General features: G+C 68.5%; 109 protein-coding genes, 1 tRNA gene, 1 pseudogene and 3 CRISPR repeat arrays (2 of these 114 only partly in view). Of the genes and pseudogenes, 52 read left to right on the top strand and 59 right to left on the bottom strand.

The genetic code is table 11. The annotated features are described in order from the left end of the window. The 3 genes in view from LCC91_RS08765 to LCC91_RS08755 are tightly spaced (at most 12 nt apart) and all read right to left on the bottom strand, a layout consistent with a single transcriptional unit that may run on beyond the window. Positions 1-636, bottom strand: the 5' end (the start) of a protein-coding gene (locus tag LCC91_RS08765; protein WP_143898468.1) for a sensor histidine kinase. The gene continues 1,095 nt to the left of window position 1, outside the view; 636 of the gene's 1,731 nt are visible here — the first part of the coding sequence; its start codon is at positions 634-636; its stop codon lies off the left edge, out of view. Continuing rightward, on the bottom strand, positions 608-856 hold the full coding sequence (locus LCC91_RS08760; RefSeq protein ID WP_058615707.1) for a PP0621 family protein: 249 nt from the start codon (positions 854-856) through the stop codon (positions 608-610). Before LCC91_RS08760 ends, LCC91_RS08765 begins: the two co-directional genes overlap by 29 nt. 12 nt (positions 857-868) lie before the next feature. Further along, on the bottom strand, positions 869-1,663 hold the full coding sequence (locus LCC91_RS08755) for a cytochrome C assembly family protein (RefSeq protein WP_058615706.1): 795 nt from the start codon (positions 1,661-1,663) through the stop codon (positions 869-871). Between the two features lie 31 nt (positions 1,664-1,694). Between LCC91_RS08755 and ffh the strand changes: the two genes are divergently transcribed. The 4 genes from ffh (at position 1,695) to LCC91_RS08735 (ending at position 4,525) form a co-directional block, all read left to right on the top strand. Then, positions 1,695-3,059 carry a signal recognition particle protein gene (gene ffh, locus LCC91_RS08750; protein ID WP_143898466.1) on the top strand — a complete coding sequence of 455 codons (1,365 nt, stop codon included), beginning with the start codon at positions 1,695-1,697 and terminating at the stop codon, positions 3,057-3,059. Positions 3,060-3,151: 92 nt separating this feature from the next. Next, the gene (locus LCC91_RS08745; RefSeq protein ID WP_143898464.1) at positions 3,152-3,769 is read left to right on the top strand and encodes a hypothetical protein; all 618 of its coding nucleotides are present in this window, start codon (positions 3,152-3,154) and stop codon (positions 3,767-3,769) included. A 55-nt stretch (positions 3,770-3,824) separates the two neighbouring features. Further along, positions 3,825-4,151, top strand: a complete 327-nt coding sequence (locus LCC91_RS08740) for a nucleotidyltransferase family protein (RefSeq protein WP_143898463.1) — start codon at positions 3,825-3,827, stop codon at positions 4,149-4,151. Further along, a complete protein-coding gene (locus tag LCC91_RS08735) occupies positions 4,136-4,525 on the top strand; it encodes an HI0074 family nucleotidyltransferase substrate-binding subunit (RefSeq protein WP_143898461.1) in 390 nt (129 codons plus the stop codon). The genes LCC91_RS08740 and LCC91_RS08735 overlap by 16 nt, the downstream gene beginning before the upstream one ends. On the opposite strand, the gene LCC91_RS08730 is transcribed toward LCC91_RS08735, so the two are convergent. Next, positions 4,477-5,043, bottom strand: coding sequence for a dihydrofolate reductase (locus tag LCC91_RS08730; RefSeq protein WP_058615753.1), 567 nt, complete (start codon positions 5,041-5,043; stop codon positions 4,477-4,479). The genes LCC91_RS08735 and LCC91_RS08730 overlap by 49 nt on opposite strands. A 61-nt stretch (positions 5,044-5,104) precedes the next feature. Between LCC91_RS08730 and LCC91_RS08725 the strand changes: the two genes are divergently transcribed. Both LCC91_RS08725 and alaS read left to right on the top strand, forming a co-directional pair. Then, entirely contained in the window at positions 5,105-6,175 is a 1,071-nt protein-coding gene (locus tag LCC91_RS08725; RefSeq protein ID WP_143898459.1) for an NAD(P)H-dependent flavin oxidoreductase, read from the top strand. Positions 6,176-6,207: 32 nt separating this feature from the next. Next, complete coding sequence (gene alaS, locus LCC91_RS08720; RefSeq protein ID WP_043698463.1) at positions 6,208-8,847, top strand: alanine--tRNA ligase; 2,640 nt, start codon at positions 6,208-6,210, stop codon at positions 8,845-8,847. A gap of 67 nt (positions 8,848-8,914) precedes the next feature. On the opposite strand, the gene LCC91_RS08715 is transcribed toward alaS, so the two are convergent. The 9 genes from LCC91_RS08715 to LCC91_RS08675 all read right to left on the bottom strand — a co-directional run bounded on the left by LCC91_RS08715 (position 8,915) and on the right by LCC91_RS08675 (position 17,074). Then, complete coding sequence (locus tag LCC91_RS08715) at positions 8,915-9,220, bottom strand: nucleotidyltransferase family protein (RefSeq protein WP_052231348.1); 306 nt, start codon at positions 9,218-9,220, stop codon at positions 8,915-8,917. 11 nt (positions 9,221-9,231) lie between these two features. Then, positions 9,232-9,639, bottom strand: coding sequence for a nucleotidyltransferase substrate binding protein (locus tag LCC91_RS08710; RefSeq protein WP_043698469.1), 408 nt, complete (start codon positions 9,637-9,639; stop codon positions 9,232-9,234). 51 nt (positions 9,640-9,690) lie between these two features. Then, on the bottom strand, positions 9,691-10,731 hold the full coding sequence (locus tag LCC91_RS08705; RefSeq protein WP_058615697.1) for an acyltransferase family protein: 1,041 nt from the start codon (positions 10,729-10,731) through the stop codon (positions 9,691-9,693). Next, positions 10,728-11,684: a pseudouridine synthase gene (locus tag LCC91_RS08700; RefSeq protein ID WP_043698628.1), complete on the bottom strand. Its 957-nt coding sequence runs from the start codon at positions 11,682-11,684 to the stop codon at positions 10,728-10,730. Before LCC91_RS08700 ends, LCC91_RS08705 begins: the two co-directional genes overlap by 4 nt. Positions 11,685-11,694: 10 nt before the next feature. Further along, on the bottom strand, positions 11,695-12,846 hold the full coding sequence (gene ribD, locus LCC91_RS08695) for a bifunctional diaminohydroxyphosphoribosylaminopyrimidine deaminase/5-amino-6-(5-phosphoribosylamino)uracil reductase RibD (protein WP_052231349.1): 1,152 nt from the start codon (positions 12,844-12,846) through the stop codon (positions 11,695-11,697). Continuing rightward, positions 12,836-13,609, bottom strand: coding sequence for a tRNA (guanosine(46)-N7)-methyltransferase TrmB (trmB, locus tag LCC91_RS08690; RefSeq protein WP_043698475.1), 774 nt, complete (start codon positions 13,607-13,609; stop codon positions 12,836-12,838). Before trmB ends, ribD begins: the two co-directional genes overlap by 11 nt. Before the next feature lie 222 nt (positions 13,610-13,831). Beyond that, complete coding sequence (gluQRS, locus tag LCC91_RS08685; RefSeq protein WP_043698478.1) at positions 13,832-14,764, bottom strand: tRNA glutamyl-Q(34) synthetase GluQRS; 933 nt, start codon at positions 14,762-14,764, stop codon at positions 13,832-13,834. Next, positions 14,764-15,909: an NAD(P)/FAD-dependent oxidoreductase gene (locus LCC91_RS08680; RefSeq protein WP_082007422.1), complete on the bottom strand. Its 1,146-nt coding sequence runs from the start codon at positions 15,907-15,909 to the stop codon at positions 14,764-14,766. The genes gluQRS and LCC91_RS08680 overlap by 1 nt, the downstream gene beginning before the upstream one ends. A 172-nt stretch (positions 15,910-16,081) precedes the next feature. Further along, positions 16,082-17,074 carry a LysR family transcriptional regulator gene (locus LCC91_RS08675; protein ID WP_143898556.1) on the bottom strand — a complete coding sequence of 331 codons (993 nt, stop codon included), beginning with the start codon at positions 17,072-17,074 and terminating at the stop codon, positions 16,082-16,084. 106 nt (positions 17,075-17,180) lie between these two features. On the opposite strand from LCC91_RS08675, the gene LCC91_RS08670 reads away from it, so the two are divergent. The 5 genes from LCC91_RS08670 to LCC91_RS08650 all read left to right on the top strand — a co-directional run bounded on the left by LCC91_RS08670 (position 17,181) and on the right by LCC91_RS08650 (position 23,884). Beyond that, complete coding sequence (locus LCC91_RS08670; RefSeq protein WP_043698484.1) at positions 17,181-17,903, top strand: pirin family protein; 723 nt, start codon at positions 17,181-17,183, stop codon at positions 17,901-17,903. A gap of 89 nt (positions 17,904-17,992) precedes the next feature. Beyond that, positions 17,993-18,547 carry a flavodoxin family protein gene (locus LCC91_RS08665; protein ID WP_043698487.1) on the top strand — a complete coding sequence of 185 codons (555 nt, stop codon included), beginning with the start codon at positions 17,993-17,995 and terminating at the stop codon, positions 18,545-18,547. 57 nt (positions 18,548-18,604) lie between these two features. Beyond that, positions 18,605-22,171 (top strand): DNA polymerase III subunit alpha, encoded by a 3,567-nt coding sequence (gene dnaE / locus LCC91_RS08660; RefSeq protein ID WP_043698490.1) that lies wholly within the window; start codon positions 18,605-18,607, stop codon positions 22,169-22,171. A 34-nt stretch (positions 22,172-22,205) separates the two neighbouring features. Next, positions 22,206-22,733, top strand: coding sequence for a phosphate-starvation-inducible PsiE family protein (locus LCC91_RS08655; protein ID WP_043698493.1), 528 nt, complete (start codon positions 22,206-22,208; stop codon positions 22,731-22,733). Further along, positions 22,733-23,884 carry a S1C family serine protease gene (locus LCC91_RS08650; RefSeq protein WP_052231351.1) on the top strand — a complete coding sequence of 384 codons (1,152 nt, stop codon included), beginning with the start codon at positions 22,733-22,735 and terminating at the stop codon, positions 23,882-23,884. The genes LCC91_RS08655 and LCC91_RS08650 overlap by 1 nt, the downstream gene beginning before the upstream one ends. A gap of 100 nt (positions 23,885-23,984) precedes the next feature. On the opposite strand, the gene tolA is transcribed toward LCC91_RS08650, so the two are convergent. From tolA to LCC91_RS08570, 15 genes are all read right to left on the bottom strand, one after another. Then, positions 23,985-24,899, bottom strand: coding sequence for a cell envelope integrity protein TolA (gene tolA / locus LCC91_RS08645; protein WP_043698499.1), 915 nt, complete (start codon positions 24,897-24,899; stop codon positions 23,985-23,987). 10 nt (positions 24,900-24,909) lie between these two features. Further along, on the bottom strand, positions 24,910-25,365 hold the full coding sequence (locus tag LCC91_RS08640) for an ExbD/TolR family protein (RefSeq protein WP_043698502.1): 456 nt from the start codon (positions 25,363-25,365) through the stop codon (positions 24,910-24,912). Between the two features lie 43 nt (positions 25,366-25,408). After that, a complete protein-coding gene (tolQ, locus tag LCC91_RS08635; protein ID WP_043698505.1) occupies positions 25,409-26,098 on the bottom strand; it encodes a protein TolQ in 690 nt (229 codons plus the stop codon). After that, complete coding sequence (gene ybgC, locus LCC91_RS08630; RefSeq protein ID WP_052231352.1) at positions 26,095-26,568, bottom strand: tol-pal system-associated acyl-CoA thioesterase; 474 nt, start codon at positions 26,566-26,568, stop codon at positions 26,095-26,097. Before ybgC ends, tolQ begins: the two co-directional genes overlap by 4 nt. Continuing rightward, positions 26,546-27,001: a transcription antitermination factor NusB gene (gene nusB / locus LCC91_RS08625; RefSeq protein WP_043698508.1), complete on the bottom strand. Its 456-nt coding sequence runs from the start codon at positions 26,999-27,001 to the stop codon at positions 26,546-26,548. The genes ybgC and nusB overlap by 23 nt, the downstream gene beginning before the upstream one ends. A 92-nt stretch (positions 27,002-27,093) precedes the next feature. Next, the gene (gene ribH, locus LCC91_RS08620) at positions 27,094-27,564 is read right to left on the bottom strand and encodes a 6,7-dimethyl-8-ribityllumazine synthase (protein ID WP_043698510.1); all 471 of its coding nucleotides are present in this window, start codon (positions 27,562-27,564) and stop codon (positions 27,094-27,096) included. Continuing rightward, entirely contained in the window at positions 27,561-28,721 is a 1,161-nt protein-coding gene (ribBA, locus tag LCC91_RS08615) for a bifunctional 3,4-dihydroxy-2-butanone-4-phosphate synthase/GTP cyclohydrolase II (RefSeq protein ID WP_043698513.1), read from the bottom strand. Before ribBA ends, ribH begins: the two co-directional genes overlap by 4 nt. A gap of 55 nt (positions 28,722-28,776) precedes the next feature. Beyond that, entirely contained in the window at positions 28,777-29,415 is a 639-nt protein-coding gene (locus LCC91_RS08610; protein WP_043698516.1) for a riboflavin synthase, read from the bottom strand. A 37-nt stretch (positions 29,416-29,452) separates the two neighbouring features. After that, positions 29,453-29,902 carry a type IV pilin protein gene (locus LCC91_RS08605; RefSeq protein WP_318010111.1) on the bottom strand — a complete coding sequence of 150 codons (450 nt, stop codon included), beginning with the start codon at positions 29,900-29,902 and terminating at the stop codon, positions 29,453-29,455. Next, the gene (locus LCC91_RS08595; RefSeq protein WP_052231353.1) at positions 29,899-33,399 is read right to left on the bottom strand and encodes a pilus assembly protein; all 3,501 of its coding nucleotides are present in this window, start codon (positions 33,397-33,399) and stop codon (positions 29,899-29,901) included. Before LCC91_RS08595 ends, LCC91_RS08605 begins: the two co-directional genes overlap by 4 nt. Positions 33,400-33,574: 175 nt before the next feature. Next, positions 33,575-34,606 (bottom strand): IS5 family transposase, encoded by a 1,032-nt coding sequence (locus LCC91_RS08590; RefSeq protein WP_143898648.1) that lies wholly within the window; start codon positions 34,604-34,606, stop codon positions 33,575-33,577. Positions 34,607-34,681: 75 nt separating this feature from the next. Continuing rightward, positions 34,682-35,236, bottom strand: coding sequence for a pilus assembly PilX family protein (locus LCC91_RS08585; protein ID WP_143898302.1), 555 nt, complete (start codon positions 35,234-35,236; stop codon positions 34,682-34,684). Between the two features lies 1 nt (position 35,237). Then, positions 35,238-36,128: a PilW family protein gene (locus LCC91_RS08580; RefSeq protein WP_043698524.1), complete on the bottom strand. Its 891-nt coding sequence runs from the start codon at positions 36,126-36,128 to the stop codon at positions 35,238-35,240. Between the two features lie 24 nt (positions 36,129-36,152). Next, a complete protein-coding gene (locus LCC91_RS08575) occupies positions 36,153-36,674 on the bottom strand; it encodes a type IV pilus modification PilV family protein (RefSeq protein WP_052231354.1) in 522 nt (173 codons plus the stop codon). Positions 36,675-36,680: 6 nt separating this feature from the next. Continuing rightward, positions 36,681-37,172 (bottom strand): GspH/FimT family pseudopilin, encoded by a 492-nt coding sequence (locus LCC91_RS08570; RefSeq protein ID WP_082007434.1) that lies wholly within the window; start codon positions 37,170-37,172, stop codon positions 36,681-36,683. A gap of 66 nt (positions 37,173-37,238) precedes the next feature. Here LCC91_RS08570 and LCC91_RS08565 point away from each other — a divergent pair, with 66 nt between their 5' ends. Together LCC91_RS08565 and LCC91_RS08560 are read left to right on the top strand one after the other, a co-directional pair. Continuing rightward, positions 37,239-37,811 (top strand): GspH/FimT family pseudopilin, encoded by a 573-nt coding sequence (locus LCC91_RS08565; protein WP_224440893.1) that lies wholly within the window; start codon positions 37,239-37,241, stop codon positions 37,809-37,811. A 208-nt stretch (positions 37,812-38,019) separates the two neighbouring features. Beyond that, complete coding sequence (locus LCC91_RS08560) at positions 38,020-38,826, top strand: sensor histidine kinase (protein WP_185974915.1); 807 nt, start codon at positions 38,020-38,022, stop codon at positions 38,824-38,826. Here the strand turns inward: LCC91_RS08560 and nrdR are convergent. The 4 genes from nrdR to LCC91_RS08540 all read right to left on the bottom strand — a co-directional run bounded on the left by nrdR (position 38,795) and on the right by LCC91_RS08540 (position 42,780). Further along, positions 38,795-39,244 (bottom strand): transcriptional regulator NrdR, encoded by a 450-nt coding sequence (nrdR, locus tag LCC91_RS08555; RefSeq protein WP_043698533.1) that lies wholly within the window; start codon positions 39,242-39,244, stop codon positions 38,795-38,797. The two genes, LCC91_RS08560 and nrdR, sit on opposite strands and share 32 nt — an antisense overlap. Positions 39,245-39,250: 6 nt before the next feature. After that, positions 39,251-40,495, bottom strand: a complete 1,245-nt coding sequence (gene glyA / locus LCC91_RS08550) for a serine hydroxymethyltransferase (RefSeq protein WP_043698537.1) — start codon at positions 40,493-40,495, stop codon at positions 39,251-39,253. Between the two features lie 196 nt (positions 40,496-40,691). Continuing rightward, a complete protein-coding gene (locus LCC91_RS08545) occupies positions 40,692-41,609 on the bottom strand; it encodes a transglycosylase SLT domain-containing protein (protein WP_052231356.1) in 918 nt (305 codons plus the stop codon). Positions 41,610-42,345: 736 nt separating this feature from the next. Then, entirely contained in the window at positions 42,346-42,780 is a 435-nt protein-coding gene (locus LCC91_RS08540; RefSeq protein WP_043698540.1) for a DUF1841 family protein, read from the bottom strand. Positions 42,781-42,858: 78 nt separating this feature from the next. On the opposite strand from LCC91_RS08540, the gene LCC91_RS08535 reads away from it, so the two are divergent. Further along, positions 42,859-43,314 carry a MaoC family dehydratase gene (locus LCC91_RS08535; RefSeq protein WP_043698543.1) on the top strand — a complete coding sequence of 152 codons (456 nt, stop codon included), beginning with the start codon at positions 42,859-42,861 and terminating at the stop codon, positions 43,312-43,314. Here the strand turns inward: LCC91_RS08535 and LCC91_RS08530 are convergent. Beyond that, positions 43,305-43,796 (bottom strand): tRNA (cytidine(34)-2'-O)-methyltransferase, encoded by a 492-nt coding sequence (locus LCC91_RS08530; RefSeq protein ID WP_043698546.1) that lies wholly within the window; start codon positions 43,794-43,796, stop codon positions 43,305-43,307. The genes LCC91_RS08535 and LCC91_RS08530 overlap by 10 nt on opposite strands. Positions 43,797-43,806: 10 nt before the next feature. Beyond that, a complete protein-coding gene (locus tag LCC91_RS08525; RefSeq protein ID WP_161936826.1) occupies positions 43,807-44,328 on the bottom strand; it encodes a ComF family protein in 522 nt (173 codons plus the stop codon). A gap of 304 nt (positions 44,329-44,632) precedes the next feature. On the opposite strand from LCC91_RS08525, the gene LCC91_RS08520 reads away from it, so the two are divergent. The 8 genes from LCC91_RS08520 (at position 44,633) to LCC91_RS08485 (ending at position 51,110) form a co-directional block, all read left to right on the top strand. Next, positions 44,633-45,595, top strand: a complete 963-nt coding sequence (locus tag LCC91_RS08520; RefSeq protein ID WP_043698552.1) for a methyltransferase domain-containing protein — start codon at positions 44,633-44,635, stop codon at positions 45,593-45,595. 43 nt (positions 45,596-45,638) lie between these two features. Next, the gene (locus LCC91_RS08515) at positions 45,639-46,190 is read left to right on the top strand and encodes a DUF2244 domain-containing protein (protein WP_082007427.1); all 552 of its coding nucleotides are present in this window, start codon (positions 45,639-45,641) and stop codon (positions 46,188-46,190) included. 137 nt (positions 46,191-46,327) lie between these two features. Further along, entirely contained in the window at positions 46,328-47,539 is a 1,212-nt protein-coding gene (gene coxB / locus LCC91_RS08510) for a cytochrome c oxidase subunit II (RefSeq protein ID WP_052231357.1), read from the top strand. A gap of 44 nt (positions 47,540-47,583) precedes the next feature. Beyond that, complete coding sequence (gene ctaD / locus LCC91_RS08505; RefSeq protein ID WP_043698558.1) at positions 47,584-49,209, top strand: cytochrome c oxidase subunit I; 1,626 nt, start codon at positions 47,584-47,586, stop codon at positions 49,207-49,209. A gap of 19 nt (positions 49,210-49,228) precedes the next feature. Continuing rightward, the gene (locus LCC91_RS08500) at positions 49,229-49,342 is read left to right on the top strand and encodes a cytochrome oxidase small assembly protein (protein ID WP_224440892.1); all 114 of its coding nucleotides are present in this window, start codon (positions 49,229-49,231) and stop codon (positions 49,340-49,342) included. A gap of 31 nt (positions 49,343-49,373) precedes the next feature. Beyond that, the gene (locus LCC91_RS08495; RefSeq protein WP_043698561.1) at positions 49,374-49,961 is read left to right on the top strand and encodes a cytochrome c oxidase assembly protein; all 588 of its coding nucleotides are present in this window, start codon (positions 49,374-49,376) and stop codon (positions 49,959-49,961) included. Then, positions 49,958-50,173 (top strand): DUF2970 domain-containing protein, encoded by a 216-nt coding sequence (locus LCC91_RS08490; protein WP_043698564.1) that lies wholly within the window; start codon positions 49,958-49,960, stop codon positions 50,171-50,173. Before LCC91_RS08495 ends, LCC91_RS08490 begins: the two co-directional genes overlap by 4 nt. A gap of 55 nt (positions 50,174-50,228) precedes the next feature. Beyond that, the gene (locus LCC91_RS08485) at positions 50,229-51,110 is read left to right on the top strand and encodes a cytochrome c oxidase subunit 3 (RefSeq protein ID WP_043698566.1); all 882 of its coding nucleotides are present in this window, start codon (positions 50,229-50,231) and stop codon (positions 51,108-51,110) included. Between the two features lie 121 nt (positions 51,111-51,231). Here the strand turns inward: LCC91_RS08485 and LCC91_RS08480 are convergent, their stop codons facing one another. Continuing rightward, positions 51,232-51,456: a twin transmembrane helix small protein gene (locus LCC91_RS08480; protein ID WP_043698645.1), complete on the bottom strand. Its 225-nt coding sequence runs from the start codon at positions 51,454-51,456 to the stop codon at positions 51,232-51,234. A gap of 15 nt (positions 51,457-51,471) precedes the next feature. Here LCC91_RS08480 and LCC91_RS08475 point away from each other — a divergent pair, with 15 nt between their 5' ends. Genes LCC91_RS08475 through LCC91_RS08455 form a run of 5 tightly spaced genes read left to right on the top strand, consistent with a single transcriptional unit; the run spans position 51,472 to position 55,623 of the window. Then, positions 51,472-52,224 (top strand): SURF1 family protein, encoded by a 753-nt coding sequence (locus LCC91_RS08475; protein WP_058616525.1) that lies wholly within the window; start codon positions 51,472-51,474, stop codon positions 52,222-52,224. Beyond that, a complete protein-coding gene (locus LCC91_RS08470) occupies positions 52,181-52,900 on the top strand; it encodes an SCO family protein (protein WP_058616524.1) in 720 nt (239 codons plus the stop codon). The genes LCC91_RS08475 and LCC91_RS08470 overlap by 44 nt, the downstream gene beginning before the upstream one ends. A 7-nt stretch (positions 52,901-52,907) precedes the next feature. Next, positions 52,908-54,065, top strand: a complete 1,158-nt coding sequence (locus LCC91_RS08465) for a COX15/CtaA family protein (RefSeq protein ID WP_058616533.1) — start codon at positions 52,908-52,910, stop codon at positions 54,063-54,065. Next, complete coding sequence (cyoE, locus tag LCC91_RS08460) at positions 54,062-54,976, top strand: heme o synthase (protein WP_058616523.1); 915 nt, start codon at positions 54,062-54,064, stop codon at positions 54,974-54,976. The genes LCC91_RS08465 and cyoE overlap by 4 nt, the downstream gene beginning before the upstream one ends. After that, positions 54,973-55,623: an SCO family protein gene (locus LCC91_RS08455; RefSeq protein ID WP_082007431.1), complete on the top strand. Its 651-nt coding sequence runs from the start codon at positions 54,973-54,975 to the stop codon at positions 55,621-55,623. The genes cyoE and LCC91_RS08455 overlap by 4 nt, the downstream gene beginning before the upstream one ends. A gap of 337 nt (positions 55,624-55,960) precedes the next feature. On the opposite strand, the gene LCC91_RS08450 is transcribed toward LCC91_RS08455, so the two are convergent. Beyond that, positions 55,961-56,995: a CDP-6-deoxy-delta-3,4-glucoseen reductase gene (locus LCC91_RS08450; protein ID WP_043698577.1), complete on the bottom strand. Its 1,035-nt coding sequence runs from the start codon at positions 56,993-56,995 to the stop codon at positions 55,961-55,963. A gap of 112 nt (positions 56,996-57,107) precedes the next feature. On the opposite strand from LCC91_RS08450, the gene LCC91_RS08445 reads away from it, so the two are divergent. Beyond that, positions 57,108-58,070, top strand: a complete 963-nt coding sequence (locus LCC91_RS08445; RefSeq protein WP_043698580.1) for an SDR family oxidoreductase — start codon at positions 57,108-57,110, stop codon at positions 58,068-58,070. 77 nt (positions 58,071-58,147) lie between these two features. On the opposite strand, the gene LCC91_RS08440 is transcribed toward LCC91_RS08445, so the two are convergent. Beyond that, positions 58,148-58,234 (bottom strand) — tRNA-Leu (locus LCC91_RS08440). A gap of 111 nt (positions 58,235-58,345) precedes the next feature. Between LCC91_RS08440 and cysM the strand changes: the two genes are divergently transcribed. After that, the gene (gene cysM / locus LCC91_RS08435) at positions 58,346-59,266 is read left to right on the top strand and encodes a cysteine synthase CysM (RefSeq protein ID WP_043698651.1); all 921 of its coding nucleotides are present in this window, start codon (positions 58,346-58,348) and stop codon (positions 59,264-59,266) included. A gap of 300 nt (positions 59,267-59,566) precedes the next feature. Continuing rightward, a complete protein-coding gene (locus tag LCC91_RS08430) occupies positions 59,567-59,794 on the top strand; it encodes a sulfurtransferase TusA family protein (protein WP_043698582.1) in 228 nt (75 codons plus the stop codon). Positions 59,795-59,966: 172 nt separating this feature from the next. Here the strand turns inward: LCC91_RS08430 and LCC91_RS08425 are convergent, their stop codons facing one another. After that, a complete protein-coding gene (locus LCC91_RS08425; protein ID WP_043698584.1) occupies positions 59,967-63,011 on the bottom strand; it encodes a valine--tRNA ligase in 3,045 nt (1,014 codons plus the stop codon). A gap of 367 nt (positions 63,012-63,378) precedes the next feature. Between LCC91_RS08425 and LCC91_RS08420 the strand changes: the two genes are divergently transcribed. From LCC91_RS08420 to LCC91_RS08400, 5 genes are all read left to right on the top strand, one after another. Further along, positions 63,379-63,801: a rubrerythrin family protein gene (locus LCC91_RS08420; RefSeq protein ID WP_043698586.1), complete on the top strand. Its 423-nt coding sequence runs from the start codon at positions 63,379-63,381 to the stop codon at positions 63,799-63,801. Between the two features lie 176 nt (positions 63,802-63,977). After that, on the top strand, positions 63,978-65,327 hold the full coding sequence (locus tag LCC91_RS08415; RefSeq protein WP_043698588.1) for a heterodisulfide reductase-related iron-sulfur binding cluster: 1,350 nt from the start codon (positions 63,978-63,980) through the stop codon (positions 65,325-65,327). A 99-nt stretch (positions 65,328-65,426) separates the two neighbouring features. Beyond that, entirely contained in the window at positions 65,427-66,020 is a 594-nt protein-coding gene (locus LCC91_RS08410) for a DUF3501 family protein (protein WP_043698653.1), read from the top strand. A gap of 188 nt (positions 66,021-66,208) precedes the next feature. Then, on the top strand, positions 66,209-66,472 hold the full coding sequence (locus LCC91_RS08405; protein ID WP_224440891.1) for a type II toxin-antitoxin system HicA family toxin: 264 nt from the start codon (positions 66,209-66,211) through the stop codon (positions 66,470-66,472). After that, complete coding sequence (locus LCC91_RS08400) at positions 66,469-66,804, top strand: type II toxin-antitoxin system HicB family antitoxin (protein ID WP_043698593.1); 336 nt, start codon at positions 66,469-66,471, stop codon at positions 66,802-66,804. Before LCC91_RS08405 ends, LCC91_RS08400 begins: the two co-directional genes overlap by 4 nt. Before the next feature lie 54 nt (positions 66,805-66,858). Then, positions 66,859-69,448: a CRISPR direct-repeat array (repeat unit 28 nt; unit sequence GGTCAATCCCCGCATACGCGGGGGAACC). A 15-nt stretch (positions 69,449-69,463) separates the two neighbouring features. Here LCC91_RS08400 and LCC91_RS08395 read toward each other — a convergent pair. Beyond that, positions 69,464-70,423 carry an IS481 family transposase gene (locus LCC91_RS08395; RefSeq protein ID WP_224440890.1) on the bottom strand — a complete coding sequence of 320 codons (960 nt, stop codon included), beginning with the start codon at positions 70,421-70,423 and terminating at the stop codon, positions 69,464-69,466. Positions 70,424-70,564: 141 nt separating this feature from the next. Further along, a CRISPR array of direct repeats spans positions 70,565-71,569; the repeat unit is 28 nt; unit sequence GGTCAATCCCCGCATACGCGGGGGAACC. A 119-nt stretch (positions 71,570-71,688) separates the two neighbouring features. Here LCC91_RS08395 and LCC91_RS08390 point away from each other — a divergent pair. Continuing rightward, positions 71,689-73,185: an IS5 family transposase gene (locus LCC91_RS08390; RefSeq protein WP_224440884.1), complete on the top strand. Its 1,497-nt coding sequence runs from the start codon at positions 71,689-71,691 to the stop codon at positions 73,183-73,185. Positions 73,186-73,240: 55 nt separating this feature from the next. Beyond that, positions 73,241-74,184: a CRISPR direct-repeat array (repeat unit 28 nt; unit sequence GGTCAATCCCCGCATACGCGGGGGAACC). Between the two features lie 48 nt (positions 74,185-74,232). On the opposite strand, the gene cas2e is transcribed toward LCC91_RS08390, so the two are convergent. Genes cas2e through LCC91_RS08350 form a run of 8 tightly spaced genes read right to left on the bottom strand, consistent with a single transcriptional unit; the run spans position 74,233 to position 82,660 of the window. Beyond that, entirely contained in the window at positions 74,233-74,544 is a 312-nt protein-coding gene (cas2e, locus tag LCC91_RS08385) for a type I-E CRISPR-associated endoribonuclease Cas2e (RefSeq protein WP_043698595.1), read from the bottom strand. Further along, complete coding sequence (cas1e, locus tag LCC91_RS08380; protein WP_043698598.1) at positions 74,516-75,418, bottom strand: type I-E CRISPR-associated endonuclease Cas1e; 903 nt, start codon at positions 75,416-75,418, stop codon at positions 74,516-74,518. The genes cas2e and cas1e overlap by 29 nt, the downstream gene beginning before the upstream one ends. Further along, positions 75,415-76,116 carry a type I-E CRISPR-associated protein Cas6/Cse3/CasE gene (locus LCC91_RS08375; protein ID WP_043698599.1) on the bottom strand — a complete coding sequence of 234 codons (702 nt, stop codon included), beginning with the start codon at positions 76,114-76,116 and terminating at the stop codon, positions 75,415-75,417. The genes cas1e and LCC91_RS08375 overlap by 4 nt, the downstream gene beginning before the upstream one ends. Continuing rightward, positions 76,113-76,826, bottom strand: a complete 714-nt coding sequence (gene cas5e / locus LCC91_RS08370) for a type I-E CRISPR-associated protein Cas5/CasD (RefSeq protein WP_043698602.1) — start codon at positions 76,824-76,826, stop codon at positions 76,113-76,115. Before cas5e ends, LCC91_RS08375 begins: the two co-directional genes overlap by 4 nt. Positions 76,827-76,831: 5 nt before the next feature. Then, the gene (cas7e, locus tag LCC91_RS08365; RefSeq protein WP_043698604.1) at positions 76,832-77,974 is read right to left on the bottom strand and encodes a type I-E CRISPR-associated protein Cas7/Cse4/CasC; all 1,143 of its coding nucleotides are present in this window, start codon (positions 77,972-77,974) and stop codon (positions 76,832-76,834) included. A gap of 15 nt (positions 77,975-77,989) precedes the next feature. Continuing rightward, a complete protein-coding gene (gene casB, locus LCC91_RS08360) occupies positions 77,990-78,505 on the bottom strand; it encodes a type I-E CRISPR-associated protein Cse2/CasB (RefSeq protein ID WP_043698606.1) in 516 nt (171 codons plus the stop codon). Further along, entirely contained in the window at positions 78,502-80,124 is a 1,623-nt protein-coding gene (casA, locus tag LCC91_RS08355) for a type I-E CRISPR-associated protein Cse1/CasA (RefSeq protein WP_224440889.1), read from the bottom strand. Before casA ends, casB begins: the two co-directional genes overlap by 4 nt. Beyond that, a complete protein-coding gene (locus LCC91_RS08350; RefSeq protein WP_082007432.1) occupies positions 80,099-82,660 on the bottom strand; it encodes a CRISPR-associated helicase/endonuclease Cas3 in 2,562 nt (853 codons plus the stop codon). Before LCC91_RS08350 ends, casA begins: the two co-directional genes overlap by 26 nt. Positions 82,661-82,778: 118 nt before the next feature. Between LCC91_RS08350 and yaaA the strand changes: the two genes are divergently transcribed. The 4 genes from yaaA (at position 82,779) to LCC91_RS08330 (ending at position 86,242) form a co-directional block, all read left to right on the top strand. Continuing rightward, complete coding sequence (gene yaaA / locus LCC91_RS08345; RefSeq protein ID WP_043698612.1) at positions 82,779-83,552, top strand: peroxide stress protein YaaA; 774 nt, start codon at positions 82,779-82,781, stop codon at positions 83,550-83,552. Positions 83,553-83,593: 41 nt separating this feature from the next. Then, complete coding sequence (locus tag LCC91_RS08340; protein ID WP_043698614.1) at positions 83,594-84,550, top strand: 2OG-Fe(II) oxygenase; 957 nt, start codon at positions 83,594-83,596, stop codon at positions 84,548-84,550. Continuing rightward, positions 84,550-85,437 carry an NADPH-dependent 7-cyano-7-deazaguanine reductase QueF gene (gene queF / locus LCC91_RS08335; RefSeq protein WP_052231359.1) on the top strand — a complete coding sequence of 296 codons (888 nt, stop codon included), beginning with the start codon at positions 84,550-84,552 and terminating at the stop codon, positions 85,435-85,437. Before LCC91_RS08340 ends, queF begins: the two co-directional genes overlap by 1 nt. Before the next feature lie 217 nt (positions 85,438-85,654). Beyond that, entirely contained in the window at positions 85,655-86,242 is a 588-nt protein-coding gene (locus LCC91_RS08330) for a ferritin-like domain-containing protein (protein ID WP_043698616.1), read from the top strand. Positions 86,243-86,339: 97 nt separating this feature from the next. Here LCC91_RS08330 and LCC91_RS08325 read toward each other — a convergent pair whose 3' ends face one another. The 4 genes from LCC91_RS08325 to LCC91_RS08310 all read right to left on the bottom strand — a co-directional run bounded on the left by LCC91_RS08325 (position 86,340) and on the right by LCC91_RS08310 (position 89,414). Beyond that, a complete protein-coding gene (locus tag LCC91_RS08325) occupies positions 86,340-86,951 on the bottom strand; it encodes a hypothetical protein (RefSeq protein WP_224440888.1) in 612 nt (203 codons plus the stop codon). Between the two features lie 188 nt (positions 86,952-87,139). Continuing rightward, positions 87,140-87,832 (bottom strand): anti-sigma factor, encoded by a 693-nt coding sequence (locus LCC91_RS08320; protein ID WP_043702023.1) that lies wholly within the window; start codon positions 87,830-87,832, stop codon positions 87,140-87,142. Next, positions 87,829-88,458 carry a sigma-70 family RNA polymerase sigma factor gene (locus LCC91_RS08315; protein WP_043702026.1) on the bottom strand — a complete coding sequence of 210 codons (630 nt, stop codon included), beginning with the start codon at positions 88,456-88,458 and terminating at the stop codon, positions 87,829-87,831. Before LCC91_RS08315 ends, LCC91_RS08320 begins: the two co-directional genes overlap by 4 nt. A gap of 383 nt (positions 88,459-88,841) precedes the next feature. Further along, positions 88,842-89,414, bottom strand: coding sequence for a LuxR C-terminal-related transcriptional regulator (locus LCC91_RS08310; protein ID WP_043702029.1), 573 nt, complete (start codon positions 89,412-89,414; stop codon positions 88,842-88,844). A 94-nt stretch (positions 89,415-89,508) separates the two neighbouring features. Between LCC91_RS08310 and LCC91_RS08305 the strand changes: the two genes are divergently transcribed. From LCC91_RS08305 to rssA, 3 genes are read left to right on the top strand one after another with little or no spacing between them, the layout of a single operon-like run. After that, positions 89,509-90,213, top strand: a complete 705-nt coding sequence (locus LCC91_RS08305) for a CoA transferase subunit A (protein ID WP_043702032.1) — start codon at positions 89,509-89,511, stop codon at positions 90,211-90,213. A 28-nt stretch (positions 90,214-90,241) separates the two neighbouring features. Beyond that, a complete protein-coding gene (locus tag LCC91_RS08300) occupies positions 90,242-90,880 on the top strand; it encodes a CoA transferase subunit B (RefSeq protein ID WP_043702035.1) in 639 nt (212 codons plus the stop codon). Positions 90,881-90,938: 58 nt separating this feature from the next. After that, on the top strand, positions 90,939-91,838 hold the full coding sequence (rssA, locus tag LCC91_RS08295) for a patatin-like phospholipase RssA (RefSeq protein WP_043702037.1): 900 nt from the start codon (positions 90,939-90,941) through the stop codon (positions 91,836-91,838). A gap of 76 nt (positions 91,839-91,914) precedes the next feature. On the opposite strand, the gene LCC91_RS08290 is transcribed toward rssA, so the two are convergent. The 5 genes from LCC91_RS08290 to LCC91_RS08270 all read right to left on the bottom strand — a co-directional run bounded on the left by LCC91_RS08290 (position 91,915) and on the right by LCC91_RS08270 (position 96,025). Next, positions 91,915-92,310, bottom strand: a complete 396-nt coding sequence (locus tag LCC91_RS08290) for a type II toxin-antitoxin system VapC family toxin (protein ID WP_043702040.1) — start codon at positions 92,308-92,310, stop codon at positions 91,915-91,917. After that, entirely contained in the window at positions 92,307-92,540 is a 234-nt protein-coding gene (locus tag LCC91_RS08285) for a type II toxin-antitoxin system Phd/YefM family antitoxin (RefSeq protein ID WP_043702069.1), read from the bottom strand. The genes LCC91_RS08290 and LCC91_RS08285 overlap by 4 nt, the downstream gene beginning before the upstream one ends. 85 nt (positions 92,541-92,625) lie before the next feature. After that, positions 92,626-93,285, bottom strand: coding sequence for an RluA family pseudouridine synthase (locus LCC91_RS08280; protein ID WP_043702044.1), 660 nt, complete (start codon positions 93,283-93,285; stop codon positions 92,626-92,628). Further along, positions 93,282-95,027 carry a single-stranded-DNA-specific exonuclease RecJ gene (gene recJ, locus LCC91_RS08275; RefSeq protein WP_043702047.1) on the bottom strand — a complete coding sequence of 582 codons (1,746 nt, stop codon included), beginning with the start codon at positions 95,025-95,027 and terminating at the stop codon, positions 93,282-93,284. Before recJ ends, LCC91_RS08280 begins: the two co-directional genes overlap by 4 nt. Further along, positions 95,024-96,025 carry a phosphoglycerate mutase gene (locus LCC91_RS08270; protein ID WP_143898321.1) on the bottom strand — a complete coding sequence of 334 codons (1,002 nt, stop codon included), beginning with the start codon at positions 96,023-96,025 and terminating at the stop codon, positions 95,024-95,026. Before LCC91_RS08270 ends, recJ begins: the two co-directional genes overlap by 4 nt. A gap of 56 nt (positions 96,026-96,081) precedes the next feature. On the opposite strand from LCC91_RS08270, the gene LCC91_RS08265 reads away from it, so the two are divergent. The 9 genes from LCC91_RS08265 (at position 96,082) to soxB (ending at position 104,119) form a co-directional block, all read left to right on the top strand. Continuing rightward, entirely contained in the window at positions 96,082-97,350 is a 1,269-nt protein-coding gene (locus tag LCC91_RS08265; protein WP_043702050.1) for a lipoprotein-releasing ABC transporter permease subunit, read from the top strand. Next, entirely contained in the window at positions 97,343-98,050 is a 708-nt protein-coding gene (locus tag LCC91_RS08260; protein ID WP_043702053.1) for an ABC transporter ATP-binding protein, read from the top strand. The genes LCC91_RS08265 and LCC91_RS08260 overlap by 8 nt, the downstream gene beginning before the upstream one ends. Positions 98,051-98,146: 96 nt before the next feature. Further along, a complete protein-coding gene (locus LCC91_RS08255) occupies positions 98,147-98,551 on the top strand; it encodes an ArsR/SmtB family transcription factor (RefSeq protein WP_197052570.1) in 405 nt (134 codons plus the stop codon). Then, positions 98,544-99,887, top strand: a complete 1,344-nt coding sequence (gene soxC / locus LCC91_RS08250) for a sulfite dehydrogenase (RefSeq protein ID WP_058616566.1) — start codon at positions 98,544-98,546, stop codon at positions 99,885-99,887. The genes LCC91_RS08255 and soxC overlap by 8 nt, the downstream gene beginning before the upstream one ends. Beyond that, a complete protein-coding gene (locus LCC91_RS08245) occupies positions 99,887-100,993 on the top strand; it encodes a c-type cytochrome (RefSeq protein ID WP_043702059.1) in 1,107 nt (368 codons plus the stop codon). The genes soxC and LCC91_RS08245 overlap by 1 nt, the downstream gene beginning before the upstream one ends. Positions 100,994-101,072: 79 nt before the next feature. Beyond that, positions 101,073-101,399, top strand: coding sequence for a c-type cytochrome (locus tag LCC91_RS08240; protein WP_043702063.1), 327 nt, complete (start codon positions 101,073-101,075; stop codon positions 101,397-101,399). A gap of 52 nt (positions 101,400-101,451) precedes the next feature. Beyond that, positions 101,452-101,904, top strand: a complete 453-nt coding sequence (gene soxY, locus LCC91_RS08235) for a thiosulfate oxidation carrier protein SoxY (RefSeq protein ID WP_043702065.1) — start codon at positions 101,452-101,454, stop codon at positions 101,902-101,904. Between the two features lie 51 nt (positions 101,905-101,955). Continuing rightward, positions 101,956-102,267 (top strand): thiosulfate oxidation carrier complex protein SoxZ, encoded by a 312-nt coding sequence (gene soxZ / locus LCC91_RS08230; protein WP_043698894.1) that lies wholly within the window; start codon positions 101,956-101,958, stop codon positions 102,265-102,267. Positions 102,268-102,388: 121 nt separating this feature from the next. Further along, positions 102,389-104,119 (top strand): thiosulfohydrolase SoxB, encoded by a 1,731-nt coding sequence (gene soxB, locus LCC91_RS08225; RefSeq protein WP_043698892.1) that lies wholly within the window; start codon positions 102,389-102,391, stop codon positions 104,117-104,119. Between the two features lie 267 nt (positions 104,120-104,386). On the opposite strand, the gene LCC91_RS08220 is transcribed toward soxB, so the two are convergent. The 3 genes and pseudogenes from LCC91_RS08220 to LCC91_RS08210 form a co-directional block, all read right to left on the bottom strand. Further along, positions 104,387-105,541 carry an alpha-hydroxy acid oxidase gene (locus LCC91_RS08220; RefSeq protein WP_043698890.1) on the bottom strand — a complete coding sequence of 385 codons (1,155 nt, stop codon included), beginning with the start codon at positions 105,539-105,541 and terminating at the stop codon, positions 104,387-104,389. A 117-nt stretch (positions 105,542-105,658) separates the two neighbouring features. Next, positions 105,659-106,159: a bacteriohemerythrin gene (locus LCC91_RS08215; protein WP_052231395.1), complete on the bottom strand. Its 501-nt coding sequence runs from the start codon at positions 106,157-106,159 to the stop codon at positions 105,659-105,661. 71 nt (positions 106,160-106,230) lie between these two features. Beyond that, positions 106,231-109,281, bottom strand: a pseudogene (locus tag LCC91_RS08210) (Rne/Rng family ribonuclease) (it continues 38 nt past the right edge of the window).

The raw sequence follows: 109,281 nt of genomic DNA, 5'->3' as shown, positions 1-109,281 counted from the left end.
GTGCTCGCCCACCAGGCGCGCCGCCAGGTGGTTGGCCAGCAGCGCGATGAGGAACAGCCCGCTGCCGCCCAGCGCGGCCTGGACCCAGGCGGCGGTGTCGGCCACGCCGCGCGCGTCCAGCCACGCCGCGCCGAGCAGCACGAGCGAGCCGGCCGCGGCGCTGCCCAGCGCGAGCAGGCGCGACCCGGCGACCGCGGCCAGCAGCACGGGCCAGACGAGCAGGGGCGTGACGTTGAGGCCGCTGGGCGCGATGAGCTGCAGCGCGGCGAACGCGGCGAGGTCGGCCCAGACGGTCAGCAGCCACTGCGGCGCCGCGGCATGGCCGGGCGCACGCGGGCGCGGCAGGGCCAGCGTGACGGCGGCGAGCCCCAGCCACACCGCCACCACCACCGGCACCCAGACCGGTGCCCCGCCGCGCCACCAGACCGTGGTCAAGAGCGCCAACAGTGCGCCCGCGACGAACACCCGCGCCGCCATCAGGTTGCGCCACAGGCGCGGCGACAAGGGGTCGTCTTCGGGGAGGCCGCCGCCGGGGTCGGCGTCGGCCTGCAGCGGGGCGTACCACGAGGGCGCGAAGATGGAGGCGCCCGCGGCGTTCGGGGCAGTATCAGCCTTCGGCGAGGCGGCGGTGTTCATCGCTGCAGTAGGGCCCAAGCGCGCCGCGCACCGCGTCGGCCGCGGGCAGGTGCACGCCGCAGTGGCGGCAGCGGACCATCGGGGCCGGCGCCGCCGCCTGGGCCGGGCCAGGCGGCGGGGCCGGGCGGGGGCGCTGCGCGCGGCGTTTCTCCAGCCGCTGCTGGCGCCACCAGAGGTAGCCCAGTACGACGACGGCGATGACGAGCAGCCACTTGACCATCGCGGAGAACCCTCAGACGCCGCGGCGCAGGATGACCTCGAGCACGAAGTGCGAGCCCACGTAACCCAGCAGCAGCAGGCCGCCGGCTGCATAGAGCATGCGCACCGCGAGCCGCCCGCGCCAGCCCCAGCGCCAGCGGCCCCACAGTAGCACCGCGAGCACCACCCACGACAGCGCGGTGAAGACCGTTTTGTGCGTGATCCAGCCAGCCGCGGGCCGCAGCAGCTCGGTGAAATACCACCCCGCCAGCAGCGTCAGCGTCAGCAGCGCAAACGCCCCCCAGACGAAGCGAAACGTCAACCGCTCCAGCGTCAGCAGCGGCAGCGCGGGGGCGGTGCCGCCGCGGCGGATGGTCTGCTCGGTGCGCTGCATCATCCACGCGTGCGCGACCGCCACCCCCAGCAGCCCATAGGAGGCAAAACCCAGCGCCCAGTGCAGCGGCAGCCAGGGGCTGGCCAGCGCGGGGTAGGCCGTTCCCGGAAAAAAGAGCGCCAGCAGCACCGCGGGCACACCCAGCCCCGCGAGCGTCCAGCGCGTCGCGAGCGCGGGGTACAGGCGCGTCTCCAGCGCGTAGACGGCGAGCACCAGCCACGCCGTGACCGACAGCGTGGGCGCGAAGCCAAAGCGCACCGGCGACGCGGAAAACGACGCGACCAGCGCCAGCCCGTGCAGCACGACGGTGGCCAGCGTCAATGCGGTCGTCGCGGAGCGCCGCAGCCGTGCGCCGGCCGCTGCCAGGCCCGCGTAGCCCGCCGCTGCGGCCAGCGCGGGCGCGACCATCCACCAAGGGCTCGCCGGTACAATCATCCGCTTAGTGTAACGAAGGCTCAGCCCCCCGATGGCCTCTGCCCTGACCGAAAAACTGTCGCGCCTGGTCAAAGAAATCCGCGGCCAGGCCCGCATCACCGAAGGCAACGTGCAGGACATGCTGCGCGAGGTGCGCATGGCGCTGCTCGAAGCCGACGTGGCGCTGCCGGTGGTGCGCGACTTCATCGCCCGCGTCAAGGAAAAGGCGCTGGGGCAGGAGGTCGTCGGGTCGCTCACGCCGGGCCAAGCGCTGGTGGGCATCATCCACCGCGAGCTCGCCGCGACGATGGGCGAGGGCGTGGCCGACGTGAACCTCGCGACGCAGCCGCCGGCGGTGATCCTGATGGCGGGCCTGCAGGGCGCGGGCAAGACGACGACCACGGCCAAGCTGGCCAAGTGGCTGATCGAGCGGCGCAAGAAGAAGGTGCTCACCGTCAGCGGCGACGTGTACCGGCCCGCCGCGATCGAGCAGCTCAAGACCGTCACGCGCCAGGCGGGGGCAGAGTGGTTCCCGAGCACGCCGGATCAGCGGCCGCTCGACATCGCGCGCGCGGCGCTGGATTACGCGCGTAAGCGCTACTTCGACGTGCTGATCGTCGACACGGCCGGGCGGCTCGCGATCGACGAGGCGATGATGCGCGAGATCCAGGCGCTGCACGCCGAGCTCAAGCCGGTCGAGACGCTGTTCGTCGTCGACGCGATGCAGGGCCAGGACGCGGTCAACACGGCCAAGGCCTTTGCCGAGGCGCTGCCGCTGACGGGCATCGTACTGACCAAGCTGGACGGTGACTCGCGCGGCGGCGCGGCGCTGTCGGTGCGCGCGGTCACCGGTGCGCCGATCAAGTTCGCGGGCGTGAGCGAAAAGATCGACGGGCTGGAACTGTTCGACACCGAACGGCACGCGGGGCGCGTGCTGGGCATGGGCGACATCGTCGCGCTGGTGGAGCAGGTCACGGCCGGCGTCGACCTGCAGCAGGCGCAGAAGCTCGCGGCCAAGGTCAAGAGCGGTGGCTTCGACCTGGAGGATTTTCTCGAGCAGATCCGCCAGATGAAGAAGATGGGGGGCTTGAGCACCCTGCTGGACAAGCTGCCGACGCAACTGGCCGCCAAGGCGGGCGAGGCCGACCTGCAGCGCGCCGAGAAGGACATTCGCCGTAAGGAAGGCATCATCTGCGCGATGACGCCGCAGGAGCGCCGCCACCCGGAGATCATCAAGGCCAGCCGCAAGCGCCGCATCGCCGCCGGTGCGGGCGTGCAGGTGCAGGAGGTCAACCGCCTGCTCAAGGAGTTCGAGCAGATGCAGGCGATGATGAAGAAGATGAAGGGCGGCGGCCTGATGAAGATGATGCGGCGGCTGGGCGGCATGAAGGGCCTGCCCGGACTGCTCGGGATGTGACGCCGCAGCTCCTGTGCGGGTCGGCACAGGGGCGATTGATCCAGCGCAAGCGCCACCGGCGCGGGTCGGCGTAGCATCGCGGCACTGTGTGGATGCTGGAAATCATGCTGAGCGCCGTGGCGCTGGCGGCCGCTTTGGTCGTGCGGCCGTGGCGGCTGCTGCGCGGGCCGCTGCTCGGGCCGGCGCTGGCGGCCTTGGTGCTGCTGCCGTGGTTTTGGCTGCTGCCGCAAAAACTGCCGGCCGGCATGGCGGTGCAGTTCTCCGGCGCGAGCCTGCTGGTGCTGATGCTGGGCTGGCCGCTGGCAGTGCCGGTGCTGGCGCTGGTGGCGCTGGCGGTGTGGGCGATCGGGGGCACGTCCGCCGAGGCCGTGCTGTCGCAATGGGTGTGGGTGGGCCTGGTGCCGGCGACGCTGGCGCTGGCGATCGGCGCGGCGCTGCGGCGCTGGCTGCCGCCCAACGTGTTCATCTACACGCTGGGTCGCGGGTTCCTGGGCACGGCGGTAGCGCTGTTCGCCTCCGGCGCGCTGTACGAGGGCATCCACCACCTGATGGGCGGCGTCACGCTGCACGAGGCGCTGGTGGCGCGCTGGCTGATGGCGTGGGGGGATGCGTTCCTGACCGGCTTGTTCGCCGCGGTATTCGTCGCCTTTGCGCCGCAGTGGCTGGCCACGTGGTCCGACGAGCGCTATCTGCGCCCGCCTGCGCGGTGAGCCGCACCCGCCCGCGGGTGTCGCACGGCGTGGATGGCTTGCCTACAATGGCCGCATGACCCGACCAGCCGATGCATGGACGCGACTCGACCCCCGGGATCGGGAGGCGCTGCGGCGGATTTTGCTGCCGCTGGTGCAGCGCCACGGGGCGGAAGTGTGGCTGTTTGGTTCCCGGGCGCGGGGCGATGCCCGCCGGGGATCGGACATCGACGTGGCGCTGGTGGCGCCGCAGCCGCTGCCGCGGGATGCGCTGGCGCGCGTGCGCGAGGCGCTGGAGGAGTCGCCCATTCCTTTCCGGGTGGATGTGGTCGATTACCGGTCGGCCTCCGAGCCGCTGCGCCGTGCGATCGACACCGAGGGGGAGGCGTGGAAGATCGGCTGACCCGGCGTCTGGACGTCGCGCGGCGTGCTTTGGTGTCGCTGCAGGCGTTGGCGCAGGAGCCGCCCTCGCCGATCATTCGCGACGCGTCGATCCAGCGGTTCGAATACACCTTCGAGGCGATCTGGAAAGCGGCGCAGGCCGTGCTTCGCGACCGCTTCGGAGTCGAGCTGGCGTCGCCCAAGCCCATCATCCGCGCATCGCTGGAAAACGGCCTGCTCGACGAGGAGGAGGCGCGGCTGGCCCTGGCGATGGTCGATCACCGCAACCTCACCGCGCACACGTACGACGAGGCGCTGGCTGACGAGATTTTTGCGGCGCTGCCGCGTTACCGGTCGTTGATGCAGGTCTGGCTGGAGCGGCTCGCGCGCTCGTAGGTCACGAAGGCGAACGGCAGGCCGTTGGCGCTGACGTGGGGCTCGCGCGCGGTTTCACGCCAGTTAGGCCCCAGCACCGGGGCGTGCGCGTCGCCGTCGAAGGCGCGGCCGATTTCCGTGACGACGGCGCGCTGCGCGAGTGGCTCGGCCTGTGCATACACCTGCGCGCCGCCGATGACCCAGACCTCTGCGGGCGGCTGGCCGTCCGCGCCGCGCAGCGCGCGGCAGTGGGCGAGTGCCTCGTCCAGGCTGCCCGCCGGCACCGCGCCCGCGTCGCGCAGCGCTGCAGCCGTGGCCGGGTCGCGCGTCAGCACCAGATTGACCCGCCCGGGCAGTGGCCGAAAGCGCGGCGGCAGCGACGCCCACGTGGTGCGGCCCATGATGACCGGACAGCCGTGCGTGAGGCGGCGGAAATGCGCCAGGTCTTCCGGCAGGTGCCAGGGCAGAGCAGGCACCCCGTCGCGGGTGCAGCCGATGACACCATTGGCGGCGCGGGCGAAGATCAGGTTGAGTCGCATGGCGGCGCGCAGCATACCGCAGCGTTCCCCCGGTGGGGGCCCCGTGCCCGACAATGGCGGCATGAACGCATGGTTCCAGCGGTTGGGGTTGCGCCTGCCCATCATCCAGGCGCCGATGGCGGGGGCGCAGGACAGCGCGCTCGCGCTGGCCGTCACCGCGGCGGGTGGGCTGGGGTCGCTGCCGGCGGCGACGCTGTCGGCGCCGGCCTTGCGGGCTGAGCTGGAGCGGCTGCGCGCTGCGGCCCAGGGGCCGTACGCGGTGAATTTTTTCTGTCACACGCCGCCGGCGCACGACCCGGCGCGTGAGGCGGCGCGTGAGGCGGCGTGGATGGCGCGGCTGGCGCCGCACTACCACGACGCAGGCCTGACCCCGCCCGACGGGCCGGCAGTGGCGGCGCGCGCCCCGTTCGACGCGGCGGTCGCCGAGCTGGTGGCGGCGTTTCGGCCGCCGGTGGTGAGTTTTCATTTCGGGCTGCCGGCGCCGGAGCTGCTCGCGTTCGTCAAGTCGTGGGGCGCGGTGGTCCTGTCGTCCGCCACGACGGTGGAGGAGGCGCGCTGGCTGGAGCGGCACGGGGCGGACGCCATCATCGCCCAGGGGCTTGAGGCGGGCGGACACCGCGGCATGTTCCTCAGCGACGACCTGAGCACGCAGGTGGGGACGATGGCTCTGCTGCCCCAGGTCGTGCGGGCGGTGCGCGTGCCGGTGATCGCCGCCGGCGGGATCGCGGATGCGCGCGGCGTGGCCGCGGCGCGCGCGCTGGGGGCGGCCGCGGTGCAGGTGGGGACGGCCTACCTGTTGTGCCCGGAGGCGACCCCGCACCCGCTGCACCGGGCGGCGTTGCAAAGTCCCGCCGCAGCGCACACGGCGCTGACCAACGTGTTCACGGGGCGGCCGGCGCGCGGCATCGTCAACCACGCGATGCGCGCGCTCGCCACTGGGCCGCTGGGGTGGTGCGCGGACGCACCGGCGTTCCCGCTGGCGGCGCACGGGATCGCGCCGTTGCGCGCGCACGCCGAGGCGGCCGGGCGCGATGACTGGACGCCGCTGTGGGCCGGTCAGGCTGCGCCGCTGTGCCGGCCGCAGCCCGCGGCCGCGCTGACGCAGGCGCTGGCCGTGGGCTGGCCCCCGTAAAATGAAGGGTTACCCCAACGCATTCGAACGACATGAGCCAAGCCGCCGACCGACCGATGTTTTCCGTGGCCGACATCCGGCGCACGTTTTTGGACTTCTTCGCCCAGCGCGGCCACACCGTGGTGCCGTCCAGCCCGCTGGTGCCCGCCAACGACCCGACGTTGATGTTCACCAACTCGGGCATGGTGCAGTTCAAGGACGTCTTTCTGGGCACCGACAAGCGGCCGTACGTGCGCGCGGCGTCGGTGCAGGCGTGCCTGCGCGCCGGGGGCAAGCACAACGACCTGGAAAACGTCGGCTACACCGCGCGGCACCACACGTTCTTCGAGATGCTGGGCAACTGGTCGTTTGGCGACTACTTCAAGCGCGAGTCGCTGAAGTGGGCGTGGGAGCTGCTGACCGACGTATTCCGGCTGCCGCCCGACCGCCTGTGGGCCACCGTCTATCACGAGGACGACGAGGCCTACGACATCTGGACCAAAGAGATCGGCCTGCCGCCCGAGCGCGTGGTGCGCATCGGCGACAACAAGGGCGGCAAGTACCAGAGTGACAACTTCTGGATGATGGCCGACACGGGGCCGTGCGGACCGTGCTCGGAAATCTTTTATGACCACGGGCCCGAGGTGCCCGGCGGCCCGCCCGGCAGCCCGGATGCGGACGGCGACCGCTACATCGAGATCTGGAACAACGTGTTCATGCAGTTCGACATGCAGCCGGACGGCTCGGTGCGGCCGCTGCCGGCGCCGTGCGTGGACACGGGCATGGGGCTGGAGCGCATCGCCGCCATTCTGCAGGGCGTGCACAGCAACTACGAGATCGACCTGTTCCAGGCGCTGATCCGCGCCGCCGCGCGCGAGACGGGGGCGACGGACCTGAACAGCCCGAGTCTGCGCGTGATCGCCGACCACATCCGCGCCACGGCGTTCCTCGTCGCCGACGGTGTCATCCCCAGCAATGAAGGACGCGGCTACGTGCAGCGGCGCATCATCCGCCGCGCGATCCGCCACGGCTACAAGCTCGGGCGCAAGGCCCCGTTCTTCCACAAGCTGGTGCCGGATCTGGTCGCGCAGATGGGCGAGGCGTACCCGCACCTCGCGGCCAACGCGCAGCGCGTGATGGATGTGCTGCGGGCGGAGGAGGAGCGCTTTTACGAGACGCTCGAGCACGGCATGGCGATTCTGGACGCGGCGCTGGCCGGTGGCCAGACGACGCTGCCGGGCGACGTGGCGTTCAAGCTGCACGACACCTACGGCTTTCCACTGGACCTGACGAACGACGTCTGCCGCGAGCGTGGCGTGGCGGTGGACGTGGCCGGGTTCGAATCGGCGATGCAGCAGCAGCGCGAGCAGGCGCGCGCCGCCGGCAAGTTCAAGATGGACCGCGTGCTCGATTACGCCGGGCCGGACAACCGCTTCGTCGGTTACGAGCATCTGCAGGCGCAGGCCAAGGTGGTGGCGCTCTACCACGAGGGCACGCCGGTGGCGGAACTGAAGGCCGGCCAGTCCGGCATCGTCGTGCTGGGCGAGACGCCGTTTTATGCCGAGAGCGGCGGTCAGGTGGGCGACAGCGGCGTGCTCGTGAGCGGCTCGGCGCGCTTCGAGGTGCTCGACACGCAGAAGATCAAGGCCCAGGTGCACGGGCACCACGGCGTTGTGGCGCAGGGCGTCATTGCCGTGGGTGACCACGTGACGGCGCAGGTGGACGGTGCGCGCCGCGTGGCGACGATGCGCAACCACTCCGCCACGCACCTGATGCACAAGGCGCTGCGCGAGGTGCTGGGCGAGCACGTGCAGCAAAAGGGATCGCTGGTGACGCCGGAGCGCACGCGCTTCGACTTTGCGCACAACGCGCCGCTGACGGCGGAGCAGATCCGTGCGGTGGAGGCGCGCGTCAACGCCGAAATCCTGGCCAACACCGACACGCAGGCGCGCGTGATGGCGCTGGAGGAGGCCAAGGCCGCCGGCGCGATGATGCTGTTTGGCGAGAAGTATGGCGAGACGGTGCGCGTGCTGGATATCGGCAGCAGCCGCGAACTCTGCGGTGGCACGCACGTGCGCCGCACCGGCGACATTGGGCTGTTCAAGATCGTCGCCGAAGGCGGCGTGGCGGCGGGGGTCCGGCGCGTGGAGGCCGTCACGGGCGAGGGGGCGCTGGCGTATCTGCAGGCGCTGGAGGCGCAGGTGCACGATGCCGCGGCGGCGCTGAAGGCGCCGGTGCCGGAGCTGGTGCCGCGCATCGCCCAGGCGCAGGAGCAGATCCGCGCGCTGGAAAAGGAAGTCGCCGCGCTCAAGGGCAAGCTCGCCTCGGCGCAGGGCGACGAGCTGGCCGCGCAGGCGGTGGACGTGCAGGGGATCAAAGTGCTGGCCGCGCGGCTGGACGGCGCCGACGCCAAGACGCTGCGCGAGACGGCGGACAAGCTCAAGGACAAGCTGGGCAGCGCCGTGGTGGTGCTCGCCAGCGTGGACGCCGGCAAGGTCCAGTTGTGCGCCGGGGTGACGGCCGATCTGGTGGCGCGCGGCCTCAAGGCCGGCGAGCTGGTCAACGCCGTGGCGCAGCCGCTCGGCGGCAAAGGCGGCGGCAAGCCCGACATGGCGATGGCCGGAGGCACCGACGCGGCCCGGCTGCCCGAGGCGCTGGCGGGCGTGCGCGACTGGGTGGCGGCGCGCGTCTGATGACGCGCCCCGGGCGCTGCCGGTTCCGGGGGGCGCTCCGGGCGGTGCGCAACGGTTGGCTGGCGCGTCACTCCCCGCCGGGGTAGAGGACGCGCCCGACCCGTTCGATGTGCTCGCGCAGCGCGGGGTTGTCGATGCGCTCCCAGGCGCACAGGTCCACTTGGTACGGCAGCGACGATTCGTCGAACCGCCGGTGCAGGCGGCTGAGGGTGTCCAGGTCGATGCCCTCGCCGAACAGCGCGACGTCGATATCCGATCCCGTGCGGTGCGTGCCCAGCGCCCGCGAGCCGAACAGGACGGCGCGGGTGACGCGCGGCTCGGTGGCCAGAATCGCGCGTAGCGTCGCCAGCGTGCGGGCCGACAGGCCAAACATGGTGTCAGGGGTCATCGTTCGGCGGCCAGGCGATGCTGCAACGCGACGAAGGCCGGGTAGAACCGCTGCACGACCGCCTCGGCGATCTCGCGGGCGATCGCTTCGTTGTAGGTGTGGCTGGAGAGGTTGCGCTTGTCGATCATGTCCATCCACACCTCGCCGTCGGTGATCAGGCCGCGCTTGAACGCCTCACGCACCGTGCTGCGCGAGCCGACCAGGCCCTGGATGCCCTCCATTTCCAGGTAGTCCTTCAGCACGTTCCACGCCAGTTCGTGCGTGAACTCGAAGCCCTGGATCAGCCCCTGTTCTTCCAGATCGCTCAGCGGCCGCTCGCGCCGTAGCGTCACGGCCCGGCGGAGCTGTTCAAGGGCACGTTCGAAGTTCTGAAAACGCTGCTTCCAACGGATATCGTGCGTCATCGCGGAGAACCCTGCGGGTGTCGTTGGCGGCATGGTAGCAGCGCCCTGACCCTAACGCAGGCGCCGGTACAGGGGCTGTTCGACCCAGCGGGCGAAGGCCCACGCCACCACGAGGCCCGCGACCCAGCCGGTGCCGGCCACCCCCCAGGCGTGTGCCGTCAGGTCCGGCCAGCGCGCCAGCGCCGCGTTGCCCGCCAGCACCAACGGGTAGTGGGTCAGGAATAGCGCATAGGAACGGTCGGCTCCGGCGGCCAGCAGGCGCAGCAGCAGCGGCGGCTGCGCTATTGGTGAGGCTGGCGCATGCTGGGTTGCCCACGCCGCCAGCAGCACGGCCACCGTCAGCGACAACGCGATGCGGTCGCGCCACTCGATGGCGAGCGCGGCCACGCCGATGGCCACGATGGCCGCGACCCATGCCGCCCGGTGGCCGCGGGTGGCCTGTGCCGCCAGCACACCCAGGCCATAGCTGCCGACGAAGTACAGGGCCCACGGATCCCACTCCGGCAGGCGGTTGACGTGCAGCAGCGAGGCACCCGCCAGACCGATCAGCAGGGCCAGCGCCATTCCGTGCCGCCGTTCGGGGCGGGTCAGCCGGGTGGCCAGCCAGGCCAGACCCGCCAGCAGCGCATGGAGCTGGAAGTCGATCGCTACATACCACGCGCCCGCCGCGATGGCCGGCACATCGACGACATCGTGCAGCAGCAGCGCGTGCGCCAGCCACGTGCCCACCGAGCCCGACGCGAGTTGGAGGTCGGGTGACAGCCAGCGATGCAGCACGGTGGCGGTGCCGGCCGCCAGGGCCAGCGCCACGAGAAACGGGGGCACCAGCCGCCGGTAGCGTTGACCCACGAGAGACAGAAAACGGCGGCCATCGACCGCCTGCACCAGCGTCCCGGCGGCCAGAAAGCCCCCGACGACCAGAAACACCTGCACCGCCTTGCGGGCGTGGTCGTACAGCCAGTCCGCGGTCGCCGGCGCCTGCGCCCACAACGCGTCCGACAGCGGGCCGTACGCCGACAGGTGATGCCACACGATCAGTTGCGCGGCCACGACCTTCAGCGCATCGACGAGGGGGTGGCGAACCGGCGTCATGCGATTCCCGCCGGGGTGAGGTGTAGCCCGCTCTCGAAGCGGCGCCGCTGTCCGGTGACGGGGTCGTCGAAGGAGATGGCGCGCGCCAGCAGCTGCAGCGGCTCGGCGTAGTCCTCCGGCTCATCCGGGCCGCGGCGCGTGACGGGGTAGAACTGGTCGCCGACGATGGGGATGCCCAGCGCCGCCATGTGCACGCGCAGCTGGTGGCGCTTGCCGGTGACGGGGCGCAGCCGGTAGCGCGCCAGCGCCCCATCGGCCCCCAGGCGCTCGATCGGCTCGATCCAGGTTTCGCTGTTCGGGGGCAGCCCCTCGTCGGCGCGGGCCTCGCGCATGCGGTAGAAGGCTGCTTCGTCCTCACGCAGGTGCGTGGTGCGGCGCACGGGCCAAGGCAGGTCGCCGCGCCACGGGGCGATGGCCTCGTAGACTTTCTCGACGCGGCGCTCGCGGAACAGCCGCTGGTACGCGTCGCGGTCTTGCGCGCGCACGCTGAAAACGACCAATCCAGCCGTTTCGCGGTCGATGCGGTGCAGCGGGCTGAGTTCCGGCAGGCCCAGCGCGCGCTTGAGGCGCACGAGCAGGGTTTCGCGCACATAGCGCCCGCCGGGCGTGACCGGCAGAAAGTGCGGCTTGTCCGCCACCAGCAGGTGCTCGTCGCGGAAGACGATGCTCTCGGCGAACGGCACCGGCGCCTCGTCGGCGAGCGTGCGCCAGTAGTACACGCGCTGGCCGTGCAGGTAGGGGGTGTGTTCGGTGAGGGCGCGGCCGTCGTCGTCGACGACCTCGCCGGCGCGCAGGCGAGCGCGCCATTCGTCACGGGTGATGCGGGGCAGCCGCTCGCTCAGGTAGTCCAGCAGCGTCGGCCACGGGCAGTGGCGCAGCCGCGGCAGCGCCACGCAACTGGGCGAGACGCCGTCGCGCATCGGGATCGCGGCGTTTTTGGGCAGCCGGGCCATCGCGGCGGCATCAAAACGGGGCGCGGCCGGGCACGCGCGCAACGATGCGCAGGTCCGGCCCCACGCGGCCGACGTCGTGGAAAACCAGTGGCCAGCCGTCCTCCAGCCGCGTCAGCGGCCCCAGTGTCGTCAGCCCCACGCCTTCGCCGAGCAGGCGCGGTGCCACATAGAGCAGCAGCTCGTCCACCAGCCCGGCGCGCCACCACGAGGCGTTGAGCTGGGCGCCGGCCTCGATGTGCAGCTCGTTGACCTCGCGTTCGGCCAGGTCGGCCAGCACGGCCGCCAGGTCCACTTTCGGCGCGCCCCCGGGGGTTTTCGGGGGGCCGGGGCGGTCGATCACGGTGACTCCGCGCGCCGCGAGGGCCGCACGACGCTCGGCCGTGGCGGCCGGGTCGCTGGCGGTGTAGACGAGCACCGTCCCCGGTGGCTGCAGGATGCGCGCGGCGGGGGAGATGTCCAGCCCGGAATCGAGCACGACGCGCAGGGGCTGCCACGCCGTGGGGACGAGTCGCACGTCCAGTCGCGGATCGTCGCTGCGCACGGTGCCGATGCCGGTGAGCAGCGCGCCGGCGCGGCGGCGCCATGCGTGGCCATCGGTGCGCGCGGCCTCACCGGTGATCCATTGGCTCACGCCGTTGGGCAAGGCGGTGATGCCGTCCAGCGACGCCGCGACTTTCATGCGCACCCAGGGGCGGCCGGTGCGCATGCGTTGCCAAAAGCCGATGTTGAGTTCGTGCGTGGCGCGCGCCACGGGGTGGTCGTCCGGCAACACCTCGACCGCGATGCCGGCGGCGCGCAGCCGTTCGACACCGCGGCCGGCCACGCGCGGGTTGGGGTCGATGGCGGCAATGACGACACGGGCCACGCCCGCGACAATGAGCGCGTCGCAGCACGGCGGCGTGCGCCCGTGGTGGCTGCACGGCTCCAGCGTGACGTACGCGGTGGCCCCGCGCACGTCGGCGCCCGCGGCCTGGGCGGCGCGCAGCGCCATCACCTCGGCGTGCGCGTCGCCCGCGGCTTGTGTGTGGCCCTCGAACCGGCGGCCGTCCGGGAGCACGAGCCGGCAGGCCACGCGCGGGTTGGGGTCGGACAGGCCCACCGCGCGCTCGGCGAGCGTGATCAGCCCGTCCCAGCCCGGCTCGACCCGCGTGTCAACCGTCATGGCGGCGCGTGAAGACGAGGTCCCAGACCCCGTGGCCCAGGCGCAGACCCCGCTGCTCGAATTTCGTCAGCGGCCGGTAGTCCGGGCGCTGGGCGTAGCCGCCCAGCGCGGGGTCGGTACTCGCATTGGCCAGCCGCCGTTCGGCCGACAGGACTTCCAACATCTGCTCGGCGTAGGGCTGCCAGTCGGTGGCGCAGTGCACATAGCCGCCGGGCTTGAGCCGGCTCGCCAGCAGCGCAACGAACGGGGGCTGGATCAGCCGGCGCTTGTGGTGGCGCTTTTTGTGCCAAGGATCCGGAAAAAAGATGTGCACCCCGTCGAGCGACGCCTCGGGCAGCATGTGCGTGAGCACCTCCACCGCGTCGTGCTGGACGATGCGGATGTTGGCGATGTCCTGCTCGCCGATGCGCTTGAGCAGCGCGCCGACGCCGGGCTCGTGCACCTCGCAGCACAGAAAGTTGTCGTGCGGGCGCAGGCGCGCGATGTGGGCCGTGGCCTCGCCCATGCCAAAGCCGATTTCCAGGATCAGCGGCGCGCGCCGGCCAAAGGCGGCGTCGGCGTCCAGCGGCGTCGGCGCATACGGCAGCACGAAGCGGGGGCCCAGCGCCTGCAGCGCTTTGGCCTGGCCGGTCGTGGTGCGGCCCGCGCGGCGCACGAAGCTGCGCACGGTTTTCGGGTGCGCGACGCCGGGGGGCGCGGCGGACGGCGCCACAGCGGCGGACGGTTGGGGGGTAACGGGGGTCGGATCGGTCACGGGCTGCATTGTAGAGAGCGGTCGCCGGTGGCTCGGGTCGCATGCCCTGTGTGTCGGGCTGGCCGCCTCGTTTGGGCGTTGGGGGCGCATGCGTCCGGACCGTGTAGGCAAGCGGTCGCGTCCCCTGCAGACCGACGAGGAAGTCTTACGAGGAAGACGAACGCGCCGTGCCGTCGGAGCGGCCCCCGCGGCGAGCACCCCGGTGGCCGATGGGTGGGCCGGATGGACCGTTCAGTGGGGTGGGGCAGGGTCGACCCAACGAGCCCGCCAGGCGGTGATCCAGCGACGCAGCGATGACGCCACATCACCCTCGGTTGGGGGGAGGTCCAACACCACCGCCGCCGCGGCCACCGCGGCCAGCGGATCGTCCAGCGCGAGCGGGCGCGCGCCGTTGCCCTTGGAGAGTTTTTCGCCGTCGTCGCCCCGTACGAGCGGGGTGTGCAGGTAGCGCGGTGTGGGCAGGCCCAGCGCGCGCTGCAGCACGATCTGGCGCGGGGTGTTGTCGGCCAGGTCTTCGCCGCGCACGATGTCGGTGATGCCTTGGGCGCCGTCGTCGACGACGACGGCGAGCTGGTACGCCCACCAGCCATCGGCGCGCTTGAGCACGAAGTCGCCCACCGCGGTTTCGACGTCCTGCGCCTGCGGACCCAGGCGCCGGTCGTGCCACACGAGCGGCACCGGCAGCCCAAGGTCCGCGATCACGCGCCCGACGTGCAGCCGCCACGCGCGCGCGGGCCGGCCGCGCAGGCCGCCGGCCTCCGGCCGGCAGGTGCCGGGGTAGGGGCGCTCGACGTGGCGTGTGCGCGGCACACCGCGGGCGGTCCAGGCGGCTTCGATGTCCTGCCGGGTGCAGGCGCACGGGTAGGCCCAGCCCGCATCGACCAGGCGCTGCAGCGCCGCCGCGTAGGCGTCGCCGCGTTGCGACTGCCACCACGGTGGCTCGTCGGGCGTCAGGCCGCAGGTGGCGAGCTGTGCGAGGATGCCCTCGCCCGCGCCCGGCACGCAGCGGGGGCGGTCCACGTCCTCGATGCGCACCAGCCACGTGCCCCCGTGGGCGCGGGCGTCCAGCCAGCTCGCCAGCGCGGCAACCAGCGAGCCCGCGTGCAGCAGCCCGGTCGGCGACGGCGCGAAGCGCCCGCGGTACACCGCGCCGACGTGTCCCATCAGCCCTCCGCGATGGCCAGGGCCAGCGCCAGCCCGGACAGGAAGGCGCTTTCGACCCGGTACCCCAGGCACCAGTCGCCGCACACGCCCAGCCCACTGCGGGAGTCCCAGAGGTACGGCTCGCCCAGTGCGCGCTGCGTCTGCGCGTAGCGCCAGCGGTGCGCGACGGCGTGGCCCGGTGTGGCGCGGATGCCGGTGATTTCGGCAAAGCCCTTGAGCAGTTTGCCGGTGATGCGCTCCGCGTCGTCCTCCAGGTGTTCCGCGGACCACGCGGGGCTGGCCTGGATCACCCAGCGCTCCAGCGGCTCGCGGCCCGGTTTGCTGGACTCGCGCGCCACCCAGGCGATGCGGTGGTGGTCGCTGCGCGCGGCGTGCCAGCGCGGCCCGAGGCCGTCGAGCCCCGGTTGTGCGGCCAGCGGCCACGCAGCCATCAGCGTCCAGCACGGTGCCATCACCACCTCGTCGCGCAGCCGCGCCTGCCAGTCGGCGGCGACGGCGCTCGCGTGCAGCAGCTCCGCCGCCTGCGGCGCGGGGATCGCGAGTAGCACGGCGTCGAAGCCGCCGTGGATGGGCGGCGTGTCGTCCGCGGCGTCGAGGTGCAGCGCCCACCGCGCCGGCGCGATCGGGTCGGGCGCGAGGCGCACCACCCGCGCGTTGGCGTGGCACTGCCCCACGCTGCCGTCGATCAGCGGCTGCGCCCACGCGTGAACGAGCGCGCTCATCCCCGGCGTGGCCACCCAGCGCGTCTCACGCGCCGGCGGGGCGGCGGCGACGTGCCGGCCCAGTTCGTCGAGCACGCGCACCAGCGACACGTTCCACGGCGCGATCGGCGCGCCGGTCGCCTGCAGGGCCAGCCGGAAGCGTTCGTCACGCACCGTGAAGAACTGCGCCCCGTGGTCGAACCCGCCAAACGCCGTGCGCCGCGTGGCCATGCGCCCACCGGCGCCACGGCTTTTTTCGAACACCGTGACCTCCCAGCCCGCCTGCGCCAGCGTGCGCGCGGCGGTGATGCCGGCGATCCCGGCGCCGACGACGGCGACGCGCCCCGGTTCCGCGGATCGGGGAGACGACACCGCCTTTGGCAGCGGCTGACGCGGGCGGCGGGGCGGGGTGGCGGGCGGACGGGATGCGGGGTGGCGGGGCATGGGTGGGATGTGAGCAGGGATGCGGCGGGCGCGATGGCGCCAATCTACCAGAGTGCGGGCGACCGCCGGGCCGGTCGCGCCCCCGGTTCGGCGGTGTCCGCGTCGACATCGCCCTTCGGTATCCGCGTTGCCTGCCGGGTCGGGCAGTGGCGTCGCGGGGTGACGCGCCGGCTCAGCCGCGCGGCGGCCGGCGCATCAGCAACGCCGCGCGCGTGACCGGGTCGGCCAGCCGCTGCAGCCACCACAGCAGCGCCGGGCCCACCGGCGTGGTCTGACCGCGCCGCGCGGCCGACGCACGCCAGGCGTAGGCGGTCTGCGCCACGCGCGGCGGTAGCGTCGTCTGGCGCACCACAAGGTGGCCGGCGTCCACGTACGGCTGGACCAGCGGCTGCGGCAGCCACCCGCAGCCCAGCCCGCGCAGCTGGGCGTCCAGCTTCATCGACATCGTCGGCACCGTCAGCACATCCTGCCCGGGCAGCAGCCCGAAGGTCAGGCCCCCGCGCGGCGCGGAGTCTGCCACCGCCACGATGCGGTGCGCGCGGATGAGCTGCGGCGTCAGCGGCTCCGGGGCATTGGCCAACGGATGGTGGGGCGCGACGACGAACCAGAACGCCACTTCGCCCAGCGGTTCGGTGCGCACGTCGCCGCCGGGGGAGCGGTCCAGCGTCACACCCAGCGCCAGGTCCGCCTGGCCGCTGAGCAGCGCCTCCAGCGTGCCCGACAGCGTCTCGCCGCGCAGGCGCAGCCGCGTCGGCGCACCGAGTGCATAAAACGCCTCGCACAGCTCCAGTAGCGTGCGCGTGTCGATGACGGCGTCGGCGGCGATGGTGAGCTCCGCCTCCCACCCGGTGGCGATGCGGCGGATGCGTTGCGCGACCGCGTCCCACTCGCGCAGCAGGTGTTCGCTGGCGCGCAGCAGCTCCTCCCCGGCCGGTGTCGGTTGCGCGCGGCGCGAGCGGCGGTCGAACAGCAGCACATCCAGCGCCTCTTCGATCTGCCGCACCCGGTAGGTGAGGGCGCTGGGCACGAGGCCGAGCTCGCGCGCGGCGGCGGCGAAGCTGCCACAGCGCGCGATCGTGGCCAGCAGCGCGAGCTGCTCCGGCCCCAGCGCGGCGCGGGGCACGTGCGCATCCGGCGGGTGGGTGGCGGTGGGGGCAGGGGCCATTGTGCAACGTTCAAAACGATTGAATGATGCCATCAAACGCCGTGCACCCGCGTCGGCGCACGCCGCCGTACAGTGCGGCCATCGAAACCACGCAGCGGAGTGCCGCATGATCGTCAAACGCGCCAGCGCCGAACGCGGCTACGCCGACCACGGTTGGCTGCGCACGCACCACTCGTTCTCGTTCGCGGGGTATTTCGACCCCCGCTACATGGGCTGGGGCAACCTGCGCGTGATCAATGAGGACGTCATCGCCCCCGGCACGGGCTTCGGCATGCACGGCCACCGGGACATGGAGATCGTCACCTACGTGCTGTCGGGGACGCTGGCGCACCGCGACAGCATGGGCAACAGCGCCACCATCGGCGCCGGCGAGGTCCAGCGCATGAGCGCCGGGCGCGGCGTGATGCACAGCGAATTCAGCCACGCCGGGGGGCCCACGCACCTGCTGCAGATCTGGATCGAGCCGCGCGAGCGCGGCATCGACCCGGGGTACGAGCAAAAAACCTTCGCCGCCGCCGCCAAGCGGGGCCGGCTGCTGCCGATTGCCGTGCCGCCGGAGCAGGCCGCGGCCCTCGGCACGGGCGCGGACGCCCCCGTGCGCATCCACGCGGATGCGGCGCTGTACGCCGGGCTGTTCGACGGTGCCGAGCGTGCCACCCATCCCTTGGCGCCCGGGCGGCTGGCCTATGTGCACGTGGTGCGCGGGCGGTTGCGCATCAATGGCATGGCGTTCGCGGGCGGCGATGCGGCGATGGTGGCCGACGAAGCCGCGCTGACCCTGTCCGATGGCGAAGACGCCGAAGTGCTGCTGTTCGACCTCGCGCGCTGACGTCGCCCGGCGGACGACCGTTTCCCTACGCCCCCGGCAGCGGGGGCCTTTCTGTCCCATCCTCCAACCCTGTTGCAAGGAGTCCAACCATGCCCGATATCGTCGTCGTTTACCACTCTGGCTACGGCCACACGCAGCGCATGGCGCAGGCAGTCGCCGAGGGCGCGCTCGCGCAGCTGATCGCCATCGACGCCGACGGCAACCTGCCCGAAGGCGGCTGGGAGCAGCTCGATGCGGCCGACGCCATCATCATGGGCAGCCCGACCTACATGGGCAGCGTGAGCTGGCAGTTCAAGAAGTTCGCCGACGCCTCCAGCAAGGCGTGGTTCGTCCAGAAATGGAAGGACAAGATCTTCGCCGGCTTCACCAACAGCGCGACGATGAACGGCGACAAGCTGTCGACGCTGCACTACCTGTTCACGCTCGCGATGCAGCACGGCGGCATCTGGGTGGGCACGGCGCTGATGCCCGCCAACACCAAGGCCGCGCAGCGCAACGACGTCAACTACGTCGGCTCGTTCGCGGGGGCGATGGCGACGTCGCCCGCCGACGCCGGCGCGCAGGAGATGCTGCCGGGCGACTTGGAGACCGCCCGCCGCTTCGGCCAGCGCGTGGCGGAAGTGACGGCGCGCTGGGTGCGCTGAGCCCGGCCCCGCGCGCCGCCGCGGGTGGGGCGGGCGCGGGTGCCTACAATCGCCCGCATGTTCGTCCACCTGCGCCTGCACACCGAGTTTTCCGTCGTCGATGGCACGACGCGCATCGACGATGCAGTCGAGCGCGCGGCCGACGATGGCCAGCCGGCGCTGGCGATCACCGACCTGAACAACCTCTTCGGCGGCGTCAAGTTCTACAAGGCGGCGCGGGCGGCGGGGGTCAAGCCGCTGCTTGGTGCCGAGGTGAACCTGGACGGCCTCGACGGCACCGCCCGGTCTGCGCCGACGGGGGCACCGGTCGCGTTGCCGACGCGCGTGCTGCTGCTGGTGCAAAACCACCGCGGTTACCTCAACCTGTGCGAGCTGCTCGCCCGGGCCTGGACCCGGGGTGTCGTGCGCGACCAGGCGTTCGTGCAATGGGCGTGGCTGCAGGAGCTGGCCGAAGGGCTGATCCTGCTGTCCGGCGCGGCGTCGGGTCCGGTGGGACAGGCCCTGCTCGCCGGTGACGAGGCGCGCGCCGCGGACGTCGCACTGCGGCTGGCGCAGGCCTTCCCGCACCGCTTCTACCTGGAGGTGCAGCGCGCCGGCCGGCCCGATGACGAGCGCCACGTGCAGGCGGTGGTGCCGCTGGCGGCGCGGCTCGGCCTGCCGGTGGTGGCGACGCACCCGATCCAGTTTCTGGCACCGGAGGATTTCGAGGCGCACGAGGCGCGCGTGTGCATCGCCGAGGGGGAAATCCTGGCCAACCCCAAGCGCGTGCGGCGCTTCACGCGCGAGCAGTATTTCAAATCCGGCGCCGAGATGGCGGCGCTCTTTGCCGACCTGCCCTCCGCACTGGCCAACACGGTCGAGATCGCGCGCCGCTGCAACCTCACGCTGACGTTGGGCAAACCGCGGCTGCCGGACTTTCCCATCCCGCTGGTGGACGGCCGCCAGCTCGACACCGAGGCGTATTTCCGCCACGTCTCGCTGCAGGGGTTGGAGGAGCGCCTTGCGCACCTGTACCCGGACGAGGCCGAGCGCGCCGCGCAGCGCCCGCGCTACGTGCAGCGGCTCGAATTCGAGCTGGACACCATCGTCAAGATGGGCTTTCCCGGCTACTTCCTGATCGTGTCGGACTTCATCCAGTGGGCCAAGACGCACGGCTGCCCGGTGGGGCCGGGGCGGGGGTCGGGGGCCGGGTCGCTCGTGGCGTACGCGCTCAAGATCACGGATCTGGACCCGCTGCGCTACAACCTGCTGTTCGAGCGCTTCCTCAACCCCGAGCGGGTGTCGATGCCGGACTTCGACATCGACTTCTGCCAGGAAAACCGCGACCGCGTCATCGAGTACGTCAAGACCAAGTACGGCAAGGACGCGGTCAGCCAGATCGCCACCTTCGGCACGATGGCCGCGCGCGCGGCCATCCGCGACGTGGGGCGGGTGCTGGATTTTGCCTACGGCTTTTGCGACGGGATTTCCAAGCTCGTGCCCAACAAGCCCGGCATGAGCGTGACGCTGCAGTACCCGCCCAACCCGAAGAAGGAGGGGGACAAAAACAACTACGCGCTGGAGATGGAGCCGCTGCTGGCCGAGCGCGTGCAGAAGGAAGAAGAGGTGCGTCAGCTGATCGAGCTGGCGCAAAAGCTCGAGGGCCTGACGCGCAACGTCGGCATGCACGCGGGTGGCGTGCTGATCGCGCCGGGGAAGTTGACCGACTTCTGTCCGCTGTACCAGCAGCCCGGCAGCGACGCGGCGGTGAGCCAGTACGACAAGGACGACGTCGAGGCCGTCGGGCTGGTCAAGTTCGACTTCCTCGGGCTGGCGACACTGACCATCCTGGAGCTGGCCAAGGCCTTCATCGTCGCGCGCCACCCGGACCAGCGCGACTTCGCCTTCGAGCGCATTCCGCTCGACGACCCGGACACCTACCGGCTGTTTCAGGAGGGGCGCACCGAGGCGGTGTTCCAGTTCGAATCGCGCGGCATGCAGGCGATGCTGCGTGACGCCAAGCCAACGCGACTGGAAGACCTCATCGCCTTGAACGCCCTGTACCGCCCGGGGCCGATGGACCTGATCCCGAGCTTCGTGGCGCGCAAGCACGGGCGCGAGCCGGTGGAGTATCCGCACCCGCTGGTGGAACCGGTGCTGGCCGAGACCTACGGCATCATGGTCTACCAGGAGCAGGTGATGCAGGTTGCGCAGGTGCTGGGCGGCTACACGCTGGGCGGTGCCGACCTCCTGCGCCGTGCGATGGGCAAGAAAAAGCCCGAGGAGATGGCCAAGCACCGCGAGATCTTCCGCGAGGGCGCGGCCAAGAACGGCATCGACCAGGCCAAGGCCGACGAAATCTTCGACCTGATGGAGAAGTTCGCGGGCTACGGCTTCAACAAATCGCACGCGGCCGCGTACTCGCTGCTGGCCTACCACACGGCGTGGCTCAAGGTCCACTACACGGCGGAGTTTTTCTGCGCCAACATGACCATCGAAATCGACGACACCGACAAGCTCAAGGTGCTCGTCGAGGACGCGCGCACGTTTGGCATCCGCTTCGAGCCGCCGGACATCAACCGCGGCACCTATCGGTTCGAGCCGATCGACGACCGCACCATCCGCTACGGGCTGGGGGCGGTCAAGGGCACGGGCCAGCAGGCCATCGAGGCCATCGTCGCGGCGCGCGAAGGGCGCGGCGTGGGACCCAGCGGCCACGTCGCCGGGCCGTTCGCGAGCCTATTCGACTTCTGCTCGCGCGTGGACCGCGCGCGCGTGAACAAACGCACCGTCGAGGCGCTGATCAAGGCCGGCGCGTTCGATACGTTGCACCGTGACCGCGCGGTGCTGCTGGCGTCGCTGGACCGCGCGTTCGAGTGGGCCGCGGCGCAGGAGGCCAACGCGCTGCAGGGCGGGCTGTTCGACGTGCTCGGCGACGGCGGCCACGGCGCATCGACCGAAACGCCGCCGCTGGTCGATGTGACGCCGTGGGGGGTGAAAGAGCGCCTGTCGCACGAGAAGGCGGCGCTCGGCTTCTATTTCTCCGGCCACCTGTTCGACGAGGCCGAGGCCGAGGTGCGGCGCTTCGCCAAGGTGCGGCTGGCGGATGTGGTCGACAGCCGCGAGCCCTTCCTCGTCGCGGGCATCGTGGGCGAGCTGCGCATCGTCAACGGCCAGCGTGGCAAGGTGGCGATTTTTGCGCTCGACGACAAGACCGCGGTGCTGGAAGCCACCGCCGACGAGGCGCTGATCCAGGCGCACCGCACGCTGCTCAAGGATGACGAGCTGGTCATCGCGCAGGTGCTGGCGCAGCCGGACCGCTTCTCGGGCGGCTTGCGCCTGAAGGTCCAGCAGTTGTGGGATTTGCCCACCGCGCGCTGCCGCTTCGGGCGCTACCTGCGCGTCGCGGTGCGGGAGACCCTCCCGGACATCGCCGCCGTGGTGCGCGATTTTCCGCCGCAGCGCGAGGTGACCGAGCACGGCGAGCTGCGGCGCGCGCTGCCGGTGCGGGTGGTGCTGCGGCGCCCGACGGCGCGCTGCGAGCTGCAATTGGGCGAGCGCGCCCACTTCTTTCCGACCGATGCGGCGCTGGCGCGCTGGATGGCCCAGGCCGACGAACGCCAAGCCGAGGTGATCTATGACTGACGAGCCGTCCACGTCCCCCTCGCCGGCATCGCCCATGCGGCAGCCGTACCGGCGGACGGAGTGGCGCACCGAGTGGCAGACGCTGCGCGAGCAGTGGCACGTGATGACCTTCTACGAGCGCTTCGAGCAGGTCGTCGCGATGGTGCTGTCGGCCATCATCGCCGTCATCATCGTGATCTCGCTGATCCAGCTGATGCAGCTCGTGTTCACGATGCTGCTGGTCGATGCGTTCAACCCGCTGGACCACGCGGTGTTCCAGACCGTGTTCGGCGCGATCATGACGCTGCTGATCGCGATGGAATTCAAGCACTCCATCATCAAGGTCGCGTTTCGCCACGAGAATATCATCCAGGTCAAGACCGTGCTGCTGATCGCGCTGCTGGCGCTGGCGCGCAAATTCGTCATCCTCGACCCTGGCATCGCGCCGGCGAAGGTGGCGGCGCTGGCCGGCGCGACGCTGGCGCTGGGCGTGACGTACTGGTTGTTGCGCGAGCGGGACGACCGGCTGCGTGCGAGCCGTGACGCGGCCGCTTCTGCCAACCCCCACCGGGACGGTGTCTGATGTTTCCTTCGACCACCCCTTATTCCACTCCCGACCGCTGGCTGCGGCGCCTGCACGTGTTGGGCCTGTGGCTGGCCGTGCTGCTGGTGCTGTGGTATGCGCTGCCGTGGCTACAGGCGCGCTGGGCCGCGCCGGCGGAGTCGGCACCGCGCACCGTCACGCCCCGCGGGGATCTGGCTGCCGATGAACAGGCCACCATCGAGTTGTTCGAGCGGGCGCGCGACTCCGTCGTGTTCATCAGCACCGCGCAGGTCGTGCGCGATGCGTGGACCCGCAACGTGTTTACCGTGCCGCGCGGTACCGGTTCCGGTTTCGTGTGGGACGAGGCAGGCCACATCGTCACCAACTTCCACGTCATCGAAGGCGCGTCGCAGGCGACGGTGCGGCTCGCCGACGGGCGCGACTACGCCGCGGCGCTGGTGGGCGCGTCGCCCGCGCACGATATCGCGGTGCTGCGTATTGGTGTGGGCTTCAAGCGGCCCCCGCCGGTGCCGATCGGCACCAGCCACGACCTGAAGGTCGGGCAGAAGGTGTTTGCGATCGGCAACCCGTTCGGGCTGGACTGGACGCTGACGACCGGGATCGTCTCGGCGCTGGACCGCTCGTTGCCCAACGAACGCGGCGGGCCCCCGATCGAGCACCTGATCCAGACCGACGCCGCGATCAACCCGGGCAACTCCGGTGGGCCGCTACTCGACTCGGCCGGGCGGCTCATCGGCATCAACACCGCGATCTACAGCCCCTCCGGCGCGTCGGCGGGTATCGGCTTTGCCGTGCCGGTGGACACGGTGATGCGCGTGGTGCCGCAGCTCATCGCCACCGGCCGCTACATCCGCCCGGCGCTGGGCATCGAGGCCGACGAGGGCGTGAACCAGCGCTTGACGGCGCTGACGGGGGCGGAAGGGGTGTTCGTGCTGCGGGTCCTGCCGGGTTCGGCGGCGCAAAAGGCCGGACTGGAGGGGGCGCGGCTGGGGCCGCAGGGCATCGAGCCGGGCGACGTCATCGTCGCGGTCGAGGGCAAGCCCGTGCGGTCGGTGCCGGAGTTGCTCGCGCGCCTGGATGACCACCGCGTCGGCGATACGGTGCGCGTGACGGTGCGGCGGGGCGATGTGACGCGCGAAGTCGCGGTGACGCTGCAGCCGGGCACATGAGCAGCTGAGCGCCCACGTCGGTTGCGCGGCCTCCGGTGCCGGGGCCAGACCCCGCTCTCGCGGGGCCGCATCGATCCGTTGTGCGCCCAAAGCGGCTGTGTCACTCCTGCGGCCGAAAGCCCAGAATCAGCGTCGGCGGCACACGGCCGTTCTCGTCACGCGGCAGGCGCGCGGTGCGCTCGATCGCGCGCAGCACCGCGTCGTCCCAGGCGCGGTGGCCGCTGGACTTGAGGAGGCGGCTGCTCAGGATCGTGCCGTCGGGCAGCGTGCGCACCTCCACCTCGGCGCGCGGGTTGCCGGGCACACTGTCGGCAAAGACGATGTTGGGCCGGATGTGCGCGACGAGCTTGCCGGCGTAGCTGGCCGAGGGGCCGGCGTCGCGCTCGGCCGTGCCGCGCGCGCCGGGGCCGCCGGTGGCATTGGCCTGACCGAGGATGCGCTCCAGATTCCGCTGGCGTTCCGCTTCCAACTGCGCGCGCTCCCGCTCGGCCCGCTCGCGGGCCGCCTTTTCCTGTGCGGCTTTGTCCCGTGCGGCTTGCTCCCGGGCCGCCTTGGCCGCCTGCTCGCGCTGGGCCTTTTCGCGCTCGGCACGCTCCCGTGCGGCTTTTTCCCGTTCCGCCTTTTCGCGTTGTGCCTTTTCCTGCACCGCGCGTTCTTCGGCCAGACGCCGGGCCTCCGCCTCGCGCCGGCGCTGCTCGTCCCGTTGCCGCTGCACGGCGATGTCCGCGTCGCGGCGGGCTGGCTCGGCCGCGGGGGGCGGCGCGGCGGGACGGGGCGCCGGTTCCGGCGGCGCGGGGGGCGGGGGCGGTGGCTCCTGCGCCCGAGGAGCGGCCACTTGGGGCAGGGTCGACCACAGTTCGGCCGAGGCCACGACCGTCGTTTCCCGCTGCCACGCCAGCCCCCATGCCAGTGCGAGCGCCAGCAGGCCATGCGCCAGCAGCGCCAGCGCCCACGGCACCCACCCCCCGCGATCGGCGGGGGGGCTCAGGTCGAGGTCGTCCGCGGTGGCCTGCATGGCGGTGGTGTCAGCGTCGTGTGGCGTCGGCCTGCACGGCCAGCCCGACGCGCGCCACGCCCGCGCGCTGGAGCGCGTCCATCACCTGCATCACCTGCTCGTACGCGACCCGCTTGTCGCCGCTGATGATGACGGGCACGGCGTCGGGCGGCGTGCTGCCGTCACCGGCCTGCAGGGCTTTGACGCGCGTGGGCAGCTCCGCGAGGGCGACGGGATCGTCTCCAGTGCCCGAGCGCGCGCTGTCGCGCAGCCGCAGCCGACCGTCGCGTTCGATGATCACCTGCACGAACCGCTCCGGCTGGCGCGCGGCCTGACCGACGCTGGGCAGCTCCACCTGGCTCGGCACGATCAGCGGTGCCGTCACCATGAAGATGATCAGCAGCACCAGCATCACGTCGATGAACGGCACCATGTTGATCTCGGTGATCGCGCGGCGGCCGCGGTGGCGGGGGGCGAGGGCGGGCATGCGGCAGGACTGCGAGGGGCGGTGGTGGGCGGATCGCGGACGGTCAGTGGCCCGCGGGCGTGGCACCGGCGTGGCGGTGCAGGATGTTGGAGAACTCCTCGATGAAGGTTTCGAGCCGGTTGGCCATGCGGTCGATATCGTGCGCGAAGCGGTTGTACGCCACCACCGCGGGGATGGCGGCGAAGAGGCCGATCGCGGTGGCCACGAGCGCCTCGGCGATCGCCGGCGCCACGGTCGCCAGCGTCACTTGGGTCAACGCCGCCAGCCCGGTGAACGCGTGCATGATGCCCCAGACGGTTCCGAACAAGCCGACGTAGGGCGAGACCGACCCGACCGACCCGAGGAACGACAGGTTGACCTCCAGCGCGTCCAGTTCGCGTTGGTAGGCCGCGCGCATCGCGCGCCGCGCCCCGTCGAGCAGCGCGTCCGGCTGCGTGATGCGGCGCTCGCGCAGCTTCTGGAACTCGCGCATGCCGCTGGCAAAGATGCGCTCCATCGGGCTGCCTTCGCGCGCGTTGCGCGTCGCGACGACGTAGAGGTCCTGCAGGCTGCCGCCGGACCAGAAGTCGCGCTCGAACGCGTCGGTCAGGCGCCGCACGCGCTTGAGCGCGAAGACCTTGCGAAAAATCGCCGCCCAGCTCATGATGGACACGCCGATGAGCAGCAGCACCACCGCCTGGACCACCCAGGAGGCGTTGAGCATCAGTTCGACGACGGAGAAGGTGTGGGTCATGGGTGCAGATCCCGGTCGGTGGGCGCGGGCCGTGTCGCGCGCAGGCGCTGCGCGAGCGCGGCGGGCAGGCGTGCCGGTCGCAGCGTCGCTGCCTCGACCCAGCCGATGCGCACCGTGCCCTCACACAGCAGGGTGGGCGCATCGGCCACGCGCCACGCCTGCTGGTGCAGTGTCACCGAAGCGCGGCCGAGTTCCCGCACCGTGGTGTGCACCTCCAGCCGGTCGTCCAGCCGCGCCGGTTGCAGGTAGCGTACCTCCGCCGCGCTGACGACGAACATGCCGCCGGTTTGCTCGCGCAGCGTGTGCTGCTCCAGCCCGAGCCCGCGCAGCCACTCGGTGCGCGCGCGCTCGAAAAACTTCAGGTAGTTCGCGTAATAGACGATGCCGCCCGCGTCGGTGTCTTCCCAGTAGACGCGTATCGGCCAGGTGTGGCGCGGGGCGGATGCGTCAGCCGCGGCGGGCGGGGTCACGGGCCACCTCCTCGCCGCGCACCTGTGGTGCGAGCCGGTTGAGCACGCCATTGACGAACTTGTGGCCGTCGGTACCGCCGAACGCTTTGGCCAGCTCGATGCACTCGTTGATGACGACGCGCCACGGGACGTCCGGGCAGTGCAGGAACTCGTAGGCACCGATCCACAGGACGGCGTGCTCGATCGGTGACAGCTCCGCGAGCGGCCGATCGAGCAGCGGCGCCAGCCGCGCGTCGAGCTCGGCGCTTTCCGCGATACAGCCATGGAGCAGCGCGTCGTAGTGCGCGCTGTCGGCCTTGTGGAAGCCGCTCAGGTCGCGGGTAAATGCGTCGATGTCCTGCGCGGCGTTGCGGCCGACCAGGTGCTGGTACAGCCCCTGCAGGGCGAACTCGCGCGCCCGGGTGCGGGCGGATTTTTCCGAACTTTTGGTCATGGGCGTTATTGTCCCAGACCGCGCGGGCTTCGGATTGTGCGGCTTCGAAGCGCAGGAGAGCGCGTCATCTCGCCCCGAGCGGGTGCCAGGGGTCAGTCGTCCCCGTAGCGCTGCAGCAGCCGCGCCATCTCCACGGCCACGCGGGCCGCGTCGCGCGCCTTCTCCTCCTGCCGCGCCACCGCCTGCGAGAGGTTCTCCACGGTCAGAATGGCGTTGGCGATCGGGATGTGGTGGTCCAGCGCGACGCGGGTGATGCCCGCGGCCGACTCATTGCACACCAGCTCGAAGTGGTAGGTCTCGCCGCGGATCACGCAGCCCAGCGCGACCAGCGCATCGAAGCGGCCGCTCTCCGCCATCGCCTGCAGCGCCAGCGGCACCTCCAGTGCCCCCGGTACCTGCTCCAGCGCCACGTCCGCGTCCGCCACGCCCAGCGCCTGCAGTTCTGCGCGGCACGCCGCCGCGAGCGCATCGGTGATACCCTGGTTGAAGCGCGCCTGCACGATGCCGATGCGCAGCCCCCGGCCGTCCAGCGCCGGTCCCTCGCCCTTGTGGGCTCCCATCATGATGTCGATCCTTCCATCGTTGCGGGGCTGAGAAACCCCACGACCTCCAGCCCATAGCCGGTCATGCTCGGCATGCGGCGCGGCGGGCCCAGCAGCTGCATGCGGTGCACCCCGCAGTCGCGCAGGATCTGCGCGCCCACGCCGTACGTGCGCAGGTCCATGCGCCCGCGCTCGGGCGCCTGCGACGCGCGCGCCGTGCCCTCGAACTGCGCGAGCAACTGCTCGCCCGACTCGCCGGCGTTGAGCAGCACGGCCACCCCGCACCCCGTCTGCTGCAGGTGGCGCAGCGCCGCTTCCAGGCTCCACGAGTGCATGCGCCGGCCCACCTCGAGCGCGTCCAGCACGGACAGGGGCTCGTGTACCCGGACCGGCACCACCGCATCGGCCGCCCAGGTGCCGACGACCAGCGCGAGGTGCACCCCGCCGCTGGTGCGGTCGCGGTATGCGTGCGCGGTGAACGGGCCGAACGCGGTGGACAGCGGCCGGCTCGCGACGCGCTGCACCAGGCTTTCGGTGCGGCTGCGGTACTCGATCAGGTCGGCGATCGTGCCGATCTTGAGCCCGTGGCGCGCGGCGAAGCGCTGCAAATCCGGCAGCCGCGCCATCGTGCCATCGTCGTTCATGATCTCGCAAATCACCGCCGCCGGCGTGCAGCCCGCCATCGCCGCCAGGTCGCAGCCCGCCTCCGTGTGGCCGGCGCGCATCAGCACGCCGCCGTCCACCGCCTGCAGCGGAAAGACGTGGCCGGGCTGCACCAGATCGTCGGGCTTGGCGTCGGGCGCGACGGCGACGCGGATCGTGTGCGCGCGGTCGGCGGCCGAGATGCCGGTGGTGACGCCTTCCGCCGCCTCGATCGAGACGGTGAAGGCCGTGCCCATCTTCGTGCCATTGCGCGGCACCATCGGCGGCAGGCGCAACTGCTCGCAACGCTCGCGCGTCAGCGTCAGGCAGATCAGCCCGCGGCCGTACTTGGCCATGAAATTGATCGCCTCGGGCGTGACGTGGTCGGCCGCGAGGACGAGGTCGCCCTCGTTTTCGCGGTCCTCCTCGTCCACGAGGATGACCATGCGGCCGGCGCGCAGCTCGGCGACGATGATCTCGACGGGGGAAATCGGGGCCACGGCGTCGGCCGCGGCGGGGGAGGGGGCGGTGCTCATCGTGGACTATCCCGGGGGAGGCGGCGACCCCCGTGCGCGCGGGGCGCGACGGGGGTCAGCGGTCGGCCGTCGGCGCGGCCGCGAGCGACAGCATGCGCTCGACGTAACGCGCAATCATATCCACCTCGAGGTTCACCCGGGCGCCGACGCCGAGCATCCCCAGCGCCGTGTGTTGCATCGTGTGCGGGATCAGGTTGATGCTGACCTCGCAGCCGTCCGTGCGGTCCTCGACCGCGTTGACCGTGAGGCTGACGCCATTGACCGTGATCGAGCCCTTGTACGCGAGATACCGGGCCAGCGCCGGCGGTGCCAGCACGCGCAGGTTCCACGATTCGCCCACCGGCGCGAGCCGCGTGACCGTGCCGACGCCGTCCACGTGGCCGCTGACGATGTGCCCGCCGAGCCGATCCTGAGGGCGCATCGCCTTCTCCAGGTTCACGGGGCCGGGGCGGTCCAGCCCCGCGGTGCGTGCCAGCGACTCGGCCGAGACGTCCACCGTGAACGCACCGACCGGCACGTCGAGCGTGGTCACGGTCATGCACGCCCCGTTGATCGCGATGCTGTCCCCTGGCGACACGTCGTTCAAGTAGCCCGCAGGCGCGTCCACCGTGAGGCGAACGCCGTGGCGTTCGTCCGCGCCGAGCGCGGCAACCGCGGTGATCTGGCCAATGGCCGTAACGATGCCGGTAAACATACCGCCATCGTACCCGAGGCCGGACCGGCTTTTCGGGCTACTGTCGCCAACAGTCCTGCACGTTGCCCCGGCTGACGCCTCGGTTACCCAAATGATCGATGGTCATCGTGCCACACCGATCGTTGGCCTGAATGCCTTGCGGAACGCCTCGTATGGTGTAGGTGGTGGCGGTGGGCTGATTGGCCGCAAATTGGTAGGTGTAGAACGGGGCCGTTTCGTTCACGCAAGCCAGCTGCGGCAGGGCGATATTGGCGTACGTCATGCGCAACGTCCGCTCCCGCTCCATGAACTGGGACAACTCGAGCAGGCACGCCTGGGCGGATGTGCGTCGGCCCGTGCGTACGTGCTCGGTGTAGTTGGGATAGGCGATGCTCGCCAACACCCCAATGATCACCACGACGATCATGATCTCGATGAGCGTAACCCCTTGCTGTCGGTGGATCGACATGATGTGTGTGCTCCGTGTGGGTGTGTCGATGGGGTTCATTGAACGACTTCGCGCCAAGCGGTTCGGCAGCTGAAGTTCGCGACGCGGGTGCGCTCACCACTGGCGTTGATCTGCGTGGCCAGCGCCGTGCAGCTGCCCGCGCGCAGCCGCTCGGGCGGATTGTTTCCGCCGCCCCCAATGGGTCCGCCATTGTTGGGATCGAGCTGGTCGGCGGGGACACTCATTGCAGCATCCGAGCCCAGCACATTCCCCGTCGCCGTGCTGTTGACGAAACGGGGTTGTCCGCCAATCGTGACCGTATCGTTGTCGAAATTTTTATCGCGATTGACGTCCACGTACCCGAAGTCCAGGTTCACGCCCCAGAACGGGTCGATGCGGTTTGCGTATCCACGCAGGCTGGGGATGCAGGGGTCGGTGCTGGGAATGAGGGAGCGGGCCTCCAGAACCATTTTTTGACTGTAGACGATCTCGGGTTGTACGACGAAGCGCTCGCCAACTTGGGTGTTGAAATCGATGACCCATCCCTTGTAGGTGGGCCCAATCTGGCTTTGCTGTTGAGGGGTCAAGGGGTTGCCAAAAACCCGTACATCCACACCGTTGTAGGTGGTGTCCACGGGCGAGGGTCGGCTGACCAACTGGGCCCGGGTGAGTGGTGTGACCGCCGCTCCATCGTCGACGATGGCATAGAGGCTTTGCACTTGTGTGTTGGACGGATCCGTGGCCTGGAAGTACGACCCGGTGCCGAAGAAGACGAACAACTTGCCCGCCAGCGCATTGCCCACGCTGGGGGGCGCGTAGGCCCAAGTGGGTGCCGCGGTGATGGGTTGCGCCAGGCCGCCTGTTCCGGGGGCGACGGCGGTAAAGAGCGGCAATGGCTGCGCAGTGGTACCGAGCGCCACCTTCCAGTTACTGGAGTTGTCCGACGACAGGTCGAACTTCCACAGATTGCCTCTGAGATCGCCAGCGTAGACCGTGTCTACCAAACCGTCGTTGTTCTTGTCGAGCGCGGTCGGTGTGCTCAGGCCGTTGGCCACGCCGATGCCGGTGTCGATCTTGCGGATCGTCTGTCCCGTGACCGCATCGATCACGAACAGCATTGCCTTGCCGTTGGGGCTGTTGTAGCCGTTGCCGGTGATCACGACCGGGCGGGCCGAGCCCGAGCCGCCGGCCACCAGCGCCTGGATCGGCTTGCCCAAAATGTGCCCCATGTCCGCATCGTCGTCGATGCGCTCCCACAGCACGTCCGCGGTGCCGAACGCGCGCGGCGTGCGGATGTTGAGACCGAGCAGACCACGCGCGCCACGCCCCGTGGCGGCCACCAGCGGCAGGACGTCTCGGCCGTTGACGGAGACGATGCGTGGCGCGATCGAGATGGCTCCGTCGACGAAGAAGCGGTGTTGGTAGGTGGGCGACGCGAGGGAGGGCAGCGCGCCCAGCAGCGCGCGCGGGATGTATGCGAACAACTCGGTGCCCGTGCGCGCGTCGAATGCGTGCAGCATGCCGTCGTTGGCACCGACGTACAGCACCCCGCCATCGCTGTGCGGGTAGTAAACCGGTTCCGAGTGCACGATATCGCCCAGCAAAGACGTGCGGTTGCGCAGCGTACCACCGCGCGAGACTTCACCCGAGCGGTCACCGCGGATGTAGTTGACGATGGCTTCCGACTGCACCAGTGTCCGCTCCGCGCTGGGCAGCGCCGACCAGCGGAAGGCCACCCCGCTGCCCGAGCTGGTGCGGGTGTAGATTTGCCGCGCTGCGTGATCGGGCAGCTTTTGCGAGGCCGCCCAGACCTGCTCGCCGGTGCCAGCAGTCACGGACGGGCGAAGCGCGCGCAACTCCCCGCGCCAGTCCGTGGTGTCGTACTCGGTCTTGAAAAACAGCGCGGAGTCGCTGAAGCGCCGCGTGTTCGAAACCACCCCAGTGTTGGAGGTGTTGCGGTTCGCGATTTCGTTGAGGGCGGCACGGAAGGCGGATTCGAGCACCTCGGGCGACCGCGCGCTGGCAAACGTGCCGCGGCTGTTGACCGCGGCGTGCAATAGATCGTCCAGCCGCGTCGGGACCGACGCGGTGTTCGGGCTGTTGGTTTGCGGATCAGGCCAGTTGATCGTGGCCCCCGAGTCGATGGCGGCGAACGCCGCGTCGGGGTCCACCGTCATGCCGTCGAGCCCCAGCGCAATGGTCATCGTGACCATGTGCTGCCAAAACGCCGGGTTTTTCTGTGTCGGGGTGATATTGTTCGTCAGATTGGGCCGCAGGTCGTTTTTCCAGTAGTGCATCGCGATGTCGGCCAGCGTGTTGCTGTACGAATCGCGGAAGGGGCTGCGCGCCGTGTACGTGTAGGTTCGCCCTCCAGGGCCCGTGATGGTGGGGCCGCTGGTGCCGTCATTGTTGGCACGGGCGGCGGCGGTTTCCGCTTCCGCTAGGTTCCAATACCCATCGGTCATCAGGATGGCGTACGAGCGGCGGCAGGTCGCTTCGGTGCCACCAGCCACCCCGGGAGTGGAGCTCCACGGTCCCCGGTCGTCGCTGCGCATGTAGTACTGGCCGATCGCGTCGAGCGCTTTGCGCAGTGGTGTCCCGCTTTGCGGGATGGGCCGGCGATAGAGTTGATCGAAGAAATTGGTTCGGTCGCTGCCAGTAAACGACCGCACACCAGAAACGACCGCGTAATGGTTGACGCCATCTACGTTGGATGCGCTTTTGTTGATAGCGGCAAAGCCCACGCGCACGTTGCTGCCCAGTGTGGCGAAAACACGGCCTGCTCCGGCGCGCGTAGCGAGAATGCGTGATCGGTAATATGTGTACCAGTTGGCGAAATTCTGTATCTCCTGTTGATACGTGCAGACGCCGTTGTTGCAATCCGTTCGTTTTTCTCGGCCGTCGCCGCTGTAGGTGCTAATGGTGGGTCGAATTTCTACGCGTGTGTAAGAATTGATATTCCAAGCATCGCCGCCGTTGTAGCGAAAGTAAACGGCCGGCCAGTACGTTAAATCGGATTGGTTTTGTGTGCCGCTGCAACTGGTGGCGCTGGTACAAGTGACCCAGCGTGCCCTTTCGGTGAGCTGCGCGTTCAGCTTGCGGCAGCCCGGATTGGTTCCGGAGACCGGCGTCGGGTTGTTAGGCGCGCATGAGGGGTCGGCATTGGGCATACGCGATCCATCCACGTTGGACCACGGCAAATACGTAATGGAAGGATCGTAGTACAGCGAATTCAGCTGCGGGCTGCGCAGCTTCGCACCGTAGGGGTTGGTCGGCGCAAACGACGGTATCCGGTCACCGTAGACGCCCCCGGTTCCATAAACTTGCCCATTGGGTGGGTAGAGATAATATGTTTGTTGCAAGATGAGGGATTCCGGCATGACTTCGAACTGCATCGAGCCCGAGTCGTCCAGAATCAGCATGATATTGGGGTCGACCGCCGTCAATACATTGAGCGGTACCGTCGGGATATTGATGGTTTGCGCAGATACCGCGTTGCATTGCAGTGCGATGATCGTGCACGCGGCCAATGTGCGGGTGGTGCGATTCGGGTTCATGGTGTTTTCCCTGGGGCAATTAGGGGATCAAAGACCGTTGCACAACCCCGCCGAGCGGGGGCTTCCTCTCCTTTTCGTCGCCTGGATGCCTCTTTTTTGAGCAGCTTGCGCGGTGTTTTCCCTGTTTGCCCCACCCCAGGCGGGGCTCTGTTGGGCCTTTCGCCCGCTTCTGCCCTCACGCGGGCGCACTGGCCCCCTGTGTCTGCAGCCGCATGAGCTTGCGGTGAGCTTTGAGCAGGTTGAAGCCGATCGCTGCCCAGCACATCTGCGCCTGCACCTTCGCCCGCCCGAAGTAGCGCGCACGATCCAGATGGAAGCGCCGCTTCATCGTGCCGAAGCACTGCTCGACCTTGTAGCGCACAGTGCCGATCAGGCGGTTCAAGGCTTTGAGCACCGCATCGAGCGGGTGCCCCCGCGTGGCCTTGTGCTGGATGAAGTCAGTGATACCACGCTCACGCAGATACTGCCGGTTGGCAGCACTCGCGTAGCCTTTATCGGCAAGCACCCCATCGGGCGTGGCGCCAGTGGCGGCGATGTGGGCTTCGATGATTTGGGGCAGCTTGTTCACTTCGGCCTCGTTGGCCGGGTGGACTTCGACGTGTTGCACATAGCCGTCTTCGGTGTCCGTGGTGGCGTAGCCACGGTAGCCGTGATAGGACTGCTTGCCTTTCTTGAGCCAGCGCGCATCCGCATCGGCGCTGGTCGTGATTTGTGGTTCCTCTTCGCTGACCTCGATGGTCACGCGCGGACGGGCAGCACTTTCGATGATGGTGGCATCCACGATCGCGCCCGTGCTGCCCTGGACCTTGACGCCGATGGCTTCGAGCTGGCGGTTGATGCTGCAAAGCAGCCGCTGATCGAGCTTGGCTTGCACCAAGCGGTTGCGAAAGCGACAGATGGTGCTGGCATCGGGCATCTCCCCGGCCGAGGGGTCGAAGCCACAGAAGACCATGAAGTCGATGCGTACCTTGAGCGCCCGCTCCAGTTCCGCATCCGACAGCCCATGCCACTGACCCAAGAGCATGAGCTTGAACATCGACAGCGGCGCATACGGCTCGGGGCCGCCACCGCGGGTGAGCTCGCGCCGGTACAGGCCCTTGAGCTGCGCGCCGATCGCCTTCCAATCGATGAGCTGGTGCAGCTTGTAGGTCGGCGTGTCTTCGATCAGGGGGCGTGCGCCCAGCAGGAAGAAGCTCTCGGTGGTCATGCTCTGGCGGCAGCGGCTGTCCGATACCGGTATTGGACATCACCCTGCACGCGCAGCCATCGGGGGATGTACCAGTTATGCAACGGTCTCGATCATGAGGTAGATCGATTCCGTGTCAGCCCGGCCTTGATTGGCGGGGCCACGCGCCCGCGTGTTGACGATAAAGACCATGCAATCGGGCTCCTGGGCGCTCAGGCCGTAATTGGGGTTGTTCAGAAAGCGATTGCACTTGGCGTAAAAGCTGCTTTCCCGGCAGTCGGCGATGGAATTGGCGTTGCGGTTATTGCAGCGCACCACGCTGTCAGCGGCCAGTTGAATCGCACCTGCTGGTGTCGCCACCGCCTTATTGGGTAGCGTACGCTGCAGCACGCAGCGTTGCGCGTCGAATCCCTGCCCGTCGAGGCTGGCGATGCACTCGTCGATGCGGGCGAACTCCATGTCCGCCGCTTCGCTGGCAAGCCAGAACAGCTCCTGCCGCTCACGCGACACGCCGGTGCTGCGCTCTTGGTCGATCGCGACTTTGATGGTACCCACTCCGAGGATGGTGACCAGCAACAGCACCATCATGGCGACGATGAGAGCGGCCCCCCTTTCGGAGGCCGGGGGGCGCAAGCCGTGGGAATGCGTCATGTCAATTCCTCCGCGCGACGGTGAGGTTGAGCCCGCGGCAGCCGTTGAGGGCGTTGCTGTTGACGTTCAGTCGCGAGGCACCGAGGAGTTGCACCGACTGGGGGTTGCCGGCGTTATCCGGCTGGAAAGTGAGCGGGCATACGTCGGTGCCGTACTCCTCGCGCGTGACAACAGATGCACCGTTTTGCGTGACGGCGCGCGCCAGGAAAATGCTGCAGCGGTTGGCCGAGCAGTCGCGCGCCGCGTCGTTGCTGCCATAAATCCAAAGACGCTCCTCGATGACGGCGAGACGGTGACGAGAGGTGGGCGACACGTTCGGTGAGTTGGCCAGCACGATATCGTTTCCGTTGACGTTGGTGACGTTGGTTCGAACGGCGCGCTCGGTCGTGTCGCAGACGAGCACGTCAGTGTTTCGATAGCCGCTGGCGTCGTTGAACGCCGCGGGGATGGCAGCAAGGGTCGCCGTATTGCCGTTGACGGTTACGTCGGCGACGGTGTCCGGGTTGGCGTAACGCACGAGAACCGCGGATTCGATGCGCATGGCGTTGTTCAACCCCGTGAAAGGCGCAGGCAGCGCGGGGTTGGGGCCAAACACTTCGATGGTTTGACCGTTGGCCGCCAGGTTGGCGCGTGTGCCGCATGGGGAATAGCCGGCGCTGCGGATGTCGCGCGCGACGAGTTCGGTGATCAGCCGCGTCACATCCTCGTTGCGCGCGGTGTTGACGGTTTGGGTGCTGGACTCGCGTACGCCAATCGCGTACCCCGCAACGGCGAGGATCATCACGGAGGCGATGGCCAAGGCGACGAGCAACTCGACGAGCGAGAAGCCGCGGCCACGCGGACGCGCCAGTGGTGTGATGCGCGTGCACTTGCGGGTGTCGTGTGTGGACATTTTGTGCGGTCTCGAAGGCAATGTTTAGAACGCGATGGTCGATTGCAACGAGGTCTGGCGGGGATTGCGCGCGTTGGCGCTACGGTCGTTGCTGCCGCCTTCGTCGTTCCATTCGACGGTTGCGGTGCATTCGGTGACGGTACGAGCTGGGTTGCCACGCTGCACTGTTTGGCATGTGATGGTGCCGCACACGCCGTCATTGTCGGCGTTGGCACCGATCGTTTGTTTCAGGCTGGCCAACCATTGTGTGGCGGGCGTGTTGGCGGCCTGCGGCACGGCACAGGTTCGTGCAAGGTTGAAGGGGGCCAACGCGTTTTGAATGCTTTGCCCGACCGGCCGATTGTCGACCGCGGCTTGCATCGATTCAAATAGACTGTGGATGTTGAGTACCGCCTGTTGGCGCTGCTGGCTGCTGTAGGCGTTGCGCAGTGTTTTGGCCTGCAGCGCAGCCATTCCGACTATGCCGATGGCCACAAGGAGCACGGCCACCATGGTTTCGATGAGGGTGGAGCCGCGTTGATGCGAGAAAGTGTGGATGGGATACATGGCTGATCAGGGGCAATTGCCGTTGACGACCTCGATGCGGGCTGGCGTGACGCACACCGATCGCGCAGCGGCCCCGGTGGTCACGGTCCAGGTGGGGCGGGTGCCGGGCGCGAGACCGCTGCGTGGGAAGCCATCGCCCCGATAGGTAATACAGGACAGACCGTTGTTTGGCGGGACGTTGCTCTGCACGTTGATGTCGTTGCGCAAAGTTTCTTGTTTGATATCGGGCGGGGCGGTATTGACGGTGCGCACCAAATACACGTTGTTGACGGTGCAGAATTCGACGCCATTGTTACGGCGCAGGGCCTCTTGCCGCGCCAAGCGCAGCCCGCTGGCCAATTCATTGGCGGTTGCGTCGACGCGCCAACGCTGCACCAATGGCCGGAGATTGGGGCCGGCGATGGCGGCGATGATGGCCAAAATGGCAACGACGACCATGACCTCGACGAGGGTCAGACCGACTGAGCGAGCGCGACGGTGATGAACGGATTGCGGCATGCGGACAGAATACACGGACACTCGGCGGTACCACGTACCGCCCGACGAGTGTGTATGCCTGGGAGGATGAACGGTGCTGCGTGTCTTGGGCCACGTGCGGCGTTGGCGGGGATAACGCTGGTCGAGATCCTCGCCATCACAGCGCTGGTGGCGATCCTCGTCTGCAGCGCGGCGGGGATGCTGCAATCGCTGTGGCGGCGATGGGCTTTGCAGCAAGCGGCGCAGCTGTGGGTCAGCGATATGAATGCCGCGCGCTATCATGCGGTGGCCAAGTCCCTGTTGGTCACGGTGTGTCCCAGTGTGGACGGGCAGCGCTGCGCCCCCGAGCAGGGGTGGTCCGTCGGGTGGATCGTGTTCGAGGACGGCGATGGGGATGGGCGGCGCTCGGTGCCTCACGAGGTGTTGTTGCGCCAGCGGCCCGCCTCGCGCGTGTGGGCACGCAGTCAGTTGCGCGGTGCTGTGACGGTTGGTCGGTACGTCATGTATACCCCGCAGGGCCGGTCGCGGCTACACACAGGCGCTTTTCAGGCGGGCAGTCTGGTTGCGTGTGACGATTCGGGGCGTTTTGGCATGCGTTTGGTAATGAATGCTGCGGGGCGTTGGCGACAGGAGGCGTTGAGTGCGGGCGAGTGCAGCTGAGCTCGGTGGCCGTCGCGCGCCAACGATGGCGCTGTTGGTGCGGGTTTGGTGTTGGATGTTTGCGGCGACGCTGGCATTGGCGGCGTGGCATTCGACACCGTGGGCACCGGCAGCTTGGGTTGGACACGCTTTGGGTGCGATTGCTGCCGGGAGTGCCGCGGTGGTGGTGTGGTGTCTTGCCCGTCGTTACCCAGCCCCGGTGGGCGTGGTGCTTGCCACTGTCGCGGCGGTGATGATGGCCCCGTTGGGGCATGCCTGGATGGTAGCGTACCGGGTACCGCCCGGTACAGACCCGTTGCGGCACACGGCGTGGGTGCTGATGTGGCTGGCGATGGCGGCTTTATGGGAGGCTTGGCAGCGGCAGCGCCTGTTGCCGGCCTTGGTCAACGCCCGTCTGCAAGCGCTGCACGCGCGCATGCAACCGCACTTTTTGTTCAACAGCCTCAACAGTGTGCTGGCGCTGATCCGTCGCGACCCTGAGCGCGCGGAGACTTTGTTGGAGGATTTGGCCGAGTTGTATCGCGCGCTGTTGAAGGAGCCGCGCCATCAAGTCACGTTGGCTGAGGAGCTTGCGTTGGCGCGGTCGTACTTGGCGGTGGAGCAAGCGCGGCTGGGGGAGCGTTTGGCGGTGCAGTGGCGGGTGGACGCCGCCCCGATGGATGCGCTGCTGCCTTCGCTGACGCTGCAACCCCTCGTCGAAAACGCCGTGGTCCACGGCGTGGAACCACGCTTGCGCGGTGGGTGTGTGACGGTGGAGGCGTTTGCTGACGCGTCACAGCTCGTGCTGTTTGTGCGCAACCCCATCGTGGATGCCGATCGCCCGGCGGCGCAGGGCCATGGCATCGCCCTGAACAACCTGCGGGAGCGGCTCGCGCTGCACCATGGCGCGTCGGCACGGTTGCGGGTATACGAGTCAGATGGCGAGTTTGTCGCGCAAGTCAGCGTGCCTCTGAAACGAAAGGCGGCTACCGAGCCGTCGACGCTCAACGACGCACCTCGTCGATCAGGGTCCTGAAGGCGTCGACGTCCTCGAAGCTGCGGTAGACGCTGGCAAAACGCACGTAGGCCACCTGGTCGAGCTGGTGTAGCTCCTCCATGACCCACTCGCCCAGCCGCTGCGAGGGCACCTCGCGCGTCGGTTCGGCGAGGAGCTTTTCCTCGATGCGCGCGATGGCGGCGTCGATCTGCGCCGTGGCGATGGGGCGCTTGCGCAGCGCCAGCGCGATGCTGGCGCGCAGTTTCGCCGGGTCGTAGTCGACGCGCCGGCCGTCCTTCTTGACCACCTGCGGGAACGTGACCTCCGGCCGCTCATAGGTGGTGAAGCGCCGCTCGCAGCCACCGCAGCGGCGGCGCCGGCGCACGAAGGCCCCGTCGTCGGACTCGCGCGTCTCAACCACCTGGGTGTCGCCGTGTCCGCAGAAGGGGCACTTCATGGCGTCTCAGCCGTAGACGGGGAAGCGCGCCGTCAGCTCCGCCACCTGCGCGCGCACCCGCTCGATCGTGGTCGGGTTGCGCGGATCGTCGAGCACGTCGGCGATCAGGTGTGCGGTCTGGCGCGCCTCCGCCTCGCCGAACCCGCGCGTGGTCATCGCGGGCGTGCCCAGGCGGATGCCGCTGGTGACCATCGGCTTTTCCGGGTCGTTGGGGATGGCGTTTTTGTTGACGGTGATGTGCGCCTGGCCGAGCACCGCCTCGGCCTCCTTACCGGTGATGCCCTTGGCGCGCAGGTCGACGAGCATCACGTGGCTTTCGGTGCGGCCGCTCACGATGCGCAGGCCGCGCGCCTGCAGCGTCTCGGCCATCGCCTGCGCGTTGCGGACGACTTGCTGCTGGTAGGTCTTGAACGCGGGCGACAGCGCCTCTTTGAACGCGACGGCCTTGGCGGCGATGACGTGCATCAGCGGCCCACCCTGCAGGCCGGGGAAGACCGCGCTGTTGATGGCCTTTTCGTGCTCGGCCTTCATCAGGATGATGCCGCCGCGCGGGCCGCGCAGGCTCTTGTGCGTCGTGGAGGTGACGACGTCGGCGTGCGGCACCGGGTTCGGGTAGACGCCCGCCGCGATCAGGCCGGCGTAGTGCGCCATGTCCACCATGAAGATGGCGCCGATTTCGCGCGCGACGCGGGCGAAGCGCTCGAAGTCGATGCGCAGGCTGTAGGCGCTCGCCCCGGCGATGATCAGTTTGGGCCGGTGCGCGCGCGCCTTGGCCTCCATCGCGTCGTAGTCGATCTCCTCTCGGTCGTTGAGGCCGTAGCTGATGACGTTGAACCACTTGCCCGACATGTTCAGCGCCATGCCGTGCGTGAGGTGGCCGCCTTCGGCCAGGCTCATGCCCATGATGGTGTCGCCAGGCTTGAGGAACGCAAGAAACACCGCCTCGTTGGCGCTGGCGCCGCAGTGCGGCTGGACGTTGGCCGCCTCGGCCCCGAAGAGCTGCTTGACGCGGTCGATCGCGAGCTGCTCGGCCACGTCCACGTGCTCGCAGCCACCATAGTAGCGCCGCCCGGGATAGCCTTCGGCGTATTTGTTGGTCAGCTGCGTGCCCTGCGCGGCCATCACGGCCGGCGAGGCGTAGTTTTCGCTGGCGATGAGTTCGATGTGGGCTTCCTGGCGGCGGTTTTCGGCCTGGATCGCGGCCCACAGTTCGGGGTCGGTTTGCTCGATGAGGATGTTGCGGTCGAACATGGCGGTCCTGTCGGGGTCGGTTGGACCCGCGGTGCCGGATACCGGCACCCCGGGCGGCCCAGGCGAACGGCACACGCGCCGCGGACCGGTCCACGGCAGCCGCGCGCTCCCCCGTGGTGTGTCCACGTCGGCCGCCGGCGGGGCGCACCGCGCCCGCCGCCGCGCCTATCGCCAGTTGCGCGCGCGCCCTATTCTATCAAGAGGCCTGCGGGCCCGCGGCCGGGGCGCGCGGCGCCGCGTCTGCCTCGAGGGCACTGCCCCTGTCATCACGCGACGCGCCAGGAACCGTTGGCGTCACCGGCACCGCTGGCGGCAGTATGCCTTCGGGCAGCGGCATCGCCGCCTGGAACGGCACACGCTGGCCGCCGTGCACGCGCTTGAGCCGCTCGTACTCCGACAGCACCTTGACGATGTAGTCCGCGCCATCGCTCGTGACGGCGCCGACGTACAGCCGCAGCCCGCCCGGGATCGAGCCGGCGCGGCGCACCGCGTCCTGCAGGATCGCGGCGCCCACGCGCAGGTTGCTCAGCGGGTCGAACACCGCGAGGGTGCCGCCCAGCGCCTCGAACTTGTCGGCGTGGACGCGCGTGTGCACCTGCATCAGCCCGTGCGCACCCCACGGGCTGGCGGCGAAGGGGTTGAAGCGCGATTCGATCGCCATGACCGCGAGGATGAGCGCGGGGTCGAGCCGCAGCTGCGGCCCGAGCTGGTACGCCTCTGCGACGAGAGCGCCGATCGGCTCGCTGGCGACCCGGTATTTGCGCGCCAGCCACTGCGCCACGCGCGCCTGTTCCGGCGGCAGGGCCTGAAGGTCGGCGGCTAGCACGCGGTCGCTGATGTCCTCGTTCCCGTCGGTGACGAGGGACACGGCGTCGGCGACGTCATCCGCGGTCCAGCCCGCCACCAGCGCCCGCTGCACGTCGGCGCGCAGTTCCGGGTGGGCGGCCAACAGCGCCAGCGTCGCCAGCGTCGCCAAGCCGACCAAGGCCATGCCATGCCGCGCGGCGGCCCAGATCCGGGCCGCGACGCGCGCAGGTGCGAGACGCGATGGCGCGCGGGCCGCCGCGGGCACGTCGACCGGGAGCATCTCCCGGGTGTCGATGCACGGGGTCATGCGCACACTCCTTTCTCTCAACAAGACCCGCGTCCCGATCCACCAGGCGCCGACGCAGCGGCGCGCCATCGGTGGTGAACGCGGGGCCAGCGGCCCGACCCGCCCTGCGGGGCGGTGGGGCGCTGGCGACCCAATCACAGAGGTCCCGGTGTGGCGCCCTCGTGGCGCCGGTGGGGGCGGGCGATGCGCCCGTCCGGCCGGGATTCGGGTTTTACCGAATGAACGGGCGCGATGGTAGGGTGATCGTCATGACTGGTCAATACTTAGAAACCGATGTTTTATTCTTTTTGGGAATGTAATCCATCACCGGTTGCGCCGCGCCCCGGTGTGCCCCGTGCAATCGACCGTGGGTGAGGGATCGAAAAAAATCAACCCGTGGCCTCGGGGATAGGGGTACAGTGAAACCGTCGCATCGCGGTCTGCATGCCAAAGGCACCCGCGTCGCGACGGGCCCGCCGGGGCGGTGCACGTTCCGGCTTGGTTCTGACAATGGAAGCAATCCCTTGCTTCCGGCGGCGTGCGACGACACTCTCCACGTCGCCACGGTCGGCACGGTGCAACCCCGTGCCAGGGCCCCGACGGGTGCAGCCTGTCGGGGCCTTCATCGTTTTTTATAGATCCGGTATGAATAAGTTTTGCCTCCCCCGCAGCGTTCTGTGCCTGTGAGGAAAGCTGGGGACTCTGGACAAAACCGTGCCGGAGCAATAGGGGCCGGCCACGTGGTCGGCGAGCGCGCTCAGGCCCCGGTGGCGCGGCGGCGCACCTCCGCCAGATAGGCCTGCCCGTCGGGCGGGCGGCCGTTCACCTGGCTCTCCCACAGCATGCGGCCGAGGCACTCCATCACCTCGTGGTGCGCCGCGTGCAGCGAGCCACGGCGCGCGGCGAGCAGCTCCACCGCCTGCCGGATGCCCGGGGGCTGGTCGATCGAGCATTGTTCACTGATGCTCAGATGCATCGACAGGTGCAGAAACGGGTTGTCCCGCGCCGGGTCGACGTCCGTCATCGAGCGCAGCGCGGCCTCCAGGTCGGCGAGCGCGCCGTGGTACTCCGGGTGGCGCAGCATCCATTCGTAGGCGAGCGTCTCCAGCGGCTCGAGCGGCAGGCCCCGCTGCCCCTTGTCGAACGCCCCGCAGAAAAAGCGCCGCACGTCGGCTTGCGAAGGAGTGAACATGACGTGATTGTGCGCGATGTCGCCGGTTCGACAAGCCGACGCCGGCGGCGGCGCCACGCTGCCGGTACAGTCGCGGGCATGAAAACCTTCGAATCGATCGACGCGCTGGAAGCGGCCGTGGGCAGCGAGGTGGCGCTGACCGACTGGATGCCCATCACACAGGATCGCATCAACCGTTTCGCCGACGCCACCGACGACCACCAATGGATCCACGTCGACGCCGAGCGGGCGGCGCAGGGGCCGTTCGGGCGCACGATCGCGCACGGGTTCCTGACGCTGTCGCTGCTGCCCAAGTGGATGGGCGAGGCGGTGCAGGTGCGCGGGGTGCGCATGGCCATCAACTACGGCACGGATCGCGTACGCTTCACCGCTCCGGTGCGCGAGGGCAGCCGCGTGCGTGCGCGTTTCGTGCTGCAGTCGCTGCAGCGCCTCGCCCCCGCCGTTGCGCACCTGTGCTGGCGCGCGACCGTCGAGATCGAGGGCGAGGACAAACCGGCCTGCGTGGCGGACTTCCTGGTGCGTTACTACGCCTGATCGGGGGCGGCCGGCGTGGCGCCAGCGAAGCCGAGTTGGCGCCACGCCTCGAACGCCACCACCGCCACGGCGTTGGAGAGGTTGAGGCTGCGCTGGCCCGGCCGCATCGGCAGCCGCAGGCGCTGCGCCGGGGCGAACCACGCCAGCACCGTCGGGTCGAGTCCGCGCGATTCGCTGCCGAAAACGAACCAGTCCCCCGCCGCGAACGACGTGGCGAAGGCGTTGCGCGTCCCCCGCGTGGTCAGCGCGAAGGTGCGCGCCGGCGAGGGTCGCTCGCTCGCCACCAATTCCGTCCATGAGGTGTGCCGCCGCACCGTGGCGTACTCGTGGTAGTCGAGCCCGGCACGGCGCAGCAGTTTGTCTTCCATCGAAAACCCGAGCGGCTCGACGAGGTGCAGCGTGCAGCCGGTGTTGGCGCACAGGCGGATCACGTTGCCGGTGTTGGGTGGGATTTCCGGCGCGACGAGGACGATGTGGAACATGGGGCGCGCATTATTCCACCCCGCTATCCGGCGGTGGCGTGCGCGCGACGACCAGCGCGCTGACCGCGCGGGCCCCCGCCGCGCGCAGCGCCCACGTCGCGGCGCGCAGCGTTGTGCCGGTGGTCATGACGTCGTCGACCACCAGCACGTGCCGGCCGCGCACGCGTGCCGCTGCTACGGGGGAAACGCGGATCAGGTGGTGCATCTGCTGACGGCGGGCCGAGGCGTCCAGGTGGTGCAAGATCGGGGCGTCGGGGTTGCGCGCCAGCAGCGTCGGCTCGCCCGGTGGCGTGGCGGTGAGCCGGGCCAGCGCTCGCATCAGCACCCACGACTGGTTGTACCCGCGCTCGGCCAGTCGGGCTGGTGCCAGCGGGATGGGCGTCCAGAGATCCGCCTCGGCCAATCGCGTGCGCAGGGTGGGGTCGTCCAGCCACAGCGCCGCAAGCGTCCGCGCGAGGCCGGGCGCGCCGCGCGACTTCAGCGCCCGGATCCATGCGTCCCATGGGTAGGCGTAATCGACACGGGCGAGCACGGCGGTCCACGGCGGCGGGTCGCGGGTGCAGCCGTCGCACCGCGCCACCCCTACCGGGACCGGCCGCGCGCACCCGGGGCAGCGGGGCAACAGGGGCGCGAGGTCCCGCCGGCATTGCGGGCACAGCGGACCGTCGGGCCAGGCGCCGCAGACCTCGCAGAGAGCCGGCAACGCGCGCCCCAGCGCACGCACCATACCCCGCCACGCGGCGCGTGGCCGTTGCCATCCCTTCAACCCCGGTCGCCCCATCGGTTTTGCGGGCCCGGACGCATCGTGGGCCCACCCTCACTATACTGCGTCGCCCATGACCGATCCCGCCACCCCTGCCGCCGCGGACCGCCGGCCTGAACTCGACCCCGTGGCCACCGCACGCTGGCGAGCGCGGGTTCCGCCGGCAAGTCCCTGGCTGCACGAAACCGTCGGGGCGCGCATGGCCCAGCGGCTGGACTGGATCAAGGCGCAGCCACAGGCGTGGATCAGCTGGTCGCCGCTGCTTGCAGGGGAGCAGGCGCACCGCGCGGTGGCGCAGCGCTACCCGCAGGCGCGGGTATGGCTGGCGGGGGAGTTGGCGGCGGCCACACGGGCCCGCTGGCAGGCCGGGGGCACTCCCTGGTGGCGCCGCTGGGCGCGGCGTCCGGCCGACACGGTGCCGCCGGTGGCGGGGGTGTTGGCCGAGGGGGACGCGCCGCCCGAGCCGATCGGGCTCGTGTGGGCGAACATGGCGCTGCACGCGGTGGCCGACCCGCAGCGCTGGCTGCGCCAGTGGCATGCGTGGCTCGCGGTCGACGGGTTTCTGATGTTTTCGTGCCTGGGGCCCGATACGGCCAAGGAGCTGCGCGCGCTGCACGCGGCGCACGGCTGGCCCGCGCCGGCGCCCGCCTACGTGGACATGCACGATTGGGGCGACTGGCTCGTCGCGACGGGTTATGCGGAGCCGGTGATGGACATGGAGCGTCTGACGCTCGCCTACCCGAACGCCGAGCGGCTGCTGGCCGACCTGCGCGAAACGGGCCGCAACTGGCACGGGGGGCGTTTTCCCGCACTGCGCGCCCGGCAATGGCGCGCACGCTGGCTGCGCGCGGTCGAGGAGGGGTTGCCGCGCAACGCGGACGGCCACCTGTGCCTGACGGTCGAGGTGGTCTACGGCCACGCGTGGCGGCCGGCCCCCCGGCGCGCGGCGGGGGGCGAGACAGCGGTGCCGCTGGAGCGCCTGCGCGAGGCGCTGCGCCGTGGCGGCGCACACCCTCCCCGGGGGAGTTCCCCCTGAAACCGCACTACAATTGATTTAGATCAAACGGGTCGGCCGACGCATGCGTCGCCGCTCGGTCGCGTGGTGCTCGGGCCGGTGCGGCCCCAGGAGTCTTCCGGTGGTACCCGATGGTGGATCGGTCGATGGGTCGGCGGGTGCTGGCCCGTCGGCGGCGACAGCGCGTCTGCGCTGGTGTTTCCGACGCAACTGTGCGTTGACACCGCGGCAATGTGCGTGGGCCTTCGCGTTGGCCGCGGGGGCGTCGCTCGCGGTCTCGTCGGCCTTCTGGGCGCTGGGGGCGCAGCTCGTGCTGCCGTTTGCCGTGCTGGAGACGGTGGCGCTCGGGTGGGCGTTCGTCTGGTACGCGCGCCACGCCACGGACCGGGAGGTGCTCGAGTGGGACGGCCGGCGTTTGCTGGTGGAATGCGAGCAGGGGGGCGCGGTGGTGCGGCACGAGCTGGTGCGCCCGGGGCTGCAGGTATTGGAGGCGGACGACGGCGGGCTGGTGGAGTTGCACGTCGGCCCGAAGGTGGTGCGGGTCGGGCGGCACGCGCGGCCGGAGGAGCGGCGCCAGCTGGCGCGGGAGTTGCGGCGCGCGCTGTGCGTGGCATGACCCGCCGGCGCGCGGTCGTGATCCCTCGGCCCGACCGGGGATCAGGGAATGCCCGTACTGCTGCCACAGGCAAAGTTTGGTGTAATCCGCGTTGACATAAATCAACGCTTATATTCGAGGCAAACGACGTGAGCACGATGAAGCAGTCTGGTGAAGCACGGCGCTGGCGAGGGGCCGGTGTCTGGAACGGGGCGCGGCACGGCGTCCAGACGGCCTTGCTGGCCGCCGGGGTCTGGTGGACGAACGCGGTGCGCGCCGCCGTCAACGACCTGCCGGGCGGCCCGGCGGTCAACCAGCTCAACTTCCATCCACCAGCGACGCGCATCGCCGAGGAGCAGCACTGGCTGCACTGGTTCATGCTCGCGATCTGCGCCACGATCTTCGTGGTCGTGTTCGGCATCATGTTCTACTCGATCGCCAAGCACCGCAAGTCCGTCGGGCACCAGGCGAAGGAACTGCCCGAACCGATCTGGGTGGAGCTGGGCTGGACCATCGTGCCGCTGCTGATCGTCATCGGCATGGCGCTGCCCGCGACCAAGGTCATCGTGGCCCAGAAGGACACGACCAACAGCGACCTGACCATCAAGGTGGTCGGTATGCAGTGGAAGTGGGGGTACGAGTATCTGAAGGGCGAGGGCGAAGGCATCCAGTTCCTCTCGACGCTGGACCCGCAACACCGCGTCTGGGCCGACTCCGGCAACCCGCCGCCCACCGACGACTACCTCCTGAAAGTCGACAACCCGCTGGTCGTGCCAGTGGGCAAAAAGGTGCGCATCATCACGACCGCCAACGACGTGATCCACGCGTGGATGGTGCCGGCGTTCGGCGTCAAGCAGGACGCGATTCCCGGCTTCGTGCGCGACACGTGGTTCCGCGCCGAGAAGACGGGTGACTTCTACGGCCAGTGCGCCGAATTGTGCGGCAAGGAGCACGCCTTCATGCCGATCCACGTGAAGGTGGTGACGCAGGAAGAGTACAGCGCGTGGGTGGCCAAGCAGCAGCAGGCCATGGCGGCCAAGGCCGACGACCCCAACAAGGAGTGGACGCAGGCCGAGCTGCTCGCACGCGGCGAGAAGGTGTACGCGGCCAACTGCGCCGCCTGCCACCAGGCCAACGGCAAGGGGGCTGGTCCGATCAAGGCGCTGGATGGCTCGGCCATCGTCACCGACGCGGACCATGGCAAGATGATCCAGATCCTGCTCAACGGCGCGGGCAACGGCGCGATGCCCGCGTGGAAGCAGCTCTCTGACGTCGAGCTGGCGGCGGTGATGACCTACGCGAAAAACAGCTGGTCGAACAACACCGGCCAGGTCGTGCAGCCGAAGGAAGTGCTGGCGGCGCGTCAGTGATCGCCGAATGGGATTGAGTTGAAAGCCACCACGAGGAAACCGCGATGAGTGCAGTACTGGATCACCACGGCGTGCACGCGCACGAACATGACCACGCCCACCACGTGCCGACGGGCTGGCGGCGCTGGGTGTTCGCCACCAACCACAAAGACATCGGAACGCTGTACCTGCTGTTCAGTTTCACGATGTTGATGATCGGCGGGCTGCTGGCCCTGGGCATCCGGGCCGAGCTGTTCCAGCCGGGCCTGCAGGTCGTCAACCCCGAGCTGTTCAACCAGCTCACGACCATGCACGGCATCATCATGGTGTTCGGCGCGATCATGCCGGCGTTCGTGGGCTTCGCGAACTGGATGCTGCCGCTGCAAATCGGCGCATCCGACATGGCGTTCGCGCGCATGAATAACTTCAGCTTCTGGCTGATGGTGCCCGCGGCGATCATCATCGTGCTGTCGTTCTTCATGCCCGGTGGCGCGCCCGCGGCCGGCTGGACGCTGTACGCGCCGCTGACGCTGCAGATGGGCCCGTCGATGGATGCGGCGATCTTTGCGATGCACATCCTCGGCGCCTCGTCCATCATGGGCTCGATCAACATCATCGTGACCATCCTGAACATGCGCGCGCCCGGCATGACGCTGATGAAGATGCCGATGTTCGCGTGGACGTGGCTGATCACGGCCTATCTGCTGATCGCGGTGATGCCGGTGCTCGCTGGTGCGATCACGATGACGCTGACCGACCGCCACTTCGGCACCAGCTTCTTCAACCCGGCCGGTGGTGGTGACCCGGTGATGTACCAGCACATCTTCTGGTTCTTTGGCCACCCCGAGGTCTACATCATGATCCTGCCGGCCTTCGGCATCATCAGCCAGGTCGTGCCGGCGTTCGCGCGCAAGAAGCTCTTCGGCTACACCTCGATGGTGTATGCGACCGCGTCGATCGCGATCCTGTCGTTCATCGTGTGGGCGCACCACATGTTCACGACCGGCATGCCGGTGACGGGTCAGCTGTTCTTCATGTACGCGACGATGCTGATCGCGGTGCCCACGGGCGTGAAGATCTTCAACTGGATCGCCACGATGTGGAAGGGTTCGATGACCTTCGAGACCCCGATGCTGTGGGCGGTCGGCTTCATCTTCGTGTTCACGATGGGCGGCTTCACCGGGCTGATGCTGTCGATGGCACCGCTGGACATCAACTTCCAGGACACCTACTACGTGGTGGCGCACTTCCACTACGTGCTGGTAGCGGGCTCGCTGTTCGCGATGTTCGCGGGCTTCTACTACTGGGGCCCGAAGTGGACCGGCGTCATGTACAACGAGACGCGCGGCAAGATCCACTTCTGGTGGTCGATGATCTCGTTCAACGTCACCTTCTTCCCGATGCACTTCCTGGGGCTGGCCGGCATGCCGCGTCGCTACGCCGACTACCCGATGCAGTTCGCGGACTTCAACGCGATCGCGTCGGTCGGGGCCTTCGCCTTCGGGCTCGCACAGGTGTACTTCTTCCTGTTCGTCGTGTTGCCGATGATGCGCGGCCAGGGCGAGAAGGCACCGCAGAAGCCGTGGGAAGGAGCCGAGGGTCTGGAGTGGGAGGTTCCGTCGCCCGCGCCGCACCACACCTTCGAGACGCCGCCGAAGCTGGACGCGACGGCGACCCGTATCGTCGGCTGATCGGATGTCGGAGGTGGATGTGAGCACACCCGAGCAACGCCGGCAGAACGTCCGTCTGGGGTGGATCCTGGCGTCGGTGGCCTTGGCCTTTGCCCTGGGCTTCGTGGCCAAGATCGTGTTGCTCGGGGCCTGACCCGCAGGAGCACCGTGCCGTGACGACCCCGATGCGCCGCCTTGACAATTTGCGCATGACCGGCAAGCTGGTCGTGATCGCCGTGGGGATGTTTGCCTTCGGCTACGCGCTGGTGCCGATCTATCGCGCCATCTGCGAGGTCACGGGCATCAACATCCTGGCGCTGGGCGAGCGGCAGGTGCCGGGCAAGTCGCGCGTCGACCCGGTCAACACGCAGGTGGACACGTCGCGCACGGTGACGGTCGAGTTCGACACCAACGTGCGCGGGCCGTGGCACTTCAAGCCGGCGGTGCGGTCGATGGAGGTGCACCCGGGGCAGCTCGCGACGGTGATGTACGAGTTCCAGAACGTGCAAAACCGCACGATGGCCGCGCAGGCCATCCCGAGCTACGCGCCCCGGCAGGCCGCCAACCACTTCAACAAGCTGGAGTGCTTCTGCTTCAACCAGTACACGCTGGCGCCCGGCGAGAAAAAGGAATGGCCCGTGGCTTTTGTCATCGACCCGAAGCTGCCCAAGGACGTCAAGACGATCACGTTGTCGTACACCTTCTTCGAAGTCGGGGCGCCCACGCCGGCGGCCCCGACCGCCGCGGTGGCCACGCCGGGAGGGGCATCATGACCGCGCCCGCGCCGCACCAGCGGCCGGTGGCGGTGCTCGACACCGTCAAGGCGGTGCTGTGGAGCTTCATCGGGTTGCGCCGGCGGGCCGATTTCGAGCAGGATGTGCAGCGCCTCAACCCGATCGCGGTGCTGGCCACCGGCGTCGTGTTGGCGTTCCTGTTTGTCATTGTGCTGATGCTGATCGCACGCTGGGTGGTGGCTACGGCCTGAGGGCGAACGAGCGGTTTTTTCGATTTGGATTCATAAAGTTCAACGAGGAGTGAACATGTCTGCAACCACACACGGCGGCACGCCGTACTACTACGTCCCCGGGCTGTCGCGGCACCCCGTGATGGCCGCGGCCGGGCTGTTTTTCGTGATCCTGGGGGCCGGCCAGTGGATCAACGGCGTCGAATGGGGCAAGTGGTCGCTTGCCTTCGGGTTGGCGTGGTGGCTGGTGGTGCTGTACCAGTGGTTCCGGGACGCGGTGACCGAAAGCGAAGGGGGCCTGTACAGCCGCAAGATCGACATCTCCTACCGCTGGAGCATGAGCTGGTTCATCTTCTCGGAGGTGATGTTCTTCGGGGCGTTCTTCACGGCCCTGTGGTGGGCGCGCAGCCACTCGGTGCCGACCCTGGGCAACCTGGAAAACAGCCTGATCTGGCCCGACTTCCAGGCCATTTGGCCGTCGGTCCAGGCGGGCGCGACCGCGTCGCCGGCCGGCATCGTCGAGCCGTTCCAGACCGTTGGTCCGTTCTGGCTGCCCACGATCAACACCGCACTGCTGCTCACCTCGGGTCTGACGCTGACGATCGCGCACCATGCGCTGCAGGATGACAACCGCACCAAGGCGATCGCCTTCATGTGGGTCACGGTACTGCTGGGTGCCATCTTCCTGCTGGTGCAGGGCTACGAGTACTACCACGCCTATACCGACCTGAACCTCAAGCTCAGCTCGGGGATCTTTGGTTCCACATTCTTCATGCTCACGGGCTTCCACGGCTTCCACGTGTTCGTGGGCATGCTGATGCTGCTGGTGATCACGCTGCGGCTGCAAAAGGGCCACTTCACCAAGGACCGCCACTTTGGCTTCGAAGGGGCCGCGTGGTACTGGCACTTCGTGGACGTCGTTTGGCTGTTCCTGTACGTGCTCGTGTACTGGATGTGACGCGGCACCGCGCGCGTCGGAGAGGGAAAGCGCCTGCGGGCGCTTTCTTTTTTCGCGTGGGTGAACGTTTCTCGGCGCGGAGCCGTTGCGGACGCTGCCCGAGCGTGTCTGGCTGGATGTATCAGCGCGCGGGCAGCCCGGTGGGCTGGATCCACCCCATCCAGTGGGCGAGCAGGATGAGCGCGAACAACGCGATCGACAACCCGATGCGCATCGTCAGGGCGCGCGCCATGCGGCGGGAGCGCTGCGCGTCGCCGCTGCTGGAGTCGCCCCGCATCATGGCCACGAGGGCCCAGCCGAGACTCGCGACAATGGCGACGAAGGCGATGGGGACGAGCACTTTCATGCGGAGCATTATGCGATGAAGGCACGCCGGGATGGGCGGTTTTGGGTGATCACCCTGGCGGCGGTGGTGGGGATCGCGGTCACGGCGTCGCTGGGCGTGTGGCAGCTCGGGCGCGCGGCGGACAAGCGCGCGCTGCTCGCGGCGCGTGCGGCGCAGGCGGCCCGGCCCGCAGTGGACTGGACTGCGCTGCACGACGCGCACGCGCGGGGGCAGCTCGACACGCTGGTCGGGCGCCCCGTTCGACTGACCGGCCGCTGGGTGCCCGAGGCCACCGTGTACCTGGACAACCGGCCGATGGAAGGGCGCGCGGGGTTCGTCGTCGTCACGCCGCTGCTGCCTGCGGACGGCAACGGACCGGGGCTGGTGGTGCAGCGAGGATGGCTGCCGCGCGATGCCCAGGACCGCACCCGGGTTCCGCCGGTGTCCACGCCCACCGTGTCCGTGACGGTGGAGGGGGTGCTGGCCCCGCCTCCATCCCCGTTATTGCAGCTGGGGCCGGACACCGGTGGCCGTATCCGGCAGAATATCGAGATCCCGGCTTACGGTGGTGAATGGCGCCTCGCGCTGCTGCCTACGGTGTCGGTGCAGCAAACCGGGCCGGCCGAGCCGTCGGCGGACGCGCTGCCACTGCAGCGGGCGTGGCCGGTCGTCGCCGTCGATCCGGCCAAGCACGTCGGCTACGCGGTCCAGTGGTTTGCGCTGGCCACCCTGATTCTCGCCCTTTATGTCTGGTTTCAATTCCTCTCTCCCCGGCGGCGCCACGCCTGAGCCGGCGTCCCGTGCTGACGAGCCGCTGACGCTGACCGTGCACAGCCTGCCGACGCCGGGGCCGACGGTGACGCGTGACATGGCGGCGACGCGGCGCGGCCGCTGGAAGATGCTGCTGCTGTTTCTCGTCAGCGCCTCGCCGGTCATTGCGTCGTATTTCACGTACTACGTGATCCGTCCCGAGGGCCGGCGCAGCTACGGCGAGCTGATCGAGCCGCAGCGCCCGCTGCCGGCGATGACGGGGATCGACGCCGAGGGCCGCGCCGTGCCGCTGCCGTCGCTGGCCCACCAGTGGCTGTTCATCAGCGTCGCCGACAGCGCGTGCGACGCGCAGTGCGAGCGGCACCTGTACCTGCAGCGGCAGCTGCGCGAGGGGCTGGGCAAGGACAAGGACCGCATGGACTGGGTGTGGCTGCGCACGGGCGACCGGACTTTCCCTGAGCGACTGCGCCCGGCGCTGGCGAAGGCCACCGTGCTGTGGGTGGACGAGGCGGAGCTGGCGCGCTGGCTGGAGCCGGCCCCGGGCGCGCGCCTGGCCGATCACCTGTACGTGGTCGATCCGATGGGCCACTGGATGATGCGGTTTCCGCCGAACGCTGATCCGGCGAAGATGCGGCGCGATTTGGAGCGGCTGATGCGCGCGTCCAGTTCGTGGGACCGGCCCGGGCGTCCGTGAGGTGGTGATGGAAACCCTGTACGACTGGACGCCGGTGTTTCGGCTGATGATCCTGGGGCTGTTGATCGCGGCCGGGCCGCTGCTGTGGGTGTGGATGCGCAGCCGCGGGGCCGGGACGGCGCAGCGGCTGCGGGCGCTGACCGGGCTGACGCTGTTTCTCACCTTTGACCTGGTGCTCTTCGGAGCGTTCACGCGCCTGACCGACTCTGGCCTGGGGTGTCCGGACTGGCCCGGCTGCTACGGCGCGGCGAGCCCCATCGGGGCTCGCGCCGATATCGCCGCGGCGCAGGCGGCGATGCCCACCGGCCCCGTCACGTTCACGAAGGCGTGGATCGAGATGATCCACCGCTACCTGGCCACGGGGGTGGGGGTGCTCATCCTGGTGATGGCGGTGGTGAGCGTGTTGGAGCGGCGGCGCGACCCGGCCATGCCGGTGCTATGGCCGGTGCTCACGCTGGTGTGGGTCTGCCTGCAGGGCGCGTTTGGGGCGCTGACGGTGACGATGAAGCTGTTCCCGGCCATCGTCACGCTGCACCTGTTGGGCGGGTTGATACTGCTGGCGCTGCTGCGCTTGCAGGCGGTGCGCTACGGTGAGGCGGACCGCCTGAGCCGGCAGGCCGCTGCGACCCCGCCCGCGCTGCGGCTGGCGCTGTGGGGGCTGCTGGCGTTGGTCGGGATGCAGGTGGCGCTCGGCGGTTGGGTCAGCACCAATTACGCGGTGCTGGCTTGCCGCGACTTCCCGACCTGTCAGGGGAGCTGGTGGCCGCCGATGGACTGGGCGCGGGGCTTCGAGCTGTGGCGACCGCTGGGCGCGCAGGGCAGCGGCGATGCGCTGCCGTTCGCGGCGCTGACGGCGATCCACTACGCGCACCGGCTGTTCGCCTATGTCGTGCTGGCGGCGTTGTTGGGCGTCGGCTGGGCGCTGTGGCGGCGCGGGCTGCGTGCGCACGCGCACTGGCTGTGGGCGCTGGCGGCGTGGCAGCTGCTCACGGGGCTGAGCAACGTGGTGCTGGAGTGGCCGCTGCTGGCCGCCGTCGCCCACACGGGCGGGGCGGCGGCACTCGTGACGCTGCTGGCGGGCTGGATCGCCGCGGCCTACCCGGCGCGCGTCGGCTGGACCGGGGCGACGCCGGTGGCGCCTACGTGGCAGGAGGGCCGTGCATGAACGCGCCGCACACGACGATGGCTTCTGCGCTGCCGCCGACCTGGCGGCAGTACTACGTGCTGATGAAGCCGCGCGTCATCCAGCTGATCGTCTTTTGCGCGCTGATCGGCATGGTGCTGGCCGTCCCCGGTTGGCCCAGCGCCGCCCAGTGGGCGACGATGGCGCTGGCGTGCCTGGGGATCTGGATGGTCTCCGGCGCGGCGGCGGCGTTCAACTGCCTGATCGAGCAGCACATCGACGCGCGCATGCGCCGCACCGCGTGGCGCCCGACCGCGCGCGGCGAGCTCAGCCAGCGGCAGGCGCTGGCGTTCTCCGCGGTGCTGTGCGCGCTCGGCTGCGCGCTGCTGTATTGGGCGGTCAACCCGCTGACGATGTGGTTGACGCTGGCCACCTTCGTCGGGTATGCGGTGATTTACACGGTGATCCTCAAACCACTGACGCCACAGAATATCGTGATCGGCGGCGCATCAGGCGCGATGCCGCCGGTGCTCGGTTGGGCGGCGATGACCGACGCCGTCACCGCCGAGGCGCTGGTGCTGTTTTTGATCATCTTCCTGTGGACGCCGCCGCACTTCTGGGCGCTGGCGCTGTACCGGGTGGAGGATTACCGCCGGTCCGGGCTGCCGATGCTGCCGGTGACGCACGGCTCCGAATTCACCCGGCTGCACATCCTGCTGTACACGCTGATTCTGTTCGCGGCCTGCCTGCTGCCGTACCTGCTGCGCATGAACGGCTGGCTCTATTTGCTGGCGGCGGTGGTGCTCAACGCGGGCTTCGTCGTGTACGCGTGGCGGCTGTGGCGCAACTATTCGGATGCGCTCGCGCGCAAGACCTTCCGTTACTCGTTGATCCACCTGTCGCTGCTGTTTGCGGCGATGCTTTTGGACCATTATCTGATCATGACGCCATGACGAACCCGTTGCGCAACACGTCCCCTGAAGCCGCTGCCGCCCCCCGCCGGCGGCTGTTCACCCAACTGCTGGGCGGCGTGGCGTGGACCCTGGGCGCGGGGTGGCTGGCCGGTTGTGGCGAGCGGGCGCCCGCTTTCAACGGCATCGACATCACCGGCGCCGATTACGCGCAGGGGTTCGATCTGCCGGACCAGCACGGGCAGCGGCGCACGCTGGCCGATTTCCGCGGCAAGGTGGTGGTCGTGTTCTTCGGTTTCACGCAGTGCCCGGACGTATGCCCGACGTCGCTGTCCGAACTGGCCGAGGCCAAGCGGCTGCTCGGCCCGGATGGCGAGCGGCTGCAGGGGATTTTTATCAGCGTGGACCCCGAGCGCGACACGCCGGAGGTGATGCGCGCCTACATGGCGAGCTTCGACCCGACCTTCCTGGCCCTGCGCGCCACGCCGGAGGAACTGCCGGCGCTGGCCAAGGCTTTCAAGGTCTACTACAAAAAGGTCGAAGGCAAGACCCCGACCAGCTACACGATGGACCACTCCGCCGGCAGCTACGTGTACGACACGCAGGGCCGGCTGCGCCTCTACTACCGCTACGGCAGCGGTGCCCAGGCGCTGGCCAACGACGTCAAGCGGTTGCTGTCCGAAGGGTGATCCTGCCCCTGGGGGTGCCGATGCCGGCGGCATCCGCACGAGAAGGCTTGCGGGCGGCGTGAGCCTATCCGCGGCGTTCAATGTCAAGATGCAGGGGGGCTTAAGCCCCTACCGCTCAGGCACGGTGTTGTCTTGAACCCCCGCTTACATCACACGAGAAGAGCCCGGCGCGGGAGTACAAAACACTCCGTACTGGATCAATAAGGGGCACATGCGGCAGCGGCCCGCCTCGGGAGGCTTGCAGGTCGTGTGAGCCGCTGCGCAGCGTCCGGTGCAACGATTTGCGGGAGGTTCAGACCCTTGACCAGTGGTTGGACACCGCGATGACCTTGGCGTGTCATCCCTGGGCCTTGTCCGCCTCCGACGTGAAGGCGTCGGCGTAGAACGCCTCGGGCGGCAGGCCGGCGGCGGCGTAGTCGCGGCGGGCGGACTCGACGACGATCGGTGCACCGCACGCGTAGACCTCGAAGCCCGACAGATCCGGGTGGTCGGCCAGCACCGCCTGGTGCACGAAGCCGGTTCGACCGCTCCAGCCGTCCTCCGGCAACGCGTCGGAGACGACCGGCACATACGTCAGGTTCGGCAGCGCGGCGGCCGCTTCGCGCACCCAGCCGTCCTGATACAAGTCGTGCGGGCGGCGCCCGCCCCAGTAGAGCCACGTCGGGCGGGTGATGTTCTGTGCGCGCATCTGCTGTACGATCGCCTTGATCGGCGCGAAGCCGGTGCCGGAGGCGAGCAGGATGATGGGCTTGTCGGAATCCTCGCGCAGGAAGAAGCTGCCGAACGGCCCTTCGATGCGCAGGATCTCCTTTTCCTTCATCGCGCCGAAGACGTGGTCGGTGAACTTGCCGCCCGGCATGTGGCGGATGTGCAGCTCCAGCGCCGCCGCGGCGTTGCGTTCGTCCGGTGCGTTGGCCATCGAGTAGGCGCGCCGTGACCCGTCGCGCAGCAGGAATTCGATGTACTGCCCCGCGCGGTACTGGAAGGTGTCGGTGGCCGGCAGCTGCAGGTGCACGATCATCACGTCGGGCGCGGCGCGCTCCAGCCGTTGCACGCGCACCGGCAGTTTTTTGACCGGGAACGCGCCGGCCTCGGTGACCTGGCGCGATTCGATCACGACGTCGCTGTGCGCGGTGGCGCAGCAGGTCAGGATCAGCCCGGCGGCCTCCTCGTCGGCGCTGAGCGCTTTCGACTGGTGCGGCCCGTGCGTGACGGTGCCGGAGAGCTTGCGGCATTTGCACGAGCCGCAGGCCCCGTCCTTGCAGCCGTAGGGCAGGCCGATGCCCTGCCGGATGGCGGCGGCGAGCAGCGTTTCGTGTTCGGTGGCCGTGAAGGTGCGGCCGCTGGGTTCGACGGTGATGGTGAATGTCATACTGGCGGGAGAGCGGCGGCGGGCCGCAGGAACGCGATGCCGTGATTGTCGCAAAAGGTCACCGGCCTGCCCGACGTGGGGGCGTCGGTGAGCAAGGAAGGAGCGAGTGAGCATGTTCAATCCGGGGGCTGGGGCGCGGCCGGCGCGGTTTCGGCGCCAGCGCGTCTTGATCGTGGGTTGTGGGGACGTGGGGTTGCGCGTGGCGCGGGGGCTGGCCGGGCGGGTGCGGCTCTATGCCCTGACGTCGACTCCCGCGCGCGTGCCGGCGTTGCGCGCGGCGGGCATCACTCCGCTGGTGGGCGATCTGGACGCTCCCGCGTCGCTGCAGCGGCTGGCCGGGTTGGCGCACCGGGTGCTGATGCTCGCGCCGCCGCCATCCGAGGGGTTGCGCGACTGGCGGCGCGATCCGCGTTCGCGCGCGCTGGCCACGGCGCTGGCGCGCCGATCTGCGCCGCAGGCGCTGGTGTATGCGTCTACGACAGGGGTGTACGGAGACTGCGGGGGCGAGTGGGTGACCGAGACACGTCCGCCCGCGCCGCAGACGCCGCGCGCGTGGCGCCGGCTCGACGCCGAACGGGTGTGGCGCTGGTGGGGGCGCTATACCGGCGCGCGGGTGAGCGTGCTGCGCATTCCGGGGATCTATGCGCACGACCGGGAGGGTGGCCCGGCGGATCGCCTGCGCCGTGGCATGCCCGTGCTGCGGCCGGAGGATGACGTCTACACCAACCACGTCCACGCCGACGATCTGGCGCGCGCGTGCGATCGCGCCCTGTGGCTGGCGCCACCGCAGCGGGTTTTTCACGTGTGCGACGACAGCGCGCTGAAGATGGGGGATTATTTCGACCTGGCGGCCGATGTGCTGGGGCTGCCGCGGCCGCCGCGCATCGCGCGCGCGGGGGCCGAGCAGCAGTTGCCGCTGATGGTGTTGTCGTTCATGAACGAGTCGCGCCGGCTGTGCAACGAGCGCCTGCGGCGCGAACTGCGCCTGCGGCTGCGCTACCCCACGGTGCGGGAAGGGTTGCAAGCCGCAGTATCCGCGGCCGCAGATCCCCGCGCGGATCGTGCGTCACCGTGACGACGGCGGAAACCAAAACCCCGAACCGCCGATGGGGTGGGTGTTTGACGCTCTGTGGGGAGAGTAGGGGCTGCGCCTGGTGCCGGAAGCCGGACTCGAACCGGCACGGTGTCGCCACCGGCAGATTTTGAATCTGCTGCGTCTACCTATTTCGCCACTCCGGCGCGCAGAGCCAAAATTATGGCACAGTGCAAGCCATCGACCGGCGGCATGATGCCGCTCTCACGATCCGACATCCGTTCATGGGCAATACCGCTTCTTCCCGATCGACCACCGTGCGGCGACGTCCGCCGCGGCGCTACCCCACCATCGAAGACGCCATCGGCCAGACCCCGCTGGTCGCGCTGCAGCGCATCGGCGAGCCCGCCAACCGCGAGCGCGGCAACGTCGTGCTGGGCAAGCTCGAGGGCAACAACCCGGCCGGCTCGGTCAAGGACCGCCCGGCGCTGTCCATGATCCGCCGCGCCGAGGAGCGCGGCGAGATCCGGCCCGGCGACACGCTGATCGAGGCCACGAGCGGCAACACCGGCATTGCGCTCGCGATGGCCGCGGCCATCCGCGGCTACCGCATGGTGCTGATCATGCCGGAGGACCTGTCGATCGAGCGCGCACAGACCATGAAGGCCTTCGGTGCGGAGCTGATCCTCACGCCCAAGAGCGGCGGGATGGAGTACGCGCGCGACCTGGCCGAGAAGATGCAGCGCGAAGGCAAGGGCAAGGTGCTCGACCAGTTCGCCAACCCGGACAACCCGCGCATTCACTACGAAACGACAGGTCCCGAAATCTGGAAGCAAACCGGCGGGCGCATCACGCACTTCGTCAGCGCGATGGGCACGACCGGCACGATCACGGGCGTGTCGCGCTTTCTGAAGGAGCAAAACCCCGCGATCCGCGTCATCGGCGCGCAGCCCAGCGAAGGTTCGCGCATCCCGGGCATCCGCAAGTGGCCCCCCGAGTACCTGCCCAAGATCTACGATCCGTCGGGCGTGGACGAGCTGGTGTACGTGAGCCAGGCCGATGCCGAGGCGATGTGCCGGCGGCTGGCGCGCGAGGAGGGGATCTTCGCCGGTATTTCGGCTGCGGGGGCGTGCTGGGTGGCGCAGCAGATCGCGCAGCAGGTGGAAAACGCCACCATCGTGTTCGTCGTCTGTGACCGGGGTGACCGGTATCTTTCCACCGGGGTGTTTCCGGCGTGAGCGTCGGGGGCGCCCCGGGCCACCGTCCGTCGAAGGCATGCCCGGGGCGAGGTTGGCGTGAGCAACCCTCAGGGAAGCGGCGACGCTCCCCTCGGCGTCTCCTATTGCTCCGGCACGGTTTTGTCTTGAGTCCCCAGCTTTCCTCACAAGCACAGAACGCTGCGGGGGAGGTAAAACTTCTTTGTGCCGGACCAATAACAATCACAATCGGGGAATGTCCCAGTAAGGACTTGGCGGGACCGCGCGCACGGTCGCGGGGCGGGCGCCGTACAATCGTCGTCCAGTTTGGAGTGATGACCGATGCAGATCGACCGTGAACTCGACGCCCGGGGCCTGAACTGCCCGCTGCCGATCCTCAAGGCCAAGAAGGCGTTGGCGGAGATGAGCAGCGGCCAGGTGCTGAAGGTGATCGCGACCGACGCCGGGTCGGTGCGCGACTTTCAGGCCTTTGCCAAGCAAACCGGCAACGAGCTTCTGCACCAGGAAACGACCGGCCCGGAATACGTCTCCTTGCTGCGGCGGCGCTGAGCCGAGCGCGCGGCCTCTGCGCTGGCTCCCATCGGCGCGACGGCTGTCCCGCAGGTCACGCGCCCCTTGTCAATTCCCTTCATCAGCAGCCCCTTTGTCAAACGGCCCCCGTAGGGGCCGTTTGCGTTTGTAGGGGCGGCGGGTGCCGTCGCGTCGGGCTGTTGCCCCTACCTCAACCGCCCAAGCGCTGCAGCTGCGCCTGCACTTTTTCCAGCGTGGCGGTGAAGTCGGCCAGCCGCTGGCGCTCCTGTTCGATCACCGCGGGGGGGGCCTTGGCGACGAACGCCTCGTTGGCGAGCTTACCCTGCGCCTTGGCGATCTCGCCCTGCAGTCGGGCGACTTCCTTGGACAGCCGCGCGCGTTCGGCGGCGACGTCGATTTCCATGAAGAGGCACAGGCGCGCGTCACCCACCACGGCCACCGGGGCGGCCTGCGCGGCAGCCGCCCAGCTCGCCTCGTCGGCAAAGGTGCGCACCTCGCTCAGCTTGGCCAGTGCTTGCAGCACCGGTGCCCAGCGCGCCAAAAAGGCGTCCGCCCCCACGGCATACAGCGGCAGCCGCTGCGCGGGCGACACGCCCATTTCGCCGCGCAGCCGCCGGCACGCCTCGACCATCGCTTTGAGCTGCGCGATTTCGGCTTCCGCGCGCTCGTCGATGCGCGCAGGCTGCGCTTCGGGGTAGGGGGCGATGCTGACCGATTCACCCGCGCGGCCCGCCACCGGCGCGACCTTTTGCCACAGCTCCTCGGTGATGAACGGGATGATCGGGTGCGCCAGCCGCAGGAGGGTCTCCAGCGTGCGGATCAGCGTGCGGCGCGTCGCGCGTTGCTGCGCGGCGTCGCCGGTTTGCAGCTGCACCTTGGCGATTTCCAGGTACCAGTCGCAAAACTCGTCCCACACGAAGCCGTAGATGGCGTTGGCGACCAGGTCCAGCCGGTAGTCCGCGAATCCTTGCGCAACCTCGGCCTCGACGCGCTGCAGCAGCGACACGATCCAGCGGTCCGCGGCCGAGAAGCTCAGATAGCCGTGGAACGGTCCGCCGGGGGCGCACTGGTCGGCGGTGTGCTCGGCCAGTCCACAGTCGTGGCCCTCGCAGTGCATCAGCACGAAGCGCGTGGCGTTCCAGAGCTTGTTGCAGAAGTTGCGGTAGCCCTCGCAGCGCTTGCTGTCGAAGTTGATGCTGCGCCCGAGGCTCGCCAGCGCCGCGAACGTGAAGCGCAGCGCATCCGCCCCATAGGCGGGGATGCCGTTGGGGAACTCCTTCTCGGTCGCCTTGCGGATGGCCGGGGCGGTTTCGGGCTTGCGCAGTCCCGTGGTGCGCTTGTCCAGCAGCGCGGGCAGGTCGATACCGTCGATCAGGTCCACCGGGTCGAGCACGTTGCCCTCGGACTTGCTCATCTTGCGGCCCTGCGCGTCGCGCACCAGGCCGTGGATGTAGACATGGCGGAACGGCACGCGCCCGGTGAAGTGGGTGGTCATCATGATCATGCGCGCCACCCAGAAGAAGATGATGTCGTAACCCGTCACCAGCACGGTGCTGGGCAGGTAGAGGTCGTAGTCGCTCGTGCTGACCGCAGCGCTGCCGGCGGCACCGGACGCGCCCGGGCTCATCCGTCCTGCGGCCGGGAAATCGCCCGGTTCGCGCCCGGCACCGCCGGCCGATTCCGACGCGGCGGCGGCTTCAGGCCAGCCCAGCGTGGAGAAGGGCACCAAGGCGCTCGAGTACCAGGTGTCGAGCACGTCCGGGTCGCGCGTCAGGCCCGCGGCCAGCAGCCGCTCGCGCTGCGCGTCGCCGAGGCGAGCGACATACGCCTCGAACTGCGCGCGTGCGTCGGCCTCGTTGCGGGCGACGTAGACGTTGCCTTCGGCGTCGTACCACGCGGGGATCTGGTGGCCCCACCAGAGCTGGCGGCTGATGCACCAGTCCTGGATGTTGGCCATCCACTGGTTGTAGGTGTTGACCCAGTTTTCCGGGACGAAGCGCACCTGCCCGCTGGCGACGGCGTCGATGGCCTTTTGCGCGATGCTCTTGCCCGTGGGGTCCTGCGGGCTGACCTTGGTCATCGCGACGAACCACTGGTCGGTCAGCATCGGCTCGACGATCTGTCCGGTGCGCGCGCAGCGCGGCACCATCAGGCGGTGCTTCTTCACCTCCACCAGCAGGCCCGCGGCCTGCAGGTCGGCCACGACGCGCTCCCGCGCGGCGAAGCGGTCCAGCCCGCGATACGCGGCCGGCGCGTTGTCGTTGACGGTGGCGTCGAGGTGGAAGATGGGGATCAGGGGCAGTTGGTGCCGCTGGCCGACCGCGTAGTCGTTGGGGTCGTGCGCCGGGGTGACCTTCACCACCCCGGTGCCAAAAGCGGGGTCCACGTACGCGTCGGCGATGATCGGGATCTCCCGGTCGCACAGCGGCAGCTTGACGTACTGGCCCACCAGGTGCGCATAGCGCTCGTCTTGCGGGTGCACCATCACCGCGACGTCGCCGAGCAGCGTCTCTGGCCGGGTGGTGGCGACGACGAGCTGCCCCTCGCCGCTGGCCAGCGGGTAGGCGATGTGCCACAGGAAGCCGTCTTCCTCTTCGCTTTCCACCTCGAGGTCGGACACCGCGCTCATCAGCACCGGGTCCCAGTTGACCAGGCGCTTGCCGCGGTAGATCAGCCCCTGCTCGTACAGCCGCACGAAGGTCTCGGTGACCACGCGCGACAGCCGCTCGTCCATCGTGAAGTACTCGCGGCTCCAGTCGACGCTGTCGCCCATGCGGCGCATCTGCTGCGTGATGGTGTTGCCGCTCTTTTCCTTCCACTCCCACACGCGCGCGACGAAGTTCTTGCGCGCCTCCTCGGGCGTGGCCCCCAGGTCGTGCCGTGTCAGGCCCTGGCTCTGCAGCTGCCGCTCGACGACGATCTGGGTGGCGATGCCCGCGTGGTCGGTGCCGGGGATCCAGACCGTGTTGAAGCCGCGCATGCGGTGGTAGCGCGTCAGCGCGTCCATGATGGTCTGGTTGAACGCGTGCCCCATGTGCAGCGTCCCCGTCACGTTGGGTGGCGGCAGCTGGATGGCAAACGACGGCGCATCGGCGCGCGGCGAGCCTGTGCCGCGCCAGCCCGCGCGGCCGTAGCCGCGTGCTTCCCACACGGGGCCCCAGCGGCGCTCGACGGCGGCGGGTTCGAACGATTTGGACAGGCTCTGCAGGCCGGGTTGGGTGACGGTCTCGGACATCGGGGAGGTCTCGTTGCGTGGAGGGGATGGCCGCGGGCGATACAGGTGCCGGGTGCCGGCGGTGCCCCTGACGATCAAGGGGAAATTGTAGGGTGCTACCGGGAGGATGCCACCGCGAGGAGGGGCGGGCGCCGGAATGCCGCTCTGTCGCCCGGCGGGTGCGGTGGCGGTACGGGCTAGCGATATGGGGTGGCGGTATGGGGGTGTATGGGGGAATAGATCCGGTTTATGTCAGATATTGAGTCTGTCATCTGGACGACACAGCCCGGGCGTACTATCGTTGTTCGCGTCTGCTTGTCGCGCATGGCCCGGTGTCGTGCGGGGCGGGCAGCGTGTCCACCGAACCACCCTACCAGGAGATGAGACCATGCCACAACTGAAAGGCTCGAAGACCGAACAGTGCCTCAAGGATGCCTTTGCCGGTGAATCGATGGCCAACCGCCGTTACCTCTACTTCGCCAACAAGGCGGACGTCGAGGGCCAGAACGACGTGGCGGCGCTGTTCCGCTCCACCGCTGAAGGGGAAACCGGCCACGCGCACGGCCACCTGGAGTTCCTGGAGCAGGCGGGTGACCCGGCGACCGGCATGCCGATCGGCACGACGCGCCAGAACCTCGAATCGGCGATCGCCGGTGAGACGCACGAGTACACCGACATGTATCCGGGCATGGCCAAGACCGCCCGCGAGGAAGGCTTCGACGAAATCGCCGACTGGTTCGAGACGCTGGCCAAGGCCGAGCGCTCGCACGCCAACCGCTACGCCAAGGCGCTGGCCGAGCTGGTCGACTGATCCCCGCCGCGGTGGGCCGACGCCCCGCGTGCCTTGGCGATGACCCAGGCCGCGGGCGCGGCCCTTGTGGCGCGATCACCCGCGGCCGCGCCCCCGGCGCTGAAATCCGGTGCGCGGCCGCTTTTCCACAACGAGTCACCGACCGCACGGTGACCATACAAGAACAGGAGACGACCATGGCCCGCGAAGGCAACCTCGAACCGCCCACCCGTCACCCGCTGGACTGGCGCAACCCCGCTTTCTACGACGAGACCGAGTGCTTCGCGGAGTTGGAGCGCATTTTCGAGATCTGCCACGGCTGCCGCCGCTGCGTGAGCCTGTGCAAAGCGTTCCCGACGCTGTTCGACCTCATCGACGAGGGCAAGACCGGCGAGATCGACGGCGTCGACAAGGCCGACTACTGGAAGGTGGTCGACCAGTGCTACATGTGCGACCTGTGTTACATGACCAAGTGTCCTTACACACCGCCGCACGAGTGGAACCTGGACTTCCCGCACACGATGCTGCGCGCCAAGGCGATCAAATTCCGCAAGGGCGAGGTCAAGGCATCGGAAAAATTCCTCGCCTCCACCGACGTGCACGGCAGCCTCGCCGGCATTCCGATCGTGGTGCAGGCCGTCAACGCCGTCAACCGCACGAAGCCCGCGCGCGCCGCGATGGAGGCGGTGCTCGGCGTGCACCGCGACGCGTGGATGCCTGAACTCGCCAGCCAGACCTTCCGCCGCGCCGCGCCGGCCGCGCAGGCGACGCAGGTGATCGACGGTGAGCGCACGCCGGGCAAGGTGGCGATCTTTTCCACCTGCTACGTCAACTACAACGAGCCCGGCATCGGGCTGGACCTGCTCAAGATCCTCGAGCACAACGGCATCCCGTACACCATCGTCGAGAAAGAACGCTGCTGCGGCATGCCCAAGCTGGAGCTGGGCGACCTGGAGTCCGTGGCCGCGTCCAAAGAGGCCAACATCCCCGTGCTGGCGCGCTACGCCAAGGACGGCTTCGCGATCCTGAGCGCCGTGCCGAGCTGCACACTGATGTTCAAGCAGGAAATCCCGCTGATGTTCCCGGACGACCCGAACGTGCAGCTCGTCAAAGAGGCGATGTGGGATCCGTTCGAGTACTTCAGCGCGCGCCGCCGTGACGGGCTGCTGAAAACCGATTTCCCGCAGCCGCTCGGCAAGGTCAGCTACCAGGTGCCGTGCCACGCGCGCGTGCAGAACATGGGCAAGCGCACCGAAGAGGTGCTCAAGCTCATCCCGGGGACGCAGGTGCAGACGATCGAGCGCTGCTCCGGCCACGCGGGCACCTATGGCGTCAAGCGGGCCACCCACCCGGTAGCGATGCAGATCGGCAAACCCGTCTTCAAGGCGATGGCGCAGCACAAGGACGGCGGCGCGCCGGACTACATCAGCTCCGACTGCCCGCTGGGCGGACACCACATCGCGCAGGGTTTCGAGGTCAACCAGCTCGGCACGCCACGGCTCGCCCACCCGCTGACGCTGCTGGCCACGGCCTATGGCTTGAAATGAACCGGGCCGGCAGGGGTTGCCTGCCCGGCCTCGTCCCCATCGACGCGACACGCCTATCGACGCGACACGTTACGTCAGGAAACGAACATGATCACCACCATGCAACTTACCGGCAAGATCACGCGCGAGACGCTCATGCCGCTGGAGGCCTACGCCAAGTGGCGCAAGGTGCACAAGCCCGAGGTGATCGCCCACCGCAAGCTGCGCACGGTGCACCTGGGCGAGCACCTGACGGTGCAGTTCGAGAGCGAGCTGTCGATGCGCTACCAGATCCAGGAGATGCTGCGCATCGAAAAAATCTTCGAGGAAGAGGGCATCCAGGACGAGATCGACGCATACGCCCCGCTGGTGCCCGACGGCACCAACTGGAAGGCAACGCTGATGATCGAATACCCTGACGTCAACGAACGGCGGCGGGAGCTTGCGCGCCTCATCGGCATCGAGGACCGCATGTTCGTCGAGGTCGAGGGGCATGGCCGCGTGTACGCCGTCGCCGACGAAGACCTGGACCGCGAAACCGAGGACAAGACCGCCGCGGTGCACTTCCTGCGCTTCGAGTTCACCCCCGCGATGCGCGCCGCCATCAAGGCCGGCGCGGGCGTCAAGCTCGGCTGCGACCACACCAACTACCCCGCGCACGTGCAGATTCCGCCGGAGACACTGGCGAGCCTGGCGGGGGACTTGCGGGATTGAGTGGAAACCCCGGTCCTGCGAAGCTCAACCGCTTGGCGCACCGAGTGGTCATGGGCTTGTTGCGGGCGGTGTCTTGACGTGGGTCGTGTCCTGCCGGAGCGACAGGGCCGCTGCGTCACGCTCGTGCTTCCGGCGTTGCGAAAAATAGCGTTGCGAAAACGCTTGTCTTGCTTGCGCTTTCCGCTATCATGCTTCGCATGCATAGCAGGCACCGCAAGACCCTCGAAGCCATCTTTGCCAAACCGACCAGCGCGACCATTGAATGGTCGCGCATCGAAGCGCTGCTGATTGCCGTCGGTTGCACTGTGATCGAAGGGCGCGGATCGCGCGTGCGGTTTGCCTTCGGAGACAAGGTCGCCACCTTCCACCGCCCGCACCCGGCGAAGGAAGCCAAGCCGTATCAGGTGGAGGATGCACGCACCTTTCTCGAACGGATCGGAGTCAAGCCATGAACACCATGACCTACAAGGGCTATACCGCCCGCATCGAATTTGACGACCGCGACAACATCCTGGTGGGGCGGCTGCTGGGCATCCAGGACATCGTGAGCTTCCACGCAGACAACGTGGCCGACCTGCGCACCGCTTTTGAGGAAGCCGTCGATGACTACCTGGAGACCTGCGCAAAGCTCGGCAAAAAGCCGGAGAAGCCGGCCTCTGGCCGCCTGATGCTGCGCGTCCCGCCCGAAGTGCACAGCGCCGCGCTGGTGGCGGCGCAAGCAGCGGGCACAAGTCTCAACCAATGGGCGGCAAAGGTGCTGGCGCAAGCCGCTCATGCGGGCTGATCCCTCGCGGGAGGGGAGCTCCGGCGCTGATGCCGCCGGCCCGCGCGATGGTTGGGTCAATCCCCGCGTGCGCGGGGGAGCCCGCCTCTGTGACCGCGATACGCCGCCAGTCGCGGGTCAATCCCCGCATGCGCGGGGGAGCCACGGGCTTTTCGCTGTTACGGCCGGCGGGCGTGGGTCAATCCCCGCATGCGCGGGGGAGCCGGGAGATGTAGCGGTACTCGCCGGCGGCAATCAGGTCAATCCCCGCATGCGCGGGGGAGCCTCGCCGCTCGGGTGACGCTGCAGCTGGCTACGGGGTCAATCCCCGCATGCGCGGGGGAGCCTTTTTCGTTTCTTGTCGCGTGGCTCGGGTTCAAGGTCAATCCCCGCATGCGCGGGGGAGCCCGCTCGAAACGGTAGGGCTTCGCTCTCGGGTCGGGTCAATCCCCGCATGCGCGGGGGAGCCTCGCGGCAGAGCGGCTGCAGGTTGTCGGGGTCGGGGCAATCCCCGCATGCGCGGGGGAGCCGGCGTGGTGCTCATGATTGGTCGCCACGGCACAGGTCAATCCCCGCATGCGCGGGGGAGCCGCCTTTTCGGCGTCGGAGACGGTGACAGAGGCGGGTCAATCCCCGCATGCGCGGGGGAGCCGAGGACACCATGAACGACACCAAACAACGGTACGGTCAATCCCCGCATGCGCGGGGGAGCCACAAGATCAGCGCCCGTGGGGTGTTCACGGATTGGTCAATCCCCGCATGCGCGGGGGAGCCTATGAGGGCGTGCTCACAGAAGTGGCGGACTATGGTCAATCCCCGCATGCGCGGGGGAGCCCGATACCCGACGGGACACTCTAGGCCGTGCAGCGGTCAATCCCCGCATGCGCGGGGGAGCCTGAAAAACCTCATCCGTCGTTATGGTCTTCCGGGGTCAATCCCCGCATACGCGGGGGAGCCTGGGTTGAGGCCAGCAACGAAAAGGCCAGACGGGGTCAATCCCCGCATACGCGGGGGAGCCGCGCACTTCGGCGCTGACGGCGTGGCCGAGGTCGGTCAATCCCCGCATACGCGGGGGAGCCATTTCAGCGCCCAAAACAACGCGATGAGGATCAGGTCAATCCCCGCATACGCGGGGGAACCTTTGGCGCATGGCCCGCGTGCGGTATATACCGCGGTCAATCCCCGCATACGCGGGGGAACCCGCAAGGCGCTGCGCCGGGACTCGTTCGCGCAGGGTCAATCCCCGCATACGCGGGGGAACCTGATCACGGGCATGTCGCGTACGGCGGCAAAGGGGTCAATCCCCGCATACGCGGGGGAACCACAAGAGGCACTCGGAGGCCATCGCCCGACCGGGGTCAATCCCCGCATACGCGGGGGAACCGCAGAGGGAATCAGCGCGCAAACTATGCGCGAAGGTCAATCCCCGCATACGCGGGGGAACCACAAAGGGCGGCGTACGTTTCGGGTTATCCCGGGGTCAATCCCCGCATACGCGGGGGAACCGGACGCTGGCAAGCGCTACAAGGGGGCGGCCCGGGTCAATCCCCGCATACGCGGGGGAACCGCGATGGCGCGGGCGCGGTCCGGCTCCATGGGGGGTCAATCCCCGCATACGCGGGGGAACCTGCACCTCCGGCGCGGCGAGCTTGGCGAGGAAGGGTCAATCCCCGCATACGCGGGGGAACCGATGGCTACCCTGTTACTGGCCCGTCAGTGCGGGGTCAATCCCCGCATACGCGGGGGAACCGTGAGCAACATCGGCAGCAATATCGCGAGCTGGGGTCAATCCCCGCATACGCGGGGGAACCTCACCTTGGTCACGTACTTCATGAGGTATGCCGGGTCAATCCCCGCATACGCGGGGGAACCGACCGCGACGCGCGCCGCCTGCAGGACGCGCTGGGTCAATCCCCGCATACGCGGGGGAACCACTGGAAATACGCCGCAGGCCGGGACTGCTCCAGGTCAATCCCCGCATACGCGGGGGAACCCGCCGCGTGATGGCGCGGCATTCGGAGGAATGGGGTCAATCCCCGCATACGCGGGGGAACCGGAATCCCTTTTTGCTTATCTCGAGGCGCACGAGGTCAATCCCCGCATACGCGGGGGAACCCTTCTGGTGAAACTCCTGCACCTTTTGCCGCCAGGTCAATCCCCGCATACGCGGGGGAACCCATAAGCACAAGAGCGTTCTTGTTGATAAGCAAGGTCAATCCCCGCATACGCGGGGGAACCTTGCCAACGTCAAACCCGGTCAATGGGTTGAAAGGTCAATCCCCGCATACGCGGGGGAACCCAACCCGCACCATGCGACCCCGACCGATGGCCGGGTCAATCCCCGCATACGCGGGGGAACCGTGAAAGGGTAAGCATGAAGCCGGGTGACTTCAGGTCAATCCCCGCATACGCGGGGGAACCCCGGGTTTGACGTTGGCAAGGTCGGCGATCTTGGGTCAATCCCCGCATACGCGGGGGAACCCCTCGTGCCGTCAATCTCGACCCATTGACCGGGGGTCAATCCCCGCATACGCGGGGGAACCGCGAACCCTGAAGCCGGAAAAAGTACTGACCGGGGTCAATCCCCGCATACGCGGGGGAACCGGTTTGTCGATTCGGTCAACGCGATACATACAAGGTCAATCCCCGCATACGCGGGGGAACCTTCGCGGATCATGCCCTAGCTGTCACATCCCGGATGATCATATGGCCGTTTTTGGAACAGATGCGGGTGTGACGTGTACCACTGTTTCATGGCCTGCATGGGCGTGAGACCCTTGAGTGCGGCCTGGGGCAGCTGGTGGTTGTAAAGCCAAGCATAGCGCAGCAGGGTCTTCTCGAGATCCTCGCCGCTGATGAAGTGGTGGCTGCGCAGCACCTCCTCGATGCGGCCGTTGAAGCGCTCTACCATCCCGTTGGTCTGGGGGCGTCGCACGCGCGTGGTGCGGTGCTCGATGCCGAGTGCCTCGCACAGGCTCTCGAAGGCGTGGGTGGCACTGGGCTGCCCCAGCAGCCGTGCGGTGAACTCCTTGCCATTGTCTGTGAGGATCTTGTTGATCTTGATCGGGCACGCCGTGAGCAGCGACTTGAGGAAGGCGCGCGCGTTTCTCGCGCTCTTGGAGGCGTACAGGGCAATGAAGACCCAGCGCGTGGCACGGTCGATGGCCACAAAGAGGTAGCGCCGCCGCGTCTCATCGGCCATTTGCGGCAGGTACTTCACGTCGATATGAATGAAGCCCGGCTCGTAAGCGGCAAAGGGCTGATGTGCGGGTTTGGGCACCTGGGGCTTGAGGGATCGCAGCGACCCCACGCCGTGGCGTCGCAAGCAGCGATCCAGTCCCGAGCGCGACACGTCAGGACAGACGAACTCGCGCATGACCGACAGCAGATCATCCAGCGGCAGCAGCAGCGTCTTGCGCAGCTCCACTGCAATGGCCTCCTGCGCCGGGGTCATGGTGGTACGCAGCCGGTGCGGGGTGTGGGAGCGATCCAGAAAATCCTCGCGGCGCTTCCACTTGTACACCGTCATGAGCGAAACGCCGTAACGCTCAGCCAACACCGCAGCCGGCTCATCCGACAGCGCGATCTCGCGCCGTATGGCTGGCGTTGTACGCGCCAGGGCATGCAGCTTGATGTTCATGAGGGCATCTCCCGATGATGGTCGTCAACGCCTTGACCCGCTGCCCAGCAGCTCGCGCAGAACGCTTACCGCCAGCAGGTACGCATGGCGTGATGGCACTATCCAATCATCCGGGATGCGACACCTAGCGGTAACAATCGGGGGTCAATCCCCGCATACGCGGGGGAACCTGGGTTTCAATTTGTGAGGTGCTATCGTGCGCAGGTCAATCCCCGCATACGCGGGGGAACCTGCAGCTCCTGCCGGTCGCGGTAGATGACCTGTGGTCAATCCCCGCATACGCGGGGGAACCGTGGCAGCGAGCAGCACGGCCATGACGGCGGTGGGTCAATCCCCGCATACGCGGGGGAACCCGATCGAGGATCGTCTGAGCGCGCTCGAACGTCGGTCAATCCCCGCATACGCGGGGGAACCGGGTCGCGGCCTTGTGGTGCGACTGTCAAGGAAGGTCAATCCCCGCATACGCGGGGGAACCGCGAGCACTGCCGGCTGAGCTACGAGAGCGAGCGGTCAATCCCCGCATACGCGGGGGAACCGAAGTCTAGCGGGTGGGCCGACGGACGGTCGTGGGTCAATCCCCGCATACGCGGGGGAACCATGGATAGCGGGTCTTCGGACGACGAATAAGGGGGTCAATCCCCGCATACGCGGGGGAACCATCGGGGGGAAGGCATGAAGCTGGGTGAATTCGGGTCAATCCCCGCATACGCGGGGGAACCTCCAGAATAGATAATATGTCCGGGCATTATCCGGGTCAATCCCCGCATACGCGGGGGAACCGCGGCCCGGACCATGCGCCACTATCGCCACGGAGGTCAATCCCCGCATACGCGGGGGAACCGCGTCGAACCTAGATGGTCCAGAATAGATAATGGGTCAATCCCCGCATACGCGGGGGAACCGCAGGGTTACTCAGCGGTCGAGGTCTCCCGTCGGGTCAATCCCCGCATACGCGGGGGAACCTTGCCGACGTCAAGCCCGGCCAGTGGGCCGAGAGGTCAATCCCCGCATACGCGGGGGAACCCAACAAGGGGAGAATAGATAATGCCCGGGAACGGGTCAATCCCCGCATACGCGGGGGAACCTGTCAAGGAATCGGTGCGCAAGATATGCGCCGAGGTCAATCCCCGCATACGCGGGGGAACCTAAAGAGTCGCCCCTGAAATATTCATAACAGCATGATTTTTCTTGTGTTATTGTCTGTTTGCGAGTACAATTTCCCCCAGATTTGATGGTCTGATGCGCCGTTTTCTGGGAGTTTTGCGATGTTTGCCTGCCCCGCCACCGAGGACTTCTTCCGCGCCCGGCTCGATCAGATGATCGACCTGCGCCATCCGCTGGCGGTGTTGTCCTCACGCATGCCGTGGCAGGAGTTGGAAGCAAGGCTGTCGCACCTGTTCATGCGCAAAGCGCGCGCAGGTGTCGCGATGCCCGATCTGGACCTCTTTGGCGAATCTCCGGTGCGCGCAGCTCGGGCGTCCAACGCAGGCCGACCCCGCGTGCCGCTGCGCGTGATGATCGCGCTGCTGTATCTGAAGCACGCCTTCAACGAGTCGGACGAAGGGGTGGTCGAGCGCTGGGGCGAAACCCCCACATGGCAGTTCTTCTCGGGGCGGGCGTACTTTGAACATCGCCGGCCGTGCGACGCCACGACGCTGGTGAAGTTTCGCCGGCTGCTGGGCGAAGAAGGCGTGGAAGAACTCTTGGCGCAGACCATCAACGTGGCGGTGGAAACCGGACTCATCAAGCCGCAGGAACTCAAGCGCGTGGTGGTGGACACCACCGTACAACCCAAGGCGGTGGCGCACCCCACCGACAGCCGGCTGCTGGAGACGGCACGCACCAAGCTGGTGGAGGCGGCCAAGGCCGCCGGCATCGCCTTGAAGCAGACCTTTGCCAAGGAAGGCAAGGAGCTGGCCCGCAAGGCAGGACGCTATGCGCACGCGCGGCAGTTTGCGCGCATGCGCCGGGTCATCAAGCGCCAGCGCACGATCGTGGCCAGGCTGCAGCGCGAGATCGAGCGCAAGGCCAGCCGCCTGGGGCAGGCCATCCAGAGTGCTCTTGGCCACACCCTCAACAAGGCGGCGCGTCTGGTGGCGCAGACTGCCAACCGAAAGACCGCCGACGGGACTCGAAAGCTCTACGCCTGGCACGCGCCGGAGGTGGAGTGCATCAACAAGGGCAAGGCCCGCTGCCCTTACGAGTTCGGCGTCAAGGTCGGCATTGCCAGCACCCTGAAGCACAGCCTCATCGTCGCAGCCCGGGCCTTCCATGGCAACCCCTACGACGGGCACACGCTGCAAGCGCAGCTGGAGCAGGCCACGATCCTGATGCAGGACACTGGCATCAAGCCCAGCACAGCGTTTGCCGATCTGGGCTACCGCGGGGTGGAAGCCGACATTGCGGATGTGCGCCTGGTGCACCGCGGCAAGATCAAGCGCCTCACGCAGCAGGAGCGCAAGCTGCTCAAGCGCCGCCAGGCCATCGAGCCGGTCATCGGGCACTTGAAGCAGGATCACCGCATGGACAGGTGCCACCTCAAGGGCGAGCAGGGTGACCGGCTGCACGCGGTGCTGTGCGCGGCGGGCTACAACATCCGCTGGCTGCTGCGCATGATCACGAAGAAGGGCGTGCCCTTCTTGAGGCGAGCTTTTTTGCGCCTCATTGCGGCCGTGCGCCTCATCGGCCGGTGGCTCGCCCAGCGGCGGCCAACCGAGTCCAGTGGCGCCAACCCTGCCCAGCTGCGGCTAAGGGCGGCGTGAAAATGAATTTTTCAGGGACGACTAAAGAGGCAGGCCGCAGGGTACAGTGCCAGACGGTCAATCCCCGCATACGCGGGGGAACCTGTCGACCCCTATGCGCGAAGCCTCAATAGGGCGGTCAATCCCCGCATACGCGGGGGAACCCTGGGCAGCAAGGCCCTGCAAAAAGACGAGGTGGGTCAATCCCCGCATACGCGGGGGAACCCGTAGCCGACCACCGGCTACGTGCTGCGTAGTGGGTCAATCCCCGCATACGCGGGGGAACCTATCTAGGGCATAGCCCCAGGACTGGTCAGTGCGGTCAATCCCCGCATACGCGGGGGAACCACTGTTACCGCTAGAGTTGATTTCGGGCTCTAAGGTCAATCCCCGCATACGCGGGGGAACCCGTCCGGGTTCGACGCCGCGCCAATCGTGTGTAGGTCAATCCCCGCATACGCGGGGGAACCTGGACGGTCCAGAATAGACGATGGTCCCCGGCAGGTCAATCCCCGCATACGCGGGGGAACCCGCTAGGGTACAATCCGCGAAGCGCTCCGTCACGGTCAATCCCCGCATACGCGGGGGAACCAGGGGAACGGATAATGCCCGGGAACATCATCTAGGTCAATCCCCGCATACGCGGGGGAACCCTGCGCGATCAGATGGGCGGCCTTCGGCGTCCAGGTCAATCCCCGCATACGCGGGGGAACCGCGACGGTCCAGAATAGACAATGGTCCCGGGCAGGTCAATCCCCGCATACGCGGGGGAACCACGACATAGCAGCCGTCGGACGGGATCGAATGGGGTCAATCCCCGCATACGCGGGGGAACCCGATAAGGTTGGAAAGCTTGCTAATGCTCAAAGGGTCAATCCCCGCATACGCGGGGGAACCCCAGCCCATCTTACTCTCCTTGCTTTCGGTTACGGGTCAATCCCCGCATACGCGGGGGAACCGCGTCATTTCACGCAGGGATTTCAGCCTTTCGGGGTCAATCCCCGCATACGCGGGGGAACCTCTTTATTCTAACCCATTGTTAAAGAACATAAAACGTCACTTTCGCGCTTACTCCTCCGTGTGACGGATCGGACGCTGGCTCAGCAGGATACCGTTGACGTCGGCCAGCTTGACCGGCGGTGTGCCCAGGGTGTTGACCTCCAGTCCGCCTGGTATTTCTTTATCGGGCCAAAGCATGATGATGGAGGCTTGTGACTCGTGTGTGAACCATTGTTCAAGGACTTGCCAAACCCGGCTTCGAACCGCGGGCGAGATTCGAAGCCCAGCGTAGACCCCGGGGGCAAGCTCGAGCATCACAGACGCCAAAAACCCCCGCACCCGCGCCGAGACGTTACGCGTCACCACCACGGTCATCGACATCGAACAGCTCCTTGATACGTTCGATCATGCGGGGGATGAGTTTTTCCCGCCGAAAGGCCTGCACCGCTCGCCGCCGGACTTCGCGCTCGACGGTCAGGTCGGACTTGCGCTGTTGGATCGCTTGCACGGCACCAAACGCCAGTGGCAGGGTCACGTCGACGCGAAACAGATCGGCAATGTCCAGCGTGAAGGCGTTGCTGGAGTCTTCGTGGACGAAGCCCAACGGCGGCAACGCACCGACGGCCGCCACCGCGATGTCGGCCGCGGCCTCCACGAACGTGGCGGCGTGGTTGATGGCTTGGTTGGGTAGGTCGGCGGCGGTGGGGTTGTCGCGGTCGTAGCGTCGGCCGTGCCAGTCGATGCCGAAGCGCTGGGCGACGAGCTTGTAGCTTTCCTTCATGCGCGCGCCTTCGATCCCGCGCAAGGTTTCGATGTCGCGATGGGGCAATACGCGTCCGAAGCGCCAGGCGTACAGCCGCCGGGCGGTCTCGAGCCGTTGTTTGGGATCGGCCCAGCGCTGGGCGTGAGCCCGCGCCACGTCGGAGCGGCCTTGGCCCATGGGCGGTGCGGTGTAGCTTTTGACGCCGCCTTCGCCCACGGCGGCGATCAAGGTACCGTGCCGCGCGCACAAGCGCAGCACGTCCTGCGTGAGGCTCGTGCCCGGCCCCAGCAGGATCATGGAAACGCCCTGGTAGGGGATGGCGTAATCGCCCGCGTCCAACGCCTCGCTCTGGGCGGCGATGAAACGCAGGGTGCCGTCCTCCACCGAGAGTTTTCCGTATTCCAGGTAGAGCAGGCCGTGGCGGTCGGCGTATGGGATGCGCGAGGCGGCCAGGCCCAGCCGACCTGGGATGAGGCTGGGCGTGGGGCTCATCGCGGTGGCGCAAGCAGCACCATGCCAAAGCCGAATGCCCGATGGCGCCCGATGCCGCGGGCGAGCAGCGCAGCGAAGCGCTCGCCGTCTTCGACGGTGGCGTTGGCGGCAAAGAGGGCCTGCGGCCGTTGCACACGCTTCAGGCGGTTTTGCCCGAGGCTGCGGTCACGCCGCAGTAGCGGACTTTGCGCTTGCATGCCGAGCAGTTCGACGTCTTCGAGTTGCGCGGCTCCCGCCCACTGGCGGACAAACCACGCGGAATAGACTTCGCCGCGCGTCGGTGCGGCGTCGCCCATCCGATCGAGGGCACGCAGGTAGATGTCCTTTTCCTCGTCGCCATGGCGTGCTACGGGGCAGGTCAGTACTTCCACGCGCACGCGCTGGCCGGGCCGCCATGCGTGGGGCATGGGTTTGCTGGCCACGCCCTGTGCATCCAGTGCGGCCCAGGCCAGTGGCGACGCGAAGGTTTGCGCGTGTTGCAGCAACGTGGTGGCGTCCGTGCTCGCGTAGGCCAGCACCTCTTGGCGGCGCTCGAGGCAGCGAAACGGCTTGGGGGCAGCGTCGCCAAACAGTGCCGTGAACCAGGCGTGCAGGGTGTAGCCCAAGGTTTCGTCGGGCGACGTGATGCCGTGCTCAGCAGCAAAACGCAGCAACTGCGGAACCCGCACGGGGATGCGCAGCAGATGCAGTGGGCTCATGCGGTGATCTCCAGGATGCCCACCGCACAGCGCTCAGCGCCGCGGTGGATGTTGTTGCGCCAGTCGCGCCGGTCAAACCGTTCTTCGGTGCCTTGTCCGAGGCCTTCGTCCAGTGGCCAAAGGGCGGAGATGGGGTGCGGCCGGCGGCGCGGGCCGATGTCGGCCAGGGGTTCAGCGGCGAGGGCCGCTTTGACGCCGGTGGCCTGCCGGCGGCCGATGAGAATGGGGCCGGCCGGCAGACAGGGTTTGCGGCCGATGAAGAGCGGGCGTGCCGGTGCGTTCAATGCACGTTCCAATTCGTCGGGGGTTGGGGTCCCCTCGCCGTCGAGCGCCAGCGCCACGGTGACGACACCGTTGGCCCAATGGTCGCGCCAGCGCTGGTGGGTGCCGGTGGCGGCGCTGCCGCCCCGGCGGTCCTCGCGTCGGCCGCGCGTGGTCCAGCCGGTGTCCACGAGGAAGGGTTGACCCAGGTCGACCGTCTGGTACTCCGTGAGCGGCACCGGCTCAGCGTCCCAGCGCGCGGCAAAGCGCAGCCGGTCCTGCAAAGCTTGAAGCTTGTCGACGTCGCGGTGGTCCCAACCTAGAGCGTTGCCCAGCAACCCCGCCAGCATCGACTTGCCGGGGAATCGCCAGGTGGGGTTGAGCTGGTCGACCACGACAGCGCCAAAACTTATCAAGGGCGCGTCAAAGCGAAGGATCAGGCAGTCCATGGTCGTCAGCTCTGCGTGTTCCAGACAGCGTCGAGCGCACAGGCGGCGTTGGTCGCGAGCGGGGCGTGGGGCGGTAGCGCCGCAGGCAGGGGTTCCAGTACGGTGGAAAGCCCACGGTAACCCGAGAAGGGGCCATACATCTCGTCCAAACGGCGCAGGTAGTCGGCCATGCGCTGGGTGGCCAGCAGGCGCATGTCTTGTTTTGCGTCTTTGGTGGAAACGGCTTCCAGGAAGGCGTTGGCCAGCGTTCTCGGCTGCGCTTTGCCGACTTCCAAAAACAGCAGGTCAGCCCACGCGTAGGGGGCGGTGCTGCCCTTTTTGGCTCCGGGGCTTTGGCGCGCGATGCTGTCGATGAGTGCTTCGAGCACGCGCCGCGGCAGGCTGGGGTCTTGGTTGCGCCAATCGCGCGCTTCGCAACCGGTGAGGTTGGCCACGAGCAGCGGCACGTCCACGGCGACGTAGCCGTAGTACACGCCGGCACCAAGTTCGGTCTGGTTGGCGTGCGCCGCACCCGTTTCGTCGTCGCGGTTCAAGTCATCGACGACGGTGAAGTAGTCCATCTCGGTGTGGGCGGCGTGCACGGTGAAGGCGTGCGCAACGTGCACCGGCGCGTCGACACGCGCGAGCATGTCCGAGGTGACCATGCGGCCAAAGAGCGCGGCGGTCAGCCCCGCAGCGGCTTTGCTCATCGCCTTGAGGTTGTCTTTTTCTTCCTTGGAATTGAGGCGGTCGGTAAGGGCTTTCAATGCGTTGTTTTCGCGGCTGGCTTCGAGCATCAGCCGGACGAGATAGTCGGCTTCGCGCTCACCAAACAGAAATGGCTGGTTGAGATTCCCCCCTTCCTTGACACCGCCATCGATCACCGCTTTGGCGAGCGGCTCGATCAAGGCCAATGCGATGATTTCGGGAACCCCTGCTGCCAGCGCTTTGGGAAGCACGGCGCGGGTAAAGAACGAGCGCGTGCGCAACCCGTCGGGCACATCGGGCAGTTTTTGGGTGAGGTCTTCGCGCCAGTGGCGCTTGAGGCATTGGGAGGAGACGCGCAGCCGGATGGCGTTACCAAAGGGGATGCGCTTGGCCAGGCCCGCATCGTCGCGGTTGAGCAGGCTCGCGGGGTAGCTGGTGAGGGTGTGGATTTGCAGGAACATGGATGAACTCCTTGGTTAGTCTTGGGGAAGATGGCGGTAGTAGCGGCTGGCGATGCGGCGATGCAGGCCCTCGCGCTTGGCCGGGGCGGTCGTCAGCAGAAAGAGCGCGGCGTCTTGCCAGTCGAAGCGCTCGCCCTTTGCCGCGAGAAAACGCACAGCGCTCGTGTAGAGGTCGAGCCGCAGCTCTTCGGGCGCGGAGAGCAGCCGCTCCAGCCGCCCTTCGGCATAGCGGCTCTCAGCGAGCGCTTGGCCCCACGGGCGCTGAGGGTCGTGGCTGTCGGGGCCGGCCGTGGCCAGGCCCCAGGCGATGGCCATCCAGGCTTCGGTTTGTGACTCGGGGGGCAGGTCACGGCCGAGGTGTCGCAGCCACAAGCGGTAGAAGGCCAGCGGCACGGGCTGTCCCGGAGCCCAGCGGCGCAGGGCGGCGCGTTCCCCGTTGGGGTAATGTTCGGCGGCCATAACGCCCGCGAGCCGGGCGATGTCCGCGGCAAGCGATGGCGTGTGCGCAGGTGTCGGTGAGGGTTCTGTCATGGGATGGCGTCCTCCATCGTTTCAAGGGTGTGCGCCGGGGCACGGCGGGGAAAGGGCAGTTCGTGTTTGCGCAGCAGGCCGTGGAACGCACGCTCGGCTTGTGTGATCGCGCGCCAAGTCCGGTTGGCCGGTAGCGGCAGGCGCTGGGTGGCCTCGTCGAGCAGGGCGTGCGCTTCGTCCACGAGGCGCTGCTGCCAGTCACGGCGTACTGTGTCGTGCTCCTCTTCGGCACCGCGCCAGAGGGTGGGGAAGTAGAGCGACTCCCAACGGCGGCCGAAGTCGCGTTTGGCGGTTTTGAGCCAGCTTTCGACGCGCTCGAAGTCTGCTTGATCCGGTCCGCCTTCGCTGAGCACCGCCAGCGCCGTGTTGAGCGCTTTTTGGACGGCTTTGGCATCGCTGAGCAGCCGTTGCGCGAGTTGCCCAAGGGTCTGCCGTTGGCCTGTGTGGAGCAGCGCGAGCCGCGCTTTGGGTGGAACGGGGATGCGGACTTCGTGATAGCCCTCGGTGGTGCCTTGGCCACGCACCAGGCAAGAGGCGACGAACCAGCCTGGACCTTCGCTAACCTGCGGTTGTTGCAGTGCGGTGAGCTCGAAACCCTGCGCAAAGAGCAGATCGGTCAGCCGCTCAGGGGTGAAGCCATCGGCCGATAGGGTCATGGCCGAGCGGCCTTTCTTTTTGTCAGCGGTGTTGATTGGGATCCACGGATCCCCCACGTCGCCGTTTTCCAGCGTCTTGGGGCCGATCTGGCGTGCTTTGCTCGTGGCCCCCAGCGCGATGAGGTGGCCAGAGGGCGAGCGGACCAGTCGAATGGGGCGTGCCGCTTCGACAAACCATGGCTCGAGGTCCGCGAGCTGGAACTGGTGGTCGCTTCGGCTCCACGGGCGCACCCACGTCAGCGTGACACCGCGCGCTGCATAGCCGTAGGTGCGGACGGTGCTGTTGCGCAGTTGCATGACCACGGCGACCTCGTGCTGGAAGCGCTGGCTCGGGTGCAGAGAGACCGCCCATGCGACGACCGGTCGGCTGGCAAAGCCGCCGTTCATGCGCACGATGCCGTAGTTGCCCTGACCCAAAAAGCCACTGGTGGTTTGCAGCAAGACCAAGGCATAGAGCCATGCCTCCACCTCCTCGGCCCCGACGCGCGCCATCTTGACGTCGTGGTTCTTCGAGGTGACCAGCACATCCAGCTCGTCTGGGGTCGTGGCCTTCGGCGCATAGCTGGTTTGTCCCCGTTTGATCGTCACTCCGTAGTCGGCCGCCTCGGCTTCCCAGCTCATCCACGGGTGCTGCATGAAAGCCGGCTGGGTGACGTCCTCGACCAGCAGATGCCAGGCACTGGCCTTGCCCCCAGCAAGATCGAGCAACCCCTCGCGCCAGTAGGCAGGGTCGGGCGGCAGGGTGTCGGTGGGCTGGCGCGCCTGGATGCTGGCTGCGAGTTGCACCAGAAAGACATGCCAGGGGTCGGCCTGGTGGGCGCGCAGGCCGGTATACCCTTCCACTTCACCCGCAGAGAGGGCGGCGAGCAGGTCGGGCAGGCTAAGCCGGCGTTCGCCTGCGCGCGTGCGCACACCGATCAGGGGGTCGTGAAGCAAGTCATGCATCGTCTCTCTCCAGTCCAAAGCGGGTGTAGCGAAAGGCTTGCGTTCCCAGCACGAAGCGGAATCCGTCCGCGGTTGGCGTGGCATGCGCCACGTCGGGTATTGCGTTTGCAGCCGCTCCCGGCATCCAGTGTGCGGGGATTGCCACGCGCTGGATGTCAGCGCCGAAAGGTGAGGACACGGGGACTTCGAACGGGATGTCGTAGGTGGGGCGGCCGAGGCGGGTGAGGACTTGCTCACCCTTGTCGGGGTAGTGCAGCTCGCCAAAAGGTTGGTCGTCGAGCACCGAGCGCAGGGCCTGAATGATTTCGGCTCGTACTTTGCCGTCCAGGAGTTGGCGATGTTTGCGCCACGCATCGGGCAGGGATTCGAGCGCCTGGGGGTGGGTGGTGCGCTCGATGCGCTCGCGGGCTTGGAACGGCAGGCTCAGCGTGGGGCGTTGCTGCAGCTCTTCCCAGGTGCGGGCCAGCACTTGCCCGTCGGTGTATACGCTGCCCAGTCCGGCGGGGGCGCGCAGTGCGCCGTCTTTGCTGAGGTATTCGGTCAGCGGCTTGGGCGGTACACGCACGAGCGCCTTCGGCGTTTCGAACCCCGGCGGGCGCTGCGCACGCTCGTGGCGGTGTAGCCTGCCGAAGCGCTGAATGAGCACGTCCATCGGCGCGAGATCGGTGACGAGCCAGTCGGCGTCGATGTCGAGACTCTGCTCCAGCGTTTGGGTGCCGATCAAAAGCCGCGCGCCCGAGGGCGAAGCTTTGCCCAGTTGTGCGGTGACGGCGGCGTCTAGCAGCTCCCGGTCTTCGCGGGCGAAGCGCCCGTGGTGGGGGCAGCGCACGCCGTTTACCGCAAAGAGCGCATGCAGCAAATCGGGGTGCCTGTCTTGCAGTTGGGTTTCCACCAGCCGAAAAAGCGCATTGGCCCGGGCGACCGTGTTGCACACCACAAGTACGCGGGCACCGCTTTCGAGTGCTTCGATCAGCGCGAGCACGAGCGCCGCGTCCTCGGTGAGGGTAGGGGCGAGGGTGATGGCGATCTGGCGCTCCCGTGCCGCAGGCATGGGCCAGGTTTGGGTGCGAGACGACAGCAGCGGGTAGGGTCGTTTCGTGGCTTCGTCCAGCTGTAAAGCTTCCCGCCCGAAATATTTCGCTGCCGCCACTTCGCCCAAGGTGGCCGAGAGCAGCAGTGCCCAGCCGCCACGGCCCACGTGGGCGCGCAGGAGCTCGCACAGTACCTCACGCATGTAGGGGTCGGAGGCGTGCACCTCGTCCACCACAAGCAGGTGCCGGTCTAGGCACACGGAGCGCATGAGGCTGTGCTTGACCTGCAATACCGACAGCAGCGCCTGGTCGATGGTGCCCACGGCCACCGGGGCGGCCAGGAAGCGCTTGGGCCGCTCGGCCGACCACAGGCGCTCGCGCCGCGCGTTGGGGTCGCTGTCGTCCCAGAGCGTGCCGGTAGGGTCGGTGAGGATGTCGGCGACCGCGCGGCCGTCGACCTTCACGTAGCCGGGCGCGGCGAGCAACACGGGTCCTGGGCGCTGATCGGGCTCGAATGCAGCCTCCACCGCCCGACGCACACGCTCGTAGAGCTCGCGGGCTGCTACCCGGGTGGGCAGCGCGAAATAGAGGCCATCGGCCTTGCCCTCGGCATAGAGGCGGAAAAACCACCCGAGCGCCGCTTCGGTCTTGCCACTGCCGGTGTCGGACTCGGCGAGCAGCAGGCGGGTGTCGTCGGCGGGCGCAAGCGTTTGCGCCAGCGCCGCTTGCAGGGGTGTGGGGGTGAAACCGAACGTTTCCGCAAACGGTTTGGGCTGGCGCTCATCAGGCGGCAGCAGCCCGATGGCGCGCAAGGCGCGCTCGGCGGCGGCGCGTGCAAACGCCAGACGGTCTTCGGCTTCCGACTGCCGATAAGGAAAGAACTGCGTGTCCGAGGCGATCCAGTCGGCCAGCATCACCAGGCCGGCAAAGCGCTGTTGCAGGGCAGGGGTGGCGTCGATCGGGGGGACACCGGGTGCGAAGGCTTCGGGGAAAGCGGCGCGGGCGGCGATTGCCAACGCATCCAGCGCCGCCATGGGGTCGTAGCCGTTGGCGGCCGCCCAGCGTTTGGCGTGGTGTTGGTTGCGTGAGGCACTGGCCCATTGCGGGTAGTCGCCGTCGAGGGAGATGGGCCGCCCATGGTGCGAGATGCTGGCCACCAGCATTTGACCGGCCTGTTCGGGATCGGTGAACCACCCGCACAGCTCAGTGACCAGGTCGCGCCATGCGTTCGGCCAGCGATCTTGCAGCTCCATGAGAAGCGCCACGGCTTCCATGACGTGGCCGGCGGTTTCGCGCGCCGTCGGATCGGCTTTTGCCTGAAAGCCGCGGTTGCATTTACCGAAGTCGTGAAGAAAGGCGATGACAGCGAGCCGGGCTTTTTGCGGTGCGTTGAGCACCCATCCCCGTCCGGTGGCGGTGTGGGTCAGCAATGCCTCCAAAACCACCGCCACATCCAGGCAGTGATCCACCAGCGGGTGCCATCGGCCATCGGGGGTGCGTTTACCCCAAGTGGGCTGGGTCATCTCTCCCTCCGACAGGAAGTGCTGCAATATTTCGCATATTACCCGCGTCAGTGGCTCAAAAATTTAGCCCCCGGCGTGGCGTTACCTCCATTGACGCTTTCGCGCTACGATGTGGGGCATGTTGTTCATCCTCTCCCCCGCCAAAGCGTTGGATTACGAAACCCCGCTGCCCACGGACCGGGCGACCGAACCGCTGTTCGTCGAGGACGCGGCGCAGCTCATCGAGGTGCTACGCGCCAAGTCGCCGCAGGAGATCGCGGAGCTGATGGACTTGAGCGACGCGCTGGCGGCGCTCAACGTGGCGCGCTATCAGGCGTGGCAGCCGGTGTTCACGCCCGACAACAGCCGCCCGGCGATCTTCGCCTTCAACGGTGACGTGTACGAGGGGCTGGATGTGCGCAGCCTGACGGAAGCCGATTGGGACTGGCTGCAGGCGCACGTGTGCATCCTGAGCGGCCTGTACGGCGTGTTGCGGCCGCTGGACCGCATGCAGCCGTACCGGCTGGAGATGGGCACGCGGCTGCAAACCCCGCGCGGGCGCAACCTGTACCAGTTCTGGGGTACGCGCATCGCGCAATACCTGGACGAGCGCGCCAGCGCCGACGACGGCATCATCGTCAACCTGGCGAGCGAAGAGTATTTCAAGGCGGTGGACCGGCGTGCGCTGCGCGCGCAGGTGGTGCAGTGCGTGTTCGAGGAGCGGCGCGGCACGGGCTACAAGGTGGTGAGCTTTCTGGCCAAGCGCGCGCGCGGGCTGATGACACGCTGGGCGGCGCAGCACCGCGTGCGCGAGGTGGCGGCGCTGCAAGGCTTTGATGCCGAGGGCTACCGCTACGTGGCCGACGCGTCCGCGCCGGACCGGCTGGTCTTCCGGCGCGACGAGCGCGGCTAGCACAGGCGCCGGTCCGCGCGGGCTTTCAGGGAGGACGACCGATGGCGCAACGCATCACCGACGAATTGCGGGCGTGGATCATCCAGCAGGCTCAGGCGGGCTGTACGCCCGAGTCGGTCCTGCAGGCGATGCTCAAGGCCGGCTGGCAGGAGACCGTGGCACTCACGGCCATGGAGGAGGTGATGGAGGCGCACGTGGCGTCGCTGCGGGCGCCGGTTGGCACGCGCCCGGGGGAGCGGCAGGGCGGGGTATCCCATCCCGAGGCTGGGAGTAACTCACGGGGCACGTCCCCCGACACCAGCAGGCAGGTCTCCCACCATGGCCGTTCGGCTGGGACGCCGGCGCGGCCCTACATCGACCTCTCGGGCTCGCCGCGCGCGATCGACCTCGGCGATCGCATCGTCACCGTCCTGGTGAGCATGCGCCAGCCCCGCCTCGTGGTGCTGGGCAACCTGCTGTCGGAGGAGGAGTGCGAGGCGCTTATGCGCGCTGCCGAGCCGCGGCTCAAGCGCTCGCGCACCGTGCAGACCGCCACGGGTGGCGAGGAGCTCAACGCGGACCGCACGAGTGACGGGATGTTCTTCCGGCGCGGGGAGTCGCCGCTGATCCAGCGCATCGAGGCACGGCTGAGCCGCCTGGTGCACTGGCCGGTGGAAAACGGCGAGGGGCTGCAGGTGCTGCGTTACCGGCCCGGTGCGGAGTACCGGCCGCACTACGACTATTTCGACCCCCGCGCGCCGGGCACCGCCCGCATCACCGAGCGCGGCGGCCAGCGCGTCGCGACGCTGGTGATGTACCTCAACGAACCCGAACGGGGGGGCGGCACGACGTTTCCGGATGTGGGGCTGGAGGTGATGCCACAGCGCGGGCACGCGGTGTTCTTCGCGTACGATCGGCCGGATCCGGCGACCCGCACGCTGCACGGCGGCGCCCCCGTGCTGGAGGGGGAAAAGTGGGTCGCCACCAAATGGTTGCGCGAACGCGAGTTCACCCCCTGATGACGAACGACCCGACCCCGACGGCCGCCGCGGCGGCTGCGTTGCCCGAACTGGCGCAGGCCCCGCTGGGCCGCGCGAGCGCCTACGTGGACCAATATGACCCGACGCTGCTGTGCCCGCTGCCGCGCGCGCCCAAGCGGGTCGAGATCGGCATCGACGGCACGCCCCCGTTTACGGGCGCCGACCTGTGGACGGCGTTCGAGCTGAGCTGGCTCAACCCGCGCGGTAAGCCACAGGTCGCGATCGCGCACTTCACCATCCCCGCCGAGACGCCGAATCTGATCGAGAGCAAGTCGTTCAAGCTCTACCTCAACAGCTACAACCAGACGGTCTTTGCCGATGCACGGGCGGTGCGCGAGCGGCTGCGCGCCGACCTGACCGAGGCGCTGTGGCGCGGGGCCGACCGCACGGGCAGCATCGGCGTTCGGTTGTGCACCCCGTCCGAATGGTCGCAGGAGGCGGTGCAGCCGCTGGGCGGCCTGAGCCTCGACCGCCTGGACGTGGACTGCACGCACTACCAGCCGGCACCGGAGTTGCTGCGCGCGGATCACGACCAGCCGCCGGTGCAGGAGGTGCTGACCAGCGACTTGCTGAAGAGCAACTGCCTGGTCACGGGGCAACCGGACTGGGGCAGCGTCCAGATCGCCTACAGCGGCGCGCCGATCGACCAGGAAGGGCTGCTGCGCTACCTGGTGAGCTTTCGCCAGCACCAGGAGTTTCACGAGCAGTGCGTGGAGCGCATCTTCATGGACATCTGGACGCGCTGCCGCCCGGTGCGCCTGAGCGTGTACGCGCGCTACACGCGCCGCGGCGGGCTGGACATCAACCCGTGGCGCACCAGCCACCCGCAGCAGCCGCCCGCCAACGTGCGCACCGCGCGGCAGTAGCAGTTCCTGCTTTTTTCGGAAGACGGGCTGCCACGGGCAGCCCTTTACCGATGGGAAGACGTGGCCCGAGCGTCGGGTTCGGGTGGCCGAGGCGCACCATTTGCTGCATCCAAGCGCGGCTTCCCTGCGTATGACACGTTGCCGGCCGCGGGGCCGGCAAGGGGTGCTCGGTATCGAGCGCGGGCACGTTGTGGTTGTCTTACCAGGAGAGAGCAGCATGTTGGCAAACCAGAAGATGGTGGTGGATGCGTCCCGGCGTGGGGTGTTGCGTGGCGGTGGTGCCACGTTGTCGCTGGCGGCGCTGGCGCTGTTGGCCGGCAGGGATGCGCTGGCCGCCCAACACGCGGCGCAGCCGAGCAAGGACGTGGAGATACTCAATGTGGCACTGGGGCTGGAGCACGAGGCGATCGCCGCGTATCAGCTCGGGGCCAACAGCGGGCTGCTGCAAAAGTCGGTGTTGGAGGTAGCGGTGCAATTCCAAAGCCACCACAAAGCGCATCGGGACGCATTGGCCGCAACCATTCGCAAGTTGGGCGGGCAGCCCGTGGCGGAGAAGTCGCTGGAGGCGTATGCCAAGGCGCTCAACGCCGCCGCGCTCAAGTCGCAAGCCGATGTGCTGGATTTGGCGGCGCGGCTGGAGCTGGGGGCGACGAACGCCTATATCAGCGTGATTCCGGCCATGCAAGACCGTGAGCTGGCCAAGGTGGCGGCGCGTTTGGCGGCGGATGAGACGATGCACTTCACGGCGCTGACGTCGGCACTGGGGCGTCCGTTGCCGGCGGGGGCTTTGTCGTTCGGCGCTTGAGCGTGATGGTTAGGCCGGGCGTCGGCCCGGCCACATAAAAGCAAAACCCCCGACACACGTGGTGTGCCGGGGGGTTGTCCGTCGCTGAGGGGTCTTGTCAAGCGCGACGGAAGAGCGCGACCAAGTCGTCGCGCATCGGCACTTCACCGATGGGGGTTAGCTTCCACTGATCACCCTCGAGCGTGGCTTTGTTGAGCACGGCTTTTTTTGCGTCGAGGTTGAGCGTGCCCACGCGGATGTCGGCTTGGCGCAGGTACGCCGCCACCCGCGGGTTGCGGGCGGCGATTTCTTGCGGCTGCTTTTGTGCCCAGGTGGTGACGTGAAAGACGATGGTGCCTTTGTATTGATTGACGGCCAGCTCCTCCAGTGTTTTTTCCAGCAGCGCGACGTTGTCTTCTTTTTTCCACTCACCGCCGAACGCAAGGTAGAGCGCGTCGGCAGGCAGCATCCGCTCAACCGCGGCGGTGACGTCGACTGCTTCGCGGATGGATTCCATGGTGATGGCCCCTTTGGCGTTGGTGCGCAAAAAGCCGCTGCCCACGCCGCCGGAGAGCGTGCTGCAAATGGCGGAGCGGTTGGCGATGATGCCCAACATATTTTTACCCAGGGCCTGTCCCAGCGCCTCGCCAACCATGCCGCCCGCCATCACTCGGATGGTTTGCAGCTCACCGAAGGTCAGGGGCTTTTTGTCTTGTGCCTGTGCCGCCACGGGGGCGAGCAGCGCGATGGCAGCGGTCGCGGTGAGTCCACGCAACGAGTAACGCATTTCCGTCTCTCCTCTCACAAGTGGGTTGTCAGCAAAACTGGCGGCAGTGTTGCGCCAGTCGTGGGTCTATACGCACGCGAGGTCGGATTGGATGCGTGATGAGGCCGTGGCCTTGAGGCGTGGGTTGTCGTTTAGCTGCGCTGCAGCGGGTGTACAAACCGTACTGGCCCCGTGGGCTGCCCAGTGGGCGAGCCGCCGCGCGGCTCCAAGCTGACGGCCAGGGCCTCGAGCGCTATTTGGGGCGGCGGCGGGGCCACGTCGTTGAGGCGGCCGGCTGCCACAGTGCCCAGCGAGATCGGGGCGCCGCCTCGTGGGATGGCCCACAGTTCCCAGTCTTTTTGCGCCGATGGGCGCTGTGCTGCTGATACCAGCACACGCCAGCGCCGACCGCCGTCGATGATGGCGACGACGATGGGCTGTTCGGGCGCAGGAACGGCGTTGGCATCAACAGGGGTGAGCACGGCCAGCTGTTCTGTGGAGACGGCATCGAGCGCATCGTGGCGCAGCCACAGCAACGCGGCGGCGACGCTGCTCGCCAGCGCCCAGGCAGGCCACAGCCAGTCGAGCCAACGGCGCGCTGCCGGCGTGTGTCGTTGCTCGATCGTGCGCGCGGCGATGCGCTTCCACACCCGTGTTGGCACGGGTTCTTCGGGAACGACGGCTTGCAGCGGTGCCAGTCGGGCTTCCCATGCCTGCACGTGTTGGCGCAGCGATGGGTGGGCGGCCATGAGGGTTTCGAACCGCCGGCGGGCGGGGCCGCGCAGCGTTCCCAAAACATATGCAGCGGCGAGCGCCTCGGCGCGCTCTGGGTGCAGGATATTCACAGTGCACGCTCCCCGCCAAAGGCTTGCAAACAGTTTTTGAGGGCTTGCAGACCGCGTCGCACCCAGGTCTTGACGCTGCCCAATGGGGCCCGCAATTGCTGTGCCAGCTCCGCGTGGGTCAGGCCGTGGATGTACGCCAGCACGACGCTTTGTCGCTGGGCCGAGGGCAGCTGCCCCAGGCATGTTTCGATGGCCTGCAGGCGACCGCGGTCGGGCCAGGGGTGGTGGGCGTCCATGGCTTGTTCCTGTGGCACGAGGCGGTCGCACCAAGCCAGCATCGCTTCGTCGTCGCCGTCCTCGTCGGGGGTAGGATGGACGAGATGCCCCTGAGGCCGAGCGGCGTCGCGCCGCAGGCTGTCGATGGCACGGTGACGAGCGATGGAGCCCATCCAGGTCATGGGGTTGCCCAGCGTGGTTTGGTATTCAGCCGCACGTTGCCAAATGGCGACAAAGGTCTCTTGCAACACTTCCTCGGCAATGGCTCGCTGGGGTTGTATACGCACGACCAGTCCCATGAGTTTCGCGCTGCTGCGCTCGTAGAGACGCTGAAAGGCTCGGGAGTCGCCCAGCGCCACTCGGGCGAGCAGCTCGGCGAGGTCGTCGGTCGTGGGGCGCGAGGGGTTCATGGCCGTGTCATGCGAGGCGGCGCGGTGGATATTCACGCGTGACCGATAACTATAAGGGCGTCGCCGCGCTCGACGGGCCTGGGTGGCACCGGCCAGAGGACTGTGGAGGTTGTGCCTGTTTGTCTAAAAAATAGGCAATCTAACGGAAGGCTTGCTTTATGCGGGTTTCCCCGTATGCTTCACGGCTTATCCACAGCGTCGCCCACAGAGCCTGGGGAATTGGGGATTGCGTGCGTAAGTCGTGGCACTGCATGGCCTTGTGCTGCGCAGACCGCGTGCCGCTTTGAGTGTGTGTTGAGGGCTGCGGCGATGGGGCGCATGATCGGGTGTCGCAAGCGCCGCTGTGTCGGTGGACGCACCAGCGGCGTTGGGACGTCGGGGCCTCAGCCGAGCAGCAGCTTTTGCACCAGTTCCACCGTGCTTGCGGCGTGGAATTTGCGCATCAGGCGCGCGCGGTAGATTTCGACGGTGCGGGGGCTGATGCCCAGCGCCTTGGCGGCCTGTTTGGCGGTCAGGCCTTTCATCACGAGGGCGGCCACCTCGCGCTCGCGCGCGGTCAGCGCTGCGGTGACGGGGCGGCGCGCCGAGACGTCCTCGAAGCTCCAGATGCCGGCGGCGTGGGGGTCCGTGCGGTCCAGGGCCCGGCCGCTGACGTGACACCAGAACGTCTGGCCCGCCAGGCGCCCGCCGACGCGGCGCATGATGCGTTCGTCGCTGTAGTGGCCGTGGGCGTTGAGGATGGGCGCGATACGCTCGCCGATGCGCTCGAACTCGTCCGCGCTGGGGTAGAGGATGCGAAAGCTCTGGCCGACGAGTTCCTCGCGGCTGGCGCCGAACATCTCGCACATGGCTTGGTTGCAGTCGACCATGATGCGGTGGCGCGACAGCGCCAGCCCCACGGGCGCGAGTTCGAAGGCGAGCCGGTAGGCGTCGGTATCGGGCAGCGGCGGGGACATCGCGGCGGGTCAGGGTTGGGCTTTAGGCAATCCTACGTATGTCATTACGTAGTATCGTATGGCTTTCTCCCACCATGGACAGGAGCGTGCGAGCATGAACAAGGTCTATCCCAGCGCGGCCGCGGCCCTCGAGGGCGTGGTGCGCGATGGACAGCTCATTGCGGTCGGTGGCTTCGGGCTGTGCGGCATCCCGGAGGCGCTGATCGACGCGCTGCGCGACAGCGGCGTCAAGGACCTGACGGTGATTTCCAACAACGCCGGGGTCGACGGCTTTGGCCTGGGCAAGCTGCTGGAGACGCGGCAAATCAAAAAGATGATCTCCAGTTACGTCGGCGAGAACAAGGAGTTCGAACGTCAGTATCTGGCCGGCGAGCTGGAAATCGAGTTCACGCCGCAGGGGACGCTGGCCGAGAAGCTGCGCGCCGCAGGCGCCGGCATCCCGGCGTTCTTCACGAAGACGGGCGTGGGCACGATGGTCGCCGAGGGCAAGGAACACCGCGAGTTCAATGGGGAGACCTACATCCTCGAGCACGCGCTGTTCCCCGAGGTGGCGCTGATCAAAGCCGACGTGGCGGACCTCGCGGGCAACCTGCGCTTTCGCCTGACGGCGCGCAACTTCAACCCCGCGGTGGCGATGGCGGGCAAGATCTGCATCGCCGAGGTCGAGCGCATCGTGCCCACCGGCGCGATCGACCCGGACGACGTGCACCTGCCCGGTATCTACGTGCACCGCATCGTGCACAACCCGACGCCGGAAAAACGCATCGAGCGCCGCACCACGCGCGAGCGCAAGGTCTGACCCAGCCCACGGTTCCAAGGAGAGCATCATGCCCTGGACGCACGACGAGATGGCCGCGCGCGCGGCACAAGAGCTGCAGGACGGGTTCTACGTGAACCTGGGCATCGGGTTGCCCACGCTGGTGGCCAACCACGTGCCCGACCACATCGAGGTCTGGCTGCAAAGCGAAAACGGACTGCTGGGCATCGGCCCCTTCCCGTACGAGGACGAGGTCGATCCGGACCTCATCAACGCGGGCAAGCAGACCATCACGACGATCAAAGGCTCCGCCACCTTCGGCAGCCACGACAGCTTCGCGATGATCCGCGGCGGCAAGATCAACCTGTCCATCCTCGGGGCCATGCAGGTCACGCACAAGGGCGATCTGGCCAACTGGATGATCCCGGGCAAGATGGTCAAAGGCATGGGCGGGGCGATGGACCTGGTGGCCGGGGTCAAGCGCGTGGTGGTGCTGATGGAGCACGTGGCGCGCAAGAAGGACGGCACCGAGGACCTGAAGATCCTGCCCGAGTGCACGCTGCCGCTGACCGGCAAGGGCGTGGTGGACCGCATCATCACCGACCTGGGTGTGATGGACGTGACGCCCGAGGGGCTCAAGCTCGTCGAGCTCGCCCCCGGCGTGACGCGCGAGTTCATCCAGAGCAAGACCGGCGTGCCGCTCATCTGAGCGCTGCGGGACGGCCCGACGGAATGCCGCTGCGCTGCGCGAGGTTGTCGTGAACGCGATGAACCGTCGTCCCCGCATCGGGCTGGCGCTGGGCAGCGGCGCGGCGCGCGGCTGGGCGCACATCGGCGTGCTGCGGGTGCTGCAGGAAGCGGGCATAGAGCCCGATATCGTCTGCGGCACGTCGATCGGTGCGCTGGTCGGCGCGGCCTACGCGGCCGGGGAGCTCGATCGGCTGGAGCCGTGGGTGCGGTCGCTGGGCTGGCAGCAGGTGGTGGGGCTGATCGACCTGCGGCTCGGCGGTGGGCTGATTGAGGGCGGTAAGCTGGTCGCATTCTTTCGCGAGCGCTTTGCCGACGGTGGCATCGAGTCGCTGGGCAAGCCTTTCGGCTGCGTCGCCACCGATCTGGCCACGGGGCGCGAGATCTGGCTGCGCGACGGACCGGTGATCGACGCGGTGCGCGCCTCCATCGCGATTCCCGGCGTGTTCACCCCGGCGCGTATCGACGGGCGGCTGCTGGTCGACGGGGGGCTGGTCAACCCGGTGCCCGTGTCGCTGTGCCGCGCGATGGGGGCGGAGGTGGTGATCGCTGTCGACCTCAACTGGGACCTGATGCGCCGCCGCCAGCGGGTGGCGGGGCGCTCGCGCACCCGCTCGCGCGGGCTGTGGGAGGGGGTGTGGGCGCGTCTGAGCGGGCAGCCCGACGACACCGCAGAACAGGCCGCCTCCGCCACCGAGGGGCCGCCGTCGCTGCTCGACGTGATCGTGACCAGCATGAACATTGTGCAGTGGCGCATCACGCAAAGCCGCCTGGCCGGTGAGCCGGCCGACGTCGTCATCCGCCCGGCGCTCTCCGACATCGCGGCGATGGACTTCCACCGGGCGGCACCTGCGATCGCCGCCGGCCGCAAGGCGGCGGAGCAGGCGCTGGTGACGATTCGGGAAGCCGCCCTGGGTTGATGCCCGTTGGCGGTTCCCACGGTGGTGGGCCCGGTATGGGCGGATTCTCTTTCTGTGTATCCGGCCGTGGGAGCCCCTACCAGATGGTCTGCACGTGGGGGTAGGTGCGGATTTTCTCGTCGGCCGTCACCAAGGGTGCCGCGAGGCGGCGTGCCGTGCTGACGATGAAACGATCCGCGGGGTCTTCGTGGAAGTCCCCGGGCAGCCGGACGCTCTGCAGGGCGATATCGTTGTCCACGGGGAAGAAGCGAACCGCATCGATTTCACCGACGGTGGCGAGCCACGCATCCAGATCCATCGACAGGGCGAGGCGACCGCGTTCGATCAACATCGCGATTTCCCAGAGGGAAATCGACGAGATCACGATGGCACCCCGATCGAGCTCGCGCTCGATGGCCTGATGAGTCGCCGTGGACAGACGGGCGTCCCCCGATACCCACCACAACAGGGCGTGGGTGTCGAGCACGATCACCGCAGCACGCTCCAGTCCTCGTTGGCCACCGGTTCCATGGGTTGTTCATACCGCAGGACGGTGCCCCGCAGGCGCTCCAGCGGCGAGGACGCCGCAGGCCGGCACCGACGGATCTCCACCGTGGGAATGCCGTGATCGGTGACCACCACGGGATCGCCCCCGCTTTCCACTTGGCGGAAGTAGGCGAGTGGCCGGTTTTTGAATGCGGACTTGGAGACGACGGTGGTCATCAATGGCACCCCCAGGCAGCTTGACTGCGCTTTTTGATTATCCGTCAAGGGGCGGGTTCAGGTGGCAACGCATTCCGCGGGTTTGTCAAAAGGGCGGGAGACACGCCTGCACGAACCACGCACCGCTGGCCGGGTGGGGGAACGCGAGGCGGGCCGCGTGCAGCAGCAGCCGCGGGGCCGCGGCGCGCAACGGTGGGGCGGCGTAGAGCGGGTCGCCGAGGATGGTGTGGCCGGTGGCGGCCAGGTGCACCCGCAGCTGGTGCGAGCGGCCGGTGATCGGCTCGAGTGCCAACCGGGTGGCCCACACCGTACCCCGGCGCTCGTGGCCGAGGACGCGCCAGCGGGTGTGGCTGGGCTTGCCGTGTCGGAAATCCACCTTGCTGCGCGGGCGGCGCGGCCAGTCGACGATCAGCGGCAGGCGGATATCGCACCAGCCGTCCGCAGTGGCGGGGGGCAATGGCACGCCCGCGACGACGGCGATGTAGCGCTTTTCGATGCGGCGCTCGGCAAAGGCGATCGAGAGCGCGCGCTGCGCCGCCGGGGTGCGCGCCAGCACCATCAAGCCAGAGGTGTCCATGTCGAGCCGGTGCACGACGTAGACCGGGCCCATGTGGCGTTGCAGGCGGCTGACCACACAATCGGCTTTGTCCGCGCCGCGGCCGGGCACGGCCAGCAGCCCCGCCGGTTTGTCCACCACCACCAGCGCGTCGTCGGCGTACACCACGGCGATGCCGTCGGGCGTCACGCCTCGGCCCCCTCGACGATGAGGCGCAGCCGCCGCTGGCCCTGCCATTCGTCGGCGGCGAGCCGGTAGGCCAGCAGCGCGGTGGCGGGCAGCGCGTCGGTGCGCCCGAACCAGATGCCATCGATCGGTGTGTCGCCGATGCGCAGGCGCAGCGATAGGTGGCGCTCGCCGACGATGCGCTGGCCCAGCACGGCGACTTCGTCGCTGAACAGCGGCGCGGCAAAGCCCTGGCCCCAGACCTGGGCGTCGAGCAGCTCGGCCGTCTCGACCCCGCGCCACGCAGCGGGCAGCGCGCCGTCGGTTTCCAGCCGACGCTGCAGCGTCGCCGCGTCCAACCACTCGCCGGCGATCGTGCGCAGCGCTGCGTCGAAGGCGGCGAGCCCGTCGGCCGGCAGCGTGCAGCCGGCCGCCATCGCGTGGCCGCCAAAGCGCAGCAGCAGCCCTGGATCACGCTTGGCGATGGCGTCGAGCGCGTCGCGCAGGTGAAAGCCCGCGATCGAGCGGCCGGAGCCTTTGAGGCAGGGCGTGCCGTCGTCCAGCCGTGCCGGGGCGAAGACGAACACCGGGCGGTGCAGCCGGTCTTTCAGCCGCGCGGCGACGATGCCGACCACCCCCTCGTGAAAGCCGGGGTCGAAAACGGTCAGGGACGGAGGGGCGCTGGCCGGGTCGAGATCGCCGCCGTGGCGCTCGGCGATCGCCAGCAGCGCCTGTTCGCGCATCGCGGACTCGACGCTGCGCCGCTCGCGGTTGATGGCGTCGAGCTGCTGCGCGAGGGCACCGGCGTGCGCGGGGTCGTCGGTGATCAGGCACTCGATGCCCAGCCCCATGTCACTGAGCCGCCCGGCGGCGTTGAGGCGCGGCCCCAGCGCAAAGCCGAGGTCGAAGGTGGACACGCGCGTAGGGGCACGTCCCGCCGCCGCCAGCAGCGCCGCCATGCCCGCGGGCATGGCCCCGGCACGGATGCGCTTGAGGCCCTGCGCCACGAGCCGCCGGTTGTGCGCGTCGAGCCGCACCACGTCCGCCACCGTGCCGAGCGCGACCAGCGGCAGCAGCGCGTCCAGCCGCGGCTGGTTCGCCGCGTTGAACACGCCGCGCTGGCGCAGCAGCGCCCGCAGCGCCAGCAACACGTAGAACACGACCCCGACACCTGCCATCGCCTTGGACGGAAACGGGCAGCCCGGCTGGTTGGGGTTGACGATGACGCAGTCGGCGGGCAGCCGCACGGTGCCGTCGACGACGAGCGGCAGGTGGTGGTCGGTGATCAGCACCTGCAGGCCCAGGGCGCGCGCGTGCGCGACGCCGTCGAGGCTGGCGATGCCGTTGTCGACCGTGACCAGCACGTGCGCGCCCATCGCCTTGACGCGCTCGGCCAGCGCGGGCGTGAGGCCATAACCGTCGCGCACGCGGTCGGGCACCAGGTAGCGCACCCGATCCCACCCCAGCGGGGCACCGAGGAGTCGCAGCCCGCGCCACGCGGTGGCGCAGGCGGTGGCGCCGTCGCAGTCGTAATCCGCGACGATGCACACGGCCAGGCCCTGCCGCATCGCGTCCGCGAGCAGCTCGGCCGCTTCCGTGGCGCCGCGCAGCCGATCCGGCGGCGGCAGGTGGCTCAACGCGTCGTCGAGCTCGACGGGGTCCTGCACACCGCGGGCGGCATAGAGGCGCGCCAGCAGCGGGTGCACCCCGGCCTGCTCCAGCGTCCAGGCCGCGCGCGGCGGCACGTCGCGGGGGGTGATCCTCACAGTCCGCTCCACCAGTCGATGGCCATGCCACTGGTGCCGTTTGGCGCGGACGAGGTTGCTCTGCACCAGCGTCGCCAGCGCTCACGCCACCCCATCCGCGGCGGGGGGGATGCTGGCGCGGAGGGATCGAGCCGCCAGCAGCGCCAACCGCGTTCACCACACAAGGTTAACCAGTGGGGCTGTCCGTCGCGCAACGCGTTCTCCCAATACGGGACGATCCACTGCTGGTCGATGCGCTCCCAACCCGCTTGCCAGGCCGATCCATCTCCCAAGAGGGCCGCGCGCAACAGCGTCTCGTCGCAGCGCACCGCGGCGGCGTTGGGCGGTGGGCCTTCACCGCTCCACCGCCCCGCGCCGCTGACCCACAAGCCGTTGATCGGCAGCGCCCCGCGCCGCACGCGCGCGGCGTTGACAGGGTGGTCGTGAAAGAGCATTTGCGCTTCGTTGAGCAAGCGCAGCAGCGCGCGCGCCGCCGGATCGTTGCCGGCGTCGCGCCACCAGGCGTCAGGCCGTCGGTGGGCGACGCGATCGATGCTGGCGCAGGTCCAGCCGTCGAAGAGGTCGCCTTCGGCGTGCCAGCGCAGCGGGTCATCACCCTGCAATGTCACGCCATCTTGCGCGGCGAATTCGGCAAATGCTTGCCGCAGGGCTGCCGCCTCCTCGGGGTGCAGATCCAGTGCCTGGGCGGGGATGATCGTGAGGTGATCCAGGCTGGCCTGCCAGTGGCACGGCCACAGCCATGCGCACGCCACTTCGGTGCGGCCCGAGTGCCACGCCGCCCACGGCAGCCGTCCATCGACCACGGGCCAGCCCAGTGCGCGCGCCATGGCGTGCTCGTGGGGAGGCGTCAGACTGAGTACGTCGCCGGCGTGTATGGCGGTCTCGGTTGCGCTGGTCAGCCAGCGCTGCAGCGCGGGCAGCGCGGGGATGTCGGGCGCTGGTGATAGGTGGGCAGGAGGTGCTGCGTGGGCAATGATGAGATGGCGAATGCCAGACATGGCGCAATTGTCGCAGGCGGCGCTGCGGCACAATCAGGCCACTGGGATGGATAAGCATGGCAATACCTTATGAATGGGTGATCGGTTGGCGCTATACGCGCGCCGGCCGCGGTGCTCGCCGTAACGGGTTTATTTCTTTTATCAGCGCGGTTTCGATGTTGGGCATCGCGCTGGGGGTGGCCGCGCTCATCATCGTGCTGTCGGTGATGAACGGCTTCCAGAAAGAGGTGCGCGACCGCATGCTGGGCGTGCTGGCGCACGTGGAGGTGCTGTCGACGACGGGCGACGCGCTCGACGACGTGCAGCGCACGATGGCCGTGGTGCGCGAGCACCCGCGCGTGCGGGCCGTGGCGCCGTTCATCGCGGCGCAGGGGTTGCTGGCGCGCGGACAGGACATGAAAGGCGCGGTGGTGCGCGGCATCGACCCGGCGCTGGAGCCGGCCGTCACCGCGCTGGGGGCGGATCTGGCGACGCAGGCGTTCGGCGCGCTGCAGCCCGGGCGCTTCGGCATCGTGCTCGGCGCGGCGCTGGCGCGCTCGCTCGGCGTGACCACGGGCGACGCGGTGACGCTGATCGTCCCGAGTGGCGAACTCACACCGGCGGGTGTCGTGCCGCGCCTGCGGCAGATGACCGTCGTCGGGCTGTTCGACTCCGGCCACTACGAATACGACGCAACGCTGGCGCTGGTGCACTTGGAGGACGCGCAGCGGCTCTTTCGCCTCACGGGGCCGAGCGGCGTGCGCGTGCGGCTCGACGACCTGCACGCCGCGCGCGAGGTGGCGATCGAACTGGCGGCGCGGCTGGAGCCGGCGGTCGGCCCGGGCGTCGTGGTGCGCGACTGGACGCGCGCCAACCGCACCTGGTTCGCCGCGGTGCAGGTGGAAAAGCGCATGATGTTCATCATCCTCACGCTCATTGTCGCGGTGGCGGCGTTCAACCTGGTCTCGACGCTGGTGATGACCGTGACCGACAAGCGGGGCGACATCGCCATCCTGCGCACGCTGGGCGCGAGCCCACGCAGCATCATGACGGTGTTCGTCGTGCAGGGGGCTGCGGTCGGGGTCGTTGGCACGGCCTTGGGACTCGCACTGGGGTTGGGGGTGGCCTTCAACATCGACACGCTGGTGCCGGCGCTGGAGCGGCTGCTGGGGGTGCACTTCCTGCCGCAGGACATCTACCTGATCAGCCGCATGCCCAGCGATCCGCAGGCCGCCGACATCGTGCCGGTGGCCATCATTTCCCTGCTGTTGGCGTTTGCTGCAACGTTGTACCCGAGCTGGCGGGCCAGCCGCATCAACCCCGCGGAGGCGCTGCGTTATGAGTGAGGTGGCGGGCGTGGTGCTGCAGGCACGCGGGCTGGTCAAGCGCTTCCGCGAAGGGCGGCTGGACGTGACCGTGCTGCGCGGTGTGGATTTGACGGTGCGAGCAGGAGAGACCGTGGCCATCGTCGGTGCTTCGGGGTCCGGCAAGAGCACGCTGCTGCACCTGCTGGGGGGGCTGGACGCCCCGACCAGCGGCGAGGTGCGCCTGATGGGCGAGGACCTGCACCGCCTGCCGCCGCAAGCGCAGGGCGCGGCCCGCAACCGCTACCTGGGCTTCGTCTACCAGTTCCACCACCTGCTGCCGGAGTTCACCGCGCAGGAAAACGTCGCGATGCCGCTGTGGATCCGGCGCCTGCCGCGGGCGGAGGCGGTCCAGCGGGCGGCCGAGGCGCTCGCGCGCGTCGGCCTGGGCGAGCGGTTGCTGCACCGCCCGGCCGAGCTGTCGGGCGGCGAGCGCCAGCGGGTGGCGATCGCCCGCGCGCTCGTGACGCAGCCGGCGTGCGTGCTGGCCGACGAGCCGACCGGCAACCTCGACCGCGAAACCGCGGCGATCGTCTTCGAGCAGATGCTGGCGCTGGCCCGCTCGCAGCGGACGGCCTTCGTGCTCGTCACGCACGACCCGACGCTCGCGGCGCGCTGCGACCGGCGCCTGCGCTTGAGCGGCGGCCACCTGTCGGACGCGGCCGACGCTTTCCCCCTCTGAACCCCGGCCCGGGGTGCCCGGGCTCAGCGTGCCCAGGCGGTGAGCTTAGGGTTTGTACGAATAACCATATTCGCATTCAATCATATACTGCGGGGTGTGAACGCAACCACGACGCCCGTCGCGATGGACACCCTGCAGCCCGTCTTCGAAGCGGTGGCACGGTGTTTCAGCGTGCTGGCGGAGCCGGCGCGGTTGCGCATCCTGCATGCGGTGTGCGAATCCGAGCGGTGCGTCAACGACATCATGGAGGCCACGGGCTTGGCGCAGGCCAACGTCTCGCGCCACCTGGCCCGGCTGCATCAGGCTGGCCTGCTGGTGCGTCGACGGGAGGGGACTCGGGTTTTCTATCGGGTGGCGCGTTCGCCCTACTGGGACATGTGCCGCCTGATCTCGCAGCAGGCGTTGGTGGGGCAGTCGCACCCGGAGCGAGGGGTAGGGTGCGGTCGCGATCGGCCGGTGTCGGTGTTCCCCTTTGAGTCGAAGGAAGCAACCAGTGTCTGAAAACCTGCGCGAAGTCGTCGGCCGGGTTCTGCCCGCGCCCGAGAACCATCTGAGTCCGGAGCTGCTCGAGCAGGCGCGCAAGGCGCGCCGCAGCTTCATGGCCAAGGCCCTGGCGATGGGGGCCGGTGCCGTTGCTGCCGGCAAGGCCGTCGCCGCGCCCGAGGGCGAGGACGCGATCCTGAAGCTGCCCGAGCACACCACCGGGCTGGGCCAGCCCGTGGCCGCGCGCGGCTACGGTATGCCCAGCAAGTGGGAAGCCAACCTGCAGCGCCGTGAAAGCCCGGGGCTGACGCGCGTGTCGCAGGCGTCGGTGTCGTTCACCCCGCTGCAGGGGCTGTTCGGCATCATCACCCCCAGCGGCCTGCACTTCGAACGTCACCACCAGGGCTGGTGGGACATCGATCCCTCCAAGCACCGCCTGATGATCCACGGCGACGACGGCCTCATCAAGCGGCCGCGCGTGTTCACGATGGACGAGCTGATGCGCCTGCCCAGCGTGTCGCGCATCCACTTCCTCGAGTGCGGCGCCAACACCGCGATGGAGTGGGGCAACGTCGCCGTGCCGACGGTGCAGTACACGCACGGGATGTGCAGCTGCTCGGAGTGGACCGGCGTGCTGCTGTCCACGCTGCTCGACATGTGCGGCATCGACCGCAAGCGCGCCAAGTACGTGCTCGCCGAGGGCGCGGATGGCTCGTCGATGACGCGCACCATCCCGATCGAGCTGGCGCTGGACGACGTGATCGTCGCCTGGGGCCAGAACGGTGAGATGCTGCGGCCGGAAAACGGCTACCCGCTGCGTCTGATCGTGCCCGGCGTGCAGGCGGTCAGCTCCGTCAAATACCTGCGCCGCATCGAAGTCGGCGACAAGCCCTGGGGTACCAAAGACGAGTCGATCCACTACATCGACCTGCTGCCCAACGGCTTGCACCGCCAGTACAGCGGCATCCAGGAGTGCAAGAGCGTCATCACCACCCCGTCGGGCGGCCAGACCCTGCTCGACCGCGGCTACTACAACATCTCGGGCCTGGCCTGGTCCGGCCGCGGCACGATCAAGGCGGTCGACGTGTCGGTGGACGGCGGCCGCACGTGGCGGCCGGCGCGGCTGGAAAAGCCCATCCTGCCCAAGGCGTTCACGCGCTTCAACTTCGACTGGGTGTGGGACGGCAAGCCCGCGATCCTGCAGAGCCGCGCGATCGACTCCACCGGCTACGTGCAGCCCAAGATCAACCAGTTGCGCGCGGTGCGCGGCACGCGCTCGATCTACCACAACAACGCCATCCAGAGCTGGCTGGTGTCCGAAAACGGCGAAGTCTCCAACGTGCAGGTGTACTGATGAACAAGCGTTTTTCGACCAACCTCCGCGCCGCCGCCGTCGCCGCGTCCCTGCTGGCCGGTGCCGCGGGTGCCGCCCACGCCAACAAGCCCTGGGCCGACCTCGGGCGCGCACCGACACCCGCCGAGATCAAGGCGTGGGACATCGACGTGCGGCCCGACTTCAAGGGGCTGCCCAAGGGGTCCGGTTCGGTCAAGCACGGCGAAGAAGTCTGGATGGCCAAATGCGCGTCGTGCCACGGCGAGTTCGGTGAGTCCAACGAGGTCTTCACCCCGATCGTCGGCGGCACGACCAAGAAGGACATCGAGACCGGTCGCGTGGCCAACCTGCGACTGGAGGCGGCGTTTCCGCAGCGCACCACGCTGATGAAGGTGCCCACCGTGTCCACGCTGTGGGACTACATCAACCGCGCAATGCCGTGGAACGCGCCCAAGTCGCTGTCGGTGGAAGATGTCTACGGCGTAGTCGCCTATATCCTGCACCTGGGGGACATCGTCCCCGAGGACTTTGTGCTCAGCGACCAGAACATCGCCGAGGTGCAAAAGCGCATGCCCAACCGCAACGGCATGACGACCGACCACGGCCTGTGGCTGCCCAACTACGCGTTCAGCGGCAAGCCGGACGTGCGCAACACGCGCTGCATGAACAACTGCCCGATCGAAGGCGACATCAAGTCGATGCTGCCGGAGAATATGCGCGACGCGCACGGCAACCTGTTCGAGCAGCAGCGCCTGATCGGGCCGATGCGCGGCTGGGACACCACCAAGCCCCCGCGCAAGGAGCCGCTGACGCAGAAGGTGTCGATGGCCGCGCCGGCGCCCGCCGCGGCGGCCCCGGCCGCTGGCGGTGGGGCGGACGTCACCGCGCTGCTCAACAAGAACGCCTGCACCGCCTGCCACGGCGTGGCCAACAAGATTGTCGGCCCGTCGTACCGCGAGGTGGCGGCCAAGCACAAGGGCAAGGCCGACCTCGAGGCCTACCTGGTCGGCAAGATCAAGAACGGCGGCCAGGGCGTGTACGGCGCGATCCCGATGCCGCCGCAGCCGCAGGTCAGCGACGCCGACGCCAAGGCGATCGCGGCCTGGATCGCTGCCGGCGCCAAGTGAACCCTGCGGCCCGTCGACGCATCCAACGCAGGCGGGCCGTATTTCCCTCCCAACGATCGACGACGACAGGAGACAACCGATGCGCAAAACCCTCGTTCTGTGGGCGGCCGGTCTGGCCAGCCTGACCACCCCGCTGTACGCGCTCGACGCGGCGGCGGCCAAAGCGCTGGCACAGAAGAACGCCTGCATGGGGTGTCACGCCGTGGACAAGAAAATGGTCGGCCCCGCGTACAAGGACATCGCCAACAAATACAAGGGCATGAAGCCGGAGGAGCTCGCCGCTTCGATCAAGAAGGGAGGCGCGGGCAAGTGGGGGCCGGTGCCGATGCCGGCGCAGGCGGGCTTGAGTGACAATGACGCCAAGCTGCTGGCCGAATGGGTGCTGGCCGGCGCGCCCGACAAGTGAGGGCCGCCCGCTGGGCGGTCTGTGTGACTTTTGACGTGAACAGGAGCGAAAGATGAAACAGAATCGACGCGCCGTGCTCAAGGCCGGCGGAGCGCTGGCGACGCTGGTGTCGCTGGGTCTGGTGACGGCCGAGCAGGCGCAGGCGATGAGCCGCGACGGTTTTGCGGCCAAGAGCCTGGCCGATGCGCTCAAGGCCGTGGGCGGTCAGCCGGCCACGAGCGATCAGGTGCAAATCATCTCGCCGGACATTGCGGAAAACGGTGCCGTGGTGCCGGTGGGGGCGGTGAGCAAGATCCCCAACACGACCGAGATCTACCTGCTGGTGGAGAAGAACCCGACGCCGCTGGCGGCGGCGTTCATGATTCCGGCGGGCACGGAAGCGGACGTGCAGACGCGGCTGAAGATGGGGCAGAGCACCAACGTGCTGGCGGTGGTCAAGGCCGACGGCAAGCTGTACTCGGCGGTGAAAGAGACGAAGGTGACGCTGGGTGGCTGCGGTGGCTGATGGCCGCTGAGCGCAAACAGCACGAACGCAAGCGAACAAGGAGTAAGAGTCATGGCAGATCCGATGCGCATTCGGGCCAACGAGGCCGGTGGGGTGACGACGGTGCGGGTGTTGATGAGCCACGTGATGGAGCCGGGGACGCGGCGCGATGCGTCGGGCAACCTGGTGCCGGCGCACTACATCACGGACGTGGTGGCCACGCACAACGGACGGGAAGTGCTCAAGGCGATGTGGAGCGGGGCGGTGTCGCAGAACCCGTTTCTGAGCTTCAAGTTCAAGGGTGCGGCCAAGGGCGACAAGGTGGTCGTCAAGTGGACCGACAACAAGGGCGAGTCCCGCACCGACGAAGCCACCATCGCGTGATCCCGTTCGACGGGTGCCCCTGGGCCGCGGCTGCACGCGGCCCTCGTTGGGCCAGCGGTGCCAGTGGCCCGCTGGCCTTCGTTTTTCGGGCGCGCGTCGCCCCCTCAGAGGAACCCCCAACATGAGTCTCAGCCGCCGCGAGTTTCTGCAGGTGCTGGCCGTGGCCAGCGCGTCGGGCATGACCATCGCCCACGAGGACGTCCTGGCTGCGAAGCCCGGTGCCGTGCACCGTCTGTACGACGTGCCGAAGTTCGGCAACGTCAGCTTCCTGCATTTCACCGACTGCCACGCGCAGCTCATCCCGGTCTATTTCCGCGAGCCCAGCGTCAACCTCGGTGTCGCCGACGCGAAGGGGCGTCCGCCGCACCTCGTCGGTGAGCACCTGCTCAAGCACTTCGGCATCCGGCCGGGCACGCCCGAGGCGCACGCCTTCACGTATCTGGACTTCAGCCGCGCGGCCAAGACCTATGGCAAGGTCGGGGGTTTCGCTCACCTGGCGACGCTGGTGAAGATGCTGCGCGCCAGCCGTCCGCACGCGCTGCTGTGCGACGGCGGCGACACCTGGCAGGGGTCGGCGACATCGCTGTGGACCAATGCGCAGGACATGGTGGACGCCTGCAAGCGGCTCGGCGTCAATATCATGACCCCGCATTGGGAGTTCACCTTCGGGGCGCAGCGCGTCAAGGAAATCGTCGAGAAAGACTTCAAGGGTCACATCGACTTCGTCGCGCACAACGTCAAGACGGCGGACTTCGAGGAGCTCGTGTTCGAGCCCTACGTGATCAAGGAGCAGAACGGCATCCCCGTTGCGGTGATCGGTCAGGCCTTCCCGTACACGCCGATCGCCAACCCGCGCTGGATGGTGCCCGACTGGACCTTCGGCATCCGTGACGACCACCTGCAAAAGATGGTCGACGAGGTGCGCGCCAAGGGGGCGCAGGTCGTCGTCGTGCTGTCGCACAACGGCATGGATGTGGACATCAAGATGGCCTCGCGCGTGCGCGGCGTCGACGCCATCCTCGGCGGCCACACGCACGACGGCATGCCGGCACCGGTCATCGTCAAGAACGCCGGCGGCCAGACGCTGGTGACCAACGCCGGCTCCAACGGCAAGTTCCTCGGCGTGCTCGACTTCGACGTGCGCGACGGCAAGGTGCGCGACTTCCGCTACAAGCTGCTGCCGGTGTTTTCCAACCTGCTGCCGGCGGACCGTGAGATGGCGGCGTTCATCGAGCAGGTGCGCGCCCCGTACAAGGCCAAGCTGGAAGAAAAGCTCGCCGTCACCGAGGACTTGCTGTACCGCCGTGGCAACTTCAACGGGTCGTGGGACCAGGTGATCCTGGACGCGCTGATGGAGGTCAAGGGGGCGGACGCGGCGTTCTCGCCGGGGGTGCGTTGGGGTACCAGCCTGCTGCCGGGCGACGTGATCACCTACGAGCGCATGATGGACCAGATGGCGCTGACCTACCCGACCACCACGCTCAACGAGTTCACCGGCGCCCAGATCAAGGAGATCATGGAAGATATCGCCGACAACCTGTTCAACCCCGACCCGTATTACCAGCAGGGGGGCGACATGGTGCGCGTCGGCGGCCTGACCTACACGATCGACCCGACCGCGCCGGCCGGCCAGCGCATCCAAGACCTGCGCTTCAAGGGCGAGCCGCTGGCGGCCGACAAGAAGATCAAGGTCGCCGGCTGGGCCTCGGTGCAGGAAGGCGTGCAGGGCACCGCCGAGCCGATCTGGGACGTGGTATCGACCTACCTGCGCGACAAGAAGGTGATCCGCAACGTGCGGATCAACACGCCGAAGATCCTCAGCATGGCGGGCAACCCGGGCCTCGCGGCCTGAGGTTGGTGTGCTGGTCGCGACCTGTGTCGTGCCAGCCAAGGGCCTCTGCCCGTCGTCGACGCCGGTCTTGCGCGCCGGCGACGGTGCCGCCGATGCGTGGTGCCGGGCATTGATCTTCCAGCGCTCTGGTGTTGGGGGCGGCCCTTGACACGTTGCGGCTTGATGCCGCCTCGCTCAGCCCCCTCGTGTCAAGGGGGCGGTACAAGGCCGCAGCAGTGGGTTTAGGCGCGGTGCTGGGGGACGGACGTGTCCGTCCCCCATCGGCCATCAGGCGGTCGGGTAGGTACCCGGGATCAGGATCGAGCGGTCCACGGTCTCGATATTCGTGTGGCCGGTGAAGGCCATCGTGAGATCGAGCTCCTTGTGGATGATCTCCAGCACCTTGGTCACGCCGGCCTCGCCCATCGCGCCCAGGCCGTACAGGAAGGCGCGGCCGATGTAGGTGCCGCGCGCCCCGAGCGCCCAGGCCTTGAGGACGTCCTGACCGCTGCGGATGCCGCCGTCCAGGTGCACCTCGATCTTCGACCCCACTGCGTCGACGATGCGCGGCAGCGCCCGGATGCTCGATTCCGCGCCGTCGAGCTGGCGGCCGCCGTGGTTGCTGACAATGATGGCGTCGGCACCCGAATCGACCGCGAGTTTGGCGTCCTCGACGTCCATGATGCCCTTGAGGATGAGCTTGCCGCCCCAGCGCTTCTTGATCCATTCGACATCGCCCCAGTTCAGGCGCGGATCGAACTGCTGCGCGGTCCAGGCGGAGAGGCTGCCCATGTCCTCGACACCCTTGACGTGGCCGACGATATTGCCGAACTGACGCCGCGGCGTCCCGAGCATCCCCAGGCACCAGCGCGGCTTGGTCATCATGTTGAGGATATTGGGCAGCGTCAGCTTCGGCGGGGCGGAGAGGCCGTTTTTCAGGTCCTTGTGGCGCTGGCCCAGGATTTGCAGGTCCAGCGTCAGCACCAGCGCCCCGCAGCGGGCGGCCTTGGCGCGGTCGATCAGCCGCTCGATGAAATCCCGGTCGCGCATCACGTAGAGCTGGAACCAAAAGCCCTCGCCCGCGTGCTGCGCCACGTCCTCGATCGAGCAGATGCTCATCGTCGACAGCGTGAACGGCACGCCGAACGCGCGCGCGGCGCGGGCCGCGAGGATCTCGCCGTCGGCGTGCTGCATGCCGGTCAGCCCGGTCGGTGCCAGCGCCACGGGCATCGCCACCGGCTGGCCGACCATCGTCGTGCGCGTGCTGCGGCCTTCCATGTTGACGGCGACGCGCTGCCGCAGCCGGATCGGCTGGAAGTCGGCCTCGTTGGCGCGATAGGTGCTCTCGGTCCACGAGCCGCTGTCGGCGTAGTCGTAGAACATGCGCGGCACGCGCCGCTGCGCGAGCCGCCGCAGGTCTTCGATGCAGGTGATCACGGGCATGGGGGGTCTCCTTCCGCGCGCATGGTAGCGCCCGCCCCCCGCCGTGTCATGTGAAATGCGACACTGCGCCGTTGAAGAAACGACGCGTCGTGGCGAGCGCGTGACCGGCGGGTGGTCTTAGCTGCACTGCACGCTGCCGCAGCCGCTCATCGTCGCAGGCCGCACGCGCGACGGGTCGGCCAGCGTTTCGGTACGCGAGTCGAAGCCGACGGCGCGCATGTGTTGTGCCAGACCCGCGTCCATGGTCTGCGCGTGCATCGGGAACCACTCGGCCAAGGCGGCTGCCATGCGGTCGATGATCTCGTGGTCGCCCTGCAGGTAGTGTTCTTCGACCGCGCGCATCGTTTCCAGGATGTGGCGGTGGTGGCTGGCGTGGCAGTTGTCGGCCGTGAAGCCGACCGCCAGCATCCAGCGCTCCTCGCGCTCGAAATGCTCGACCGTGTGCGCGACCAGCGCCCGGTAGGGTTCGAGCTGCTGGTCGTGCGGCAGCGCCCGCAGCGCCTCGAGCTGCTCGACGAATTCCTGATGGGTTTCGTCCATGCGCCCGTCGCCGGTGGCGAGCGCGTCGCTCCAGACGAGCGGCGGGATCTCGGGAAAGGTCTCGGTCTCGGTGCTCATGGACGGTGAGGGTAGCGGGCGGTGCGACGGGGTGGCTTGACGTGTATCAAGCCACCCCACCGGGCGGACCGTCAGGCGTCGAACGGCAGCTTCAGGTCGCGCAGGTCGCGCCGCGTCTCGATCAGCACCAGCGGCTGCTCGTCGGGCGCGGCCACCGGCGGCCGCTCGCGCGGGACGTGCACCGGCGCGGGTTCCGCGGCGATCGCGGCTTGTGCGGCCGCGACCTTCGCTGGGTCGGACTGCACCCATTCCAGCCCGGCGGCCTGCGCGATTGCCGCCATCTCGTCGACCGGGAGCCGGTACGGTGCCGGGGCTGCCGCAGGCGCTGCGGCGGCAGCGGCGGTTGCGGGGGCGGGGGCCGCTGTATCGGCGGGCGGCGTCGGGGCGGGCGCGTGCGCAGCCGGTGCTGCCTGCGGCGTCGGTTGTGATGCTGCCGCCGGTGTTGCTTCGGCAGCGGCGGCAGGCGTCGCGGCGGGGCCCTCCGCAATCAGGCCGGATACGGGCTCGGTCACGGATCCCGTAACGGGCGGGCGCGCGAAATACGAGCGGCGCGGCGTCTCGCCAGCGTCGGCATCCGCGGACGGCGTCGCGTCCCCGCCGTCGGTGGCCTGTGCCACGGGGGTGTCGCCGCCGTCGGCGCGGCGTGCACGGTCGCGTCCGTAGCGGTCGCGGCTGCGGCGCTCGCGCGGGCGGCGCTCGTCGGCGGTGGGAGTATCGGTTCCACCATCCGCCGTGACCGCAGGCGCTGCGGTGTCGGCCGCGGCGGTGGTCGGGGCGGGGGGCTCAGCGGCCTCCGTCACAGCCGGTGTGACGTCGGCGTGCGGCGCCGGCGTCGTTCCGCCCGCTTCGGCGGACTCGATCGGCGCACCTGTGCCGGCACCGTTGCGCGAACGGCGGCCACGGCGGCGGCGCTCGCTGCGCTCGCGCTCCGGTGTGGCCGCTTCGGTCACCGGGGTGGCCGGCTCGCCGGAAGGCACCGCCGGGGTGGCGTCGGTCAGTGCCGCCTCGGTGTCCGCAGGGCCGGCGGCACGCGGGGGACGCTCTGGACGCGGGCGGCGGTCACCACGCTCGCGGCGTGCGGTGCCGGCCTCGGCCGGGCGCGGTGTTTCGGTGCCGACGGTGGCGTCCGTCGCGGCGGGTTGGGTGTCGCCCCGGTTGTCGGCACGCTCGTCGCGCCGTTCCGCGCGGGGGGCGCTCGCCACGGGGGACGGCGTCGCCGCGCGCTTCGCCGCGCCCGTTGTCCGGGCGGCCCCGGCCGCCGCGCGGGCCGCGGTCGCGCTCGCGGCGCTCAGCCCCCGGGGCGGGCTTGGGCGCGGCTGTCGTGGGGACGGCGGGCGTGCTGCTGTTCGGGGCGAGCGGTGCCGGGGCGGGGGCCGCCTGCCAGCCGAAGAGACAGCTTGAGCCACGCGAAGAAGCCGGTCTCCCCGGTCACACCAGCGGCGGACGGCGTAGCAGGCGGCACGACCGGCGCGGGTGCCGCGGGCGCAGCGGGGGCCGCTGCCGGCGCCGCCACCGGCGCGGGGGGCTCCGCGGCACGCTGCGGGGTGACGGGTGCCGGGGTGTCCGGCAGCACGCCCTTGATCAGCGGTTCCTGGCGGTTGGTGCGCTCCTGGCTGCGGCGCGTGACCATCGCCACGTCCTCGACGATGTCGGCCAGCTTGTAGCTCGCGTCGAGGTTGTCCAGCCGCGGGTCGTCGTGCTTGAGGCGCTCGAGCTTGTAGTTGGGCGTCTCCAGCGACTTGTTGGGCACGAGCAGCACGCTGATGCGCTGCTTGAGCTCGATCTTGGTGATCTCGACGCGCTTTTCGTTGAGCAGGAAGCTCGCGACGTCCACCGGCACCTGCACGAGCACGGCGGCGGTGTTGTCCTTGAGGGATTCCTCTTGGATGACGCGCAGGATCTGCAGCGCCGACGATTCGGTGTCGCGGATGTGACCGGAGCCGCCGCAGCGCGGGCAGGGGATGGAGGCCCCCTCCGACAGCGTCGGGCGCAGGCGCTGGCGGCTCATTTCCAGCAGGCCGAACTTGCTGATCGGCGCGAACTGCACGCGCGCGCGGTCCTGTTTGAGCGCTTCGCGCAGACGGTTTTCGACTTCCCGGCGGTTCTTGCTGTCCTCCATGTCGATGAAGTCGATCACGATCAGCCCGCCCAGGTCGCGCAAGCGGGCCTGGCGCGCGACCTCGTCGGCGGCCTCCAGGTTGGTGCGCAGCGCCGTTTCCTCGATGTCGCCGCCCTTGATCGCGCGCGCCGAGTTGACATCGATGGCCACCAGCGCCTCGGTCTGGTCGATCACGATCGCGCCGCCCGACGGCAGGGTCACCGTGCGGCTGTACGCGGTTTCGATCTGGTGCTCGATCTGGAAGCGCGAAAACAGCGGCGCGTTGTCGCGGTAGCGCTTGACCCGGTTGACATACTCGGGCATGACGTGGGACATGAAGCCCTTGGCCTGCTCGAAAATGTCGTCGGTGTCGATCAGGATTTCGCCGATGTCGCTGTTGAAATAGTCGCGGATCGCGCGGATGACCAGCGTCGATTCCTGATAGATCAGCTCCGGCTTGCTCAACGACTTGGCCGCGCTTTCGATCGCGTTCCAGAGTTTGAGCAGGTAATTGAGGTCCCATTGGAGCTCGGCCGCCTCGCGCCCGATGCCGGCGGTGCGCGCGATGATGCTCATCCCGTTGGGATATTCGAGTTTGTCGAGCGTGGCCTTGAGTTCGGCGCGGTCCTCGCCTTCGATGCGGCGGCTGACGCCACCGCCGCGCGGGTTGTTGGGCATCAGCACCACATAGCGCCCGGCCAGGCTGATGAAGGTGGTCAGCGCCGCGCCTTTGTTGCCGCGCTCTTCCTTTTCCACCTGGACCAGCAGTTCCTGGCCTTCCTTGATGACGTCCTGGATGCGCGCCTGCGACGGGGCGACGTTGCCCTGGAAATACTGGCGCGAAATTTCCTTGAACGGCAGAAAGCCGTGGCGGTCCTCGCCGTAATCGACGAAGCACGCTTCCAGCGACGGCTCCACGCGCGTGACCACCGCTTTGTAGATATTGCCCTTGCGCTGTTCACGCCCCTCGATTTCCACCTCGTAGTCGAGCAGCTTTTGCCCGTCCACGATCGCCAGCCGGCGC

Origin of the sequence: Tepidimonas taiwanensis (assembly GCF_020162115.1) — a bacterium.
Taxonomy (GTDB): Bacteria; Pseudomonadota; Gammaproteobacteria; order Burkholderiales; family Burkholderiaceae_C; genus Tepidimonas; species Tepidimonas taiwanensis.
This window is presented reverse-complemented; position numbering and strand designations above follow the sequence as displayed.

What these genes read in the sequence shown, in the direction of transcription:
- LCC91_RS08745 (WP_143898464.1), top strand. Translation starts at nt 3,152, where the DNA reads ATGCTGGAAATCATGCTGAGCGCCGTGGCGCTGGCGGCCGCTTTGGTC.
- LCC91_RS08220 (WP_043698890.1), bottom strand. Translation starts at nt 105,541, where the DNA reads ATGCCCGTGATCACCTGCATCGAAGACCTGCGGCGGCTCGCGCAGCGG.
- cas2e (WP_043698595.1), bottom strand. Translation starts at nt 74,544, where the DNA reads ATGTCGATGACCGTGGTGGTGACGCGTAACGTCTCGGCGCGGGTGCGG.
- ribBA (WP_043698513.1), bottom strand. Translation starts at nt 28,721, where the DNA reads ATGAGCACCGCCCCCTCCCCCGCCGCGGCCGACGCCGTGGCCCCGATT.
- LCC91_RS08445 (WP_043698580.1), top strand. Translation starts at nt 57,108, where the DNA reads ATGTTCAATCCGGGGGCTGGGGCGCGGCCGGCGCGGTTTCGGCGCCAG.
- glyA (WP_043698537.1), bottom strand. Translation starts at nt 40,495, where the DNA reads ATGTTCGACCGCAACATCCTCATCGAGCAAACCGACCCCGAACTGTGG.
- LCC91_RS08580 (WP_043698524.1), bottom strand. Translation starts at nt 36,128, where the DNA reads ATGTCCACACACGACACCCGCAAGTGCACGCGCATCACACCACTGGCG.
- LCC91_RS08675 (WP_143898556.1), bottom strand. Translation starts at nt 17,074, where the DNA reads ATGGCCCCTGCCCCCACCGCCACCCACCCGCCGGATGCGCACGTGCCC.
- LCC91_RS08670 (WP_043698484.1), top strand. Translation starts at nt 17,181, where the DNA reads ATGATCGTCAAACGCGCCAGCGCCGAACGCGGCTACGCCGACCACGGT.
- LCC91_RS08480 (WP_043698645.1), bottom strand. Translation starts at nt 51,456, where the DNA reads ATGAAAGTGCTCGTCCCCATCGCCTTCGTCGCCATTGTCGCGAGTCTC.
- LCC91_RS08405 (WP_224440891.1), top strand. Translation starts at nt 66,209, where the DNA reads ATGCTTCGCATGCATAGCAGGCACCGCAAGACCCTCGAAGCCATCTTT.
- LCC91_RS08665 (WP_043698487.1), top strand. Translation starts at nt 17,993, where the DNA reads ATGCCCGATATCGTCGTCGTTTACCACTCTGGCTACGGCCACACGCAG.
- LCC91_RS08485 (WP_043698566.1), top strand. Translation starts at nt 50,229, where the DNA reads ATGTCTGCAACCACACACGGCGGCACGCCGTACTACTACGTCCCCGGG.
- LCC91_RS08710 (WP_043698469.1), bottom strand. Translation starts at nt 9,639, where the DNA reads ATGACGCACGATATCCGTTGGAAGCAGCGTTTTCAGAACTTCGAACGT.
- soxB (WP_043698892.1), top strand. Translation starts at nt 102,389, where the DNA reads ATGAGTCTCAGCCGCCGCGAGTTTCTGCAGGTGCTGGCCGTGGCCAGC.
- LCC91_RS08265 (WP_043702050.1), top strand. Translation starts at nt 96,082, where the DNA reads ATGGCAATACCTTATGAATGGGTGATCGGTTGGCGCTATACGCGCGCC.
- LCC91_RS08390 (WP_224440884.1), top strand. Translation starts at nt 71,689, where the DNA reads ATGTTTGCCTGCCCCGCCACCGAGGACTTCTTCCGCGCCCGGCTCGAT.
- LCC91_RS08215 (WP_052231395.1), bottom strand. Translation starts at nt 106,159, where the DNA reads ATGAGCACCGAGACCGAGACCTTTCCCGAGATCCCGCCGCTCGTCTGG.
- LCC91_RS08315 (WP_043702026.1), bottom strand. Translation starts at nt 88,458, where the DNA reads ATGAACCCCTCGCGCCCCACGACCGACGACCTCGCCGAGCTGCTCGCC.
- trmB (WP_043698475.1), bottom strand. Translation starts at nt 13,609, where the DNA reads ATGCAGCCCGTGACCGATCCGACCCCCGTTACCCCCCAACCGTCCGCC.
- dnaE (WP_043698490.1), top strand. Translation starts at nt 18,605, where the DNA reads ATGTTCGTCCACCTGCGCCTGCACACCGAGTTTTCCGTCGTCGATGGC.
- LCC91_RS08245 (WP_043702059.1), top strand. Translation starts at nt 99,887, where the DNA reads ATGAACAAGCGTTTTTCGACCAACCTCCGCGCCGCCGCCGTCGCCGCG.
- LCC91_RS08450 (WP_043698577.1), bottom strand. Translation starts at nt 56,995, where the DNA reads ATGACATTCACCATCACCGTCGAACCCAGCGGCCGCACCTTCACGGCC.
- LCC91_RS08605 (WP_318010111.1), bottom strand. Translation starts at nt 29,902, where the DNA reads ATGAACCCCATCGACACACCCACACGGAGCACACACATCATGTCGATC.
- nusB (WP_043698508.1), bottom strand. Translation starts at nt 27,001, where the DNA reads ATGACCAAAAGTTCGGAAAAATCCGCCCGCACCCGGGCGCGCGAGTTC.
- cas1e (WP_043698598.1), bottom strand. Translation starts at nt 75,418, where the DNA reads ATGAGCCCCACGCCCAGCCTCATCCCAGGTCGGCTGGGCCTGGCCGCC.
- LCC91_RS08465 (WP_058616533.1), top strand. Translation starts at nt 52,908, where the DNA reads ATGGAAACCCTGTACGACTGGACGCCGGTGTTTCGGCTGATGATCCTG.
- LCC91_RS08330 (WP_043698616.1), top strand. Translation starts at nt 85,655, where the DNA reads ATGTTGGCAAACCAGAAGATGGTGGTGGATGCGTCCCGGCGTGGGGTG.
- LCC91_RS08455 (WP_082007431.1), top strand. Translation starts at nt 54,973, where the DNA reads ATGACGAACCCGTTGCGCAACACGTCCCCTGAAGCCGCTGCCGCCCCC.
- ribD (WP_052231349.1), bottom strand. Translation starts at nt 12,846, where the DNA reads ATGACGGTTGACACGCGGGTCGAGCCGGGCTGGGACGGGCTGATCACG.
- LCC91_RS08680 (WP_082007422.1), bottom strand. Translation starts at nt 15,909, where the DNA reads ATGCCCCGCCACCCCGCATCCCGTCCGCCCGCCACCCCGCCCCGCCGC.
- LCC91_RS08545 (WP_052231356.1), bottom strand. Translation starts at nt 41,609, where the DNA reads ATGACCCCGTGCATCGACACCCGGGAGATGCTCCCGGTCGACGTGCCC.
- LCC91_RS08540 (WP_043698540.1), bottom strand. Translation starts at nt 42,780, where the DNA reads ATGTTCACTCCTTCGCAAGCCGACGTGCGGCGCTTTTTCTGCGGGGCG.
- LCC91_RS08395 (WP_224440890.1), bottom strand. Translation starts at nt 70,423, where the DNA reads ATGAACATCAAGCTGCATGCCCTGGCGCGTACAACGCCAGCCATACGG.
- LCC91_RS08240 (WP_043702063.1), top strand. Translation starts at nt 101,073, where the DNA reads ATGCGCAAAACCCTCGTTCTGTGGGCGGCCGGTCTGGCCAGCCTGACC.
- cas5e (WP_043698602.1), bottom strand. Translation starts at nt 76,826, where the DNA reads ATGGACTGCCTGATCCTTCGCTTTGACGCGCCCTTGATAAGTTTTGGC.
- LCC91_RS08520 (WP_043698552.1), top strand. Translation starts at nt 44,633, where the DNA reads ATGACCGATCCCGCCACCCCTGCCGCCGCGGACCGCCGGCCTGAACTC.
- ctaD (WP_043698558.1), top strand. Translation starts at nt 47,584, where the DNA reads ATGAGTGCAGTACTGGATCACCACGGCGTGCACGCGCACGAACATGAC.
- LCC91_RS08470 (WP_058616524.1), top strand. Translation starts at nt 52,181, where the DNA reads ATGTCTGGTTTCAATTCCTCTCTCCCCGGCGGCGCCACGCCTGAGCCG.
- LCC91_RS08475 (WP_058616525.1), top strand. Translation starts at nt 51,472, where the DNA reads ATGAAGGCACGCCGGGATGGGCGGTTTTGGGTGATCACCCTGGCGGCG.
- LCC91_RS08595 (WP_052231353.1), bottom strand. Translation starts at nt 33,399, where the DNA reads ATGAACCCGAATCGCACCACCCGCACATTGGCCGCGTGCACGATCATC.
- LCC91_RS08585 (WP_143898302.1), bottom strand. Translation starts at nt 35,236, where the DNA reads ATGACGCATTCCCACGGCTTGCGCCCCCCGGCCTCCGAAAGGGGGGCC.
- LCC91_RS08415 (WP_043698588.1), top strand. Translation starts at nt 63,978, where the DNA reads ATGGCCCGCGAAGGCAACCTCGAACCGCCCACCCGTCACCCGCTGGAC.
- LCC91_RS08760 (WP_058615707.1), bottom strand. Translation starts at nt 856, where the DNA reads ATGGTCAAGTGGCTGCTCGTCATCGCCGTCGTCGTACTGGGCTACCTC.
- LCC91_RS08740 (WP_143898463.1), top strand. Translation starts at nt 3,825, where the DNA reads ATGACCCGACCAGCCGATGCATGGACGCGACTCGACCCCCGGGATCGG.
- LCC91_RS08755 (WP_058615706.1), bottom strand. Translation starts at nt 1,663, where the DNA reads ATGATTGTACCGGCGAGCCCTTGGTGGATGGTCGCGCCCGCGCTGGCC.
- LCC91_RS08730 (WP_058615753.1), bottom strand. Translation starts at nt 5,043, where the DNA reads ATGCGACTCAACCTGATCTTCGCCCGCGCCGCCAATGGTGTCATCGGC.
- gluQRS (WP_043698478.1), bottom strand. Translation starts at nt 14,764, where the DNA reads ATGGGACACGTCGGCGCGGTGTACCGCGGGCGCTTCGCGCCGTCGCCG.
- nrdR (WP_043698533.1), bottom strand. Translation starts at nt 39,244, where the DNA reads ATGAAGTGCCCCTTCTGCGGACACGGCGACACCCAGGTGGTTGAGACG.
- LCC91_RS08640 (WP_043698502.1), bottom strand. Translation starts at nt 25,365, where the DNA reads ATGCCCGCCCTCGCCCCCCGCCACCGCGGCCGCCGCGCGATCACCGAG.
- LCC91_RS08350 (WP_082007432.1), bottom strand. Translation starts at nt 82,660, where the DNA reads ATGACCCAGCCCACTTGGGGTAAACGCACCCCCGATGGCCGATGGCAC.
- rssA (WP_043702037.1), top strand. Translation starts at nt 90,939, where the DNA reads ATGAACCGTCGTCCCCGCATCGGGCTGGCGCTGGGCAGCGGCGCGGCG.
- LCC91_RS08420 (WP_043698586.1), top strand. Translation starts at nt 63,379, where the DNA reads ATGCCACAACTGAAAGGCTCGAAGACCGAACAGTGCCTCAAGGATGCC.
- LCC91_RS08715 (WP_052231348.1), bottom strand. Translation starts at nt 9,220, where the DNA reads ATGTTTGGCCTGTCGGCCCGCACGCTGGCGACGCTACGCGCGATTCTG.
- cyoE (WP_058616523.1), top strand. Translation starts at nt 54,062, where the DNA reads ATGAACGCGCCGCACACGACGATGGCTTCTGCGCTGCCGCCGACCTGG.
- tolQ (WP_043698505.1), bottom strand. Translation starts at nt 26,098, where the DNA reads ATGACCCACACCTTCTCCGTCGTCGAACTGATGCTCAACGCCTCCTGG.
- LCC91_RS08610 (WP_043698516.1), bottom strand. Translation starts at nt 29,415, where the DNA reads ATGTTTACCGGCATCGTTACGGCCATTGGCCAGATCACCGCGGTTGCC.
- LCC91_RS08300 (WP_043702035.1), top strand. Translation starts at nt 90,242, where the DNA reads ATGCCCTGGACGCACGACGAGATGGCCGCGCGCGCGGCACAAGAGCTG.
- LCC91_RS08490 (WP_043698564.1), top strand. Translation starts at nt 49,958, where the DNA reads ATGACCGCGCCCGCGCCGCACCAGCGGCCGGTGGCGGTGCTCGACACC.
- LCC91_RS08495 (WP_043698561.1), top strand. Translation starts at nt 49,374, where the DNA reads ATGCGCCGCCTTGACAATTTGCGCATGACCGGCAAGCTGGTCGTGATC.
- LCC91_RS08410 (WP_043698653.1), top strand. Translation starts at nt 65,427, where the DNA reads ATGCAACTTACCGGCAAGATCACGCGCGAGACGCTCATGCCGCTGGAG.
- soxZ (WP_043698894.1), top strand. Translation starts at nt 101,956, where the DNA reads ATGGCAGATCCGATGCGCATTCGGGCCAACGAGGCCGGTGGGGTGACG.
- LCC91_RS08700 (WP_043698628.1), bottom strand. Translation starts at nt 11,684, where the DNA reads ATGGCCCGGCTGCCCAAAAACGCCGCGATCCCGATGCGCGACGGCGTC.
- LCC91_RS08565 (WP_224440893.1), top strand. Translation starts at nt 37,239, where the DNA reads ATGAACGGTGCTGCGTGTCTTGGGCCACGTGCGGCGTTGGCGGGGATA.
- alaS (WP_043698463.1), top strand. Translation starts at nt 6,208, where the DNA reads ATGAGCCAAGCCGCCGACCGACCGATGTTTTCCGTGGCCGACATCCGG.
- coxB (WP_052231357.1), top strand. Translation starts at nt 46,328, where the DNA reads ATGAAGCAGTCTGGTGAAGCACGGCGCTGGCGAGGGGCCGGTGTCTGG.
- LCC91_RS08375 (WP_043698599.1), bottom strand. Translation starts at nt 76,116, where the DNA reads ATGAGCCCACTGCATCTGCTGCGCATCCCCGTGCGGGTTCCGCAGTTG.
- ffh (WP_143898466.1), top strand. Translation starts at nt 1,695, where the DNA reads ATGGCCTCTGCCCTGACCGAAAAACTGTCGCGCCTGGTCAAAGAAATC.
- LCC91_RS08285 (WP_043702069.1), bottom strand. Translation starts at nt 92,540, where the DNA reads ATGACCACCGTCGTCTCCAAGTCCGCATTCAAAAACCGGCCACTCGCC.
- LCC91_RS08430 (WP_043698582.1), top strand. Translation starts at nt 59,567, where the DNA reads ATGCAGATCGACCGTGAACTCGACGCCCGGGGCCTGAACTGCCCGCTG.
- LCC91_RS08425 (WP_043698584.1), bottom strand. Translation starts at nt 63,011, where the DNA reads ATGTCCGAGACCGTCACCCAACCCGGCCTGCAGAGCCTGTCCAAATCG.
- LCC91_RS08530 (WP_043698546.1), bottom strand. Translation starts at nt 43,796, where the DNA reads ATGTTCCACATCGTCCTCGTCGCGCCGGAAATCCCACCCAACACCGGC.
- LCC91_RS08270 (WP_143898321.1), bottom strand. Translation starts at nt 96,025, where the DNA reads ATGTCTGGCATTCGCCATCTCATCATTGCCCACGCAGCACCTCCTGCC.
- ribH (WP_043698510.1), bottom strand. Translation starts at nt 27,564, where the DNA reads ATGATGGGAGCCCACAAGGGCGAGGGACCGGCGCTGGACGGCCGGGGG.
- LCC91_RS08590 (WP_143898648.1), bottom strand. Translation starts at nt 34,606, where the DNA reads ATGACCACCGAGAGCTTCTTCCTGCTGGGCGCACGCCCCCTGATCGAA.
- cas7e (WP_043698604.1), bottom strand. Translation starts at nt 77,974, where the DNA reads ATGTTCCTGCAAATCCACACCCTCACCAGCTACCCCGCGAGCCTGCTC.
- LCC91_RS08340 (WP_043698614.1), top strand. Translation starts at nt 83,594, where the DNA reads ATGGCGCAACGCATCACCGACGAATTGCGGGCGTGGATCATCCAGCAG.
- LCC91_RS08705 (WP_058615697.1), bottom strand. Translation starts at nt 10,731, where the DNA reads ATGACGCCGGTTCGCCACCCCCTCGTCGATGCGCTGAAGGTCGTGGCC.
- tolA (WP_043698499.1), bottom strand. Translation starts at nt 24,899, where the DNA reads ATGCAGGCCACCGCGGACGACCTCGACCTGAGCCCCCCCGCCGATCGC.
- LCC91_RS08535 (WP_043698543.1), top strand. Translation starts at nt 42,859, where the DNA reads ATGAAAACCTTCGAATCGATCGACGCGCTGGAAGCGGCCGTGGGCAGC.
- LCC91_RS08575 (WP_052231354.1), bottom strand. Translation starts at nt 36,674, where the DNA reads ATGTATCCCATCCACACTTTCTCGCATCAACGCGGCTCCACCCTCATC.
- LCC91_RS08515 (WP_082007427.1), top strand. Translation starts at nt 45,639, where the DNA reads ATGCGTCGCCGCTCGGTCGCGTGGTGCTCGGGCCGGTGCGGCCCCAGG.
- LCC91_RS08260 (WP_043702053.1), top strand. Translation starts at nt 97,343, where the DNA reads ATGAGTGAGGTGGCGGGCGTGGTGCTGCAGGCACGCGGGCTGGTCAAG.
- LCC91_RS08725 (WP_143898459.1), top strand. Translation starts at nt 5,105, where the DNA reads ATGAACGCATGGTTCCAGCGGTTGGGGTTGCGCCTGCCCATCATCCAG.
- soxY (WP_043702065.1), top strand. Translation starts at nt 101,452, where the DNA reads ATGAAACAGAATCGACGCGCCGTGCTCAAGGCCGGCGGAGCGCTGGCG.
- LCC91_RS08310 (WP_043702029.1), bottom strand. Translation starts at nt 89,414, where the DNA reads ATGTCCCCGCCGCTGCCCGATACCGACGCCTACCGGCTCGCCTTCGAA.
- LCC91_RS08400 (WP_043698593.1), top strand. Translation starts at nt 66,469, where the DNA reads ATGAACACCATGACCTACAAGGGCTATACCGCCCGCATCGAATTTGAC.
- casB (WP_043698606.1), bottom strand. Translation starts at nt 78,505, where the DNA reads ATGACAGAACCCTCACCGACACCTGCGCACACGCCATCGCTTGCCGCG.
- yaaA (WP_043698612.1), top strand. Translation starts at nt 82,779, where the DNA reads ATGTTGTTCATCCTCTCCCCCGCCAAAGCGTTGGATTACGAAACCCCG.
- LCC91_RS08650 (WP_052231351.1), top strand. Translation starts at nt 22,733, where the DNA reads ATGTTTCCTTCGACCACCCCTTATTCCACTCCCGACCGCTGGCTGCGG.
- LCC91_RS08570 (WP_082007434.1), bottom strand. Translation starts at nt 37,172, where the DNA reads ATGCCGCAATCCGTTCATCACCGTCGCGCTCGCTCAGTCGGTCTGACC.
- LCC91_RS08655 (WP_043698493.1), top strand. Translation starts at nt 22,206, where the DNA reads ATGCGGCAGCCGTACCGGCGGACGGAGTGGCGCACCGAGTGGCAGACG.
- LCC91_RS08305 (WP_043702032.1), top strand. Translation starts at nt 89,509, where the DNA reads ATGAACAAGGTCTATCCCAGCGCGGCCGCGGCCCTCGAGGGCGTGGTG.
- queF (WP_052231359.1), top strand. Translation starts at nt 84,550, where the DNA reads ATGACGAACGACCCGACCCCGACGGCCGCCGCGGCGGCTGCGTTGCCC.